At 73.2% G+C, this 115,343-nt stretch carries 96 protein-coding genes and 1 tRNA gene (1 of these 97 running past the window's edge); 31 read left to right on the top strand and 66 right to left on the bottom strand.

Annotated features, from left to right (window positions below; translation table 11 throughout):
- Both O7598_RS05150 and xylA read right to left on the bottom strand, forming a co-directional pair.
- Positions 1-925 carry the 5' portion of a xylulokinase gene (locus O7598_RS05150; protein WP_269690243.1) on the bottom strand. The gene continues 605 nt to the left of window position 1, outside the view, so the window shows 925 of its 1,530 coding nt (coding positions 1-925); the start codon lies at positions 923-925; its stop codon lies beyond the left edge, outside the window.
- Between the two features lie 11 nt (positions 926-936).
- Entirely contained in the window at positions 937-2,124 is a 1,188-nt protein-coding gene (xylA, locus tag O7598_RS05145; RefSeq protein WP_269690242.1) for a xylose isomerase, read from the bottom strand.
- 49 nt (positions 2,125-2,173) lie between these two features.
- Between xylA and O7598_RS05140 the strand changes: the two genes are divergently transcribed.
- The 3 genes from O7598_RS05140 to O7598_RS05130 all read left to right on the top strand — a co-directional run bounded on the left by O7598_RS05140 (position 2,174) and on the right by O7598_RS05130 (position 6,239).
- Positions 2,174-3,433, top strand: a complete 1,260-nt coding sequence (locus O7598_RS05140; RefSeq protein WP_269690241.1) for an ROK family transcriptional regulator — start codon at positions 2,174-2,176, stop codon at positions 3,431-3,433.
- 224 nt (positions 3,434-3,657) lie between these two features.
- On the top strand, positions 3,658-5,247 hold the full coding sequence (locus O7598_RS05135) for a PP2C family protein-serine/threonine phosphatase (RefSeq protein WP_269690240.1): 1,590 nt from the start codon (positions 3,658-3,660) through the stop codon (positions 5,245-5,247).
- Positions 5,244-6,239, top strand: a complete 996-nt coding sequence (locus O7598_RS05130; protein WP_269690239.1) for a cobalamin B12-binding domain-containing protein — start codon at positions 5,244-5,246, stop codon at positions 6,237-6,239. The genes O7598_RS05135 and O7598_RS05130 overlap by 4 nt, the downstream gene beginning before the upstream one ends.
- Before the next feature lie 8 nt (positions 6,240-6,247).
- On the opposite strand, the gene O7598_RS05125 is transcribed toward O7598_RS05130, so the two are convergent.
- Entirely contained in the window at positions 6,248-6,826 is a 579-nt protein-coding gene (locus O7598_RS05125) for a MarR family winged helix-turn-helix transcriptional regulator (RefSeq protein ID WP_269690238.1), read from the bottom strand.
- Between the two features lie 95 nt (positions 6,827-6,921).
- Between O7598_RS05125 and O7598_RS05120 the strand changes: the two genes are divergently transcribed.
- Complete coding sequence (locus O7598_RS05120; RefSeq protein ID WP_269690237.1) at positions 6,922-8,070, top strand: PP2C family protein-serine/threonine phosphatase; 1,149 nt, start codon at positions 6,922-6,924, stop codon at positions 8,068-8,070.
- Here O7598_RS05120 and O7598_RS05115 read toward each other — a convergent pair.
- The 7 genes from O7598_RS05115 to O7598_RS05085 form a co-directional block, all read right to left on the bottom strand.
- A complete protein-coding gene (locus O7598_RS05115) occupies positions 8,064-9,545 on the bottom strand; it encodes a sugar transferase (protein ID WP_269690236.1) in 1,482 nt (493 codons plus the stop codon). The genes O7598_RS05120 and O7598_RS05115 overlap by 7 nt on opposite strands.
- A gap of 214 nt (positions 9,546-9,759) precedes the next feature.
- Positions 9,760-11,517, bottom strand: coding sequence for a substrate-binding domain-containing protein (locus O7598_RS05110; protein WP_269690235.1), 1,758 nt, complete (start codon positions 11,515-11,517; stop codon positions 9,760-9,762).
- A 177-nt stretch (positions 11,518-11,694) separates the two neighbouring features.
- The gene (locus O7598_RS05105; protein ID WP_269690234.1) at positions 11,695-12,729 is read right to left on the bottom strand and encodes a lactonase family protein; all 1,035 of its coding nucleotides are present in this window, start codon (positions 12,727-12,729) and stop codon (positions 11,695-11,697) included.
- A gap of 100 nt (positions 12,730-12,829) precedes the next feature.
- Complete coding sequence (locus O7598_RS05100; RefSeq protein WP_181569981.1) at positions 12,830-13,432, bottom strand: GTP-binding protein; 603 nt, start codon at positions 13,430-13,432, stop codon at positions 12,830-12,832.
- Positions 13,413-13,802: a DUF742 domain-containing protein gene (locus tag O7598_RS05095; protein ID WP_269690233.1), complete on the bottom strand. Its 390-nt coding sequence runs from the start codon at positions 13,800-13,802 to the stop codon at positions 13,413-13,415. The genes O7598_RS05100 and O7598_RS05095 overlap by 20 nt, the downstream gene beginning before the upstream one ends.
- Complete coding sequence (locus O7598_RS05090; protein WP_269690232.1) at positions 13,792-14,214, bottom strand: roadblock/LC7 domain-containing protein; 423 nt, start codon at positions 14,212-14,214, stop codon at positions 13,792-13,794. The genes O7598_RS05095 and O7598_RS05090 overlap by 11 nt, the downstream gene beginning before the upstream one ends.
- Positions 14,214-16,586 carry a sensor histidine kinase gene (locus tag O7598_RS05085; RefSeq protein ID WP_269694752.1) on the bottom strand — a complete coding sequence of 791 codons (2,373 nt, stop codon included), beginning with the start codon at positions 16,584-16,586 and terminating at the stop codon, positions 14,214-14,216. The genes O7598_RS05090 and O7598_RS05085 overlap by 1 nt, the downstream gene beginning before the upstream one ends.
- A 305-nt stretch (positions 16,587-16,891) precedes the next feature.
- Between O7598_RS05085 and O7598_RS05080 the strand changes: the two genes are divergently transcribed.
- The 5 genes from O7598_RS05080 (at position 16,892) to O7598_RS05060 (ending at position 21,307) form a co-directional block, all read left to right on the top strand.
- Positions 16,892-17,485 (top strand): hypothetical protein, encoded by a 594-nt coding sequence (locus tag O7598_RS05080; protein WP_269690231.1) that lies wholly within the window; start codon positions 16,892-16,894, stop codon positions 17,483-17,485.
- A 12-nt stretch (positions 17,486-17,497) separates the two neighbouring features.
- Positions 17,498-18,676, top strand: coding sequence for a hypothetical protein (locus O7598_RS05075; RefSeq protein WP_269690230.1), 1,179 nt, complete (start codon positions 17,498-17,500; stop codon positions 18,674-18,676).
- 180 nt (positions 18,677-18,856) lie between these two features.
- Positions 18,857-20,512 carry a sodium:solute symporter family protein gene (locus tag O7598_RS05070; RefSeq protein WP_269690229.1) on the top strand — a complete coding sequence of 552 codons (1,656 nt, stop codon included), beginning with the start codon at positions 18,857-18,859 and terminating at the stop codon, positions 20,510-20,512.
- A 16-nt stretch (positions 20,513-20,528) separates the two neighbouring features.
- On the top strand, positions 20,529-20,849 hold the full coding sequence (locus O7598_RS05065) for a hypothetical protein (RefSeq protein WP_269690228.1): 321 nt from the start codon (positions 20,529-20,531) through the stop codon (positions 20,847-20,849).
- A gap of 80 nt (positions 20,850-20,929) precedes the next feature.
- Positions 20,930-21,307, top strand: a complete 378-nt coding sequence (locus tag O7598_RS05060) for a hypothetical protein (protein ID WP_091069265.1) — start codon at positions 20,930-20,932, stop codon at positions 21,305-21,307.
- A gap of 109 nt (positions 21,308-21,416) precedes the next feature.
- Here O7598_RS05060 and O7598_RS05055 read toward each other — a convergent pair whose 3' ends face one another.
- On the bottom strand, positions 21,417-23,219 hold the full coding sequence (locus O7598_RS05055; protein ID WP_269690227.1) for a glycoside hydrolase family 6 protein: 1,803 nt from the start codon (positions 23,217-23,219) through the stop codon (positions 21,417-21,419).
- Between the two features lie 484 nt (positions 23,220-23,703).
- Between O7598_RS05055 and O7598_RS05050 the strand changes: the two genes are divergently transcribed.
- Positions 23,704-24,885 (top strand): hypothetical protein, encoded by a 1,182-nt coding sequence (locus O7598_RS05050; protein WP_269690226.1) that lies wholly within the window; start codon positions 23,704-23,706, stop codon positions 24,883-24,885.
- A 79-nt stretch (positions 24,886-24,964) separates the two neighbouring features.
- On the top strand, positions 24,965-25,780 hold the full coding sequence (locus O7598_RS05045; RefSeq protein WP_269694751.1) for a class F sortase: 816 nt from the start codon (positions 24,965-24,967) through the stop codon (positions 25,778-25,780).
- Between the two features lie 76 nt (positions 25,781-25,856).
- Here O7598_RS05045 and O7598_RS05040 read toward each other — a convergent pair whose 3' ends face one another.
- Positions 25,857-30,917: an NAD-glutamate dehydrogenase gene (locus O7598_RS05040; RefSeq protein ID WP_269690225.1), complete on the bottom strand. Its 5,061-nt coding sequence runs from the start codon at positions 30,915-30,917 to the stop codon at positions 25,857-25,859.
- A gap of 286 nt (positions 30,918-31,203) precedes the next feature.
- Between O7598_RS05040 and O7598_RS05035 the strand changes: the two genes are divergently transcribed.
- On the top strand, positions 31,204-33,165 hold the full coding sequence (locus tag O7598_RS05035) for a penicillin-binding transpeptidase domain-containing protein (protein ID WP_269690224.1): 1,962 nt from the start codon (positions 31,204-31,206) through the stop codon (positions 33,163-33,165).
- A 139-nt stretch (positions 33,166-33,304) separates the two neighbouring features.
- Here the strand turns inward: O7598_RS05035 and O7598_RS05030 are convergent, their stop codons facing one another.
- The 6 genes from O7598_RS05030 to O7598_RS05005 form a co-directional block, all read right to left on the bottom strand.
- Positions 33,305-34,519 (bottom strand): arginase family protein, encoded by a 1,215-nt coding sequence (locus O7598_RS05030; protein ID WP_269690223.1) that lies wholly within the window; start codon positions 34,517-34,519, stop codon positions 33,305-33,307.
- Between the two features lie 65 nt (positions 34,520-34,584).
- Complete coding sequence (locus O7598_RS05025; RefSeq protein ID WP_091069250.1) at positions 34,585-35,502, bottom strand: tetratricopeptide repeat protein; 918 nt, start codon at positions 35,500-35,502, stop codon at positions 34,585-34,587.
- Positions 35,503-35,638: 136 nt separating this feature from the next.
- The gene (locus tag O7598_RS05020; RefSeq protein WP_269690222.1) at positions 35,639-37,327 is read right to left on the bottom strand and encodes an acyl-CoA mutase large subunit family protein; all 1,689 of its coding nucleotides are present in this window, start codon (positions 37,325-37,327) and stop codon (positions 35,639-35,641) included.
- Between the two features lie 547 nt (positions 37,328-37,874).
- Positions 37,875-38,288 carry an Asp23/Gls24 family envelope stress response protein gene (locus tag O7598_RS05015; RefSeq protein ID WP_269690221.1) on the bottom strand — a complete coding sequence of 138 codons (414 nt, stop codon included), beginning with the start codon at positions 38,286-38,288 and terminating at the stop codon, positions 37,875-37,877.
- A 49-nt stretch (positions 38,289-38,337) separates the two neighbouring features.
- A complete protein-coding gene (gene meaB / locus O7598_RS05010; protein WP_442929914.1) occupies positions 38,338-39,321 on the bottom strand; it encodes a methylmalonyl Co-A mutase-associated GTPase MeaB in 984 nt (327 codons plus the stop codon).
- Between the two features lie 5 nt (positions 39,322-39,326).
- Positions 39,327-40,526, bottom strand: coding sequence for an acetyl-CoA C-acetyltransferase (locus tag O7598_RS05005; RefSeq protein ID WP_269690219.1), 1,200 nt, complete (start codon positions 40,524-40,526; stop codon positions 39,327-39,329).
- Between the two features lie 62 nt (positions 40,527-40,588).
- Between O7598_RS05005 and mce the strand changes: the two genes are divergently transcribed.
- The 5 genes from mce to O7598_RS04980 all read left to right on the top strand — a co-directional run bounded on the left by mce (position 40,589) and on the right by O7598_RS04980 (position 48,178).
- Positions 40,589-41,053 (top strand): methylmalonyl-CoA epimerase, encoded by a 465-nt coding sequence (gene mce / locus O7598_RS05000; RefSeq protein WP_181570004.1) that lies wholly within the window; start codon positions 40,589-40,591, stop codon positions 41,051-41,053.
- 297 nt (positions 41,054-41,350) lie between these two features.
- Positions 41,351-42,706 (top strand): crotonyl-CoA carboxylase/reductase, encoded by a 1,356-nt coding sequence (ccrA, locus tag O7598_RS04995; RefSeq protein WP_269690218.1) that lies wholly within the window; start codon positions 41,351-41,353, stop codon positions 42,704-42,706.
- Between the two features lie 264 nt (positions 42,707-42,970).
- A complete protein-coding gene (locus tag O7598_RS04990) occupies positions 42,971-44,224 on the top strand; it encodes a DivIVA domain-containing protein (protein WP_269690217.1) in 1,254 nt (417 codons plus the stop codon).
- Positions 44,225-44,394: 170 nt separating this feature from the next.
- Positions 44,395-46,482, top strand: a complete 2,088-nt coding sequence (locus tag O7598_RS04985; protein ID WP_269690216.1) for a hypothetical protein — start codon at positions 44,395-44,397, stop codon at positions 46,480-46,482.
- Positions 46,483-47,104: 622 nt separating this feature from the next.
- Positions 47,105-48,178, top strand: a complete 1,074-nt coding sequence (locus O7598_RS04980) for an AI-2E family transporter (protein WP_269694750.1) — start codon at positions 47,105-47,107, stop codon at positions 48,176-48,178.
- Positions 48,179-48,182: 4 nt separating this feature from the next.
- Here O7598_RS04980 and O7598_RS04975 read toward each other — a convergent pair whose 3' ends face one another.
- From O7598_RS04975 to O7598_RS04945, 7 genes are all read right to left on the bottom strand, one after another.
- Positions 48,183-48,992, bottom strand: coding sequence for an alpha/beta hydrolase (locus O7598_RS04975; RefSeq protein WP_269690215.1), 810 nt, complete (start codon positions 48,990-48,992; stop codon positions 48,183-48,185).
- A gap of 66 nt (positions 48,993-49,058) precedes the next feature.
- Positions 49,059-49,385, bottom strand: coding sequence for a hypothetical protein (locus tag O7598_RS04970; RefSeq protein ID WP_269690214.1), 327 nt, complete (start codon positions 49,383-49,385; stop codon positions 49,059-49,061).
- Positions 49,386-49,487: 102 nt separating this feature from the next.
- A complete protein-coding gene (locus O7598_RS04965) occupies positions 49,488-50,552 on the bottom strand; it encodes a hypothetical protein (RefSeq protein ID WP_269690213.1) in 1,065 nt (354 codons plus the stop codon).
- Positions 50,549-51,043 (bottom strand): SigE family RNA polymerase sigma factor, encoded by a 495-nt coding sequence (locus tag O7598_RS04960; RefSeq protein WP_269690212.1) that lies wholly within the window; start codon positions 51,041-51,043, stop codon positions 50,549-50,551. Before O7598_RS04960 ends, O7598_RS04965 begins: the two co-directional genes overlap by 4 nt.
- Before the next feature lie 41 nt (positions 51,044-51,084).
- Positions 51,085-52,875, bottom strand: coding sequence for a 3-hydroxyacyl-CoA dehydrogenase family protein (locus O7598_RS04955; RefSeq protein ID WP_269690211.1), 1,791 nt, complete (start codon positions 52,873-52,875; stop codon positions 51,085-51,087).
- 121 nt (positions 52,876-52,996) lie between these two features.
- A complete protein-coding gene (locus O7598_RS04950; RefSeq protein ID WP_269690210.1) occupies positions 52,997-54,061 on the bottom strand; it encodes an alpha/beta hydrolase in 1,065 nt (354 codons plus the stop codon).
- A gap of 106 nt (positions 54,062-54,167) precedes the next feature.
- Complete coding sequence (locus tag O7598_RS04945; RefSeq protein WP_269690209.1) at positions 54,168-54,614, bottom strand: FHA domain-containing protein; 447 nt, start codon at positions 54,612-54,614, stop codon at positions 54,168-54,170.
- Between the two features lie 241 nt (positions 54,615-54,855).
- Here O7598_RS04945 and O7598_RS04940 point away from each other — a divergent pair, with 241 nt between their 5' ends.
- Entirely contained in the window at positions 54,856-56,358 is a 1,503-nt protein-coding gene (locus O7598_RS04940) for an aldehyde dehydrogenase family protein (protein ID WP_269690208.1), read from the top strand.
- 6 nt (positions 56,359-56,364) lie between these two features.
- Here the strand turns inward: O7598_RS04940 and nucS are convergent, their stop codons facing one another.
- Entirely contained in the window at positions 56,365-57,024 is a 660-nt protein-coding gene (gene nucS, locus O7598_RS04935; protein ID WP_269690207.1) for an endonuclease NucS, read from the bottom strand.
- Positions 57,025-57,095: 71 nt separating this feature from the next.
- Here nucS and O7598_RS04930 point away from each other — a divergent pair, with 71 nt between their 5' ends.
- Entirely contained in the window at positions 57,096-57,713 is a 618-nt protein-coding gene (locus O7598_RS04930) for a DUF4126 domain-containing protein (RefSeq protein WP_269690206.1), read from the top strand.
- Between the two features lie 10 nt (positions 57,714-57,723).
- Here the strand turns inward: O7598_RS04930 and O7598_RS04925 are convergent, their stop codons facing one another.
- The 5 genes from O7598_RS04925 to O7598_RS04905 all read right to left on the bottom strand — a co-directional run bounded on the left by O7598_RS04925 (position 57,724) and on the right by O7598_RS04905 (position 63,601).
- A complete protein-coding gene (locus O7598_RS04925; protein WP_269690205.1) occupies positions 57,724-58,020 on the bottom strand; it encodes a DUF1540 domain-containing protein in 297 nt (98 codons plus the stop codon).
- A gap of 119 nt (positions 58,021-58,139) precedes the next feature.
- Positions 58,140-60,134: a protein meaA gene (locus tag O7598_RS04920; RefSeq protein WP_269690204.1), complete on the bottom strand. Its 1,995-nt coding sequence runs from the start codon at positions 60,132-60,134 to the stop codon at positions 58,140-58,142.
- Between the two features lie 112 nt (positions 60,135-60,246).
- Positions 60,247-62,403, bottom strand: a complete 2,157-nt coding sequence (locus O7598_RS04915) for an FtsX-like permease family protein (protein WP_269690203.1) — start codon at positions 62,401-62,403, stop codon at positions 60,247-60,249.
- Entirely contained in the window at positions 62,400-63,080 is a 681-nt protein-coding gene (locus O7598_RS04910) for an ABC transporter ATP-binding protein (RefSeq protein ID WP_269690202.1), read from the bottom strand. Before O7598_RS04910 ends, O7598_RS04915 begins: the two co-directional genes overlap by 4 nt.
- A complete protein-coding gene (locus tag O7598_RS04905) occupies positions 63,077-63,601 on the bottom strand; it encodes a PadR family transcriptional regulator (protein WP_091069172.1) in 525 nt (174 codons plus the stop codon). The genes O7598_RS04910 and O7598_RS04905 overlap by 4 nt, the downstream gene beginning before the upstream one ends.
- Positions 63,602-63,686: 85 nt before the next feature.
- Here O7598_RS04905 and O7598_RS04900 point away from each other — a divergent pair, with 85 nt between their 5' ends.
- The 3 genes from O7598_RS04900 (at position 63,687) to O7598_RS04890 (ending at position 66,265) form a co-directional block, all read left to right on the top strand.
- Positions 63,687-64,535 (top strand): ABC transporter ATP-binding protein, encoded by an 849-nt coding sequence (locus O7598_RS04900; protein ID WP_269690201.1) that lies wholly within the window; start codon positions 63,687-63,689, stop codon positions 64,533-64,535.
- Positions 64,532-65,377, top strand: a complete 846-nt coding sequence (locus O7598_RS04895; protein WP_269690200.1) for an ABC transporter permease — start codon at positions 64,532-64,534, stop codon at positions 65,375-65,377. The genes O7598_RS04900 and O7598_RS04895 overlap by 4 nt, the downstream gene beginning before the upstream one ends.
- 78 nt (positions 65,378-65,455) lie before the next feature.
- Positions 65,456-66,265 (top strand): alpha/beta hydrolase, encoded by an 810-nt coding sequence (locus tag O7598_RS04890; protein WP_269690199.1) that lies wholly within the window; start codon positions 65,456-65,458, stop codon positions 66,263-66,265.
- A 28-nt stretch (positions 66,266-66,293) separates the two neighbouring features.
- Here the strand turns inward: O7598_RS04890 and O7598_RS04885 are convergent, their stop codons facing one another.
- A complete protein-coding gene (locus O7598_RS04885; protein WP_269690198.1) occupies positions 66,294-67,142 on the bottom strand; it encodes a 3-hydroxyacyl-CoA dehydrogenase family protein in 849 nt (282 codons plus the stop codon).
- 66 nt (positions 67,143-67,208) lie between these two features.
- On the bottom strand, positions 67,209-68,639 hold the full coding sequence (gene murA / locus O7598_RS04880; RefSeq protein ID WP_269690197.1) for a UDP-N-acetylglucosamine 1-carboxyvinyltransferase: 1,431 nt from the start codon (positions 68,637-68,639) through the stop codon (positions 67,209-67,211).
- On the opposite strand from murA, the gene O7598_RS04875 reads away from it, so the two are divergent.
- Together O7598_RS04875 and O7598_RS04870 are read left to right on the top strand one after the other, a co-directional pair.
- Positions 68,638-69,210, top strand: coding sequence for a cob(I)yrinic acid a,c-diamide adenosyltransferase (locus tag O7598_RS04875; RefSeq protein WP_269690196.1), 573 nt, complete (start codon positions 68,638-68,640; stop codon positions 69,208-69,210). The two genes, murA and O7598_RS04875, sit on opposite strands and share 2 nt — an antisense overlap.
- Positions 69,207-69,605, top strand: coding sequence for a VOC family protein (locus tag O7598_RS04870; protein WP_269694749.1), 399 nt, complete (start codon positions 69,207-69,209; stop codon positions 69,603-69,605). Before O7598_RS04875 ends, O7598_RS04870 begins: the two co-directional genes overlap by 4 nt.
- 70 nt (positions 69,606-69,675) lie before the next feature.
- On the opposite strand, the gene O7598_RS04865 is transcribed toward O7598_RS04870, so the two are convergent.
- From O7598_RS04865 to O7598_RS04855, 3 genes are all read right to left on the bottom strand, one after another.
- Positions 69,676-70,404, bottom strand: coding sequence for a DedA family protein (locus tag O7598_RS04865; protein ID WP_269690195.1), 729 nt, complete (start codon positions 70,402-70,404; stop codon positions 69,676-69,678).
- Between the two features lie 80 nt (positions 70,405-70,484).
- On the bottom strand, positions 70,485-71,177 hold the full coding sequence (locus tag O7598_RS04860) for a response regulator (RefSeq protein ID WP_269690194.1): 693 nt from the start codon (positions 71,175-71,177) through the stop codon (positions 70,485-70,487).
- The gene (locus O7598_RS04855) at positions 71,174-72,349 is read right to left on the bottom strand and encodes a sensor histidine kinase (RefSeq protein ID WP_269690193.1); all 1,176 of its coding nucleotides are present in this window, start codon (positions 72,347-72,349) and stop codon (positions 71,174-71,176) included. The genes O7598_RS04860 and O7598_RS04855 overlap by 4 nt, the downstream gene beginning before the upstream one ends.
- A gap of 129 nt (positions 72,350-72,478) precedes the next feature.
- Between O7598_RS04855 and O7598_RS04850 the strand changes: the two genes are divergently transcribed.
- On the top strand, positions 72,479-73,072 hold the full coding sequence (locus O7598_RS04850; RefSeq protein WP_269690192.1) for a class I SAM-dependent methyltransferase: 594 nt from the start codon (positions 72,479-72,481) through the stop codon (positions 73,070-73,072).
- 42 nt (positions 73,073-73,114) lie between these two features.
- Here the strand turns inward: O7598_RS04850 and O7598_RS04845 are convergent, their stop codons facing one another.
- The 14 genes from O7598_RS04845 to glyA form a co-directional block, all read right to left on the bottom strand.
- Complete coding sequence (locus tag O7598_RS04845; RefSeq protein WP_269690191.1) at positions 73,115-73,666, bottom strand: hypothetical protein; 552 nt, start codon at positions 73,664-73,666, stop codon at positions 73,115-73,117.
- 616 nt (positions 73,667-74,282) lie between these two features.
- Positions 74,283-74,738, bottom strand: coding sequence for a DUF2550 domain-containing protein (locus O7598_RS04840; RefSeq protein WP_269690190.1), 456 nt, complete (start codon positions 74,736-74,738; stop codon positions 74,283-74,285).
- A 12-nt stretch (positions 74,739-74,750) separates the two neighbouring features.
- Positions 74,751-75,029 (bottom strand): F0F1 ATP synthase subunit epsilon, encoded by a 279-nt coding sequence (locus O7598_RS04835; protein ID WP_047893558.1) that lies wholly within the window; start codon positions 75,027-75,029, stop codon positions 74,751-74,753.
- Between the two features lie 108 nt (positions 75,030-75,137).
- A complete protein-coding gene (locus O7598_RS04830) occupies positions 75,138-76,280 on the bottom strand; it encodes an LCP family protein (protein ID WP_269690189.1) in 1,143 nt (380 codons plus the stop codon).
- A 215-nt stretch (positions 76,281-76,495) separates the two neighbouring features.
- Positions 76,496-77,956 carry a F0F1 ATP synthase subunit beta gene (gene atpD / locus O7598_RS04825; protein WP_269690188.1) on the bottom strand — a complete coding sequence of 487 codons (1,461 nt, stop codon included), beginning with the start codon at positions 77,954-77,956 and terminating at the stop codon, positions 76,496-76,498.
- The gene (locus O7598_RS04820; RefSeq protein ID WP_269690187.1) at positions 77,956-78,894 is read right to left on the bottom strand and encodes a F0F1 ATP synthase subunit gamma; all 939 of its coding nucleotides are present in this window, start codon (positions 78,892-78,894) and stop codon (positions 77,956-77,958) included. The genes atpD and O7598_RS04820 overlap by 1 nt, the downstream gene beginning before the upstream one ends.
- A gap of 4 nt (positions 78,895-78,898) precedes the next feature.
- Complete coding sequence (gene atpA / locus O7598_RS04815; RefSeq protein ID WP_269690186.1) at positions 78,899-80,551, bottom strand: F0F1 ATP synthase subunit alpha; 1,653 nt, start codon at positions 80,549-80,551, stop codon at positions 78,899-78,901.
- An 85-nt stretch (positions 80,552-80,636) separates the two neighbouring features.
- Entirely contained in the window at positions 80,637-81,458 is an 822-nt protein-coding gene (locus O7598_RS04810; protein WP_269690185.1) for a F0F1 ATP synthase subunit delta, read from the bottom strand.
- Positions 81,458-81,997: a F0F1 ATP synthase subunit B gene (locus O7598_RS04805; protein WP_091069037.1), complete on the bottom strand. Its 540-nt coding sequence runs from the start codon at positions 81,995-81,997 to the stop codon at positions 81,458-81,460. Before O7598_RS04805 ends, O7598_RS04810 begins: the two co-directional genes overlap by 1 nt.
- Positions 81,998-82,025: 28 nt before the next feature.
- Positions 82,026-82,253 (bottom strand): F0F1 ATP synthase subunit C, encoded by a 228-nt coding sequence (locus tag O7598_RS04800; protein WP_091318740.1) that lies wholly within the window; start codon positions 82,251-82,253, stop codon positions 82,026-82,028.
- A 69-nt stretch (positions 82,254-82,322) separates the two neighbouring features.
- The gene (gene atpB / locus O7598_RS04795) at positions 82,323-83,120 is read right to left on the bottom strand and encodes a F0F1 ATP synthase subunit A (RefSeq protein WP_269690184.1); all 798 of its coding nucleotides are present in this window, start codon (positions 83,118-83,120) and stop codon (positions 82,323-82,325) included.
- A gap of 11 nt (positions 83,121-83,131) precedes the next feature.
- On the bottom strand, positions 83,132-83,368 hold the full coding sequence (locus O7598_RS04790) for an AtpZ/AtpI family protein (protein WP_091069120.1): 237 nt from the start codon (positions 83,366-83,368) through the stop codon (positions 83,132-83,134).
- 174 nt (positions 83,369-83,542) lie between these two features.
- On the bottom strand, positions 83,543-83,974 hold the full coding sequence (locus O7598_RS04785; protein WP_269690183.1) for a hypothetical protein: 432 nt from the start codon (positions 83,972-83,974) through the stop codon (positions 83,543-83,545).
- Positions 83,967-85,256: a serine hydroxymethyltransferase gene (gene glyA / locus O7598_RS04780; protein ID WP_269690182.1), complete on the bottom strand. Its 1,290-nt coding sequence runs from the start codon at positions 85,254-85,256 to the stop codon at positions 83,967-83,969. The genes O7598_RS04785 and glyA overlap by 8 nt, the downstream gene beginning before the upstream one ends.
- A gap of 35 nt (positions 85,257-85,291) precedes the next feature.
- Between glyA and O7598_RS04775 the strand changes: the two genes are divergently transcribed.
- Positions 85,292-86,758: an SDR family oxidoreductase gene (locus O7598_RS04775; protein WP_269690181.1), complete on the top strand. Its 1,467-nt coding sequence runs from the start codon at positions 85,292-85,294 to the stop codon at positions 86,756-86,758.
- A gap of 51 nt (positions 86,759-86,809) precedes the next feature.
- Here O7598_RS04775 and O7598_RS04770 read toward each other — a convergent pair whose 3' ends face one another.
- From O7598_RS04770 to prmC, 4 genes are all read right to left on the bottom strand, one after another.
- A complete protein-coding gene (locus tag O7598_RS04770) occupies positions 86,810-88,921 on the bottom strand; it encodes a transglycosylase domain-containing protein (RefSeq protein ID WP_269690180.1) in 2,112 nt (703 codons plus the stop codon).
- A gap of 112 nt (positions 88,922-89,033) precedes the next feature.
- Positions 89,034-89,645, bottom strand: a complete 612-nt coding sequence (locus O7598_RS04765; RefSeq protein ID WP_091069015.1) for an arsenate reductase/protein-tyrosine-phosphatase family protein — start codon at positions 89,643-89,645, stop codon at positions 89,034-89,036.
- Positions 89,646-90,290 (bottom strand): L-threonylcarbamoyladenylate synthase, encoded by a 645-nt coding sequence (locus O7598_RS04760; protein ID WP_091069011.1) that lies wholly within the window; start codon positions 90,288-90,290, stop codon positions 89,646-89,648. It lies immediately after the preceding gene.
- Entirely contained in the window at positions 90,290-91,237 is a 948-nt protein-coding gene (gene prmC, locus O7598_RS04755; protein ID WP_269690179.1) for a peptide chain release factor N(5)-glutamine methyltransferase, read from the bottom strand. The genes O7598_RS04760 and prmC overlap by 1 nt, the downstream gene beginning before the upstream one ends.
- A 73-nt stretch (positions 91,238-91,310) precedes the next feature.
- Here prmC and O7598_RS04750 point away from each other — a divergent pair, with 73 nt between their 5' ends.
- On the top strand, positions 91,311-92,864 hold the full coding sequence (locus tag O7598_RS04750) for a GGDEF domain-containing protein (RefSeq protein WP_091069004.1): 1,554 nt from the start codon (positions 91,311-91,313) through the stop codon (positions 92,862-92,864).
- A gap of 68 nt (positions 92,865-92,932) precedes the next feature.
- On the opposite strand, the gene prfA is transcribed toward O7598_RS04750, so the two are convergent.
- The 12 genes from prfA to argS all read right to left on the bottom strand — a co-directional run bounded on the left by prfA (position 92,933) and on the right by argS (position 112,758).
- Positions 92,933-94,021 (bottom strand): peptide chain release factor 1, encoded by a 1,089-nt coding sequence (gene prfA, locus O7598_RS04745; RefSeq protein ID WP_091069001.1) that lies wholly within the window; start codon positions 94,019-94,021, stop codon positions 92,933-92,935.
- A gap of 87 nt (positions 94,022-94,108) precedes the next feature.
- The gene (rpmE, locus tag O7598_RS04740; RefSeq protein WP_073828674.1) at positions 94,109-94,333 is read right to left on the bottom strand and encodes a 50S ribosomal protein L31; all 225 of its coding nucleotides are present in this window, start codon (positions 94,331-94,333) and stop codon (positions 94,109-94,111) included.
- A 317-nt stretch (positions 94,334-94,650) separates the two neighbouring features.
- Positions 94,651-98,082: a phosphodiester glycosidase family protein gene (locus tag O7598_RS04735; RefSeq protein ID WP_269690178.1), complete on the bottom strand. Its 3,432-nt coding sequence runs from the start codon at positions 98,080-98,082 to the stop codon at positions 94,651-94,653.
- Between the two features lie 141 nt (positions 98,083-98,223).
- Entirely contained in the window at positions 98,224-100,377 is a 2,154-nt protein-coding gene (gene rho / locus O7598_RS04730; protein ID WP_269690177.1) for a transcription termination factor Rho, read from the bottom strand.
- Between the two features lie 339 nt (positions 100,378-100,716).
- Complete coding sequence (thrB, locus tag O7598_RS04725; RefSeq protein WP_269690176.1) at positions 100,717-101,619, bottom strand: homoserine kinase; 903 nt, start codon at positions 101,617-101,619, stop codon at positions 100,717-100,719.
- 64 nt (positions 101,620-101,683) lie between these two features.
- Positions 101,684-102,928, bottom strand: coding sequence for an MFS transporter (locus O7598_RS04720; RefSeq protein WP_269690175.1), 1,245 nt, complete (start codon positions 102,926-102,928; stop codon positions 101,684-101,686).
- 9 nt (positions 102,929-102,937) lie between these two features.
- Entirely contained in the window at positions 102,938-103,759 is an 822-nt protein-coding gene (locus O7598_RS04715; RefSeq protein WP_269690174.1) for a polysaccharide deacetylase family protein, read from the bottom strand.
- A 136-nt stretch (positions 103,760-103,895) separates the two neighbouring features.
- Positions 103,896-107,147, bottom strand: coding sequence for an efflux RND transporter permease subunit (locus O7598_RS04710; RefSeq protein ID WP_269690173.1), 3,252 nt, complete (start codon positions 107,145-107,147; stop codon positions 103,896-103,898).
- Between the two features lie 90 nt (positions 107,148-107,237).
- Positions 107,238-108,287 carry a threonine synthase gene (thrC, locus tag O7598_RS04705; RefSeq protein ID WP_269690172.1) on the bottom strand — a complete coding sequence of 350 codons (1,050 nt, stop codon included), beginning with the start codon at positions 108,285-108,287 and terminating at the stop codon, positions 107,238-107,240.
- Positions 108,288-108,400: 113 nt separating this feature from the next.
- Positions 108,401-109,705 (bottom strand): homoserine dehydrogenase, encoded by a 1,305-nt coding sequence (locus O7598_RS04700; RefSeq protein ID WP_269690171.1) that lies wholly within the window; start codon positions 109,703-109,705, stop codon positions 108,401-108,403.
- Positions 109,702-111,087 carry a diaminopimelate decarboxylase gene (gene lysA / locus O7598_RS04695; RefSeq protein WP_269690170.1) on the bottom strand — a complete coding sequence of 462 codons (1,386 nt, stop codon included), beginning with the start codon at positions 111,085-111,087 and terminating at the stop codon, positions 109,702-109,704. The genes O7598_RS04700 and lysA overlap by 4 nt, the downstream gene beginning before the upstream one ends.
- 6 nt (positions 111,088-111,093) lie before the next feature.
- Positions 111,094-112,758, bottom strand: coding sequence for an arginine--tRNA ligase (gene argS, locus O7598_RS04690; protein ID WP_269690169.1), 1,665 nt, complete (start codon positions 112,756-112,758; stop codon positions 111,094-111,096).
- Positions 112,759-112,856: 98 nt separating this feature from the next.
- On the opposite strand from argS, the gene O7598_RS04685 reads away from it, so the two are divergent.
- The 4 genes from O7598_RS04685 to O7598_RS04670 all read left to right on the top strand — a co-directional run bounded on the left by O7598_RS04685 (position 112,857) and on the right by O7598_RS04670 (position 115,343).
- A complete protein-coding gene (locus O7598_RS04685; protein ID WP_269690168.1) occupies positions 112,857-113,690 on the top strand; it encodes a DUF3105 domain-containing protein in 834 nt (277 codons plus the stop codon).
- 10 nt (positions 113,691-113,700) lie between these two features.
- Positions 113,701-114,375, top strand: a complete 675-nt coding sequence (locus tag O7598_RS04680; RefSeq protein ID WP_269690167.1) for a DUF305 domain-containing protein — start codon at positions 113,701-113,703, stop codon at positions 114,373-114,375.
- Between the two features lie 121 nt (positions 114,376-114,496).
- Positions 114,497-115,192 carry a winged helix-turn-helix domain-containing protein gene (locus tag O7598_RS04675; RefSeq protein ID WP_269690166.1) on the top strand — a complete coding sequence of 232 codons (696 nt, stop codon included), beginning with the start codon at positions 114,497-114,499 and terminating at the stop codon, positions 115,190-115,192.
- Between the two features lie 76 nt (positions 115,193-115,268).
- Positions 115,269-115,343 (top strand) — tRNA-Arg (locus tag O7598_RS04670).

The raw sequence follows: 115,343 nt of genomic DNA, 5'->3' as shown, positions 1-115,343 counted from the left end.
CCGGGGTGTCGGCGACCGCGAAGACGGTTCCGGAGGTGCCGATCGAGACGACCACGTCGCCCGGACCGGCGCCGACGCCGAGCGCCGCCGCCGCGTTGTCCCCGGTGCCCGGGCCGAGCAGCACCGCACCGGTCCCCGAGCCACCGGCCGGGCCGACCACGCCGAAGCCCGCGCCACCGGACGAGCCCGCACCGGTCCCCGCGCCACCGGACGAGCCCGCGCCACCGGCCGGACCGGTGGCGGCCGCCTTGCCGCCGAGCGCCGCCGGGTCGAGCCGCCCGGCCACCTCGGCCGGGCCCAGCACGGCCGGCACCCGGATCCGCCGGCCGAACGCCCGCTCCAGCAGGTCGAGCCGGTATTCACCGGTGCGCGGCGACCAGTAGCCGGTGCCGCTGGCGTCACCCCGGTCGGTGCGCAGCGCGGCCAGGCCGGGCGCGCCGGCGAGCTTCCAGGTGAGCCAGTCGTGCGGCAGGCACACCGCGGCCACCCGGTCGGCGTTCGCCGGCTCGTGTCGGGCCAGCCAGCGCAGCTTGGTGGCGGTGAAGCTGGCCACCGGCACCGCGCCGGTCGCGTCGGCCCAGAACCGGCGGCCGGTCTCCCCGCCGCCGGCCTCCTCGACCAGGTCTCGGGCCGCGTCGGCGGACCGGGTGTCGTTCCACAGCAGCGCCGGGCGGACCACCTCGCCCGCCTCGTCCAGGCAGACCATGCCGTGCTGCTGGCCGCCCACCGAGACGGCGGCCACGTCGGCCAGCCCGCCGGCCTCGGCCACGGCCGCCCGCAGGGCGTCCCACCAGGCGTACGGGTCGACCTCGGTGCCGGCCGGGTGCGGCGCGCGGCCCTGCCGGACCAGCGCGCCGGTCTCCGCGTCCCGGACGACCACCTTGCAGGACTGGGTCGACGAGTCGACCCCGGCGACGAGCGGCATGGCGGGCCGCCTCAGCGAGCGCCGAGCAGGTGCTCGACGGCGAGCTGGTTGAGCCGGACGAAGCCGAAGCCCTTCGCCCCGGCGGCCTCCGGGTCGAACTCCTCGAACGCGGTCCGGTCGGCGAGCAGCTCGGTGTAGCTCTCGCCCGGGTTCAGCGTCGGGGTGGACAGCTCGGCAACCTGGCTGGCGGCGAGCGCCTCGGCCACCTCGGGGTCGGCGCGGAACGCCGCGGCCCGCTCCTTGAGCAGCAGATAGGTGCTCATGTTCGCCGCCGCCGACGCCCACACGCCGTCCATGTCCTCGGTGCGCGAGGGCTTGTAGTCGAAGTGGCGCGGGCCGTCGTAGGCCTGGCCGCCGTTCGGGCCGCCGTGCTCCAGCAGGTCGACGAGCGCGAACGCGTTGAGCAGGTCGCCGTGGCCGAAGACCAGGTCCTGGTCGTACTTGATGCCGCGCTGGCCGTTGAGGTCGATGTGGAACAGCTTGCCCTGCCAGAGCGCCTGGGCGATGCCGTGGGCGAAGTTCAGCCCGGCCATCTGCTCGTGACCGACCTCCGGGTTGAGCCCGACCATCTCCGGGCGGGCCAGGGTGGAGATGAACGCGATCGCGTGACCGACGGTGGGCAGCAGGATGTCGCCGCGCGGCTCGTTCGGCTTCGGCTCGATGGCGAAGCGCAGGTCGTAGCCCTGGTCGACGACGTACTGGCAGAGCAGGTCGACGGCCTCGCGATAGCGGTCCAGCGCAGCCCCGACGTTCTTGGCCAGGTCGTACTCGGCGCCTTCCCGGCCGCCCCACATGACGAACGTCTTCGCGCCCATCTCGGCGGCGAGGTCGACGTTGCGCAGCACCTTGCGCAGCGCATAGCGGCGCACGTCGCGGTCGTTGCTGGTGAAGCCGCCGTCCTTGAACACCGGGTGGGTGAAGAGGTTGGTGGTGACCATCGGCACGACCAGCCCGGTCTCGTCGAGGGCCTTGCGGAAGCGGCTCAGCCGGGCGTCGCGGGTGGCGGCGTCCGCGCCGAACGGGACCAGGTCGTCGTCGTGGAACGTGATCCCGTACGCGCCGAGCTCGGCGAGCCGGTGGACCGCCTCGACGGCGTCCAGCTCGGGCCGGGTGGCGTCGCCGAACGGGTCGCGGGCCGGCCAGCCCACGGTCCAGAGACCGAAGGAGAACTTGTCCGCGGGGGTGGGACGGGGTGCCATGGGAACCTCCGGGTGGTGTGGTCCGCGATTTGTTCAGCGGTTGAATTAAATGGCGGGGATGTGGCAGTGTCAAGTGGTGACCAGCGCCAGCACCGCCGGAGCGGTCCGGCAGGGCAGCCTGCGCGAGTTGAACCTCGCGGTCGTGCTCCGGCGGATCGCCGCCGCCGACCGCCCGCCGTCGCGGGCGGAGCTCGCCGCGGCTACCGGGCTGACCCGGGCCACCGTCTCCGCGGTCGTCGACGACCTGATCGCCGGGCGGCTGGTCGTCGAGGCGGAACCGGCCCCACGCACCGGGGCGGGCCGGCCGGCCCGTGGCCTGCTGCTCGCCGGCGACGGTCCGGCCGGGCTGGGCCTGGAGGTGAACGTCGACTACCTGGCGGCCTGCGTGGTCGACCTCACCGGTGCGGTCCGGCACCACCTGGTCCGCCGCGCCGACCTGCGCCCGGTCTCCCCGGCCGACGCGCTCGCCCGGCTGGCCGCGCTCGCCGCCGAGGCCCGCGCCGCCGCCGTACGCGACGGACTGACCCTGGCCGGCGCGGCGCTGGCCGTGCCCGGCCTGGTGGGCGACGGCGGCCTGGTCCGGCTCGCGCCGAACCTCGGCTGGCGGGACGTGGACGTGCCGGCGTTGCTGGCCGGGCACCCGCTCGCCGAGCCGGTCGACGGGGTGCCGCCGCTGGTGGTCGACAACGAGGCCAACCTCGCCGCGCTCGGCGAGCTGTACGCCACGGCGCCCGGGCCCCGCAGCTTCCTGCACGTCACCGGTGAGATCGGCATCGGCGCCGGCATCGTGCTCGACGGGGCCCTCTACCGGGGCGCCCGCGGCTGGAGCGGAGAGATCGGCCACTTCCCGGTCCAACCGCAGGGACGGCCGTGCCGCTGCGGCGGTCAGGGCTGCCTGGAGCGGTACGCCGGCCAGGAGGCGATCCTGGCCGCCGCCGGTCTGCCCGGGGCGGAACTGCCCGCCGACACCGCCGCCACCCGCCTGGCCGACCTGGCCGAGGGCGGCGACCCGGCCACCCTGGCGGCGCTGGCCGACGCCGGCACCGCGCTCGGCGTGGCGGTGGCCGGCGTGGTGAACCTGCTGGACCTGGACACGGTGGTGCTCGGGGGCGGATACGCGCCGCTCGCGCCCTGGTTGCGCCCGCCGGTGGTGGCGGAGATCTCCCGCCGGGTGCTGACCGCCGCGTGGTCCCCGGTCACGGTGCGGCCCGCCGTGCTCGGGGCCCAGTCCGCCGCGGTCGGCGGCGCCACCTCGGTGGTCCGCCGGATCGTCGACCGTCCGGTCGGCTGGCTCGCCCGGACGCCCTGATCGGAGCCGTCCTCGACGGGCATTCGTCGGACCCGCTCGGTACGCTTGCCGGGAGGCAACCTGTCACCGACCACCCGTCCGCCGACCGAGGAGCGCACCGACAGCATGCACACCGGTCGACCGGCCGAAGCGCCCGGCCACCGGCGGTGACCGCCGCACGCCGGGGCGGTGTCGCCGGGCCGGTCAGCGGCGGCGGACCCGTCCCCCGGAAACGACCCCGGCGGGTGGCCGGGGTCGCGCTGCCGGCCGACGACCGGCTCGCCCGCGAGCTGCTGGACGGGCTGGCCGAGGCGGTCGTGACGATCGACCCGGCCGGCGTGGTGACCCTGGTCAACGCCATGGCGGCGGAGCTGCTCCCCGAGCTGACGCCCGGTGTGAGCCTGGCCGGGTGCCGGGTGCCCGCGCTGGCCGGGGCGGCCCGCGACGACGCCGACACGTTCGAGACCGAGCACCACGGCCGGCGGTTGCGCGGCCTGCGCCGCGAGCTGGCCGGCGGCCGCTGCGCCTGGTACGTGCGCGACGTCACCGAGGAGCAGGCCCGCACGGACGCGCTGCTCGCCGAGCGCTCCCGCACCGCCTTCCTGGCCCGGGCCGGCAGCCGGCTCGGGCTCTCCCTGCACCGGGAGCAGACCCTGCGCACCGCCGTGACCCTGCCGGTGCCCTACCTGGCCGACGTCGCCGTGGTGGTGCACCGGCCGCCGCCACCGGCCGAGGACGAGCCGCACTGGATCCGGTGCGCCGCCGGCGAGTCCGCCCCGGTCACCGGCGTGGCCGGCTGGCGTACGGCGGAATCGGTCCCCGGCCTGGTCGAGGCGCTCGAAGGCGATCTCACCGAGCCCAGTCCCTGGCTCGACGCCGAGCTGGCCGACCTGGCCGAGGTGCTGCCGGTGGGCTTCGGCCGGCCGGGCACCGTGCTGATCAGCCCCATGCCCAGCGCCGGCGGGCCGGCCGGCGCACTGATCCTCGCCCGCCGCCCCGACCGCGCCGGTTTCGACCAGCGGGAGATCGCGCTGGCCCGGGAGTTCGCCGGCCGGGCCGGCGCCGCGCTGGCCGCGGCCGAGCTGTACGGCGAGCAGACGCACCTGGCCCGGGTCCTGCAGAACAGCCTGCTCCCGCCGAAGCTGCCGCGCCTGGACGGGATGACCCTGGCCGGCGGCTACCGGGCCGCCGGGGACAGCCTGCGCATCGGCGGCGACTTCTACGACCTGTTCCCCACCCCGACCGGCGGCCTCTTCGCGCTCGGTGACGTCTGCGGCAAGGGGGTGGGCGCGGCGGTGCTCACCGGCCGGGTCCGCCAGTCGTTGCAGACGCTGCGCCTGGTCGAGCAGCGTCCCCGGGAGCTGATCGAGCTGCTCAACCGGGCGCTGCTGGACGCGCCGGGCGCGGCCGCCCGGGCCCAGTTCACCACGCTCCTGCTCGGGACGCTGGACCGGCAACCCGACGGCGGGCTGCTGGTCCGGGTGGCCGGTGGCGGGCATCCCGCGCCCCTGGTGATCCGCGCCGGCGGCGGGATCGACGTGGTGCGGGTGGGCGGCATGCCGGTGGGCGCGCTGACCGCGGCGAAGTTCGCCGAGGCGGAGGTGCGACTGGCACCGGGCGACCTGCTGCTGGCGTACACCGACGGGGTGACCGAGGCCCGGGGCGGCCCCACCGAGCTGGCCATGTTCGGCGAAGACCGGCTGCGCCAGGCGCTCGCCTCCGGGGCCGGGCTGCCGCCGGCCGCGCTCGTCGACCGGGTGCTCCAACTCGTCGACGAGTGGCTCGACGGGCAGCCGCACGACGACATCGCCATGCTGGCCGTGGCGGCCTCGTGAGCCCGGGCGGCCCGATCGGGCCGGCGACCCTGGCCGCGTACCTGGAGCACCTGGAACGGGCCGACCGGGCCGGCGCCGTGGCGTTGGCCCGGGGTCTGCTGACGGAGGGCTGCTCGGTCGCGGACGTGCTGGTCGACCTGGTCGCGGTGGCCCAGCGGGAGATCGGGCGACGCTGGCTCACCGGTTCCTGGAGCGTCGCCCAGGAACACGCCGCCACCCACGTCAGCGAGCTGGTGGTCGACGCGCTGGGCACGGCCGTCGGCGCGCCGCGCCGCGGGCACGTGGTGGTGGCCTGCGTCGAGGGCGAGTGGCACGCGTTGGCGGCCCGGATCGTCAGCGAGGTGGTCCGGGCGGCCGGCTGGCGGGTGACGTTCCTGGGCGCCAGCGTGCCGGCCCGGCACCTCGTCTCCTACCTGCACCAGACCGGCCCCGACGCGGTGCTGCTGAGCTGCGTGCAACCCAACCGGTTGGTCCGGGCGGCGCGGATGGTGGAGGCCAGTCGGGCCGCCGGGGTGCCGGTGCTGGCCGGCGGTCCCGGCTTCGGCCCGGACGGCCGGTGGGCGACGGCGATCGGCGCGGCGGCCTGGGGGGCCAGCGCCCGGGACGCGGTGCGGCTGCTGGCCGGGCCGCTGCCCGCCGGCACGCACACCGGCCCACCGCCCCCGCCGGCGGACGACGCGTACGTGGCGGTGCTGCACCGCCGGCGGGAGCTGGTCCGGCTCGCGCTGGCGGCGGTGGACCCGCCGGAGGAGACCGCCGAGGACGTCGCGTCCGGCATCGCGCACCTGGTGGACGCCCTGATCGCGACGGCGCGGGTGGACGACGACCAGCTGCTGCTGGACTTCCTCGGGTGGCAGGAGGAGGCGCTCACCGCCCGGGGCGGCCGGCGCCTGCTGGACGACGTGCTCGCCGCCCTGGAACGGGCCCTGGCCGAGCATCCCCGGGTGGCCGCGCGACTGCGGAACGCCCGGGCCGAGGTCACCGCCGGCTGAACGCGACGTCAGGCGGTGCGGATCACCGGGGGTTCGTCGGGCGGGATCGGCTCGCCGGGTCGTCGGGTCAGCGCCGGCCCGCGGGGCCGGGACGGCGCCGCCAGGTCGGCCAGGGGGTCACCGAGCCGCTCGCCCGACGGCTGCAACACCGGCCAGCCTCCGGCGACCGCCGCCGCGCCCCGGCGGCCGACGTCGTCGAACTCGCGCATCCCGCGCAGCAACGCCGCCCGCCCGTCCGGGCTCATCGCGCCCAGGATCCGCGCCAGGCGACGCCGCCGGTCGGCGCGCAGCTCGGCGAGGAGCCGCTCGGCCTCCGGGGTGAGGTGCAGCGAGATCTCCCGGCGGTCGTGGCGGCCCGGCTCCCGCTCCAGCATGCCGGCGGCCACCAGGCGGTCGCAGAGCCGGCTGGCGGACGAGAGAAGCATGTCGGTCAGCGTGGCGAGCCGACGGAGGTTGATCCCGTCGTGCTGCTCGACGACCATGACCGCGCGCAACTGTGCCCCGGAGAGCCGGCTGGTGGTCTGCTCCCGGGCCGCCTCCCAGACGGCGAGCAGGGTGCCCGCTGCCTCGTCCAGGGCGGCGGACATACTCGCTTCAGGTCCCACGGGACCGGGCTCTTCGGTCATGGTGGGCCCGACACTACTCCCCGGACCAGGCCGGCGACCTGTGCAAAGGAGCAAAGATGAGCGACCCGGAGGCACGCGCGCGTCAGATCCTGACCGATGCGCCGACCGATCTCATCGTCGACCGGCTCGCCGCCGAGCTGCGGCGCACGTACGGGATCACCCGCACCGAGCTGTACCAGGTCGACTACCGGCTCGCCGAGCTGCTGCCGCTGGGCGGTGGCGAGGCGCTCACCGGCCCCGGCCACCCCGCCTGGCACGCCTTCGACCACCAGGAGCCGATCGTCGCCGACGGCACCGGCTGGTTCCCGGTCGGGATGCGGGGCGAGCGACGCGGCGTGCTGCGGGTCTCGCCGATGCCGGCCGACCGGTCCGCCCGCCACGAGCTGGACACCATCGCCACCGTCCTCGGGCACGAGCTGGCCGCCGTCACGTCGACCACCGACATCTACCTGACCAACCGGCGCAGCCGGCGGCTCACCCTGGCCGCCGAGATGCAGTGGGACCTGCTGCCCGGGCGCAGCCGGATCCGCCCGTCGTTCAGCCTGGCCGGCCAGCTCGAACCGGCGTACGCGGTGCGCGGGGACAGCTTCGACTGGTCCGACGACGGCCACCGGCTCTGGCTGGCGGTGCTGAACGGCTTCGGCGAGGGGGTGGCCGCGGCGCTGCTCACCTCGCTGGCCACCTACGCGCTGCGCAACGCGCGCCGGGCCGGGCTCGGTCTGGCCGACCAGGCCGCCCTGGCCGACCAGGCGATCTACGCACAGCACCAGGGTGGGCAGCACCTCTCCGTGCTCCTGATGGAGCTGGACCTGGCCACCGGGACGCTGGCCGCGGTCGACGCCGGCTCACCGCACCTGATCCGGCTGCGCGCCGGCGAGGCGGCCCAGCAGACGCTGGACAAGCAGTTCCCGCTCGGCATGTTCGACGGCACCGACTACCGGGAGCAGCGGTTCCAGCTGGACCGTGGGGACCGGCTCTTCGTGGTCAGCGACGGGGTGATCGACGCCACCTCGGAGCGGGTCCGCTACGGCGAGTCGGCCCTGGACCGGTTCCTGCGTCGGACCGGCCCGCTGGAGCCGCTGGACGCGGTCCGGTCGCTGATCGGCGACCTGCGAGCCTTCGTCGCCGGTGACCTGGTGGACGACGCGGTGGTGGTCTGCCTGGACTGGCTGGGCCCGCAGCCGGAGGCCGGCCCGCCTCAGTAGGCGCCGCGGCTGCCCAGCACCGCCCCGAACGTCTTCCAGAGGATGGTCAGGTCGGCGGCGAGCGACCAGTTCTCCACGTAGTAGAGGTCCAGCCGGATGCCGTCCTCCCAGCTGAGGTCGGACCGGCCGCTGACCTGCCAGAGACCGGTCATGCCCGGCTTGACAAGCAGTCGGCGGGCCACGTCGCCGTCGTAGCGGGCCACCTCGGAGGGCAGCGGCGGGCGCGGACCCACCAGGCTCATCTGGCCGAGCAGCACGTTGGCGAGCTGGGGCAGTTCGTCCAGCGACCACCTGCGCAGCAGCCGGCCCGTCCGGGTCACCCGGGGGTCGTCGCGCATCTTGAACATCAGGCCGTCGGTCTCGTTGCGCGCGGCCAGCTCGGCGAGCAGGGCGTCGGCGTTGACCACCATGGTGCGGAACTTGAAGACCCCGAACTCCTCGCCGCCCTGGCCGACCCGGGTCTGCCGGAACAGCACCGGGCCGCGGCTGTCCAGCTTGATGGCGAGCGCGAGCACCGCCAGCAACGGCGACAGCAGGAGCAGGGCGATCAGCGAGAGCGACCGGTCGACGAAGCCCTTGACGAGCTTGCGGGCGCCGCGGAACTCGGGCGCCTCGACGTGGATCAGCGGCAGGCCGGCGACCGGCCGGGTGTGGATGCGCGGGCCGGCCACGTCGGTCAGCGCCGGAGCCACCACCAGGTCGACCCCGGTGCCCTCCAACTGCCAGCCGAGGCGGCGCAGCCGGGTCGCGGTCAGCTCACCGGAGGCGGTGACCGCCACCGTGTCCGCGCCGATCGCGGTGGCCGCCTCCGGGATGCCCCGGAACGACCCGACCACCGGCACGTCGCCGAGGCGCTGCGGCACCGGGGCGAGCAGCGCGTCCGGGATGCAGGCGCCGACCACCTGGTAGCCGGCGTACGGCTCCCGACGCAGCGTGTGCACCAGCTCCAGCACGTGCGCGGTGTCGCCGACCACCAGCACCTTGCGGGACCAGCCGGCGCCCCGGTCGCGGGCCCGGTGCAACCGCTTGCGGGCGGCGAACCGCGCCACCTCCAGCCCGATGGTGCCGACCGCGAAGGAGATGGCCAGGAAGCCCCGGGAGACCCCGACGTCGGCGATGTAGCCGGCGATCGCGATGCCGCCGGCCAGCCGCAGGCTGGCCGCGCTGACCCGGCGGTATTCGTCCGCGCCGTAGCCGAGCACCTGGTCGTCGTAACAGCGCATGGCCTTGAGCGACACCAGCCAGACCAGCAGGAGCACCGGGGCGACCACCACATAGGGGATCTCGGAGCCGCTGGGCTGCTCGTCACCGAACCGGGTCAGGTAGCCGACCAGGATGGCCACGGCCAGCACGGCGGTGTCGAGCACCACCAGCACCCGGATGTAGGCCCGTTCCGCGGCTCGTGTCGTCGCACCGGGTCGCTCGCCCCCGGGTCGCGACGTCCTGGCAGGAGTCAACAGCGTCGCCGAGGTCACCGGCCCTCCCCCACTCAACTCACCGAACGCCCCGATCCCACCCGGTCCCGCCCCGGGACCCGCGGTCGAGGCACTCGGACATCATGCCAGGACAATTATGGTTACCGATTGATTCGGACACATTACCGTCAGTTCACTTCTCGTACCTTGACCCGGGAAGCCTTCCGCCGTACCGGATTCCCGGTACGGCGGAAGGCTATCGCTGACTCACAGGTCAGCGCGGTGCGGGGGGCCGCAGCGCGATCGCCTGGAGGAAGATCTCACCGATCTTGCTGGGGTCGGTGGTCACGAAGGCGCCACCGCCGGCGGCGTCCGTGATGGACTTGAGCTCGGCCCGGTTCACCTCGGTGCCGATACCGATGATGATCACCTGCACCGGCTGCTCGTCGTCCCGGAGCTTCTTGATCTGCGCGAGCAGCCCCTTCTGCGAGATGCCGTTGGCGTCGTCCTCGTTCTTGCCGTCGGTGAAGAGCACGATCGAGTTGACCTTGCCGGGCTCCCAGTCCTGCTGGACCTTCTTGTACGCCGCGAGCACGGTGTCGTAGAGCCCGGTGTTGCCGCTGGAGGGGCGGATCGAGGCCAGGCCGCGCTGCAACTCGCCCCGGTTGCTCGACAGCGGCCGGATCCCGACCAGCTCCTTCCAGTCCTGCGAGCCCTGGAGGTTCGTGGAGAAGGTCCACAGGCCGATCGACCAGGAGTCGTCGAAGAGCCCCAGGCCCTGGCTCGCCGCCGCGACGGTGACCTGCTCACGACTCGCCCCGTTGGCGGTGGCGACCGGCTTCTTCATCGAACCGGACACGTCGATGACGCAGAGCATCCGGCCGGACTGGGTGGCCACCGACCAGGTGGTGGTCGCGGTCGAGATGGCGACCGGGTCGAGGTCGGCCGCGCCGCCCTGACCGGACGGCGGGACCTGCTTCTCACCGCCGTTGGCCGGGCTCGGCGCGCCGGTCGGCGCCTGGAAGCCGTTGCCCCAGTTGCCGTCCGGGGCACGAAGCGCCTGCGCCGCGAGCCGGTCCTTGAAGTCGGGCGAGCGCAGCGCCTCGAAGAGCACCCGCGCGGCCGAGGCCTTGCTCGGCTCGATGCCGGGCAGCACCGCGAACGGGAAGTCCAGCGGGATCGGCGCCGGATCCAGGTAGAGCGCGGCCAGCTTGATCGGCGGCTTCGTGTTGTTGTAGGCGATCACGTCCTCCTCGGACAGTGCCGCCGCGCCCAACCCGTTGGCGATGGCCGTCGGGTCGGTCGAACGCGGGAACCGCGCGAGCAGGTCCTGCCGCAGCGAGGAGCGGTTGGTGGCGAGCGCGCGCAGCGCCCCGACCATCGCCTCCTGCGCCTTCGGGGAGCCGGCCTCGCCGGTGGAGCTGGCCGCCGCGGTCAGCGAGAGCAGGCCGGACAGGCCGGCCGCGTCCTGGGTCGGCTCGACGATGCCGGCCCGCAGCGGCTTGCTGGCGGTGACCTGGTCGAGCATGTCGGACCAGCGCAGTTCCTTGTTCGGCCAGCCGATCCGGGTGGCCACCGGCTCGGGCAGCGCGACCACCACCGGGCTGCGCGCGATCGAGGCGCCGTTGGCCGGCGCGAAGGCGCTGGCGCCGCCGGCCTTGAGCCGCACCAGCCAGGTCGACGAGTCGGGCACCCAGACGTCGGGGGTGACCGCGGTGCCGCTGGCCTGCCCGACCCCGGCGAGCGTGGCGCCGTGCTTGCTCGCCACGGCGGCGGCCACGTCGACCGACTCGGCGGAGACGACGTTCACCGCGATGCAGGTGCCGCCGACGGCCGCGCCGTTGGCAACCCACTCGTCGGCGGCGCCGCGGACCGCGGGGGCGATCTCCGGGGCGGCCGACACCGCCAGCTCGATCCGGCCCGAACAACTCGGGCCGGCCAGCTGCTGGTAACCGAACCAGGATCCGGCTACGACGGCGACGAGGGCGGTCGCCGCGGCGGCGGCACCTGCCCCACGGAGGTTGGAACGCATGCGATGGCGGCCTGACACGGTGACCATCTTGCGTATCTCGTGGGGTTACTGCCACAACCGTTCGGACGAAAGTTACGCAGGAGAAACAGTTGATCACGTAATCGATACGCTGAGTTATGCATCAGTGACGCAGATGATCGCCATCCACTCCGGACAGCGCGCTGGGTCACCGCCCGGTCACAGCAGAACGCAGGTCGGACTGGCCACCGGAACCGGCTCCCCGACCGGCTCCGGGACCCCGCTGGCCCGGTCCACCTGGAAGACCCTGATCAGGTCGGCCCGTTCGTCGGCGACGTACAGGTGCGCGCCGGTCAGCGCGAAGTGCCGCGGCCAGCCGCCACCGGTGTCCACCTCGGCCACCAGTTCCGGTGCCGCGCCGTCCAGCGCGAAGACCGCCACCGTGCCCACGCCGCGGTTGCCCACGTAGAGGAATCGACCGTCCGGCCCGACCGCCACCTCGGAGGGCTGCACGTGCCCGGCCCGGCCGCTGGCGTCCACCCGGGCCCGCTGGTGCGGCCCCTCCGGCGTCAGGTCGTACGCGGTGACGGTGCCGTCCAGCTCGCCGACCAGCCAGCAGCGCCGCCCGTCCGGGTGCCGGGCCAGATGCCGGGGCCCGGTGCCGGCCGGCGTCCGCAGCCGGGGCGCCCGGGGCACCAGCCGCCCGGAGGCGGCCTCCAGGTCGTAGCGGTAGACCGAGTCGGTGCCCAGGTCGACGGCGAGCAACGGCCCGCCGGCCGGATCGGGCGAGACCATGTGGCAGTGCGCCCGCTCCTGCCGATCGGGATCGGCGCCGTGCCCCTCGTGCCGGACCAGGTCGGTGCGCTCCCCCGGCACGCCGTCGGCGTCCAGGCCGAACACCGCCAGGCTGCCGCCGCCGTAGTTCGCCACGAACAGGTTCCGCCCGTCCGGCGCGACCGCCAGATGGCACGGCTCGGCCCCACCGGTCGCGCGCACGCCCAGCGGTGTGAGGTCGCCGCCGGACCCCACCCGGAACGCGCTCACCAGCCCGTCGGGAAGCTCGTTGACGGCGTAGAGCACCGGCAGCGCCGGATGCCGGGCGAGGAACGACGGCGACGGGGTCGCCGCCACGGTCCCGAGCGGCGTCAACGCCCCGGTCACCGGGTCCCGCCGGGCCGCGACGATCCCGTCCGCCCGCCCGTCCGACTCCGCCGTGTAGCCGCCGATGTGGACGACCTCGTGCTGCCCGGTCAACGCTCCCACCTTCCGCCGATCCTGCTGCGATCCAACCAGGCTTCCCGGCGGACCGCCCGGTCAGTCGCCGAACGCCGGACAGGAATCGGGACCGGGCGGCTCAGCCCACCGGCACCGGCTCGCCGCGCTGGCGGGCCACGTGCTCCACCAGCGAGATCAGCACCAGCTTGCCGGACTGCCGGTCACGCGCGTCGCAGAGCACCAGCGGGACGTCCGGGTCGAGGTCCAGCGCGTCGCGCACCGCCTCCAGGCCGAACCGCCGGGAACCCTCGAAGCAGTTCACCCCGACCACGAAGGGGACACCGCGCTGCTCGAAGTAGTCGATCGAGGGGAAGCAGTCGGCCAGCCGACGGGTGTCCGCGAGCACCACCGCGCCGAGCGCGCCGAACGCCAACTCGTCCCAGAGGAACCAGAACCGGTCCTGACCCGGGGTGCCGAACAGGTAGACCTGGAGGTCGTCGTTGATGGTGATCCGGCCGAAGTCCATCGCCACCGTGGTGGTCGACTTCTGCTCCACCCCGGAGACGTCGTCGGTGCCGAGACCGGCACCGGTCAACACCTCCTCGGTCTGCAACGGCCGGACCTCGCTCAACGCGCTGACCAGCGTCGTCTTGCCGGCGCCGAAACCACCCGCGATGAGGATCTTGAGGGCCAGCGGCACCCGTGACGCGGCCGGCTCCCGGTCAAAGCGCACGGAGTCCACTGACCACCGCCTTGAGGATGTTGTCGTCGGGCAGGTACGCGGTGGCCGGGGGCCGGTGCACCGCGACGAACCCATGGGCGAGGAGGTCGCCGAGCAGCACCCGGACCACGCCGACGGCGAGATCCAGGTCGGCGGCGAGGTCGGCGACGGCCTTTGGCCGGCGGGCCAGCTCGACCAGGCGGCGGTGCTCCGGCTGGAGACCGGGCACACCTGCCGACTCGGCCGCCGACGTGGTGAGCACGAAGGCCAACAGGTCGAAACCGTCGACCGGCGGGCGTACCCGCCCACCGGTGAGCGTGTAGGGGCGGACCACCGGGCCCGCGTCGGCGTCCAGCCACTCGTGCTGGGGCCCCGGCGACTCAGCCCACATCGGTCGGCGCTCCCAGCGTTCGGGCCGGCGCGGCCAGGTTCTCACCGACGCGGATGACGAGCATCGCCATCTCGTACGCCACCAGGCCGATGTCGGCGTCGGCGTCGCTCGCCACGGCCAGGCAGGCGCCCTGCCCGGCAGCGGTGACGAACAGGTACGCCGACTCCATCTCCACCACCGTCTGGCGGACCGCGCCGCCGTCCAGGTGCCGAGTGGCCCCCTTGGCCAGGCCGGAGAAGCCGGACGCCAGCGCGCACAGGTGCTCCGCGTCGGTGCGGTCCTGGTCGGCCGAGGCGCCGAGCAGGAGCCCGTCGGCCGAGAGGACCACCGCCCGGCGGGCCGCCGGCACCCGCTCCACCAGGTCGTCGAGCAGCCAGTCGAGATCGGCGTTCTGCCGCGTCGTGTGCACCACTAGGCGTCCCTCTCAGTCGCGGTTCGTCGGTCCGGCGCCGGCGGGGAGGGCTCCGTGGTCGGATCCGGCGCGATGGGCGGCGTACCGGTGTCGCCCGGCACGTCGGTGGGCGTGTCCGGGCCGGCGCCCCGGATCCGGGTGACCGCCGGGCCGCCCGTGCGGGCGCCGTCCCGGCGCCCGCGCGCGGTACCGGCCTGCAACGCGGACATGGCGCGACGCGCCTCCTCCGGCGGACGGTGGGCCGGCGTGTCGGCGGCGACCGTGCGCGGGCGCGCCGCCGGGCCACGCCGCCGCACCCGGCGGGGCAGGCCGTCGGAGTCGGCGGGCGGTTCCACGGTCGAGGCCCGGGTGGTCGGCAGCGGGATCACCGTGGACTCGGGGCGTTCCCGGCCCGGCCGGCTCGCCCGGCCGCGCGGCACCGTGGTCAGCCGGCTCACCTTCGCCATCCGCCGGCGTTCCGGCCCGGCGGAGGCGGCGTCCGGGCCGACCGCCGGCTCGTCGGTGACCAGGTCGGACGGGATGAACACGGAGGCCGTCGTCCCGGTCGGCCGACCCGGCCGGAGTTCCACCCGAACGCCGTGCCGCGCGGCCAGCCGGGCCACCACGAACAGGCCCAGCCGGGCGCTGTCGGCCGGGTCGAACTCGGGCGGGGCGGCCAGCTTGCGGTTGGCCGCCGCCATCGTCGGCGCCGACATGCCCAACCCCCGGTCGGTGATCTCGATGGTGTAGCCACCCGGCACGGTGCGGCCGGTGACGTCCACCCGGGTGCCGGGCGGGGAGAAGGCCGTCGCGTTCTCGATCAGCTCGGCGAGCAGGTGGATCACGTCACCGACGGCCCGGCCGAGCACGCCGGCCGGCTGCACCTCACCCACGTCGACCCGGTGGTACGCCTCGACCTCGGAGATCGCCCCGCGCATCACGTCCACCGCGGCGACCGGCCGGCGCCAACCCCGCCCGGGCGCGGCGCCGGCCAGGATGACCAGGTCCTCGGCGTGCCGGCGGAGCCGGGTGGCGAGATGGTCGACCTGGAACAGCCCGGCCAGCTCGTCCGGGTCCTCGGTGCGCCGTTCCAGCCGGTCCAGCAGCGCCAACTGGCGGTGGACCAACCCCTGGCTGCGCCGGGCGAGGTTGAGGATGACCTCGTGGAAGCCGCGGCGCAGGGTGACCTCGTCGACGGCGGCCTGTACGGCGGTGCGGCGCACCTCGTTGAAGGCGCTCGCCACCTGGCCGATCTCGTCCCCGCCGTGGTCCATCTCGGGGGCCTCGCGGGCGACGTCGACCTCCTCGCCCCGGCGCAGCCGGGCGACCACGTCGGGCAGCCGTTCCTCGGCCATCTCGGTCGCGGCCGACCGCACGCCGGTCAGCCGGTGCGCCAGCGACCGGCCCACCCGCAGCGCCACCAGCACGCAGACGACGATCGCGACCAGGCCGAGCACCCCCGCGGCGGCGAGCTGGACCAGGATGCGCACCGCCATCGGCACCGAGCGTTCGGCCAGACTGTCCGCGCCGCGCAGCTCGAAGTCCCGCAGCCCCTGCCAGACCTCGGCGTGGCTGCTCTCCCAGGCCCGGACGTCGAACCGGGCGGGCAGCTCGTCGGCGCGGATCAGCGCGTCCTGCAGGGCGCGCAGGCGCAGGAACCCGGCGCCCTCGGTGAGCCGCTGGTAGCCGGCCCGCTCGTCGGGTGGCAGGTCGGCGACCGCGCTCTCGGCCAGGAACCGCTGGTTCTCCACGGTCCGCACCAGCTGCTCGTGCTCGCCCTCGGCGTACCGGCCGGCGGTGAGCGCGCCGGCCAGCAGCGCGTCGGCCTGACCGAGCAGCTCGCGGGAGCGGCCCAGCGCGGTGAGCGCCGAGGCCTCCCGGTTGAGGTGGACGTCGGGGAGCGCGGCCATGGCGGAGAACGCCTGGAACGCGGAGCCGATCATCCCGCTGTAGAGCCCGACCGCGCCGGCCCGGTCCACCTTCCGGTCGTCGATGAAGACCCGCCCCGCGGGCAGCGCCTCGAGCGCCGCGCCGAGCTGGTCGAGCCGCGCGTCGAGCTGGTCGTCGGCGGCGTCGCGCAACTCCTCGCCGTCGATCCGCCGGCGCAGCTCGTCGACCGCCCGGTCGGTGCGGTCGCGTTGCCCGGCCAGCTCCGGCAGGACGCCGTCGCCGGCGAGCTGGACCACCGAGAGCCGCCGTTCCCGCTGCAGCTCGGCGACCACGTTCTCGCCCGGCCGGCCCAGGTCGTAGAGGAGGGTACGGGCGGCGAGCAGATCCAGCGCCGGCCCGAAGGTCAGCGTGGTGGCGAAGATCCACAATGCCAGCAGCCCGGTCACCGGACCGATGACCAGCGCGGTCAGCTTGGCGCGGATCGGCCAGTCGCGGGTGTTCAATAAGACCTCGCCCGGGAAGGTTCGCTGGGTGGCGCCGGCAGCGGCCGTCAGGTGACCGGCCACGACGCCGGGCCCCGACCCGGACGCCTTGGGCAGGATACGTAATCCCCGGCCGATGCACTACCGGCCGTCTCGCCCCTCACTACCGTCCGAGATGACCATGCCGGACGGCCGGTGGAGCCCGCCGCGCCGCCGGACGGGTGTTTCTGGAACGGCTCAGCTTTCGCGTTCCGGCCGGGAAAGTGCGCCGGAACGGGATTGGCGATCACCCCCACCAGGGAATACCACCTGCCGAAGGAGGAGCCATGTCGCCCACCCAGGTAGTCGTCATAGTCATCGTCGTCGTCGTGGTCGCCGCTCTGGTCGCGTTCGCCGTGGTCGCGAACCGCCGGCGGGCGCTGCGGCAGCGTTTCGGCCCCGAGTACGACCGGGCCGTGCAGGAACAGGACAGCCGGGGCGCCGCCGAGCGTGAGCTGCGCGAGCGCGAGCGCCGGCACGCCGAGCTGGAGCTGACCCCCCTCAGCCCGGAGTCCCGGGCCCGCTACGCCGCCGCCTGGGAGGAGGTCCAGGTGCGCTTCGTCGACTCCCCGTCGGAAGCGGTCGGTGAGGCCGACGAGCTGGTCAGCGCCCTGATCACCGAGCGCGGATACCCCACCGGGGACTTCTCGGACCAGATCGCCCACCTCTCCGTCGAGCATGCCCGCACGCTTACCCACTACCGCGACGCCCACGAGATCCGGCAGCGCAACGAGCGCGGTGAGGCCGGCACCGAGGACCTCCGGCAGGCGCTGGTGCACTACCGGGCCCTCTTCGCCGACCTGCTCGGCGAGGACCCGGTCGGCCAGCGGGCGCCGGAGCAGCGCCACCCCGATTCCGAGCACGACGCCACGAGCCGCTGAGGAGCCGCCGCCATGCGCCAGGAAGACCAGCAGGTCACGCAGGACCACCCCGAGGCCGTACGGTCCGCGCCGGTACCGGTGCCGCCGCCGCACGACCACGACCGCACCGACGTGCCCGAGGACGCACGTGACGACCGGGGCACGTCGGACGACCCGACCGTGGGCGACGAACGGGCCGCGGGGCTCGACGAGACCCGGGCGTACGACGCCGGTGAGCTGCGGGACGGGGCCGACCGGTCGGACGACGACGAGGCGCGCGACGACGACGGACGCCCCGCGTTCCACGAGCCGGCGCCACTGCCGACGGCGTTCGGCGCGGCCACGGTCGGCGACGCGGTGGCCGCCTCGGCGCTGGCCGGCGGCCGCCCGGAGGACGAGCGGGACGCGCGCGGCGAGGACACCGCCGTGCCGGGCGACGGCGCGCCGGGCCGGACCGACCCGCTGGACGACGAGCGGGCCGACCCGACGGCCGGTGACCGGCTGCACGACCGGGACCGCTGGGCGGCCGGGCACCCCGACACGGACCGCGACGACACCTCCCTCGACGACGCCGACCGGGACGACACGGTGGGGGCCCACGCCGACCGGGACGACACCGTGACCGCCCACGCCGACCGCGACGACACCCGCGTCGACGACGCCGACGAGACCGTGGTCGCCGACGCGGACCGGGACGGCGTGCCGGACCGGGACCGGGACGACGCGGTCGCCGCCGGCGCGGTCGGCTACGGCAGCCCCGAGCCGGGCCTGGTCGACCCCGACGCCGAGCCCGTACCCGTGGACGCCGACGCCGCCACCGGTCGGCACCACGACACCGTCGACCCGGAGAGCGCCACCGCGGCGGCCGGCGCGGTCGCCGGCGGCGCGGCCGGAGCGGCGGTGGCCGGAGCGGCCCGCCCCACCCCCGGCGCCGTGCCGGGCGACGCGGCGACGCTGTTCGCCCCGGACGCCGCACAGGGCTTCCGGGACCGCTGGCGCGACGTCCAGCTGCGCTTCGTGGACGACCCGAAGGCCGCGGTCGGCGAGGCCGAGTCGCTGGTCGAGGAGGCGATCGAGGCGCTGTCCACGGCACTGCGGGAGCAGCGCACCAAGCTCGGCACCTGGCAGGAGTCCGGCTCGTCGGACACCGAGCAGCTTCGGGTGGCCGTGCGCGGCTACCGCGACTTCCTGGACCGCGTGCTCGGGCGCTGAGGCCCGCCACCCGCACCCGCACCTCACCGGCCGTCCGGTGAGAAGGGGCCCCTTCTCGACGCCAGGCGTTAAGAAGGGGCCCCTCCTTGCGTCTTCGGTGAACCGGAACAGCAGGCATGAAACGTCGCGATCGGGGTAACTGCCGGCGCAGCACGCACCCACACGAGGGGAGCAACAGGCATGGGCAGCGGCCTACGGTTGAACATGAACGCCCTGGACTACCTGATCCTGGCGCTCTACTTCGTCACGGTGCTCGGGGTCGGTTTCGCCGCCCGGCGTGCCATCAAGACCAGCGTCGACTTCTTCCTCTCCGGGCGGTCGCTGCCCGCCTGGGTCACCGGCCTGGCGTTCGTCTCGGCGAACCTGGGCGCGCTGGAGATCATCGGCATGGCCGCCAACGGCGCCCAGTACGGCATCATGACGGTGCACTACTACTGGATCGGCGCGGTGCCGGCGATGGTCTTCCTCGGCATCGTGATGATGCCGTTCTACTACGGCTCCAAGGTGCGCAGCGTGCCGGAATACCTGCGGCTGCGCTTCAACCGCCCCACCCACCTGCTCAACGCGATCAGCTTCGCGGTCGCCCAGGTGCTGATCGCCGGCGTCAACCTGTACGCGCTGGCGCTGATCATGCAGGCGCTGCTGGGCTGGCCGCTCTGGGTGGCGATCGTGATCGGCGCGGTGATCGTGCTGGCGTACATCACCGTCGGCGGCCTGTCCGGCGCGATCTACAACGAGGTGCTCCAGTTCTTCGTGATCATCGCCGGGCTGGTGCCGATCACGGTGATCGGCCTGGTGAAGGTCGGCGGCGTGAGCGGGCTGATGGACGCGGTGCGGGAGTCCAAGCTCGGCGAGGCCGGCCTGCACGCCTGGCAGGGCACCGGCAGCACCGACAACCCGCTCGGCGCGCACTGGCTGGGCATCGTCTTCGGCCTCGGTTTCGTGCTCTCCTTCGGCTACTGGACCACCAACTTCGCCGAGGTGCAGCGCGCGCTGTCGGCGCGGAACATGAGCGCCGCCCGGCGTACCCCGATCATCGGGGCGTACCCGAAGCTGCTCATCCCGGTGGTGACCGTGATCCCCGGCCTGATCGCCCTGATCACGGTCAAGGGGTTGGGCGCCGACCAGGGCGACCTGGTCTACAACAACGCCATCCCGCTGCTGATGCGCGACCTGCTGCCCAACGGCGTGCTCGGCATCGCGGTCACCGGCCTGGTGGCGTCGTTCATGGCCGGCATGGCGGCCAACGTCAGCGGCTTCAACACCGTCTTCACGTACGACATCTGGCAGGCGTACTTCCGGCGGGACCGCCCGGACGGGTACTACGTGAAGGTGGGCCGGATCGCCACGGTGGTGGCCGTGGTGGTCGGTATCGGCACCGCGTTCATCGCGGCCGGCTTCAGCAACATCATGAACTACATCCAGGCGCTCTTCTCGGTCTTCAACGCCCCGCTCTTCGGCACCTTCATCATCGGCATGTTCTGGCGGCGGATGAGCGCGCTGGCCGGCTTCTGGTCGCTGCTCTCCGGCACCGTGGTGGCGATCGCCACCTACCTGCTCTACAAGCTCGGCGTGATCAGCTTCAACTCCGACCTGGAGGAGAGCTTCTGGGGCGCGGGGCTGGCCTTCGTCACGGTCGCGGTGGTGGCCGCGATCATCACGCCGCTGACCCGGCCGAAGACCGACGACGAGCTGACCGGTCTGGTGTACGGCATGAGCGACACCACGCTCAAGGACGACTCGTTGGCCGGCGACGCGGCCTGGTACCGCTCCCCGGTGCTGCTCGGCGTCGTCGCCGTGGTGCTCGCCGCCCTCTTCTACATCCCGGTCTTCTGAGGAAGGGAACCAGGTCATGGCAGACAACGAGGACCGTTACCAGGGCGGCGAGGCCCACGACCCGCTTGTCGACGAGACCGAGGACGCCCGGGAGGAGAACTCGGCCGCGGCCCGGCTGTTCGACATCCGCCGGGTCATCGGCGGGCTGTTCGTCGCGTACGGGCTGATCGTCGGGCTGATGGGGCTCTTCGACTCGTCGGCCGAGATCGACAAGGCGCAGGGGCTGCGGATCAACCTGTGGGCCGGTGCGGTGATGCTGGTCTTCGGGCTGCTCATGCTGCTGTGGCAGAAGGTGAGCCCGACGGAGGCGCCGAAGACGCGCTCCGGCGAGTCCTGAGCCGTCGGCCGGGGTCCGGCATGGCCGTCCCCGCAAGGGGTACGCCAGGGGGATCACCGATTGGGACAGGAGGCAGCAGCATGGCCGATCGTGACCCCGGACGACCGCTGGAGGAGACCCCCGAGGTGGCCGCGGCGGTGGACGACGACAGCACGGTGCCGCAGCTGCGTACCGGCGGCACCGACCCGGACAATCCCACCTTCACCGAACCGGACGGCGCGGTGGCCGACACCGGGTCGCCGGACATCCTCGGCGACCCGTACGCGGCCGGGACCGGCGCGACCGGCACCGGCACCGGCGCGGGCGGGGACAACATCCGTACCGGCGCCGAGCAGCCCTGGGAGCCGGAGGACCTGGTGCGGGCCCGCGGTCAGGACGTGACAGCGGAGAACGTGGAGCGGGCCCGCCGTGACCTGGACGAGCTGGGTCGAGCGGCGATCGAGAAGACGGTGCCCTGACCCCTGGACGGCCGGGGGCCCCTGGTCGACGTGGGCGTCGACCAGGGGCCCGGGGGAACCCGCGCGGCGGTGCCTCACTCCCGCCGCGGCGGGTGGTCCGGCCGCGGAATCAGAGCGCCGGGTAGGCGTTCTGCATCAGCTGCGCGAACTGGGCCGGGAACCAGGCGCCGGAGATCGGCGCGTCCGGCAGGGCGCCGGACATGCTGTTCCCGTTGCGGGCGTTGCCGGTGTACGTCGGGTCGCACATCCGGTCGAAGCCCTTGCCCTCGTTGTTCGGGATCTCCTTGCTGGAGCCGTCCGACTCACCCGGGGGCTTCACCCAGACGTAGGCGTCGATGCCGGACTCCGGCGCCGCCTTCGGCCGCTCGCCGAGGCCCGCACCCGCCTGGTTGCACCAGTTGCCGGCGTGGAAGCGACGGTCGATCCGACCCCCGTCGACGTAGGCGTCCACCGAGGTCGACGGGCCCGGGCCGGTGGGCCGGGCGGCGCCGCCCCAACCGTTGCGGGAGGTGTCGATCAGCATGCCGATGTTGCTGTCGAAGCCGATCGAGACCAGCTTCTGCCGGAACGCCTGGGCGAACGACAGCTCGTCGACGTACATGTTCCAGTCGACCCACTTGGACTGCCGCACGGTCTGGCCGTTCACCGAGTCGGTGATCTTGACGTACGGCTCCTTCAGCGCGGAGTAGTTCGCCGTGTTGGTGATGAAGCCCTGCACGTTGTGCACGGTGCTGCCGGACGCGACGGCGGCGGCCTTGAGCTGGTCGGCGACCGGGCCGAAGTTGCTGTCCCAGCCGAGCCAGCCGTGGTGGCCGGCGTCGATGTAGTTGTAGACGTTGCCGATCGCGCCGAGCTTGGCGAGGGCGTAACCCACGCCGTTGACGTACGCGCCGTTGGCCTTGACCGTGTCGCACATCGCGGTGCCGCCCGGGTTGCCCGAGGTGTTGGTCACCAGGTTGGGCAGCGAGTCGATCTCGATGATGTTGACGATCCGCAGGTTCTTGTACTTCGCGTCGCCCTGGATCGCGGCGATCGGGTCGATGTACTCGGCCTTGTAGCGGGGCAGCTCGTTCGGGCCCAGCTCACCGTTCGAGGCGAGCGCGGAGCAGTCCCGGCCGGGCAGGTTGTAGATGACGAACTGGATGTAGCCGGCGCCCTGGGCGAGCGCGGCGTCCAGGTGGGCCTTGACCCCCATCGCGCCGTTGGAGCTGCTGTCCGGGGTGCCGTTGATGGCGGCGATCCGGTCGATCCAGACCGCGGTCGGGTTGTTCGACACCCGGCTGCCGCCGGCGACCGACTCGGCCTTGGCCTTCCACTCCGGGTTCACGTAGCCCTTGGCCCCGACGAAGGGGTTGTCCACCTTCTGCCCCGGCGGGGTGCTGGTGGGCGGCGTGCTCGTCGGCGGGGTGCTCGTGGGCGGCGTGCTGGTGGGCGGCGTGCTCGTCGGCGGCGTGCTGGTGGGCGGGGTGCTGGTGGGCGGCGTGCCGCCGTTGCAGACCGTGCCGTTCAGCGTGAACTGCGTCGGCTTCGGGTTGCTGCCGCTCCAGGCGCCGTTGAACCCGATGTTGGTGCTGGCGCCGGTGCCCAGCGAGCCGTTGTAGGACTCGTTCTGCGCGGTGACGTTCTGGCCGCTCTGGGTCCACTTCGCCGACCAGCCCTGCTGCACGCGCTGGCTGCTGTTCGGGAACGTGAAGCCGAGGTTCCACGAGCTGACCGGGTCACCGAGGTTCTTGATGACCACGCTGGCGGTGAAGCCGCCGGCCCAGTCGTTGGTGGTGTATTCCACGCTGCACTGGGTCGCGGCCTGCGCCGCGGTGACCGGAAGGGTCACGAGCCCACCGGCCACGAGGACGCCGGCGCCGGTGAGCGCGAGCGTCCGGCTCCGGCCGGACAGCCTTCTCCACAGATTCATACCACTGATCTCCTTGGGCGAGACCGGATCCGCGTACGGCCCGGCGGAATGGCGGTGGCGGTCGCCCTGCGGGATGACCGTGCGCGCCACGGGTTGCTTCGGGGGACGCCCGACCCGGACGGGCGTGAGGGGGTGGTGGTGCCGACCGGTCCGCAGGACCGGCCGTGGGAGCGGACGTCGTCCGGCGGTGCCGGTTGCCCTCGACGTCTGAGCTCGCGGTGTGGCTCCCCGAACCGCGTGCAGCGATTCTTGCATGGGAGCGCTTCCATGGCAATGGCTCGATACGCCCACCCCGACCCTACCGCGCAGCGGGTTCTCCGAGGCCCAGACCGGGCGCGGCGGCGCTCCGCACGCGCGAAAGCCACATCATCGGCAAAGTCCTAAAAACGAATCTTTCCCCGAATAAGTCGCGAAAAGGTCTAACGTCGGCGGTAGCTCGACTGACGTCGGGCTCAGGACGAACAGGGATGGAGTGACGCTGCTCATGGCTAAGAAGATGCTCGGGAAGGTCGTCGCGGGTGCCGCTCTCGGCGGCGCGGGCCTTCTCGTGTTCACCCCAGGGCTGGCCTACGCGGGCGGGCACGACGACGAGGGCAAGGTCATCGCCAAGCCGCACGTGGTCAAGGCGGGCGACACCGTGGAACTGCTCCAGATCTGCTCCGAGCCGCAGGAGCACGCCTACGTCTGGTCGAAGGTGACCGGCAAGGTCGACCTGCACCCGGCCCGCGACGGCGAGCACGGCGACTGGGCCGACGGCTCCGACTGGGCCGATCGTGGTGGCGACTGGGCCGATCGTGGTGGCGACTGGGCCGACGCGGACCAGGGTCCCGACGGCAAGGACGCGCACGGCGGCGACGACCACGGCAAGGGCCCGGACGGCAAGGACGAGCAAGGCAAGGACGAGCATGGCAAGGGCCCCGAGGGCAAGGGCCCTGAGGGCAAGGACGAGCAGGGCAAGGACGGGCACGGACCGGGCGAGGCGGGGATGCCGCAGCCGCCGGCCGACGCGCCGCAGTCGGGCGGCACGGGTGCCGGCGCGGCCGTCGACCCCGCCGCCCAGGGCCCGGAGGAGTACGGCCAGGCCGCCGAGCCCGGCTGGGACGCCGCCGACTGGGCCGACGACGAGCACGGCAAGGACGGCAAGGACGGGCACGGCCCGGACGGCAAGGAGGCCGAGGGCGAGCACGGCAAGGGCCCGGAAGCCAAGGACGACCACGGCAAGGGCCCGGACGCCAAGGACGAGCACGGCAAAGGCCCCGAGGCCAAGGACGACCACGGCAAGGGCCCCGAGGCCGGGGACGAGTACGGCAAGGACGGCAAGGACGAGCACGGGGCCGAGTGGCAGGGCGGCGACGCGTGGCAGGGCGGGGACGAGTACGGCTCCGGCGGCGACGAGGCCGGCTGGGAGCACGGCAAGGACTTCGTCTACTACGGCGAGGCCCGCGTCTCCGAGGACGTCCACCCGGGCCGGTACGAGCTACGGGGCTCCTGCGGCGAGGGTGAACTCGTGGTCCTCCCCCACGGCGGGGTCGACGGCGGTGACGGCGGCATGGCCGGCACCGGTCTGGACCGCGGTCTCGCCACCGGGGGCGCCGGCATGATCGGTGCCGCCGCACTGGGCGGGCTGGTGCTGCTGCGCCGGCGGCGGGCCGGTGACCTGGTCTGACCGGACGACGAACCGGGCCGGCGGCCGTCGCGGGAGACCGTGGCGTGCCGCCGGCGCGGCGCTCGTCGTCCTGCTCGCCATGGTGGGCTCCGGCCTGATCGGCGCGTCGGTCCGCACCGAGCCGCCGCCCACCCCGCCGCAGCCGCAGCCGATCGCGCAGGCCGGCCCGACCGACACCGCCGATCCGGCCGGCGTTCCCGACGCGGACGTCGCGACCGCCGCGCCGTGGGACTGGACTCCCCCGACCACTCCGGCCCCGACGGTTCCCGCACCGTCGACGGGTCCCACGACTCCCGGGGCACCGACCGGGCGGACGCCGGCGGTCCCGCCGGCTGGAGCTGTCCCGCCGGGGGGAGCCGTGCCGCCGGCCACGGCCGGGGCCGTTCCGGCCGCGCCGCCCGGCTCCCCGGCGGGCGCCCGCGGCGTGCCGGCCGGGCTGCCCCGATCGGCGCCGACCACCATCGCGATCCCCCGGATCGGGGTACGCGCGGAGATCATGACGCTCGGCACCAACCCGGACGGCACGGTGCAGGTGCCCCCGCTGGACCAGGCGATGAAGGCGGGCTGGTACTCCCCCGGCGCCAGCCCCGGTGAGGTCGGCAACGCGGTGGTGGTCGGGCACGTCGATTCCGCCAAGCTCGGCCCGGCGGTCTTCTTCAACCTCGGTGCGCTGGTGCGGGGCGACACCATCACGGTCTCCCGGCAGGACGGCTCGACCGCCACCTTCACCGTGGACGAGGTCCGGTCGTACCCGAAGACCGCCTTTCCCGCGGAGCAGGTCTACGGCCCGTCCGGCGTGCCCGGCCTGCGGGTGGTCACCTGTGGCGGGGTGTTCGACCGGAGCGCCGGCAGCTACCTGAACAACATCGTGGTCTACGCACACATGACCGCGTGACCGGCGCGGCGCGTCGGGGTGTTGAGCGGGGCCCCCTCCTCTACCGGAGGCGTTGACAGGGGGCCCCGCCTTACCGTCAGGCCGCGGCCGAGGTGCGGACCAGGGTGCGGATCTGGCGCAGCAGGACGGACAGCGCGGAGAGGTCGGCGCGGGACTCGTCGAACTCCCCCATCGCCCGGTGCGCCCGGTGGATGGACGTCGCGTTCGCCTGCTCCCACTCCTGCACCCGCTCCACCGGTGGCAGGTCGTCGGAGGTGGAGCCCAGCACCTCCGCGGTGAGCGCGGCCAGCGCGGCGTACAGGTCGTAGCGCAGCGCCATCCGGGCCAGCGTCTGCCAGCGATCCTCCCGCGGCAGCAGGGAGATCTTCGACAGCAGGGCGTCCACCCGGAACCGGTCGGAGAGCACGAAGTAGACCGAGGCCACCTCGCTCACCTGCCGCCCGGTCGTCTGCGCCGTCTCGACGATGTCGAGCAGGCCGAAGCTGTACATCAGGCGGGTCGCCTGCACGGCCAGCTCCCGCGGCAGCCCCTTGCCGACGAGCGCCTCGATGTGCGCCGCGATGGCATCCCGCTCGGTGCCCCAGAAGAGGTGCTCCAGGTCCGGCATGAGCCGGGCCACCCCGTCGCGGAGCCGGGCGATCTCCGCCGGCACGTCGATCGGCGAGCGCCGGTTCGTGACCAGCCAGCGCACCGCCCGGTCGAGCAGCCGCCGGGTGTCCAGGTAGACGGCGGTCTGCAGCTCGGGCGAGACCTTGTTGTCCAGCGCCTCCACCGCGTTCCACAGGTCGCCCAGCTCGAACACCTCGCGGACCACCACGTACGCCCGCAGCACGTCCGCCGCCGAGGCAGCCGTCTCCTCGACCACCCGGAACACGAACGAGATGCCGCCCCGGTTGATCGCCTCGTTGACCAGCACCGTGGTGACGATGTCCCGGCGCAGCCGGTGCCGCCCCATCCGGTCGGCGAATCGCTGCCGCAGCGGCGTCGGGAAGTAGTTGACCAGGACGTCGGTCGTCCACTCCTCGTCCGCCAGCCCTTCGCTGACGATCTCCCGCTCCAGCACGATCTTCACGTACGCGAGCAGCACCGCGAACTCCGGCGCGGTGAGGCCGCTCTCGGTGCGGACCGCCAGTTCCTCGTCCGGCGGCAGCGCCTCCAGCGCCCGGTCCAGCGCGCCGGACCGCTCCAGCTCGTTGATCATGCGACGGTGCACCGGGAGCAGCGAGGCGGCCTGGGCCTGGGCGTTGTTGAGCGCCCGCGCCTGGTCGTAGTTGTCCCGCAGCACCAGCTCGGCGACCTCGTCGGTCATCTGGGCCAGCAGCTCGTCGCGCTCGGGCCGGTCCAGCTCCCCGTCGGCGACCGCCGTGTTGAGCAGGATCTTGATGTTCACCTCGTGGTCGGAGCAGTCCACCCCGGCCGCGTTGTCGATGAAGTCGGTGTAGATGCGGCCACCGGTCGCGGCGTACTCGATCCGGCCCTGCTGGGTGAAGCCCAGGTTGCCGCCCTCGCCGACCACCCGGCAGCGCAGGCTCTTGCCGTCCACCCGGATGGCGTCGTTGGACTTGTCCCCGACCTCGGCGTTGGTCTGCGTCGACGCCTTGACGTAGGTGCCGATGCCGCCGTTCCAGAACAGGTCCACCGGCGCGGTGACGATCGCCTTCATCAGCTCCTGCGGGCTGAGCTGCGTGACGTCGTCGTCGAGGTCGAGCACCGCGCGCACCTGCGGCGTGATCGGCACCGACTTCGCGGTACGCGGGAAGATGCCGCCGCCGTCCGAGATCAGCTCCGGGTCGTAGTCCTCCCACGAGGACCGGGGCTTGTCGAACAGCCGCTTGCGCTCGGCGAACGAGGTGGCCGCGTCCGGGTCCGGGTCCAGGAAGATGTGCCGGTGGTCGAAGGCGGCCAGCAGCCGGATGTGCTCCGACAGCAGCATGCCGTTGCCGAACACGTCGCCGGACATGTCGCCGACGCCGACCACTGTGAAGTCCTGGGTCTGGGTGTCGTGCCCCAGCTCCCGGAAGTGCCGCTTCACCGACTCCCAGGCGCCCCGGGCGGTGATGCCCATCTTCTTGTGGTCGTAGCCGGCCGAGCCGCCGGAGGCGAACGCGTCGCCCAGCCAGAAGCGGTGCGCGGTGGAGATCTCGTTGGCGATGTCGGAGAACGTCGCCGTGCCCTTGTCCGCCGCCACCACCAGGTACGGGTCGTCGGCGTCGTGCCGCACCACGTCGTCCGGCGGCACGATCTCGCCGCTGACGATGTTGTCGGTGACGTCGAGCAGCGCGGAGATGAACTCCTTGTAGCAGACCACCGCCTCGTCCCGGTCGCCCGGCTTCTGCTTCAGCACGAAGCCGCCCTTGGCGCCGACCGGCACGATCACCGCGTTCTTCACCATCTGCGCCTTGACCAGGCCCAACACCTCGGTGCGGAAGTCCTCGCGCCGGTCGGACCAGCGCAGGCCGCCCCGGGCCACCGGCCCGAACCGCAGGTGCACGCCCTCGAACCGGGGCGAGTAGACGAAGATCTCGAACTTGGGCCGCGGCGCCGGCAGGTCCGGGATCGCCTGCGGGTCCAGCTTGAACGCCACGTACGGCTTGGGCCGACCGCCCACCGGCTTCTGGTAGAAGCTGGTGCGCAGGGTGGCCTGGATCAGCGTCAGATAGGCCCGCAGGATGCGGTCCTGGTCGAGGCTGGCCACCTCGTCCAACGCCTCGCCGATCGCGTCGACCAGCTCGCCGCTGCGCTGCCGGCGCTCGTCCAACGTGGTCGCGCCGGGCGCGAACCGGGTCTCGAAGAGCTGCACCAGCAACCCGGCGATGCGCGGGTACGCGATGAACGTCTGCTCCATGTACTCCTGGGAGAACACGGTGCCGGCCTGCCGCAGGTACTTCGCGTACGCCCGCAGCACCACCACCTGCCGCCAGGTGAGCCCGGTACGCAGCACCAGCTCGTTGAAGCCGTCCACCTCGGCCTCGCCCCGCCAGGCGGCGGCGAAGGCGTTCTCCACGTGCGGGCGCACCTCGGCCAGGTCCTGGTGCCGCTCGGGCAGCTCCAGACCGAAGTCGTAGAGCCAGATCCGGCCGTCGACGCGCTCCACCTCGTACGGGTGCTCGTCGACCACCTTCACGCCGAGCGAGTGCAGCACCGGCAGCACGGCGGAGAGCATCATCGGCTCGCCGTACCGGTAGACCTTGAACCGCACGTCCATCGACTCGTCGGCGTCGTTCGCGCGGCCGGAGTAGGCGCGGGGGGCCAGCTGCTTGCGGAACAGGTGCATCTCCAGCTGGCCGGGCTCCTCCAGCAGCTCCAGCTTCGCCAGGTCCTTCATCGCCTCGTACGGCGTGTGCCCGTCCTTGTAGCCCTCCGGGAACGCGTCGGCGTAGCGACCGAACAGGTGCTTGGCCTGCTCGTCACCGAGCTTGCGCTCCAGCACGAGCCGGTAGTCGTCGTCCCACAGCCGGGTGGCGTCGGCCAGTTCCTCGGCGAGCAGGTCGGCGTCGATCTCGCCGGGCGGGTTGTTCGGGTCGGTGCGGACGATGAAGTGCACCCGGGCCAGCATCGACTCGGTGACCCGGGTGGTGTAGTCGACCCCGACGCCGTTCAGCTCGCGCAGCAGGATGTCCTGCATGCGCAGCCGGTTCTGGGTGGTGAACCGGTCCCGGGGCAGGTAGATCAGGCAGGAGATGAACCGCCCGTACGCGTCCCGACGCAGGAAGACCCGCAACTGCCGGCGACCGGCCATCCGCAGCACGCCGATCACCGCGTGGTAGAGGTCGTCGGTCTTGATCTGGAACAGCTCGTCGCGCGGGTAAGTCTCCAGGATCTGGAGCAGGTCCTTGCCGGAGTGGCTGCGCAGGCTCAGGCCGGAACGGTCCAGCACCTCGGCCACCTTGCGGCGGACCACCGGCAGCTCCTGCACGCTGGTCCGGTAGGCGGCGGTGGAGAACAGGCCCAGGAAGCGCCGCTCCCCGACCACCTCGCCGACCTCGTTGAAGATCTTGAAGCCGATGTAGTCCAGGTAGGCCGACCGGTGCACGGTGGCGCGGGAGTTGGCCTTGGTGATGATGAGCAGGCGCTTCTCCAGCACCCGCTCGTGCGCCTCGGGGGTCATCGAGTTCAGCGACCGGGCCTCCGGCGAGTCGGACCGCAGGATGCCCAGCCCGGTGCCGAGGACCGCCTCGAGCGCCTGCCCGCCGTCCGCGCCGTCGGTGTCGACCAGGCGGTACTCCCGGTAGCCGAGGAAGGTGAAGTGGTCGTGCGCCAGCCAGCGCAGCAGCTCCACCGAGTCGGTGATGTCCTTCTCCGGCACCGGCGGGCGGTTGTCCGAGGTGCGTGCGGCGGCCAGCTCGTCGGCGAGCGCCAGCGCCCGCTGCCGCATCTTGGGCCAGTCCTCGACCGCCTCCCGCACGTCGGTGAGCACCCGCTGCAGCTCGCGCCGCACCGTCTCCCGCTCGGCCGGGTCGCGGACCGGGTCGATCTCGATCCGCATCCAGCTCTCGACCAGGTCACCGGCGATCGCGTCGTCCGGCTCCACGTCGGCGGAGACCTCGGTGAGCCGGCCCAGCGGCTCGCGCCGGACCACCACCAGCGGGTGCACCAGCAGGTGCACGTCGAGGTGCCGGGAGTTCAGCAGCGCGGTGACCGAGTCGACCAGGAACGGCATGTCGTCGGTGACGATCTCGACGACGGTGTGGTGCTGCTCGGCGTCCGGCTCGTGGATCCGCAGCTTCAGCTCGCCCGGCACCCGCTGCTGGGCCAGGTCCCGGTGCGCCCGGGCCGCCTCCAGCATCTCCTCGGCGGTGAAGCCGATCAGCTCCTCGTCCGGCGCGAACCGCCAGAAGCGGTCCACCAGCGTGGCGGCGTCATGGTCCTCGCCGGCCAGCGCGACCGCCTGGGCGACCAGCCGTTCCGCGTTGGGCACCGGCTCGTCCAGCTCGGCGTCCTCGACGTCGTCGGCCAGCGCCTGCGCGGGCAGACCCAGGTCGTAGAGGGTGTCGATGCTGGAACCGGTCAGGCCGGTCACTCCTGTGTCGAGACGGCCGAAACCGTCCCCGTCGGTCGCCGAATCGAAGCTGTCATCGTCCCGGCTGGTGTCAGCCTGGAGATCGGGTCCCGGTTTGATCGCCGGACGCCGGTCCATCGGTGCCACTCCCCTCGACCCACCGCGTTGTGGGTCACTCTGCCGCCCAGCCTAGGCCTGCCGTTGTGCCCCTCGGTCGGCGGACCACTGGCCGGACGTCCGGATCGGGACTGTGCCCTTTCACCTGTTGCGGGTGCGTGGTCGGCCGGTCGCGGAGTACCCCGGCTGGCGATGTTCATCACACTGTCACACGCCACTTCTCACGTCGCCCACACGGTGGCGGGGCGGTGGGGAGCCACGTGCCGTATTAGCGTGCAGGTCAGCTACGCACCGGAGGGACCCCTTCATGCCCGTGTCGTACCCCGTTCGCCCCCGCCGCCAATCCCGCCGCCGGCTGACCGCGGCGCTGGCCGCCACGCTGATGGCCGCCGGCGTGCTGGTCGGGTGCTCGGGCGAGGACGGGCCGGAGCGCACCGTCGACGCCTTCCTGAGCGGTTGGCGCTCGGGTGACCTGCAGGCGGTCGGCTTCGTCGAGCCGACCGGCGGGCGGGTGCCGGCCACCGAGGTGACGAAACGGCTTCGGGCGCTCTCCGGCGAGCTGGCCGCCAACCCGCCGGAGCTGGAGCGCACCGGCGAGATCAAGGTCGCCGGGGACATCGCGACCGCCCGCGTCCGGGTGAGCTGGCCGCTGCCGGGCGGCACCCGCTGGGCGTACGAGAACCCGGTCCGCCTCCGCGGCGGCGGTGACGAGTGGCAGGTGATCTGGGAGCCGAGCCTGGTGCACGAGAAGCTGGAGGCCGACGACCATCTCGCCCTGCGCCGGGAGGTGGCGGAGCGCGCCGGGGTGCTGGACGCCGCCGGCAACCCGATCGTCTCGCCCCGCCCGGTGGTCCGGGTGCAGATCGCGCCGGGCGAGGTCACCGACGCGCCGGGCCTGGTCCGTCGGCTCGACGCCGCGTTCAAGGCGATCCGGCCCCCGCTCACCCCGCCGGTCGACCTCAGCGACCTGCCCAAGCGCCTCAAGGAGGCGGACCGGGGCGCGCTCGTCGAGGTGGTGACCCTGCGCGACGAGGCCTACCGGCAGATCAAGCCCCGCATCTACGACCTGCCCGGCACCCGGTTCCCCACCGACAAGCTCATGCTCGCACCGACCCGGGAGTTCGCCCGGGCGCTGCTCGGCTCGGTCGACCCGGCCCAGGCCGACGACCTCAAGGCCCACCCCGACCGCTACGTCCGGGGCGACCTAGTCGGCCACGGCGGCCTCCAGGGCCGCTACGACGAACGGCTGCGCGGCACCCCCGGCGTCACCGTGATCACCGAGCGGCCCGTCGCCGAGGGCGCCACCGAACCCACCGGCACCGAGGTGTTCCGCAGCGACCCGAAGCCCGGGCAGCCGGTGAAGACCACTCTGGACGTGGCCACCCAGAACGCCGCCGACACCGCGCTGCGGAGCGAGAAGCGACGCTCGGCGCTGGTCGCCGTGCGGGTCGGCGACGGCGCGGTGCTGGCGGCCGCGAACGGCCCCGGCGCGGCCGGCGAGAACCTCGCCTTCACCGCCCAGGTGCCGCCGGGTTCGACGTTCAAGATGGTCAGCGCGCTCGGCCTGCTCGACCAGGGCGCGGTGACGCCGCAGACCACGGTGGCCTGCCCGAAGACCGCCGAGGTCGACGGCCGGATCTTCAAGAACTCGGACAACTTCGAGCTGGGCGCGGTGCCGTTCGCCACCGACTTCGCCAAGTCCTGCAACACCGCCTTCACCGCGCTGGCCCCGAAGCTCGGCGCGGACGGTCTCGCCCGGGCCGGCCGTACGCTCGGTCTGGAGGCCGGTTGGGACCTCGGGGTGGACGCGTTCACCGGCAAGGTGTCCGCGAACGGAGGGGCCACCGAGCAGGCGGCCGCCGCGATCGGCCAGGGCACCACGGTGGTCAGCCCACTGGCGATGGCCGGCGCCACCGCGGCGGTGGCCCGGGGCCGTTTCGAGCAGCCCAAGCTGCTGCTCGACCCGGCGCCGGCCAAGCCCGCCCCGGCCGGGCCGGAGCTCAAGCCGGAGTCCGTGGCGGCGCTGAGGACCCTGATGCGCGGCGTGGTCACCGGCGGCACCGGCGCCGCGCTGGCGGACGTGCCCGGCGGTCCGGTGCACGGCAAGACCGGCACCGCCGAATACGACAACAACCCGGCGCACACCCACGCCTGGTTCGTGGGCTGGCAGGGCGACGTGGCCTTCGCCGTCTTCGTCGAGCAGGGCGGCTCCAGCACCACCAGCGCGGTGCCGATCGCCGAGCGCTTCCTGCGCGGTCTGCCCCGCTGACCCGGAGGCGTCCGACCGGGTCGGCCCGCGAGCCGTCGGCGTCCCACCGACCGGTTGGCCCGCGAGCCCCGTCGGCGTCCCACCGACCGGTCGGCGGCGGAGGCGCGGGGCGCGCCGTCCGCCCGGCTCCGCCGCCCGGTCAGTCGGTGCCGTCGCCGACGGCAGACGCCTCCCCGACCGGGGCCGCGTCCGCGTCGGGGACCGCGACCCGGCGGAGCAGGCCGGGGCCGACCGCCGACAGTGCTTCCCCGCCACCGGGCACCTCCGGCTCCGGGTCGCGCTCGATGCCGCCGTCCGCAGCGGCCGGCGGGCCGATCGGATCGGTCGCGACGGCGGGCGCGGGCACGCCCGCCGCGACACGTTCGGCCGGGTGGCTGGTGCCCGCGCGGGGCGCCGGCGCGACCGGCCCGGCCGGCAGCAGCCGGGGCGGCATCGCACCCGGGGCGGCGACCGGGGCGAGCCCGGCCACCACGGTGTTCACGATCTCCGCCGCGTACGCGCCGTCCGGGTCGTAGTCCGGGTCGAAGACGGTCAGCTCGACGCCGAGGCAGTGCGGGGTGTCGACCAGCCCGGCGAGCAGGATCTCCAGCTCGGCGAAGGCGATGCCGCCGGGGTCGGGCGCGTCGACGGCCGGCATCACCGCCGGGTCGAGCACGTCCACGTCGATGTGCACCCAGTAGCCGGCGCAGTCCACGAGTTGCTCGTGCGCCCACTGGGCGGTCCGGGCGGCGCCCTCCGCGCGCAGCGCCGGCACCGGCCGGGTCGTGATGCCGGCGGCCTGCAGGTCGAGCCGGTACTCGTCCTGCGCGCGGATGCCGAGCACCACCACGTCGACGTCCCGGAAGTAGGGCCGGCGCCCCTCGATCGCGGCCAGGTCGGGCTGGCCCCGCCCGGTGACCAGCGCCAGGTCCTCCCCCGCCGCCGCCCCGACGTACGAGGCGTTGCCGGGGTGCCGGAAGTCGGAGTGGCCGTCGACGAAGACCAGCCCGATCCGCCCGCCGACCGCCTCGCCGAGCCGGTGCATGGCCAGCGCCGAGCCGAGCAGCACCGAGCAGTCCCCGCCGAGCACCAGCGGGAACTCGCCACGGTCGATGATGGCGCCGATCCGGTCGGCCAGCGCCACCGAGTACGCGGAGATCTCCGGCGCGTGGCAGACGCCGTCGCCCGGGCGCCAGTCACCGGGGTCGTACCGGGGCGAGGTGAGGCAGCCGGCGTCGCGGGCGCGCAGCCGGGCCAGCAGCCCGTGGTCGCGCAGCGCACCGGGCGCCTTGCCGCAGCCGGGGACGGAGCTGGCCGTGGGCGGGCGCAGCCCGAGGTTCGTCGGCGCGTCGAGGACGGCGATCCGGCGCATCATGAGCTCCCGTCCTCGGTGGTCGTGCGGGCCGGCGGTGCGCCGGCCCGCACGGGTGTGCGTCGGGTTCAGAACAACGCGCTGGCCAGTGCGCGTCGGGCGGAGGCCACGGCGGGGTCGTCCGGGCCGGCGATGGTGAACAGGGCGATCAGGTGCTGGCGTACCCGGTCCCGCTCCTCGCCGGCGGTCCGGCGGACGGTGGCGACCAGACGCTGGTAGGCCTGCTCGGCCAGGCCGCTGAGCACCTCGATGTCCGCGGCCAGCAGCTGGGCGTCCACGTCGTCGGGGGCGGCCGCCGCGGCGTCGAGCGCGCCCTGCGGGTCCGCGCCGGCCACCCGGCGGGCCAACCCGACCTGCGCCAGGCCGGCCTCCGCCGCCGCGTCGGCCGGGGACTCGGCCAGGATCTTCCGGTATTCCGCCTCGGCGGCGTCGAGGTCGCCGCTCATCAGCGCGTCGTCGGCCGCGTCGAGCCTCGGGTCCTCCGGCTCGGCCACGCTGACCCCGGCGGCCTTGAGCACGGCCTGGAGCCACTTGCGCAACTCCGACTCCGGCAGCGGGCCCGGGAAGGCGTCGACCGGGCGGCCACCGACGATGGCGTAGGTGGTGGGCAGCGCCTGGAGCTGGAACATCTGCGCGAGCCGGGGCTGCTGCTGCACGTCGACCCGGGCCAGGAGCCACGCTCCGGCGCCCTCGGCGGCCAGCTTCTCCAGCACCGGGGCGAACTGGTCGCTCTCCGGGTAGCCGGCGGCGCCGAAGAAGACCACGACCGGTGTGCTGAGCGAGCGTTCGAGCACCTCGGACTGGATGTTCGCCTCGGTCACGTCGATCACGGCGGCCGAGCCGGCGGGGCTGCCCGGCAGCCCGGCGGGCGGCGCGCCCTGGGACGGTGTGGCGGGAGGGGTGTCGGCCGGTGCGGGGGTGCGCAGCGCGCTGAGGTCGACCGCGCCGCGGGTGAAGATCGACGAGGTGATCCGTGGGTCGCTCATGGTTGTCTAGTCTCGCACGTGCCGCACCGAACTCTGCTCAGCCGCAACGGCGACGTTGCGACTCTCACCCCTGCTCAGACGTGCAAGGAGGAGCCCTCGCTCCACACGCGTGGAGCGGGGACTCCTCCTGACGCCGCTAGAAGCGGGCGGGCTCCCGGTAGACGCCCCACTCGCCGCGCAGCGCGTCGCAGATCTCGCCCAGGGTGGCCTCGGCGCGGACCGCGTCCAGCATCGCCGGGATCATGTTCTCCCCGGTGCGGCTGACCTCCACCATCCGGCGTACGGCGGCGGTGACCGCGGCGTCGTCGCGGGCCGACTTGCGCTCGGCCAGCACCCGGCGCTGCTCCAGCTCCACCTCGTGCGAGATGCGCAGGATCTCCAGCTCCTTGGCGACCGTGCCGGTGTGGCAGTTCACGCCGACGATCTTCTTGTCGCCCTTCTCCAGCGCCTGCTGGTAGACGAACGCCGACTCGGCGATGTGCCCGGTGAACCAGCCGTCCTCGATGCCGCGCAGGATGCCCGACGTCATCGGGCCGATCTGGTGCGGACCCTCGCCGCCGAGCTGCCTGATCCGCGCGAAGATCTCCTCCGCCTCGGCCTCGATCCGGTCGGTGAGCGCCTCGACGTACCAGGCGCCGCCGAGCGGGTCGGCCACGTTCGTCACCCCGGTCTCCTCCATCAGCACCTGCTGGGTACGCAGGGCGATCTCGGCGGACTCGTCGGTGGGCAGCGCGAGCGTCTCGTCCAGCGCGTTGGTGTGCAGCGAGTTGGTGCCGCCGAGCACCGCGGCGAGGGCCTCCACCGCGGTGCGTACCACGTTGTTGACCGGCTGCTGGGCGGTCAGCGACACCCCGGCGGTCTGCGTGTGGAACCGCAGCCACTGCGCCTTCTCGCTGGTGGCGCCGTAGACGTCGCGCAGCCAGCGGGCCCAGATCCGGCGCGCGGCGCGGAACTTGGCGATCTCCTCGAAGAAGTCGAGGTGGGAGTCGAAGAAGAAGCTCAGCCCGGGGGCGAAGACGTTGACGTCCAGCCCGCGCGACAGGCCCAGCTCGACGTAGCCGAAGCCGTCGGCCAGCGTGTACGCCAGCTCCTGCGCGGCGGTCGAGCCGGCCTCCCGGATGTGGTAGCCGGAGACCGAGAGCGGCTTGTAGCGCGGGATCTCGGCGGCGCAGTATTCCATCAGGTCGCCGATCAGGCGCAGGTGCGGCTCGGGGTCGAAGAGCCACTCCTTCTGCGCGATGTACTCCTTGAAGATGTCCGTCTGCAGCGTGCCGTCCAGCGTGGACAGGTCGGCGCCCTGCCGCTCGGCGGCCACCAGGTACATGCAGAAGACCGGCACGGCCGGGCCGGAGATGGTCATCGAGGTGGTGACGCCGGCCAGGTCGATGCCGTCGAAGAGCACCTCCATGTCGGCGGCCGAGTCGACCGCCACGCCGCAGTGGCCGACCTCGCCGAGCGACTGCGGGTCGTCCGAGTCGCGTCCCATCAGCGTCGGCATGTCGAAGGCGACGGAGAGCCCGCCGCCACCGGCGCCGAGGATCATCTTGTAGCGCTCGTTGGTCTGCCGGGCGTTGCCGAAGCCGGCGAACTGCCGGATGGTCCAGGCCCGTCCGCGGTAGCCGGTCGGGTGCAGACCCCTGGTGTACGGGAACTCGCCCGGCCAGCCGATGCGCTCGAAGCCCGGGTACGCGGTCCCCTCCGGCGGGCCGTACACCGGGTCGACCGGCAGCCCGGAGAGCGTGGTGAAGTCCGCGTCGCGCTTGCGGGCGGCGTCGTAGCGGGCCTGCCAGCGGGCGCGGCCAGCGGCGATCTCGTCAGCGTCCATGCGCGGGCTCCTCCTCGAGTCCTCGTCAGAACACCGAGTGTAGAACGCGCACCTGAACGATCGCTAAGGACGGGCGTACCGGCCGGTAACCGGGGAGCGGGCAGCGCCGGCCGCCGACCATCCGCAGGTCGCGGAAGACCCGACGGCGTACGCCCTGCGCGTCCTCGGCCGACACGGTGGTCTCGCCGGGGTCGGCGGTACCGACGGCGGCGACGGACCGGGCGTTTGACGTCCATGCCGTTCCACTCGTGGCGCTCAGGCCGGGTGGGTGGAACGCGAGCCCGCCGGTCGACGGGCGTAGACGGGCCGATCCGACTGGCATCCGTGCGGCACGTACCCGAGTGACGCGATCGGAACGCCACCGGCGACGCCAGTTCGCCGACGTGGTGGCTTCCGACGAGCACCCGCCCGGCATTACGCCGAAGTGGCGGTATCAAGACCGGCGCGATACCGCCACTTCGGCGTAATGGTGTTGATCATCGTCGGGCTGGGCCGGGCGACCCACATTTGCCATCAAGTTTGCAGGCGGCGTGAACCCATTTGCGGGTCAGCGCACTGATGCGCCCGGGGCACCGATCGCGACGTCGTCCACCCGGATGTTGATCTCGTCGACGCGCAGCCCGTACGCCTCGACCGCGGACGTGACAGCGGCCCGCACGCCGTCGGTGACCTGCGGCACCGGGTGACCACCGTCGATCACGATGACCAGGTTGACCACGGCCGCGCCGTCGGTGACGTGCGCGGAGCAGCCGCGCCGGGCGTCACCGAGCTGGTCCAGACCGACCCGGTCGAACACGGCGTTGAAGAACCGGGCCACGTCGCCGCCCAGCTCGGCCACGCCGGGCACGGACTTCGCGGCGGCCACCGCGATCTTCTCCACCACCTCGTCGGCGACGTGCGTCGTCCCGCCCGCCGTGGCGTCCGGCGTCATCGACAGCTCCTGCGTAGCCTCGTGCTCCACGCCTGCTCCCCATCCCCCTCGCCCAACCAGACCACGGGAGCGTAGCGGTTCAGGTGCCGAGCTGGGTCAGCAACTCGTCCGCCGCGGCGTACGGATCGAGGGTGCCCTCGGCCACCTTGGCGGCGAGCGTCGGGAGTTGCGTACCGTCGCGCAGTGAACCGATCTTGGCGCGGAGGGCGCCGAGCGCGATGGCCTCGATCTCGGCGGCGGCCCGCGCCTCCCGGCGGCGGCGCAGCTCGTCGTGCCGCTCCAGCCAGTCGCGGTGCTTGTCGATCGCGGCGGCGATGTCGTCGATGCCCTCGGCCCGGGCGGCGATCGCACGCACCACCTGCGGGCGCCACTCCCCCGGGCCGCGCTCGCCGAGCGCGATCATGCCCTGGATGTCGCGCACGGTGGCGTCGACGCCGTCCCGGTCGGCCTTGTTGACCACGAAGACATCGGCGATCTCCAGGATGCCGGCCTTGACCGCCTGGATCGCGTCGCCCATGCCCGGGGCGAGCAGCACCAGCGTGGTGTCGGCCAGCGAGGCCACCTCCACCTCGGCCTGCCCGACGCCGACGGTCTCGACCAGCACCACGTCGCAGCCGGCGCCCTCCAGCACACGCACCGCCTGGGGCGTGGCGGCGGAGAGCCCGCCGAGGTGGCCCCGGCTGGACATGGAACGGATGTAGACCCCGGGGTCGGTGGCGTGGTCCTGCATCCGGACCCGGTCGCCGAGGATCGCCCCGCCGGTGAACGGGCTGGACGGGTCGATGGCCAGCACGCCGACCCGGTGACCGCGCGCCCGCAGCGCGCGTACCAGCTCGTTCGTGGTGGTCGACTTGCCCACGCCCGGCGAACCGGTCAGGCCGACCACCTGGGCGTGCCCGGCGTAGGGCGCCAGCGCGGCCGCGACCTGCGGCAGCACCTCGTCGCCGGACTCGACCAGGGTGATCAGCCGGGCCACCGCGCGGGGGTCACCCGCGCGGGCCCGCTCGACCAGCAGGGGTACGTCCCGGCTGCGGCGCACCGGGCCGGCGGCCGGGATGGTCACGTCACTCACGCGTGGGACTCGCCGCCCGTCGGCACGTGGATGATCAGCGCGTCGCCCTGGCCGCCGCCGCCGCAGAGCGCGGCCGCGCCGGTGCCACCGCCGCGGCGCTTCAGCTCCAGCGCGAGCGTGAGCACCAGCCGGGCGCCGGACATGCCGATCGGGTGGCCGAGCGCGATCGCGCCGCCGTTGACGTTGACCTTGTCCGCGCTGATACCGAGGTCGCGGCTGGACTGGATGCCGACCGCGGCGAACGCCTCGTTGATCTCGATGAGGTCGAGGTCGTCGATGCCCAGGCCGCCCTTCTTCAGAGCGTGGTTGATGGCGTTGGACGGCTGCGAGTGCAGGGAGTTGTCCGGCCCGGCCACGTTGCCGTGCGCGCCGATCTCGGCCAGCCAGGTGAGCCCCAGCTCGGTCGCCTTGGCCTTGCTCATCACGACCACCGCGGCGGCGCCGTCGGAGATCGGCGAGGCGCTGCCCGCGGTGATGGTGCCGTCCTTGGCGAAGGCGGGGCGCAGCCGGCCCAGCGACTCGGCGGTGGTGTCCGGCCGGATGCCCTCGTCCTCGCTGACCACCAGCGGGTCGCCCTTGCGCTGCGGGATGATCACCGGGGTGATCTCCTCGGCGAAGTGGCCGTTCTTCTGGGCGGCGGCGGCGCGCTGGTGGCTGGCGGCGGCGAACGCGTCCTGCTCGGCGCGGCTGATGCCGTGCTTCGCGCCGTGCCGCTCGGTGGACTCACCCATGGAGCAGCAGTCCCAGGCGTCGGTGAGGCCGTCGAGCGCCATGTGGTCCTTGACCGTCACGTCGCCGTACTTGTAGCCGGAGCGCTGCCCGAGCAGCAGGTGCGGGGCGTTGGTCATCGACTCCATGCCACCGGCCACCACGATGTCGAACTCGCCGGCGCGGATGAGCTGGTCGGCCAGCGCGATCGCGTCCAGGCCGGAGAGGCAGACCTTGTTGATGGTCAGCGCCGGGGTGGACATCGGGATGCCGGCCTCGACGGCGGCCTGCCGGGCCGGGATCTGGCCGGCGCCGGCCTGGAGCACCTGCCCCATGATCACGTACTGCACCTGGTCGGGTGCCACGCCGGCGCGCTCCAGCGCCGCCTTGATCGCGATGCCGCCGAGCCTGGTCGCCGGGAGGTCCTTGAGGTTGCCCAGCAGGCGACCCATCGGGGTCCGCGCGCCGCTGACGATCACCGAAGCCATGCCTGCCTCCGAGGGGGGTGCCGACCTGTACGCCTTAACGATTGTTCGGTCAGACTAGCGCCATGGCTGAGAACTCCTCCGTCGAGCCCGCTGCCGAGTTTGTCACAGACATCGGTCTGCGCCGCATCGACCACGTCGGGATCGCCGTCGCGGACCTGGACGCCGCGATCGACTTCTACCAGCGCACCTTCGGCATGCGCTGCGTGCACACCGAGACGAACGACGAGCAGGGCGTACGCGAGGCCATGCTGGCGGTCGGGCCGGACGCCTCCGGCGGCATGGTGCAGTTGCTGGCCCCGCTCTCGCCGGACACGACGATCGGCAAGTTCCTGGACAAGCGCGGTCCCGGTATCCAGCAGGTCGCCTACACGGTGGCGGACATCGACGTGGCCTGCGCGGCGCTGCGCGAGCGCGGTGTCCGGCTGCTCTATGAGGCCCCGCGGCGCGGGACGTCCGACTCCCGGGTCAACTTCGTACACCCGAAGGACGCCGGAGGCGTCCTGATCGAGTTGGTCCAGCCCGCCTGAGGTGTAAGCAGGGGCCCCCTGTTAACAGACGTCTGTTAACAGGGGGCCCTTCCTAACACGTGGGAAGACGCGCGGCCATGCGCGGTTTCACGTTCCCATGGGCATCTCCACGCATCGGCCGATGCAGTTTTTCACAGAGGGCTTCCCGCCCTAGCTACCGTTCAGTAACGTCCGGCCCCACAGGAGCGCGACCGGTGCCGGATGTGTCGATTGCCGACATGGTGGTCCCGTCACGCCGGCGCCGACGATGGCAGCACCCCTGCCCCCGGTGCGGGTGCTGACGAACGGGAGGTCACCGTGCAGGACATCCTTGAAGCGATCATGGCGGCGGAGGGCTCGGCGCAGCCGGAGCGGGAACTCGCCGGCCTGGCCGGCCTGCCCGTACCGGAGAGCTACCGCGGCGTGGTGGTCCGCGCCGAGGACACCCGGATGTTCGACGGCATGGCCACCCGGGACAAGGACCCGCGCAAGGCGCTGCACGTCCAGGAGGTGCCCACCCCCGAGCTGGCTCCGGGCGAGGCCCTGGTCGCGGTGATGGCCAGCGCGATCAACTACAACACGGTGTGGACGAGCATCTTCGAGCCGCTGCCCACGTTCAAGTTCCTCCAGCGCTACGGCCGGCTCTCCGAGCTGACCCGCCGGCACGACCTGCCGTACCACGTGGTCGGCTCGGACGCGGCCGGCGTGGTGCTGCGGACCGGGCCCGGCGTGACCCGCTGGAAGGCCGGCGACGAGGTGGTCGCGCACTGCCTGTCGGTCGAGCTGGAGGACGCCGCCGGCCACGACGACACCATGCTCGACCCGCAGCAGCGGATCTGGGGGTTCGAGACCAACTTCGGCGGCCTGGCCGAGCTATGCGTGGTCAAGGCCAACCAGCTGATGCCGAAGCCGCGCCACCTGAGCTGGGAGGAGGCGGCGAGCCCCGGGCTGGTCAACTCCACCGCCTACCGGCAGCTCGTCTCGCACCACGGCGCCAACATGAAGCAGGGCGACGTGGTGCTGATCTGGGGCGCGTCCGGCGGCCTGGGCGGCTACGCCACCCAGATGGCGCTCAACGGGGGCGCGATCCCGGTCTGCGTGGTCTCCTCGCCGGAGAAGGCCGAGCTGTGCCGGAAGATGGGCGCCGAGCTGGTGATCGACCGCACCGCCGAGGGTTTCCGGTTCTGGTCCGACGAGCAGACGCAGGACCAGGACGAGTGGCGCCGCTTCGGCGAGCGGATCCGCGAGCTGACCGGCGGCGAGGACCCGGACATCGTGTTCGAGCACCCGGGCCGGGAGACGTTCGGCGCCAGCGTCTACGTCGCCAAGAAGGGCGGCACGATCGTCACCTGCGCCTCCACCAGCGGCTTCCTGCACCAGTACGACAACCGCTACCTGTGGATGCACCTCAAGCGCATCGTCGGCAGCCACTTCGCCAACTACCACGAGGCGTGGCAGGCCAACCGGCTGGTCGCGCTCGGCAAGGTGCACCCGACCGTGTCGAAGACCTATCCGCTGGAGCAGACCGGCCAGGCCGCGTACGAGGTGCACCGCAACGCGCACCAGGGCAAGGTCGGGGTGCGCTGCCTCGCGCCGAACGACGGGCTCGGCGTCCGGGACACCGAGCTGCGGTCCCGGCACGAAAGCGCGATCAACCGGTTCCGCGGGCACTGACCGTACGGCGACGCCGGATTGCCTTTCCGGCCGACCGTGACGCCATTCGACTGGCGTGAAGACAGTCGTGCGGACAAAGGGCCGCGGGCACCGACCCGCGGCCCTTTCCCGGCATCGTCGCCGCGCCGCCCGCCGTGCCCGGGACCTGCCAAGATCGCCGGTTGGTCCGGCCTCGCCGGTCGTGCGAGTTGACCATGTAAAGAGGACGCGAAAGCTGCCGACCACTCTTGCGAACCACCCTGGGGCGTCTGCGAGTATGTCCCAATGCCCCAGCAGCAGTCCTCCCCTCTTGCGTTCTTCGATAACGCGAACTCACAGCCCGATTTCACTGTTGGCCTGCGCGGATACAACACCAACCAGGTCGACGACTTCATCGGCCGGTTGAGCGCCGCACTGAGCCAGTCCGAGCAGGCCCGCGCCGAGGCCGAGCAGCGGATGAACGACGCCCAGCGCCGCCTCCGGCAGGCCGAGCAGCGCCAGGGCGCGCTCGAGCAGAAGCTCACCGAGACCAACAAGCAGCTCGAGGAGAACAGCCGGCCGACCCTCTCCGGCCTGGGCACCCGCGTCGAGCAGATCCTCCGGCTGGCCGAGGAGCAGGCCAACGACCACCGCAACGAGGCCAAGCGCGAGTCGGAGGGCATCCTCTCCGCCGCCCGCCTCGAGGCCCGGGAGATCACCGACAAGGCGCGCGCCGAGGCGGCCGCCATGAAGGCCACCGCCGAGCGTGAGGCCGGCAGCGTCCGCACCGCCGCCGAGCGTGAGGCCGCCGAGGTGCGCGTGCAGGCCCGCCGGGAGGCGGACACCCTGCGCGCCGACGCCGACCGGGAGACCAAGCAGCTGCGTACGGTCACCGCGCACGAGGTGGCCGAGCTGAAGTCGACCGTCGAGCGGGAGGTCGCCACCCTGCGCGCCACCGCCGAGCGGGAGATCACCCAGCAGCGGGCCAAGGCCGCCCGGGAGGCCGAGGAGAAGCGGGCCGAGGCCACCAAGCTCCTCACCGACGCGCGCGACAAGCGCGACAAGGACCTGCAGGCGCTGGAGCTGCAGCTCGCCGAGCGGCGTGAGAAGGCCGAGCGCGAGGAGTCGGCGCGGCACGCCGCCCAGGTCAGCCAGACCCAGAAGATGGTCAACGAGGCCGAGCAGCGGGCGCGCGCCGCCCAGGAGCGGGCGAAGGAGATCGAGCAGCGGGCCGAGGCTCGCCGGGTCGAGTCCGAGCGCACCGCCAACGACACCGTCGACAAGGCCAAGGCGCTGGCCGACAAGACGCTGAACGAGGCCCGGGCCGAGTCGCAGCGGGTGCTCAACGAGGCCCGCACCGAGGCCGAGCTGACCACGCAGGCGGCCCGCCGCGAGGTCGAGGACCTCACCCGCCAGAAGGACGCGGTCACCTCGCAGCTCGGGCAGATGCTCTCCGGCCTGGCCGGCATCGTGCCGGGCGTGCCGGCGGGCGGCAACAAGCCCGAGGCGCCGAAGGCCGACGCCGCCGGGCAGAAGGTCACGGCCGAGTCGGCCGGCTGAGCACCACCCGCTGACGGGGCATGAGCCGCGGCGCGGAGTGACACCGGGTCACCGGTGCCACTCCGCGCCGTCATGCTTTCTCCGGACCGTTTCGCCACGAGGGTGAAGTAGGTCCCAGAAGGGGCGTCCGTATCGCCCCCACAGAGCCGGATGCGTGTGAGGATGGGGGCATGTCGCACGGCGAGGAACTGTTCGCGCTCGGCGGGGACGTGACCACGGAACCCAGCTTCGAGTCCGCGCTGCGGGGATATGAGAAACGTCAGGTCGACCGCTACGTCGCCCGCGCCGAGCACGAGATCGCGGCGCTGACCACCGAGCGGGAGCAGGCGTACACCCAGATCCACAAGCTGGCCGGCCAGGTCGAGGTGTTGCAACGCGACCTCGCCCAGGTGCGCAAGCAGGTGGGTGTGGTCGACCGCGCCTCGTTCCGGCATCTCGGTCCCCGGGTCGAGCAGATCCTCACCATGGCCGAGGAACAGGCCGACGACATCCTCGCCGCCGCCAACGAGGAGATCGAGGCCCGCCGGGCCGCCGCCGAGCACATCGTCGAGGAGGCCCGGGAGCAGGCCGCGCAGGCGCTCAAGGACTTCGAGATCGCGCTCGCCGCCCGCCGCGCCGAGGAGGAGCGGCACACCGCCGCCCGCAAGGCCGAGGCGGAGGCCACGCTGAAGGCCGCCAAGGACGAGTCCACCAAACTGCGGACGGCCGCCCAGGACGAGGCCGAGAAGCTGCGCCGGACCGCCCAGGACGCGTTGGCCAAGGCCCAGCAGGAGGCCACCCAGCTGCGGGACACCGCCAAGGAGATCCACTCCCGGGCCCAGCAGGAGGCCGCGCGGCTGCGCGAGTCGGCCAAGGAGGCGCTGGCCAAGGCCCAGCAGGAGGCCAACCAGCTGCGCGAGGCGGCCAAGGAGGTGCACGCCAAGGGTCAGCAGGAGGCCAAGCGGCTCACCGACGCCGCCGCCGAGGCCGGCCGGGCCACCCACGCCAAGGCGCTGGCCGAGGCCAAGAAGATCGTGGACGACGCGGAGGAGGCCGCCAAGGCCACCCGCGGCCGGGCCCGCACCGAGGCCAACCGGCTCACCACCGAGGCCGTCGAGGCCGGCAAGCGCAACCGCGCCGAGGTCGAGGCGTACGTGCAGCGGATACGCACCGAGACCGAGGCGTACGTGCAGCAGTCCCGTGCGCAGACCCAGCAGGAGCTGGGCGCCTGGCGGGCCGGGGTCGAGAAGGAGGTGGCCGGGCAGCGGGAGAAGGCGGAGAAGGAGTTGGCCCAGCGCCGCGCCGCCGCCGAGCAGGAGTTCGCCAAGCGCCGCGACGAGCTGGACAAGCAGCACACCACCCGGCACGAGGAGCTGGAGCAGGCATACTCCACCCGGCGCGACGAGATCGAGCGGAACGCCGCGAGCATCCGGCAGGCCGCCGAGTCCGACGCGCTCACCATGCGGCAGCAGGCCGAGCTGGAGGCCGCCGAGCTGCTGCGCCGGGCCGAGGCGAGCGCCACCGAGCAGCGCCGCAAGGCCGACGAGCACGTCGCGGCCTCACGTCGCCAGTTCGAGGAGTACGCGGCCACCACCCAGCAGCACCTGGCCACCACCCAGCAGCACCTCGCCGCGACCCAGCAGGAGGTGGCCGCCGGCCGGCAGCAGCTCGCCGGGGTGATGCTGGAGATCGCCAAGGCGCAGCAGGAGCTGGCCGACCTGCGCACCGAGACGTGGAAGTCCCGGCAGGAGTCCGACGACCTGGAGAGTCGGCTCACCGCGCTGCGCCGGGACGCCGACTCGGCCGGCATCGCCGCCACCCCGGTCGACCCCGGTGACCTCGCCACCGCCGCCAACGGCGGCCGGTCGACGGGCGACGGCGTTCCCGTGGGCAGCGGCAGCCGCTCGACGGGTGACGGCGTTCCCGTGGGCGGTGGTCCGGCCGACAGTGGCGCCCTGGCCGGCGCCGGTGCGGCGAAGGGCACGGCCGCGGTGCCGGCCAACGGCGCCGGGCCGGAGAAGGGCGGGAACCGGTCGACCGGCGAGCCGGCCGAGGCCGGGCAGGCGAAGCCGATCGCCGAGCCGGTGACGACGATGGACTCGGCCGTCGGGGCGGGCGTCGACGGCGAGCCCACCGTGGCCGCCGTACCGGGCGAGGGCGGCCGGGGCGCCACACCCACGAAGATCACCAGCACCGGCGAGAACGGCAAGCGCCCGACCAAGCCCACCACCGACGAGCGCAGCGCCAAGCCCAGCGCCGTCACCGTCGACAAGGACTGACCCCCGCCCCCGCCCTCGGATCGATCAAGAAGTTCGCGCCCGAGTCGATCTCCCGAACACAAACTCCTTGATCACTGACCCGACCCCACCCCGCCGGCGCACGCCCCGTGGGTGATCATGAAGTTGACCGCCTCGGAGAGCGCTTTCCGCACCGTCAACTTCATGATCGACCGGGCTGGGAGAGGGCGGGCCGAGGGATGGTCGGTACGCGCGGCGACCACTACCCTGCGGGGCGGGGGCCGCGGCGCCGACGACGCGCGGGCGGCGCAGGAGCGCTCGACATGCCGGTCGGGGCGACGGGGAGCTGGTGGGAGGCACGGTGTCGCAGGAGGGGTCCGCCGCGCCGGAGGACGACGACCCGTTCGAGGCGTTGCGCGAGGAGCCGGGGCCGGAGCCGAGCGACCCGGATCGCGCGCCGACACCGCCGGACGAGACCGCCCCGGAGGACACCACGCCCGCCCGACCTCCGGCTTCCGGCGCAGCCCGCCACGCCAGCACCGGACCCGGCCCGACCACACGCACCGGCACCACCCGCACCGGACCCGGCCCGACCACCCCGACCGCAAGCACCGGCACCGGCCCGACACCCCGGGCCGGAAGCACAGGCGCCGCCGTCACCGAGATCGAGCCTGGCGAGTTCGAACCGTCCGGGCGCTTCGGCGTGCCGGGGCGGCCGCTGCGTCGCAACAGCTTCCTGGTCGGGTTCACCGGCGCGCTCGGCGTGCTGCTGGCGTACGCCGTCTTTCTGGGCGTCCGGAACGCGGCCGGCATCCTGGTCCTGGTGGTGATCGCGCTCTTCCTGGCGGTCGGCCTGCACCCGGCGGTGGTCCGGCTGCGCCGCTGGGGCCTGCCGCACGGGTTGGCCGTGGCGGTGGTGACGCTGACCGTGGTGCTGCTGATCGTGGGCGGCCTGCTCGCGCTGGTGCCCCCGGTGGTGACCCAGTCCGGGCAGTTCGTCCAGCAGCTACCCGGCTACGTCGAGGATCTGCGCCGCAATCCCACCGTCAACGACCTCGTGGTCCGCTACGACGTGATGGAGCGGGTCCGGTCGGCCGCGAACGCCGACACCATCAGCCGGGCGCTCGGCGGCGTGCTCGGCGGAGCGCAACTGATCTTCGGCACGATCTTCCGGGTACTGACCGTGCTGGTGCTGACGATCTACTTCCTGGCCTACTTCGACAAGCTGCGCAGCCTCGGGTACGCGCTGGTCCCGCGCTCGCGCCGGGAGCGGGTACGGCTGATCGGCGACGAGATCCTGACCCGGGTCGGCGCGTACATGGTCGGCGCGCTGGCCATCGCGGTGCTGGCCGGGGCGAGCACGTTCGTGTTCGCGATGGTGGTCGGCCTGCCCTACCCGTTCGCGCTGGCCGTGGTGGTGGCGGTGACCGACCTGATCCCGCAGATCGGCGCGACCCTGGGCGCGGTGGTGGTGACGCTTGTCGGCCTCGCCACCGACCTGCCGGTGGGCATCGCCTGCCTGGTGTTCTTCGTGGTCTACCAGCAGGTGGAGAACTACTTGATCTACCCGAAGATCATGCGCCGGGCGGTGTCGGTCAACGAGGTGGCCGCGCTGCTCGCCGCGCTGCTCGGGGTGTCGCTGCTGGGCGTTGTGGGCGCGCTGATCGCCATCCCGACGGTGGCCGCGTTGCAGTTGATCCTGCGTGAGGTGGTGCTGCCCCGCCAGGACGCGCGCTGAGGTGCTACTCGGCGCTGCGCTGGGCCGGGCCGGGGACCGGCGTGTCGGCGAACGCGGCGACCGTGCGGTCGGCGTACGAGCTGACGTCACCGGTCTCCATCGGGCCGTCCCACGTGGTCGGCAGCGGCAGCGGCACGGCCGGGGCGACCCGCCGGACGATCTCGTCGAGCACCGTCTCCGCGTCGCCGACCCAGAGGTGCTTGGCGCCGGGCACGCCGACCACCTCGGCCTGCGGCACGGCGGCGAACCGCTGCCGCGCCTCGTCGGGGCGCAGGTAGTCGTCGAACTCGGGCACCAGTGCGGTCAGCGGCCGGCCGGACTCGGCCCAGACCGCCAGGTCCTCCGGGGCGGAGAAGCGCAGCGGCGGGGAGAGCAGGATCGCGCCCGTGACCGCCGGGTCGCAGCCGTGCTTCAGCGCCAGGTCGGTGCCGAACGACCAGCCCACCAGCCAGATGTTCGGCAGCTCGTGGAACTCGGCGTACTCGATCGCGGCGGCCACGTCGAACCGCTCGCCGTCGGCGTTGTCGAACGCCCCCTCGCTGGTGCCCCGGACGCTGCTGGTGCCCCGGGTGTTGAACCGGAGCACGGCCAGGTCGGCCAGGGCGGGCAGCCGCCAGGCCGCCTTGCGGAACACGTGGCTGTCCATCATCCCGCCGTGGGTGGGCAGCGGGTGCAGGCAGATCAGCGTGCCGACCGGTTCGCGGTCCAGTGGTCGGGCCAGCTCGCCGACGAGCGTCAGCCCGTCGGCGGTGTGCAGCTCGATGTCTTCCCGGCGGCCGGGCAGGATCGACGACGCGCGGATCGCAGTGCTCACCGTGCCAGTCTCCCGCGTCGCCGGCCGCGCCGCCCGCCGGGGCGGGAACCGGGTGATCCAGATCGCTCAGCCGTGGCGCGGGGCGCCCCGGCCGCGCTGGAGGTTGGGGGCGCGCCGTTCCCGGGCGCGCCAGCAACCGCTGTGCCAGTGCCGGCGGTCGGTGAGGTCGCCCCGGTCGTCGGCCGGCCAGGCCACCAGGTGCGGCACGCCGGGCCGGATCTCCTGGTCACAGCCGGGACAACGGTACGTCTTGGCGGACGCGCCGCCGCTGATCCCGCGTACCTGCCAGTCGCCGTCGCGCCACTGCTGCACGGTCGGCACGCCGTGCCGGGCTCGTTCGGCGTCCAGGCCGGGGTCTTCCTCCCGGCGGGGCCGATTGCGACGGGGACTCACAGCAACCAAGCGTACGACCTCGACCCGGCCGAGCAGATCTTGGTACGGGGACGCCCTTCCGGGGGGGCGGCGGTCCCGTACCAAGATCCAGCGCGCGGTGGCTCAGGGCCAGGTCTTCGAGTCGGTCGGGTCCGTCGCCAGTTTCGCGCCCCCCAGCAGCGTCCCCGCCTCCGCCTCGGTGAATCCGGGCGGCCCGGTCCCGTCCGCCGCCCATCGCAGCTGCGCGACCAGGTCCACCTTCGGCTGGCCGAGCAGTTCCAGGGTCGTGCCGTCCGGGCTGAGATACGCGGGGCGTCCGGCGATCGTCCGGTTGCCCTCGGTGCGGCTGCCGGCGACGTGGCTCGCGTAGCGGTAGCGCAGCCACATGTAGTGCGTCCGGTCGCGGTTGACGGTCAGGTTCGCGGTCACCAGGCCCGGGAACGAGGAGACGTCCACGTCGCAACCGACGACCCGCGCTCCGGCGGGCAGGTCCGTCAGCCGCACCGGGCCGGCGCAGCGGCGGGCGGTGTCGAAGCGGAGCACCTCCACCGCGCGGCGCAGCGCGGCCTGGTCGAGATCGGTGGTGCTGGCGCGGGCGTACAGGCCCCGCACCGGCTGCCAGCTCATCAACAGCCCGCTGTTGCCGCGCGCCCGCTGGACCGTGCCGTCGAACGGCAACCGGTCCCGCACCACGTCGACCGGCAGCCCTTCGATCGGGTAGTCGTCCAGGTGTCCGGCTGTGGCCGTCACCTCGACCAGGACCGGCGTGCCGGAACCGACGCTGAACCGGACCGATTCGATCGTCCCCGCGTGCGCCCCCCAGCCCAGGTAACGGGCCCGGCCCGGGTCGATCGCGAAGTGCAGCACGCCGGGGTCGGTGCCGACCCGGGCCGGTGCGACCGCCGCGCCGGGGACCCCGTCGGCGAGCGGCGGCACCGGGGGCGGCGCCACCGCCGGCGTCGTGGCGGTCCACGGCAGCCGCCCGGCCAGCCCGCCCACGTCCGCCTTGACCACGCCGACGAAGCCGAGCACGCCGACCAGGGCGAGCGCGGTCCCGGCGGTGACCCGGCGGCGGACCTGCCGGCGCCGGCCGAGCGCGCGGGAGCCGCGCAGCAGGCGGCGGGCGTCGATCTCCCCTTCGGCGCGCTCCCGCAGCACCGAGGCGATCCGCTGGTCGAGGTCGGTCACGGCCGGCTCCCCTTGGTCGTCGGGACGCCGCAGCGCTCCCGGAGGTGGGTGAGCGCCCGCATCGCATGGGTGCGGACGGTGACCGGGGAGCAGTCGAGGATCTGGGCGATCGTGTGGTCGTCCAGGTCCTCGTAGTAGCGCAGCACGAGCACGGCGCGCTGGCGGTCGGGCAGGGCGCGGATCATCCGCCACATCTCGTCCCGGTCGGCCGCCTCGCCGTCCAGGTCGCCCCGCTGGGGCCGCTCGGCGAACGTGTCCACCGCCAGCTCGCGGCTGGAGCGCCGCCGCCACCAGGAGTTGTTGGCGTTGACGAGCATCCGCCGCACGTACACGTCGGGCCGGTCCGCGCGGGCGATCCGCCGCCAGTGCACGTACGCGCGGGCCAGCACGTCCTGGGTCAGGTCCTCGGCGCGGTGCGCGTCGCCGGTCAGCAGCCGGGCCAGGCGTAACAGGGCCGGGCCCCGGCTGCCGACGTACTCCTCGAAGGTCACACCCTCATGACGCCGTCACCGGCGCGGCTTGTTGACCCGGCTCAGCGGCTGGTGTGGTCGCGGAACCCGCGGCCGCTCTTGCGCCCCAGGTAGCCGGCGGTGACCAGGTGCTCCAGCAGCGGCGCCGGGGCGAATCCGGGCTCGCGCAGCTCCAGGTACAGCTCCCGCTGGATGGCCAGCGAGACGTCCAGGCCGACCACGTCGAGCAGCTCGAACGGGCCCATCGGGTAACCGCAGCCGAGCTTCATCGCGTAGTCGATGTCGTCGGCGGTGGAGTAGCTGGCCTCCAGCATCTTCACCGCGTCGTTCAGGTACGGGAAGAGCAGCGCGTTGACGATGAAGCCGGACCGGTCGCCGCAGACCACACCGGTCTTGCCCACCGCGGCGCAGATCGCGCGGGCGGTGGCCGACGTCTCGGCGGAGGTGCGGATGGTCCGGACCACCTCCACCAGCGGCATGATCGGCGCCGGGTTGAAGAAGTGCAGGCCCACCACGTCGGCCGGCCGCTGGGTGGCCATCGCGACGTCGATCACCGGCAGCGAGGAGGTGGTGGTGGCGAGCACGACACCCGGCTTGCAGATCTCGTCCAGGCTGGCGAACAGCGCCTTCTTGACGCTCAGCTCCTCGACCACGGCCTCGACCACCAGGTCGACGTCGGCGAGGTGCTCCAGCGTGGCGGACCAGGTGATCCGGCCCATCGCGGCGTCCCGGTCGGTCTCGGCGAGCTTGCCCCGGACCACGCCCTTGTTGAGCGAGGTCTTGACCGCCTCGCAGACCTTGGCGGACTTCTCCGCGCCCCGGGTGACCGAGACGACCTCGTAGCCGGCCTTGGCGAAGACCTCGATGATGCCGGTGGCCATGGTGCCCGACCCCACGACGCCCACCTTGGCCACGGCCCGGGCGCCGTCGGCGACCGCGGCCTCCGCGGCGACCGGCGTGTGCTCGTCGGGTACGACCTTCGGCGAGCCCGGCCGCTCGTAGGTGTAGAAGCCGCGCCCGGACTTCCGGCCGAGCAACCCGGCGGTGACCATCTGCTTGAGCAGCGGGGCCGGGGCGTGCCGGCGGTCCCGGCCACCGCGCCGGTACATGGTGTCGAGGATCTCGTACGCGGTGTCCAGCCCGATCAGGTCCATCAGCGCCAGCGGACCCATCGGCAGGCCGCAGCCGAGCTTCATGGCGGCGTCGATGTCCTCGCGGGTGGCGTAGCGGGCCTCGAACATGCCGACGGCGTGGTTCAGGTAGCCGAACAGCAGCGCGTTGGCGATGAACCCGGCCCGGTCGCTGATGGTCACGTCGACCTTGCCGAGCCGCTCGCAGAGCGCCTCCACGTCGGCCACCACCTCGGCCGAGGTGACCACCGTGCGCACCACCTCGACCAGCTTCATCACCGGGGCCGGGTTGAAGAAGTGGATGCCGATGACCTGGTTCGGCCGGGTGGTCGCGACGGAGATCTCGGTGACGCTCAGCGACGACGTGTTGGTGGCCAGGATGGCGTCGGGCTTGCAGACCCGGTCCAGCTCGGCGAAGATCCGCTGCTTCAGGTCCAGGTGCTCGGGCACCGCCTCGATCACCAGGTCGACGTCGTGCAGGGCACCCAGCCCGACCCGGAAGTCGACCCGCGCCATCAGCGCGTCCCGGTCGGCCTCGGCGAGCTTGCCCTTGGCCACGGCGCGGTCGGTGGAGCCGGTCAGCGTGACCCGGCCGCGCTCCAGCGCGGCGTCGGAGATCTCCACGGCGGTCACGTCGACGCCGTTGCGGGCGAACACCTCGACGATGCCGGCACCCATGGTGCCCAGACCCACCACACCCACCCTGGTGAACTCGCGCGCCACGACCGGCCTCCCTCGGTTGACTCCGCCGTTGCCGACTTGAACGGCCGCTAAGGTTATGCGCCGGAGTCTGCCACGTGACGCTGTGTTGTCGAGACGCCGTGGGATATTTCACGGGCCTGTCTCAGGCGGGCGCGACCACCCCGGCGAGCGCCAGCAGTTCGGCGACGAACTCGGCCGGGCGCTCCAGGTGTGGGCTGTGCCCGCAGCCCGGCAGCGCCACCTCCCGGTAGGTGCCGCCGGCCGCCGCGTACCGGTCCAGCACCGCGCGGGTCTGGGCGACCATCGGCTGCGGCGGGCACTCGTCGGCGCCGGGCCACCCGGGCACGATCCCGAGCTGACCGAGGTACGCCAGGTCGAACAGCGAGGTGTCCGAGACGATCACGTCGGCGTCGCCGCGTACCCAGGTCACCGGCGGCTTGACCGGCACGGCGACCAGCTCGTCGGCGAGCCGGAAGTGGGCCGGGGCCAGCGCGTTGAGCACGCCGCGCCGGCCGGCGGCGGTGCCCGGCCAGTTGGCCGAGCCGACCGCGGTGCCGGGGTAGTTGTCGTCCCCGGTGACGGTGGTCAACATGCTCTCCAGCAGCAGGTCCTCGTGCTCGCCGAGCGACGCCGGGTCGGCCACGTAGGCGGCGCGCAGCACGTTGCGCGGGCTGGTGGGGCCGTCGGCGCCCCGGTCACCGGCGGCGAGGCGGGCCACGAAGTCGGGGTTCGCGCCGCCCGCCCCGGTGCCGGCGAAGTCGGGCGTGGTGGCGGTGCCGTCGACGTCGCGGGTGCCGCCGAAGCCGTACGGCGAGACCGGCGCCGCCAGCAGCAGCCCGGCCACCCGCTCCGGGTGGTCGACCAGCAGGCGCATCGCCACCCCGCCGCCGAGCGAGTGCCCGGCCACCACCGGCCGGGCGCCGGGCGCGAACAGCCCGGGGACGTCGAGCAGGGCGGCCACGTCGTCGGCGAAGTCACCGAGCCCTCGGGTGGCGTCGACCGGGGCGGTGTCGGTCTCGCCGTATCCGCGCAGGTCGGGGGCGACCACCCGGAGCGTCTCCGGCAGCCGGGGCAGCAACGGTTCCCAGAACGCCGAGGACGAGACGTTGCCGTGCACCAGCAGCACCGGCACGCCGTCCGGTGGGCCGGCCACCCGGACCGCCTGGGTGATGCCGTTGGCCTGAACCGTCTGCCGCGCGCTCCGCATCCGCGCATGCTGGCACACCGCCCGGCCGTTGACCATGTGGCCGGCCCCCATGCCCGGCGGCCCGCGCCTGTCGCCGGCCTGGCCCGGGTCGCGGCGGCCGGGCCGGTCAGCCGGCGTCGACCGGCTGCGCCTCGCGCGACTCGATCGACTGCCGCGGCGCCGGCACGGGCAGCGGGAGGGTGGGCCGCTGGTCGCGGCGCGGCCGGCCGAAGCTCATTCCGACCGGATCGGTGCGGGCCACGCCCGGATCGTAGAGGCGCAGGTCGGTGCGGCCGAGCCGGACCACGTCCCCGTCGGAGATCGGCACGCTGCCGGTGATCCGCGTGTCGTTGAGCCAGGTGCCGTTGGTGGAGCCGAGGTCGGTCAGCAACACCCCCTCACCGGTGGCCTGGACGGTGGCGTGCCGGCGGCTCAGGTGCGGGTCGGCGAGCACCACGTCGGCGGTCGGCGCCCGGCCGATCACCTGCACGCCCCGCCCGACCCGGAAACTGAGCCCGCGCATCGCCCCGCCCGACACCGTCAGCAACGGCATCAGCTCAGGATGCTCCTCCATGGACAGTCGACCTCCACCCCACATCGCCCCGCGGCGTCAGCCTGCCACCTCACCGTAGTGGCTCCCACCACCGCGCGGTCACCCCCGCGACCCCGGGTGGTCAACTCCCGTTCGCCGTTCGGACGGCCGGGAAGGGCGCGATCGGCCATTAACTGACGTCGATACGATCGCGGTCGGTACGGGCAGCGTGCGGGCCCCGCGACACCTACCGGTGAGTAATATTCGGGTCTAGACTGCGGCCATGACCGCCGTGCATGTCCCCGGGACCCCGCTCATCTCCGACGGCCGGCTGGTGTCGACCAGCCCGGCGACCGGCGCGGAGGCCGGCCGGCTGCCGGTGGCGACCGAGGCCGACGTGCGTGCCGCCGTCGAGCGGGCCCGCCCCGCCGCCGAGTGGTGGGCCGGGCTCGGCTTCACCGCCCGGCGGGACCGGCTCCAGCGCTGGCGCGGGGTGCTCGCCCGGCGCATCGAGGAGCTGGCCGACCTGATGCACACCGAGGGCGGCAAGCCGGTCGGTGACGCCGTGGTCGAGATCCTCACCGCTTTGGAGCACGTCGACTGGGCCGCGCGCAACGCCCGACGGGTGCTCGGCCCCCGGCGGGTCCGCTCCCGGCTGATCCTCGCCGAGTTCACCGGCCACCTGGAATACCAGCCCCACGGCGTGATCGGCGTGATCGGCCCGTGGAACTACCCGGTCTTCACCCCGATCGGCTCCGCCGCCTACGCGCTGGCCGCCGGCAACGCGGTGGTGTTCAAGCCGAGCGAATACACCCCGGCCGTGGGCCAGTGGCTGGTCGACCGGTTCGCCGAGGTGGTGCCGGAGCAGCCGGTGTTCCAGGCGGTGCACGGGCTGGGCGACGTCGGCGCGGCGCTGTGCCGCTCCGGGGTGGCGAAGGTGGCCTTCACAGGCTCCACCGCCACCGCCAAGAAGGTGATGGCGGCCTGCGCCGAGACGCTCACCCCGGTGCTGCTGGAGGCCGGCGGCAAGGACGCGATGATCGTCGACTCCGACGCCGACCTGGACGCCGCGGCCGAGGCGGCCGTGTGGGGCGGCCTCACCAACGCCGGCCAGACCTGCATCGGCATCGAGCGGGTCTACGCGGTCGACCAGGTCTTCGACGCGTTCGTCGACAAGGTGGTGGCGAAGGCCGGCCGGCTGACCGTGGGCGCTGAGGGCGCCGACCTCGGCCCGATCACCATGCCGTCCCAGATCGACGTGATCCGGAGGCACATCGACGACGCCGTCGCCCGGGGCGGCCGGGCGGTGCTCGGCGGCCCGGCGGCGGTGCAGCCGCCGTACGTGCACCCGACCGTGCTGGTCGACGTGCCCGAGGACTCGACCGCCGTCCGTGAGGAGACGTTCGGCCCGACGCTGACCGTCAGCCGGGTCCGCGACGTCGACGAGGCCGTCGAGCGCGCCAACGCGCTGCCGTACGGCCTCGGGGGTTCGGTCTTCGGCCGGGCGCGGGCGGTGGCCGTGGCGCGGCGGCTGCGCTCCGGGATGGCCTCGGTCAACTCGGCGCTGACGTTCGCCGGCATGTCGACGCTGCCGTTCGGCGGCACCGGCGAGTCCGGCTTCGGGCGGATCCACGGCGAGGACGGGCTGCGCGAGTTCGGCCGCCCCAAGGCGATCACCCGCCGGCGGGCCCGCTCGTTGCTGCCCGCCATGACGTTCGAGCGCACCCCGGCCGACGTCGCCCGCCTGGTCCGGGTGGCCAAGCTGATGTACGGCCGGAAGCGCTGAGCCCGGTCAGAACAGCGTCAGCTCGTCGCGCTCGATGCCGCGCAGCTTGTCGTAGTCGACCACCACGCAGCGGATGCCGCGGTCGGTGGCGAGCACCCGTGCCTGCGGCTTGATCTCCTGCGCCGCGAAGACGCCGGTGACCGGCGCGAGCAGCGGGTCGCGGTTCATCAGCTCCAGGTAGCGGGTGAGCTGCTCCACCCCGTCGATCTCGCCGCGCCGCTTCACCTCGACCGCGACCGCGCCGGCGTTGGCGTCGCGGCAGAGCAGGTCGACCGGGCCGATCGCGGTCATGTACTCGCGGCGGACCAGCGTGTAGCCCTCGCCCAGCGTCCCCGGGTTGGCGGCGAGCAGCTCCTGCAGGTGCGCCTCGACGCCGTCCTTGCGCAGGCCGGGGTCGACCCCCAGCTCGTACGAGGTGTCCTGGAAGATCTCCTCCAGGGTGATCCGCAGCTCCTCGCCGGCCTTGTTGACCACCCGCCACACGCCGGGCGCCTCCTCCAGCCGACACGGCGGGCTCATCCAGTTCAGAGGCTTGTAGGCCCGGTCGTCCGCGTGGATCGACACCGAGCCGTCCGCCTTCACCATGAGCAGCCGGGTGGCCGGCGGCAGGTGAGCCGAGAGTCGTCCGACGTAGTCCACCGAGCACTTCGCAATGACCAACCGCACCCGACGAGGGTAGCCGAGCCCTCGGCCGGCGCCGACGAGCGCCACTGGCGCACCGGTGCCATATTGAGATCGTGCTCGAAGTCCTCACCGGTTCCGGTCTCGCCGCCTCGGCGGGCCTCAACGCCTACATCCCGCTGATGCTGATGGGCCTGCTGGCCCGCTACACCAACCTGATCGAGCTGCCGAGCGGCTGGCAGTGGCTGGGCAACGGTTGGGTCCTGCTGATCCTCGCCGTGCTGCTCGCGGTCGAGGTGGTGGCCGACAAGGTGCCGGTGGTCGACCACGTCAACGACATGGTGCAGACGGTGGTGCGGCCGACCGCGGGCGGTCTGGCGTTCGGTGCCGGGTCCGGTTCGGAGACGGTGACGGTCAGCGACCCGGACACGTTCTTCTCCACCCACCAGTGGGTGCCGGTGGTGGTCGGCGTGCTCATCGCGCTCGGCGTGCACCTGCTCAAGGCCGCCGCCCGGCCGGTGGTCAACGCGACCACGGCCGGCTTCGGCGCGCCGGTGGCCAGCACCGCCGAGGACGCCACCAGCGTGATCATGTCGGTGGTGGCGATCCTGCTGCCGGTGCTGGTGCTGGTGTTCGCGGTCGGCCTGGTGGCGTTCGTGGTCTGGCTGTTCCGCCGCCGCAGGGACCGACGCCGGGAACGCGAGGCGGCCCGGGCGGCCGGCTTCCGCGTCTGACCGTGCCGCCTCAGCGGCTGCGATAGGTCATGCAGTCGGCCATGTCCATGTCCGGACCGACGGTGATGGCCGGGGCGTGGCACTCCAGGTCGGAGTTGTGCTGGCAGTCGGACCGCGAGCAGGCGCCGACCTGGGCGGTCAGCTGCTCGATGCCGCCGCGCACCGGCATGTCCACGTAGGTGTGGCAGTGGGCGTGGTCGCTGCTGCCGATCGTGATGGCGAACGCGTGGCAGTCGTTCGTGTGGTTGTAGGCGCAGGACCGGACGGCGCATTCCTGGACCCGGGGCATCTCGATCGACGCGGTCATCATTCCGCCCTTCCGTGGTGTCTTGCCCCGACTTTAGGCTTTTCACCGCTTCACCGGGCCGGATCCGGCGTTAAGAAGGGGCCCCGCCTCTACCGGATGCGTTAACCGGGGGCCCCGCCTTACATCCGCTCGCGGATGACGGTGACCAGCTCATCGATGATGCCGGTGAGCGCGAAGTCCTTCGGCGTGAACACCCGGGCCACCCCGGCGGCCCGCAGCGCCTCGGCGTCGGCCGGCGGGATGATGCCGCCCACCACCACCGGCAGGTCGCCCCGCCCGGCGGCGCGCAGCCCGTCCAGCACCGCCGGCACGGCGGCCAGGTGCGAGCCGGAGAGCACGGAGAGGCCGACCAGGTCGACGTCCTCCTCCACCGCGGCGGCCACGATCTGCCCGGCGGTCAGCCGGATGCCCTGGTAGATCACCTCGAAGCCGGCGTCGCGGGCGCGCACCGCGATCTGCTCGGCGCCGTTGGAGTGCCCGTCCAGCCCCGGCTTGCCGACCAGCAGGCGCAGCCGGCCGCTGCCCAGCTCGCGGGCGGTGGCGGCGACCCGCTCGCGGACCGCCGCGAGGCTCGCGTCGCCGCCGGCGCCGGCCGCTCCGGACAGCCCGGTCGGCGCCCGGTACTCGCCGAACACCTGGCGCAGCGCGCCCGCCCACTCCCCCGTGGTCACCCCGGCGGCCACGCACGCGAGCGTCGCCGGCATCAGGTTCGTCGTGGTCGCGGCGTCCGCGCGCAGCCGGTCCAGCGCCGCGTCGACGGCCGCCGCGTCCCGGTCGGCCCGCCACCGTCGTACGCCGGCCGCGGCGTCCGCCTCGACGGCGGGGTCGACCTGCTCGATCGCCTCGGCGCCGGCCGCGGTCAGCGGGGACGGCTCGGTCTCGGTGAACCGGTTGACGCCGATCACCACGTCCGCGCCGGACTCCATCCGCCGGCGGCGGTCGGCCAGCGAGGCGACGAGCGCGCTCTTGAGGTAGCCGGACTCCACGGCGGCCACCACGCCGCCCATCTCCAGCACCTTGTCCAGCTCCACCCGGGCCCCGGCCACGATCTCGTCGACGAGCGCGGTCATCACGTGCGACCCCTCGAACAGGTCGGGATATTCGAGCAGGTCCGACTCGTACGCCAGCACCTGCTGCATGCGCAGCGACCACTGCTGGTCCCACGGGCGGGGCAGGCCGAGCGCCTCGTTCCAGGCGGGCAACTGCACGGCCCGGGCCCGGGCGTCCCGGGAGAGCGTGACGCCGAGCATCTCCAGCACGATCCGCTGGATGTTGTTCTCCGGCTGCGCCTCGGTCAGGCCCAGCGAGTTGACCTGCACGCCGTAGCGGAACCGGCGCTGCTTCGCCTCCGTCACGCCGTAGCGGTCGCGGGTGATCTCGTCCCACAGCGCGCCGAACGCGCGCATCTTGGCGATCTCCTCGACGAAGCGCACCCCGGCGTTGACGAAGAACGAGATCCGCTGGACCACGTCGCCCATCCGCTCGGCCGGCACCTGCCCGGAGTCGCGCACGGTGTCCAGCACGGCGACCGCGGTGGCGAGCGCGAAGCCGACCTCCTGCACCGGCGTCGCGCCGGCCTCCTGGAGGTGGTACGAGCAGATGTTGACCGGATTCCACCGCGGCATCTCCCGCAGCGTGTACGCGACGACGTCGGCGGTCAGCCGCAGCGACGCGGCCGGCGGGAAGATGTAGGTCCCCCGGGACAGGTACTCCTTGATGATGTCGTTCTGCGTGGTGCCGGCGCAGCGGCGCAGCTCGGCGCCCTGCTCGACGGCGGCGGTGCCGTAGAGCGCGAGCATCCACATGGCCGGCGCGTTGATCGTCATCGAGGTGTTCATGTCGGCCAGCGGGATGCCGTCCACGAGCGCACGCATGTCGCCGAGGTGCGCCACCGGCACGCCGACCCGGCCCACCTCGCCGGCGGCCAGTTCGTGGTCGGGGTCGTACCCGGTCTGGGTGGGCAGGTCGAACGCGACCGACAGCCCGGTCTGCCCCTTGGCCAGGTTGCGGCGGTAGAGCGCGTTGGAGGCCGCGGCGGAGGAGTGCCCGGCGTACGTGCGCATCACCCACGGGCGGTCCCGCTCCGGCAGGCGTCCCGGCATCACGTCGTCCATGGCCGGAGTCTAAGTTACCGTTCAGTAAAAGAAGCTGTGCAAAACCACACAGTTGGATGTCCGCACCGGTGGGCCGGCCGGCCCCTGGAGTGTGGCCGGCCCACCTGGTGGGTCATTCGCTGCGCGCGGTCTGCGGGCCGGTGACGCGTTCCAGCAGCGGCAGCGTGGCGGCGACGACGGCGAGGCAGCCGAGCAGCCCGACGGCCACCACGGCGGCGAACCCGAGCCCGGGCAGGCGCAGGTCGTAGTGCATCTGCGCGCGCAGGAACAGGTGCGCGGCGACCAGGCCCATCCCGACCGCGACCGCGGCGACGGTGAGCATCGGCGCCACGGTCTCCAGCGCCACCACCCGGCGCAGCAGCCGCACCGGCGCGCCGCTGAGCCGCAGCAGGCTGAACGGCCGCTTCCGCTCGCTGAGGCCGGCCGCCACGGCGACCGCCAGGCTGCACCCGGCGAGCGCGAGGCTGAACACCACCACCACGTCGGCCAGCCGCTGCCAACCCCGCATGGTGTTCGCGAAGTCGGACTCGAAGTCGCCCGGCACGGTGGGCGCCACTGCGTGGGCGGGGAACGCGGCCTCCATGATCGTCCGGGCCCGCTCGATCGCGGCCGGGCCGTCCGCGTCGACCGCCAGCGAACCCGCCGGCAGCTTGGGCAGGGCCGCCGGGTCGACCTCGGAGGCGGGCCATACCCGGTCCGCCGAGGCGGACTCCCGCCAGGGGATCAGACCCTCCGTCACCTCGGCCACGCTCGCCCCGTCGGCGCACCGCCCGTAGGCGGCCGGGATGTCGACGCAGGCGATCACCCCGTCGTCGTGCCCCTCGCCGCGCACCGGGTTCTCCCGGATGACCACGACGTTGCGCACGCCGGGTACCGCGGTCAGGTCGGTCGGCAGCCTGGCGGGCACCTGCGCGTCGTCGTCCCCCAGCCAGAAGGACAGCCGGCCGGCCTCCAGCGAGCCCCGGGGGGCCGGGCCGCGCTCGGCGGCGATCGTCCCCATGATGCCGACCGCCACCGTCGTCACGAACAGCGCGAGCATCACCCCGCTCACCGCCCGGAAGCCGGCGGCCGGGTTGTCGGCGAGCCGGCGGGCGGCGATCAGCGTGGCCGGCCGCCCGGCTCGGGCGGCCATCGCCCGCGCGCCGACCATGGTCAGCCAGGGTCCGCCGGTGACCAGCCCGGTCATCACCAGCAGCAGCGACGGTAGGAAGAGCGCGGTCTGGCCGTCGCCGGTGACGGGCCGGTAGAGCAGGCCGAGGCCCAGCCCGGCTAGACCGAGCACGAGCGGGATCAACCGGTACGCCCGCGGCGGTCGCGGCGTGACCCGCCGGGTGACGCCGAGCGGGGAGATCCGCACCCGGCGCAACGCGACCCGGGCCGCGACCGCCGCGCCCGCCGGCACTCCGAGCGCCACCAGCAGCACGTCCGGCGCGCCGAGGGTGAGGTCGTCGGGGAAGTACGGCATGCCGGTGAACGGGATCGCGGCGAGTTGCCCGCGGAACGCGAGGAACAGCGCGAAGCCGGCCGCGACGCCGATCGCCGCCGCGAGCGTGGCCTCCACGGCCGCGACCACCGAGATCTGCCGTGGCGTGGCACCGACCAGCCGCATCGCGGCGAAGCGTTGCTCCCGGCGGGCGGCGCCGAGCCGGGTCGCGGTGCCGATGAAGATGAGCACGGGGAAGAGCAGGCCGCCGGCCACCACGCCGAGGATGAGGTCGATAGCGGTCTCCGGCAGCGGCGCCTCGTTGCCGGCCACCCGGGTGACCTTCCGGACCCGGTCCAGCGCACCCACCTGCTCCGGCGTCCCGCCGACCAGGATCAGCAGGCTCTCCGGCGAGGTGAGCGCCGCCGGGCCGACGGCGCCAAGGTCGCGGCCGGGATAGCGGTCGCCCAACTGGTCGGCCGGCGTGGTGGCGAGCAGCTTCCGCAGCGCCGGGGAGGCGTAGTACTCGCCAGGGCCGGGCACGCCTGGCACGCCGACCGGGGTGGGCGCGGTCGGCCCGGTCGCGGCGACGTCGACGCGCTGGATCTGGGTGCCGTGGAAGTAGTCGAACCGGGTCGACCAGAGCAGCGGGTCGGCCGCGCCGCCCGGCGTCTCCTGCGGATACATCGCGGCGTACCGGCCGAGCTGGGCGTTGGTGGCGTGCACGCCGGCCACGGTGGTGAGCAGCAGCCCGGCGCCGATCGCGACGGCGGCGGCGATGGCGGCCAGCCGGACGAGCGCCTCCCGGCCGCCCGCGACGGCCAGGCGCAGCGCGAGGGCGATCACGAGGCGACCCCCGCCGGCGCGTTGATCCGGCCGTCGCGCACCACGACCTCCCGGTCGGCGTACGCGGCGACGCGCGGTTCGTGGGTGACCAGGACGACGGTGGTGCCCTGTTCCCGGGCGGTGTCGACGAGCAGGTCCATCACCTCCTCGCCGGTGAGCGAGTCGAGCGCGCCGGTCGGCTCGTCGGCGAAGAGCACCTGCGGCCGGGCGACCAGCCCTCGGGCCAGCGCCACCCGCTGGGCCTGCCCGCCGGAGAGTTCCCCGGAGCGGCGGTGCTCCAGGCCGCCCAGCCCGAGCCGCTCGAACCAGGCGCGGGCAGACCGTAGCGCCGGGGCACGCCGGACGCCGCCGAGCAGCAGCGGCAGCGCGACGTTCTCCGCCGCGGTGAGTTCGGGGACGAGCTGGCCGAACTGGAAGACGAACCCGAAGCGGTCGCGGCGCAGCGCGCTGCGCTCCGCCTCGCCGAGCGCGTCGAGCCGCACGTCGCCGAAGCGGACCTCGCCGGAGTCGGGCACCAGGATGCCGGCCAGGCAGTGCAGCAGCGTCGACTTGCCGGAGCCGCTGGGGCCCATCACGGCGACGATCTCACCGGCCTCGACGGTGAGGCTCGCGCCGCGCAGGGCCGGGGTGTCGCCGAACGAGAACGTCACGTCCCGGGCCTCGATGGTCACGGTCATCGCCGTACCGCCTTCCGTAGGGCGTCCAGTCGGGCGCCGGCCATCTCGATCCATCTCAGGTCCGCCTCCAGGTGATAGAGGCCGTGGTCGGCGAGCATCACGTCGACCAGCCCGCCGGCCCGCTTGACCTCGGTCAGCTCCCGCATCCGGCGCAGGTGGGCGGCGCGCTGCGTGTCGAGGTACTCCTCGGCCGGGCGGCCCAGCATCAGGGCGAGCACGACCTTGGCGAACAGCACGGTCTGCAGGTGCGGCTCCGGCTCGACCGGCTCGGTCAGCCAGTGCTCCACCTCGGTGGCGCCCCGGTCGGTGATGACGTAGCGCTTGCGGTCGGGGCCGGCGCCGGGCTCGACGTCGCTGACCACCACCTTGCCGTCGCGGGCCAGCCGGCTGAGCGTCGAGTAGACCTGCCCGTAGGGCAGCGGCTTGCCGCGCCCGAAGAAGGTGTCGTAGTCACGCTTCAGGTCGTAGCCGTGGCTCGGCTCGCGTTCGAGCAGGCCGAGCAGGGTCAGGGGAACCGTCATGGACCGAGACTACACCGGGTGTATACCTCGCGTATATAGCGAACCCGGGACCGGCGCGGGTGACGGCAGGACGCACACTTGAGACATGGACCAGCAGCTCGCGATCTCCGTACGGGGACTGCGCAAGACGTACGGCGACAACGTCGCGGTGGCCGGGGTGGACCTGGACGTCCACCGGGGCGAGGTGTTCGCCCTGCTCGGCCCGAACGGCGCGGGCAAAACCACCACGGTCGAGATCCTGGAGGGCTACCGACACCGCGACGCCGGCGAGGTCCGGGTGCTCGGCGTCGACCCGGCCAAGCCGGACGCCGACTGGCGCTCACGAGTCGGCATCGTGCTCCAGGGCACCGGCGAGTTCGACGAGCTGACCGTCGGCGAGGTGGTCCGGCACTTCTCCGGCTTCTACCCGGACGCCGACGACCCGGCCAAGGTCGTCGAGCGGGTCGGGCTGGGGGCCAAGGCCAAGGCTCGTACGCACACGCTCTCCGGCGGGCAGAAGCGCCGCCTCGACGTGGCGCTGGGCATCATCGGCCGCCCCGAGCTGCTCTTCCTCGACGAGCCGACCACCGGCTTCGACCCGGAGGCCCGGCGCGAGTTCTGGGAGCTGATCCGGGACCTCTCCGCCGCCGGCACCACGATCGTGCTCACCACCCACTACCTCGACGAGGCCGAGGCGCTCGCCGACCGGGTCGGCGTGATCGCGGCCGGCCGGGTGGTGGAGGTGGCGCCGCCGAACCGGCTCGGCAACCGGCAGGAGGCGCTGGCGACCGTCTCCTGGCGTACCCCGGACGGGCTGGCGGAGTCGGCGGAGACCGCGACGCCGACGGCGCTGGTGGCGGAGCTGGCCGCGCGCTTCGGCGGCGAGGTCCCCGGCCTGGCCGTGACCCGGCCGACCCTGGAAGACGTCTACCTGCGGATGATCGGACACTCATGACCACCACCACGAAGCCGGCGGCCCCGGTCACCGCCGCGCCGGCCCGGCGGCTCGGCCCGGGCGCGCTGGCCCTGCGCCAGGGTCGGCTGGAGATCACCCAGTTCCTGCGCAGCCGGGAGTCCGTCGTCTTCACGATGGGCTTCCCGATCATCATGATCCTGATCTTCGCGGCGATCTTCAGCGACGAGATCGCCCCGGGCGTCAGCTACACGCAATATTTCATCACCGGCATGATCGCCACCGGCCTGATGACGGTGAGCTTCCAGAACCTCGGCATCTGGATCCCGATCGAGCGGGACCGGGGCGTGCTCAAGCGCTACCGGGGCACGCCGATGCCGAAGTGGGTCTGGTTCGCCGGCAAGGTGATCATGGTGGTGGTCATCGGCATCGCCGAGACCGCGCTGCTGCTCGCCGTCTCGGTCGCGCTGTTCGACCTGGACCTGCCGCAGACCGCCGCCAAGTGGCTGACGTTCGGCTGGGTCGCCGTCCTCGGCGTCACCGCCTGCACGCTCTGCGGCATCGCCATCTCGTCGCTGGCCCGCACCGCCCGCAGCGGCTCGGCAGTGGTCACCCCGGTCGCGCTGGTGCTCCAGTTCATCTCCGGCGTGTTCTTCGTCTTCACCAGCCTGCCCACCTGGATGCAGCAGGTCGCCGCGATCTTCCCGCTCAAGTGGATGTGCCAGGGGCTGCGCTCGGTCTTCCTGCCGGACAGCTTCGGCGCACAGGAGCCCGGCGGCTCGTTCGAGCTGGGCACTGTCGCGCTGGTGCTCGGGGCGTGGTGCGTGATCGGCCTGGTGCTCTGCCTGACCACCTTCCGGTGGACCACCCGCCGCGACGGCTGAGGTGCAAGGAGGGGCCCCTTCTTAACGCCTGGCGTAGAGAAGGGGCCCCTTCTCACCCGAGGTGGCACACTCGCCGGCATGGGACGCACGTTGAGCCGGCGGGCGCTGCTGACCGCCGCAGGGGGGATCGCCGGCGTCGGGCTGGTCGGCGGCCTGGCCGCCCGGCAACTGTCCGGGCCCCGGCCCGGGTCGGGGCCGGCCCTGCCCGACGCGCCGGCCGGGGACGAGCGGCTGATCCGCATCGCCTCCGGCGCCCGCGGCCGGGAGGTGGACTTCTGGACCGCCGTGCCGGACGGCTACGGCGACGGCCGCGGCCTGCCCGTCTGCCTGGTCCTGCACGGCGCGTCGGCCACCCCGCGCGACTTCGGCCGGTTCGGGCTGGCCCGCTTCCTCACCGACGCGGTACGCCGCGGCGCCCCGCCGTTCGCGCTCGCCGGCGCGACCGGCGGCCGGCTCGCCTGGCGCCGGACCGGGGACGACGACCCGCAGCGGATGGTGCGTGAGGAGGTGCCCACCTGGTGCGCCAGGCGGGGCTTCGACAGCAGCCGGCTCGCCGTCTGGGGCTGGTCGATGGGGGGCTTCGGGGCGCTGCTGCTCGCCGAGACGTACCCGAAATGGCTGCGGATGGCCGCCGCCTTCTCCCCCGCGGTGAGCCCCGGCGACGCGGTCTTCACCGGTGTGGACAAGCTGCGCGGCACCCCGGTCGGGCTGTGGTGCGGCCGGCAGGACAACTTCCTGAAGGACGTCCGCGCGCTGGCCCGGGTGCTGCCCGAGCGCCCGGCGCGCGCCGCCTGGGCCGACGGGCGGCACAACTTCGGCTACTGGGGCACCGTCATCCCGGACGCGTTCGCGCTGCTCGGCGCCGCGCTCACCCCGCCCCGGACGTGAACCGTCCAGGGCGGGGCGGTAGACACGCTCAGTACGGGTAGAAGCCCTGCCCGGTCTTGCGTCCCAGGTCACCGGCGGTGGCCATGCGCTGGAGCAGCTCCGGCGGGAAGAACTTCTCGTCGGCGGTGTCGGTGTAGATGTTGCGGGTGGCGTTGAGCAGCACGTCCACACCGGTCAGGTCGACCGTGGCCAGCGGGCCCATGGCGTGCCCGAAGCCCAGCTTGCAGGCGGTGTCCAGGTCCTCGGCGGAGATCACGCCGGACTCGACCAGCTTGACCGCCTCCATCGCCAGCGCGCAGATCAGCCGGGTGGTGACGAAGCCGGCGATGTCCCGGTTGACCACCACGACGGTCTTGCCGATCTCCTCGGCGAAGCCACGGGCGGTGTCCATCGTCGCGTCGCTGGTCTTGTAGCCCCGGACCAGCTCGCAGAGCTTCATCATCGGCACCGGTGAGAAGAAGTGGGTGCCGACCACCGACTCCGGGCGCTGCGTGGCGGTGGCGATCTGGGTGACCGGGATGGCCGAGGTGTTGGTGGCCAGCACCGCGTCCGCCTTGCAGATCTTGTCCAGCGCGCGGAACACCTCGTGCTTGATCTCGATCTTCTCGAAGACCGCCTCGACCACGATGTCCGCGTCCGCCGCCGCCTCCAGCTCGGTGGTCGGGGTGATCCGGGCCAGCGTCGCCTCGACGTCGGACGCCTCGATCTTCCCCTTCTCGGCGAACTTCGCCAGCGACTTCCGGATGCCGTCGACGCCCCGCTTCGTGGCCGCGTCGTCGACGTCGCGCAGCGTCACCTGCCAGCCCGCCTGCGCCGCCACCTGCGCGATGCCCGAGCCCATCAGCCCGGCACCGACGACCGCGAGTCGACCCGCCATCTGCTTCTCCCTCGCCCGTTTTCTACAACGTCTGGGAGAACCCTACTTAACGAGGGATAAGGCCCGTCAGATGGCCAGGTCGGGTTCCTCCGGCGCGGTGCCCCGCTCCACCTCGACGCCGAGCGCCCGCAGGTCCGCCACGAAGTCCGGGTAGCCCCGGTCGACGTGGTGCACGTGCGAGACCTCGGTGACGCCGTCGGCGCAGAGCCCGGCGATGATCAGGCCCGCGCCGGCCCGGATGTCGGTGGCGCGCACCGGGGCGCCGGAAAGCCGCTCCCGGCCGCACACCAGCGCGTGGTGACCGTCGGTACGGATCTCCGCGCCGAGCCGCATCATCTCGTTGGCGAACATGAACCGGCCGTCGAAGATGTTCTCGGTGATCAGCGAGCCGCCGTCGCTGACCGCGGCCAGCCCGATCGCCATCGGCAGCAGGTCGGTGGCGAAGCCCGGGTAGGGCAGCGTGACCACGTCGACGGCCGCCGGCCGGTCGTCCATCCGTACCCGGAAGGCGTCGCCGCGGGTCTCCACCAGGCCGCCGGCCGAGACCAGCTTGTCCAGCGCGACCTCCAGGTAGGCCGGGTCGAGGCCGGTCACCGTCACGTCCCCACGGGTCATCGCCGCGGCGAACGCCCAGGTGCCGGCGACGATCCGGTCCCCCACCGTGGCGTGCCGGACCGGGTGCAGCTCCGGCACGCCGACGATGTGCAGCGTCGAGGTGCCGGCGCCGGAGATCCGGGCGCCCATCCGGCTCAGCATGGCGCAGATGTCGACGATCTCCGGTTCCCGGGCCGCGTTGTCGATCGTCGTGTCGCCACGGGCCAGCACGGCCGCCATCACCAGGTTCTCGGTCGCGCCGACGCTCGGGAAGTCCAGCACGATGTCCGCGCCGTGCAGGCCGTCCGGCGCCTCGGCGATGACGAAGCCGTGCTCGCCGGAGATCTCCGCGCCCATCCGGGCCAGCCCGGCGATGTGCATGTCCAGGCCGCGTGAGCCGATGGCGTCGCCGCCGGGATGGGCCACCCGCACGTGCCCGCGCCGGGCCAGCAGCGGCCCGAGCACGCAGATCGACGCGCGCAGCCGGCGGACCAGGTCGTAGTCGGCCTCCGCGCCCGGCCGCTCCGGCACGTCGATGACGACCGAGCGGGACCGTTCCCGGCCGCCGCCGGCGACCATCGGATCGACCGGGTCGTCGGGGCCGAAGCGTACGCCGCAGCCGAGCCGCCGCAGCACCTCGCCCATGATCGCGATGTCGGTGATCCGGGGCACGTTGGTGATCACGCTGCGGCCGGGCGCGAGCAGCGCGGCGGCCATCAGCTTCAACGCGGAGTTCTTCGCGCCCACCACGTGCACGGTGCCGGTCAGCCGGGCGTTCCCGCGCACCCGGATGACGTCGACGTCGCCGAGCGCCGGGTCGCCGGCGTCGCCCGGCCCCACCGCGGTCGGCCGGTCCGGCCGCACCGGGATGGTCAGGTAAGGTATCCGTAGGCTGTGCGTCATGGCCGTCCACCTCACGCGCATCTACACCAAGGCCGGCGACGCCGGCATGACCAGGCTGAGCAACAACGAGCAGGTGCCGAAAACCGATCCGCGGATCGCCGCGTACGCCGACGTCGACGAGTGCAACGCCTCGATCGGCGTCGCGCTCGCCCTGGGGCAGCTCCCGGACGAGCTGCGGACCGTGCTGGAATCCGTGCAGAACGACATGTTCGACGTCGGCGCGGACCTGGCGACGCCGGTGGAGCCGGACCCGGCGTATCCGCCGCTGCGGGTCACCGAGGAGTACGTCGAGCGCCTTGAGGGCTGGTGCGACGAGTACAACGCGCGCCTGAGCAAGCTCGACTCCTTCATCCTCCCCGGCGGCACCGCGGGCGCGGCACTGCTGCACGTGGCACGGACGACCGCCCGGCGCGCCGAGCGTGCGGCATGGGCGCTGGTCACCCACGACCCCGACCGGACCAGCACCCTCCCGGCGAAGTATCTCAACCGGCTCTCCGACCTGCTCTTCATCCTGTCAAGAACGGCCAATCCGGGCGGAGATGTGCTATGGGTGCCGGGCGGTAAGCGCTGACCGTCGGCGGCCTGCACCACGTGGAGGTGTGGGTACCCGACCTGGCGGCAGCCAGACGTAGTTGGGGCTGGCTTCTCGGCGAACTGGGCTGGACCCCGTACCAGGACTGGCCCGCCGGCGTCTCCTGGCGGCACGGGCCCACCTACCTGGTGCTGGAGGAGTCGCCGGCGCTCACCGGCCGGACCCACGACCGGCTCGCGCCCGGCCTCAACCACCTGGCCTTCCACGCCGGTCCGCCGGCCGCCGTGGACCGCCTGGTCGCCGCCGCCGGCGAACACGGCTGGGCACTGCTCTTCCCGGACCGCCATCCGCACGCCGGCGGCCCGGCCAGCTACGCCGCCTACCTCACCGACAACCAGGGGTACGAGGTCGAGCTGGTCGCCGAGACCGGCTGAGCGGCGTCCGGGGCGGCGCCGCACCCTTCTCCGGGGCTGCACCGGTCGACCGCCGCACCGGGTCGGCCGGTCAGCAGCGGTCGACCGCGCCCCGCCGGACGGGCGCGGTCCGGCCCTCGCCGGGGCGGCGGGAACCCGGCCGGCGCCGGACCGATCCCCGCCGGGCCGGGACCGCCCCGGAGCAGGCGCGGCGGGCGGCGCGCTGCCGGCGTACCCGAAGGCGCCGGAACCCGGCCGCGAGGGCGACCGCCGCCACCACCGCCACCCCGGCGGCGGCCGGCAGACCGGGCGGCAGGCCGCCGGCCGCCCAGCCGACCAGCACCGTGCCGGGCACCCAGACCGCCACCGCCGCGCCGTCGAAGAGCACGAACCGGCGGTACGGCAACCCGGCCGCGCCGGCCACCCGGGGCACCAACGTGCGGGCGAACGCGGTCCAGCGGCCGAGCAGCACCGCGATCCCGCCCCGGGCGGCGACCAGTTCCTCGGCCCGCCGCCACCGCCGCTCCCCCACCCAGCGGCCCAGCGCCGCACGACGGAGCCGGGGACCGAGCAGCCGACCCTCCAGATAGCCGATCTGGTCGCCGACGAACGCGGCGGCGGTCGTCACCGCCAGCGCGACTCCCAGGTCGACGCGGCCGGCGCGGGCCAGCAACCCGACCGTCAGCATGGTGGTCGCGGCCGGCAGCACCAGGCCGGCCAGCAGACCCACCTCGCCGGCGAGCACCGCCGCCGCGACCAGCAGCACGAGGCTCGGCGGCAGCGCGTCGAGCCGGTCCACCAGGGAGTCCAGGAAGGTCATGCGCCAAGCGTCACGCGTCCACCAGCCGGTGACGTCCTGCCCGTGGCCCGGACGGATCCTCCGAGTGGCCGGCCGCCACCCTAGGGTCCCCCCGGACCCGACACCGGGTTGAACCCGTCGTCGACCAGGCCGAGCCGGTGCGCCACCACCGCGGCCTGCACCCGGTTGCGCAGCTCCAACTTCTCCATCGCGGCCGAGACGTGCGTCTTCACGGTGGTCACCCCGAGGTGCAGCCGGGCCCCGATCTCGGCGTTCGACAGGCCCGCGCCGACCAGTGCCAGCACCTCCCGCTCCCGGGGGCTGAGTTGACCGAGCCCCGCGGCGGCCGGATCAGGGGCACTGTCACGGTCGTGGGCGGCCATCGCCCGACGCAACACCCTGGCCAGCACCGGCGGAGCCAGGAGCGGCTCGCCCGAGGCCGCCCGCCGTACCGCGTCCACCAGGTCCTCGGGCGCGCCGTCCTTGACCAGGTAGCCCTGCGCGCCGGCGCCGAGCGCCCCGTAGACGTTCGCGTCGTCGGCGAACGTGGTCAGCACCAGCACCCGGGCCGCCGGTTGCTGCCGCAGGATCCGGCGGGTCGCCTCGATGCCGTCCAGCCGGGGCATCCGCAGGTCCATCAGGATCACGTCCGGCCGCAGCCGTTCGGCGAGCCGGACCGCCTCGTGGCCGTCTCCCGCCTCGCCCACCACCTCGAAGCCACCGGCCGTCCGCAGCACCAGGGCCACCCCGGCGCGGACGAGCGCCTGGTCGTCGACCACCAGCACCCTGATCATTCGTTCTCCCTGATCGGCAGCCGAACCCGCACCCGCCAGCCGCCTCCGTCGGTGCCCCCCGCGACGAGCGTGCCACCGAGCAGACCGACCCGCTCCCGCATACCCCGCAGACCGTGCCCGGAGGCGGGCAACCGGGTACGCGGGCGGGCCGGGCCGCTGTCCAGCACCTCGACCAGCAGGGCGCTGCCGGCCACCTCGACGTCGACCGAGACGATCGTGCCCGGCCCGGCGTGCTTCAGGCTGTTGGTCAACGCCTCCTGCACCACCCGAGCCGCCGTGGTGCCGACCACCAGCGGAACCCGGTGCAGCGCCTCCGGCATCCGCACCTGCACCGCCAGCCCGGCCTCCCGCACCCGACGGGCCGCGTCCCGGATCACCTGCTCCGGCTCGACCTGCGACTCCGCCGGCTCCACCGCGTCCGGGTCGCGGAGCACCTCCAGCAGATCCCGCAACTCGTCCAGCACCTGCCCGGCGGTGTCCCGCAGCTCCCCGAGCGCCAGCACCGCCTCCTCGGGGCGCCCGGTGTGCTGCACCGCGTACCGGGCCGCGCCGGCGCGCAGGGCGATCGCCGCGACGTGGTGGGCGACGATGTCGTGCAGGTCCCGGGCGATCGCGGTCCGTTCGGTCAGCCGCACCATCCGCGCCTCCGCCGCCCGCCGCTCCTCCGCCTCCCGGGCCCGTTCCTCGGCCGCGGCCGCCGCCTGTCGTACTCCGGAGAGGTAGCGGCCGAAGGCCACCGGCGCGGCGGCGATCCCGGCCAGCATCACCACGCGCAGCACCCCGACGCCACCCCGGAGCACCTCCGTGTTGCCCGGGTCGATCACGTTGACCAACGTCGCCGTCAGGAGCAGCACGTACCCGACGGCCGTGCCCGGCCAGCCCGAGCGGTACGCGACGTAGCCCAGCGCGACCGCGGCGGCGAACTGGGCGGTGTCCGCGCCGCTGACCGTCACCGCGTCGGCGACGATCAGCACCGCCGACGTGAACAGCAGCACCGGCCAGGGCCACCGCCGGACACCCACCAGCGCGAGACCGGCGAGCACCGCGAAGACACCGGCCCACGTCTCGCGCGGAATGCCCGGGATGACGATGCGGGTGCCGATCAGACCGAGGGTGGCCGTGCCGACCCCGAGCAGCAGCTCGGGCCATCGGATCCACCGCCCACCCCCCATGCGGCCACCATACGGACCGGGGCGTGCCCGCCGGCCCTTCCACCGGCCGGCGCCCCTCCTCCAACTGGCCGGTCCACCGGCCCGCCGCACGAGGCCCGCGCCTCGTCCGGCCGCCTACCGTCGGTCGGCGTGATCAGCGACGCCCCCGCCTTCCTCGGCCAGTTCGCCCGCTACCCGTTCGCCACCGGCGCGGTGCTGCCCAGCGGCACGGTCCTCGCCCGGGACATCACCGCCGCCGTGCCACGCACCGGGCATCCGCTGGTGGTGGAACTCGGCCCCGGCACCGGCGCGTTCACCCGGGCCATCCAGCAGCGGCTGGCCGGACGCGGGCACCACCTGGCGGTCGAACTCAACCCGACCTTCGCCGCCGCCCTGGCGCGCCGGCACCCGACCGTGGACGTGGTACGCGCCGACGCCGCGAGCCTCGACCGGGTGCTCGCCGACCGGCACCTGCCGGCCGCCGACGTCGTGGTGAGCGGGCTGCCCTGGGCCGCGTTCGGCGGCGGGCGGCAGATCGCCGTCCTCGACGCGGTGCTGCGATCGCTCCCGCCGGGCGGAGTGTTCACCACGTTCGGGTACCGACACGCGTCGCCGACCCGGCCCGCCCGCCGCTTCCGGCGGCTGCTGACCGGGTCGTTCGAGGAGGTGACGATCGGGCGGACGGTCTGGGTCAACCTGCCGCCGGCCCTGGTCTACCACTGCCGCCGGCCGGTGAGTCGCTGAAGGCCGGCACCCGGTTACGGGTGCCGGCCTTCGCGTGTGTGCTTACTTGGTCCAGTGCTGGTCGACCAGGTCGGTGGCCTGCTTCTCCCACTGGGCGTAGGCGTCCGGGTAGGCCGACACCTGCACGGTCTGGGCGGCCTTGGTCAGCGGCATGTCCTGCCAGCCGTCGACCTGCTTGAGGCCCTTGAGGAACGCAAGCGTGGAGTACTCGGGGTCGGTGATCTGCTCCGGGGTGCCCCAACCGGAGGAGGGGCGCTGCTGGAACAGGCCCAGCGAGTCGTGATCGTTCTTGTCGCCGAGGTGGCCGAGGTTCTCCAGCTTCGACTCCTGCAACGCGGTGGCGATCGAGACGATCGCGGCGCGCTCGGGCAGGCCGGCCTTCTTCGTCGCGGCGATGATCGCCTTGACGTTGGCGGTCTGCTCGTCGTTGAGAGTGATGGTCGACTGCTCACCCTGCACGCTCGCCACCGCGACCGGCTTGGTGCCGGCGTGGGCGGGGGTGTCGGCGTGCGCGGCGATCGGACCGGCGAACACACCACCGGTGAAGGCCAGACCAGCGATACCGAGAATGCTCTTGCGCAGGATCGTGTTCATGGGGGGCTCCATTCGGGGGTCGACGCACCCGGGGGACGGGGTGCGGGCACCGTCAGGCGCTCAAGAAGTCTTCGGGGGGTCCGGCTTGCTCGCGGGGCAGGAGGGTGCCTCGTCGCGGGTGCCGGGAGTGTGTGTAACGACCGGGCGGCCACCGTCATTCCCGGGGCCGTCACCGCAGGGGATGCGGGTCGGCCCGCCTCCGGGCCGGCGGCGCGGTGCGCTCGCCTTCCTCGGTCGTTCACCCGTCTACAACGCCCCGCACCCCGCGACGATTCCACCCCCAGGGTGCCGCCCACCACCCCCGAACCAGACAAATAACTCATCCGGGAAACATTCGACTGGAACGTCACGGGCGTCCCGGGGTCACGCAGACCTCCATGGCGTTTCCACCCACGCCTCACCGTCCCCACGACTGGAACGCCATGGGTGTCTCACGCCCTCACACGACCGCACCCGCGGCGGTGACCAGCCCGCCGCGGCCCGGCCCGGCCCGGCCCAGCGATCTTGGAGTTGTGGCACCTCCGATATCCGGGTGAACCCGACATTCCCCGGCACCGCAAGTCCAAGATCAACGAAGCGGGCGCCGGCTCGCCGAACTGGAGTCGATCAAGAAGGGTCAGGCGGCGGGCCAGTCCTGGGAGGCCATACGCGGCGAGACCGCCCCCGGAGGGGCGGCCTCGAGCCAGGAGAGGAAACCGGTGACCGTGGACCGCGCCATGGCGATCTCGACCGGAGCCTGGTGACTGGTACAGCGCAGGATCACCCAGTCGGCCGGCATGGAGAGGCGCTCCTGCCCCTCGGGCAGCCGCCGGCGCTCCACGGCCAGCCCCTTGCGGGAGAGCACCCGCTTCGGGCGCAACGCGAAGCTGAACATGCGGTACCAGCGGAGCTGGTCGCCGGCGAACCGACCGAAGCCGGGCGACCAGCCGCGACCGTCGAGCATGGTGGTCACCCGGACGCTCAGCCGGATGATGCCACCGCTACGGGTGAACAGGGCCCGCCGGATGAAGAGGATCAGAAGCCCGACGACGACGACCGCGACGCCGATTCCGATCCCTTCCACGATCTCCATCGGCGGGTCGGCTCAGCGGGCCGGGGTTGCCGGGGTGGCGCTCTCGGCCAGGACGGTCACGCCCTCGCCGGTCACCGACAGGAAGCCGCCGGCGACGTCGTAGGCGACCTGCTGGCCGCCGGCCTGCTTGATGCGGACCTGGCTGGGCTCCGCGAGCTGGCCGAGCAACGGCGCGTGCCCCGGCAGCACACCGAGCTCACCCTCGGTCGTCCGGGCGACGACCATCTCGGCCTCACCGGTCCAGACCTTCTCCTCGACGGCTACGAGCTCGACGTGAAGCTGCTGTGCCACGCTGTCTCCTTGCTGCGGCGGCGGATTGCCGAAAGTCTAGTCGCGCACTCGTCGACCGCCCAAGGCGGGTGGTGAGAGCCGGACCACGGCGTCCCGCACCCGCTCAGGCTACTTGCTCTTCTGCTTGAAGTCGGGGTGCTCCAGCAGGAAACCGTCCAACTGGTCGGTGCGCAGCGCGGCGAAGAAGTCGTCGGACGGGGCGAGCAGTTCCTCGCCCCGGTAGGCGCTGCCCTGGCCGATCGGCCCGCCGGGCAACTTGATCGTCTCGATCGCGTCGGGACGGATGTCCTTCAGGGCGAGCCCGAAGTCGACGACGCTGTTGCCCCGGCCGTTGAAGATCAGCGACTGCCCGGCCGCGCGCAGCACCCGGTCCAGCTTCACCGGGTTGGCCACCACGTCCGCGCTGAACGCCTGGCTCACCATCGCCTTGACGAACTGCTGCTGGTGCCGCTGGCGGCCGTAGTCCGCGTCCGGCACACCGTTCTTCGGGTAGCGCTGCCGGACGTAGTCCAGCGCCTGCCACCCGTTGAGGTGGGCGTCGCCCTTCTCGTAGCGCGCCTGCGGGCCGAGGTAGCCGCCGCCGCCGGGCCGCAGCTGGCGTGCCGTGCCGTCCGGCTTGAGGTGTTCGGACTTCACGTCGCGCTCGATGTACATGTCGACGCCCCCCATGGCGTCGACGATCTTCTTGAACCCGCTGAAGTTGATGATCGCGCCGGCGTCGAACCGCTTGATGCCGGTGACCCCCTGCACGGTCCTGGCGAGCAGCTCGAAGCCCTGGGCGGCGCTCGGGTCCTTGCCCGGCACGTTGCTGCCGTGCGACATGGCGGCGTTGATCCGGTCGGTGCCGCCGCGGTAGTCGGCCTTCGGGAAGGCCGGGATGTCCACCCGCAGGTCGCGGGGAAGCGAGAAGAGGTAACCGCGGTCCATGCCGGCCGGTACGTGCAGGATCATGATCGAGTCGGAGAGCGGCCGGGTCCTCGGGTTGCGGGGGTCGATGCCGACCAGCAGGATGTTGAGCGGGCCCTTGATGTCGCTCTTCTTCTCGGTGGCGCCGGCGGCCTGGTCGCCGAAGAGGTCGCCCTTGCCGACCGCGCCCTCGTAGCGCGCGACGAGCGTGTGGTATCCCACCAGCACCGAGCCGCTGAGCACCACCATGACGATGCCGAGGATGGTGCAGACCCGGGCCCACCGGGGCACGCCACGCCACATGGACCGCTTGCCGCGATCCGTGCCGCCCTTACCCACGAGCATCTCCAATCGTCGCGCCTACGAAGAAGAGACGGGCGCGGGGGTCCGTTCCGTTGCAGAGATCAACGGCCGTGATGCGAATTCGTGTCACGAACGGTACCGCGCCAGTAGCCGAACCGCCCGCCGGCGAACCGGGCATCCGGCACGTCAGCGGCCCGGAACAGGCGAAGGCCGCCCCGACCAGATGTCGGGGCGGCCTTCGTGGTGTGAGCGGGCTCTCAGCCCTCCTCGTCCATCAGCTCCTTGGCCTTGGCCTTGAGGTCCTCCAGGCCACCGCACATGAAGAACGCCTGCTCCGGGAAGTGGTCGAACTCCCCCTCGCTGATCCGGCGGAAGGCGTCGATGGTCTCCGAGATCGGGACCGTCGAGCCCGGCACGCCGGTGAACTGCTCGGCGGCGTACGTGTTCTGCGAGAGGAACCGCTCGATCCGGCGGGCGCGGCCGACGGTGAGCTTGTCCTCCTCGGAGAGCTCCTCGATGCCGAGGATGGCGATGATGTCCTGCAGGTCCTTGTAGCGCTGCAGGATCCGCTTCACCTCGGTGGCGACGGCGAAGTGGTCCTCGCCGACGAACTCCGGGGCGAGGATCCGGGACGAGGACGCCAGCGGGTCCACGGCCGGGTAGATGCCCTTGTCGGAGATCGACCGCTCCAGGTTGGTGGTCGCGTCGAGGTGGGCGAACGTGGTGGCCGGCGCCGGGTCGGTGTAGTCGTCGGCGGGCACGTAGATCGCCTGCATCGAGGTGATGGCCTGGCCCCGGACGGAGGTGATCCGCTCCTGGAGCTCGCCCATCTCGTCGGCCAGGGTCGGCTGGTAACCCACGGCGCTCGGCATGCGGCCGAGCAGCGTGGAGACCTCGGAACCGGCCTGGGTGAAGCGGAAGATGTTGTCGATGAAGAGCAGCACCTCCTGCTTCTTCACGTCGCGGAAGTATTCCGCCATGGTGAGCGCGGAGAGCGCCACCCGCAGCCGGGTGCCCGGCGGCTCGTCCATCTGGCCGTAGACCAGTGCGGTCTTGTCGATGACGCCGGACTCGGTCATCTCGGCGATGAGGTCGTTGCCCTCGCGGGTGCGCTCACCCACGCCGGCGAAGACCGAGGTACCGCCGAAGTTCCGGGCCACCCGGGTGATCATCTCCTGGATGAGCACCGTCTTGCCCACGCCCGCGCCGCCGAACAGGCCGATCTTGCCGCCCTTGACGTACGGGGCGAGCAGGTCGATGACCTTGATGCCGGTCTCCAGCATCTCGGTCTTCGGCTCCAGGTCCGCGAAGGCCGGGGCCTTGCGGTGGATGCCCCAGTGGTCGTCGGCCTGGATGGTCTCGCCCTCGGTGAGGTTGAGGCACTCGCCGATCGCGTTGAACACGTGGCCCTTGACCGCGTCGCCCACCGGCACGCTGATCGGCGCGCCGGTGTCGCGGACGTCGGCGCCCCGGACCAGACCGTCGGTCGGCTGCATCGAGATGGCGCGGACCAGGTTGTCACCCAGGTGCTGGGCGACCTCCAGGGTCAGCGTCTTTTCACCGCCGGAGAGCGTCACGTCGACGTGCAGGGCGTTGAACAGCCCCGGCATGGCGTCGCGCGGGAACTCGGCGTCGACGACCGGGCCGATGACCCGGACCACGCGACCCGTGGCCGTCTTGGGCTCCGCCGGATTCCCGGCGACGGTGGAAACAGTCATCACACTTCACTTCCCGACGCGGCCAGCGCGTTCGCGCCGCCGACGATCTCACTGATCTCCTGGGTGATCCCGGCCTGACGGGCCGAGTTCATCTCACGCGTGTACTTCTCGATCATCTCTTCGGCGTTGTCGGTGGCGCTCTTCATCGCCCGCCGACGGGCGGCCGACTCACTCGCCGCCGACTCCAGCAACGCCGCGTAGATCCGCGTGTTGATGTACTTCGGCAGGAGTGCGTCGAGCAGCGACTCCGGCTCCGGCTCGAACTCGTACGCCGGAAGCAGGCCGCCCGGTGCCTCGGAGCGCGGACGCTCCTCGACCTCCATCGGCCCGATGATCCGGGTGAGCGGGTTCTGCGTCATCAGGGACTTGAACTCGGTGTAGACGATGTGCAGCTCGTCCACGCCGAGGATCCCGTCCGCGCCGGCGTGGCCGTCCGCGTCGTCCGCGCCGGCGGTGAACGCCTTGATCAGCGTGTCACCGACCTCGCGGGCGTCGTCGAACGACGGCTGCTCGGAGAAACCGGTCCAACTGCCGGCGATCTCCCGGTTGCGGAACCGGTAGTACGCCACGCCCTTGCGGCCGATGACGTAGAGCACCGGCTCCTTGCCGTCGGCGCGCAGCCGGGCGATCAGCGACTCGGCGGTGCGGATCGCGTTCGAGCTGTACCCGCCGGCCAGGCCACGGTCGGCCGTGACCAGCAGGACGCCGGCCCGCCGCACCCGCTCACGCGAGGTGAGCAGCGGGTGGTCGATCCGCGCGTTCGAGGCCAGCGCCGTCAGCACGCCGGTGATCGCCTCGGCGTACGGCAGCGAGGCCGCCACCTTGGCCTGGGCCTTGGCGATGCGGCTCGTCGCGACGAGCTCCATCGCCTTGGTGATCTTCTTCATCCCCTTGGCGGAACGGATCCGCTGTCGGAGAACGCGTACCTGCGCGGCCATCGGATCAGCTCTCGGCCGGGCGGTCGGTGCTGCCGTCGCGGAAGCGGGTCACCGTCTCGCGGGTCTGCTCGCCCTCGAGCGCCTCGGCCGGGGCCTCGTTGATCCGGACCTCGTCCTCCTTGCCCAGGAAGACCTGCTTGAACTCGGTGATGGCCGAGTCCAGCGAGGAGATGATGTCGTCGCCCCACTTGTTGTCCGCGATCGCGGCCAGCACGCCCTCGTGCTTGTGCCGGAGGTACTGGAGGAACTCCGACTCGAAGCGGCGGACCTCGCCGACCGGGACGTCGTCGAGCTTGCCCTCGGTGCCGGCCCAGACGGAGACGACCTGCTCGTTCACCGGGTACGGCGAGTAGTTCGGCTGCTTGAGCAGCTCGACCAGGCGGGAACCACGGGCGAGCTGGTTCTGCGAGGCGCGGTCCAGGTCGGAGGCGAAGGCGGCGAACGCCTCCAGCTCACGGAACTGGGCCAGGTTGAGCCGCAGCGAGCCGGCGACCTTCTTCATCGGCTTCACCTGCGCGGCGCCGCCGACCCGGGAGACCGAGGTGCCGACGTTGATGGCCGGCCGGACGCCCTGGTTGAACAGGTCGGTCTCGAGGAAGATCTGACCGTCGGTGATCGAGATGACGTTGGTCGGGATGAACGCCGAGATGTCGTTCGCCTTGGTCTCGATGATCGGCAGGCCGGTCATCGAGCCGCCGCCCAGCTCGTCGGAGAGCTTGGCGCAGCGCTCCAGCAGGCGGGAGTGCAGGTAGAAGACGTCACCCGGGTAGGCCTCACGGCCCGGCGGGCGGCGCAGCAGCAGCGACACGGCCCGGTACGCCTCGGCCTGCTTGCTCAGGTCGTCGAAGACGATCAGGACGTGCTTGCCGCCGTACATCCAGTGCTGCCCGATGGACGAGCCGGTGTAGGGCGCGAGGTACTTGAAGCCGGCCGGGTCGGAGGCCGGGGAGGCGACGATGGTGGTGTATTCCATCGCGCCGGCCTCCTCCAGCGTCCCCTTGATGGAGGCGATGGTGGAGGCCTTCTGGCCGATCGCGACGTAGATGCAGCGGACCTGCTTCGTCGGGTCGCCGGAGCGCCAGTTGTCCCGCTGGTTGAGGATGGCGTCCAGCGCGACGGTGGTCTTGCCGGTCTTCCGGTCGCCGATGATCAGCTGACGCTGACCGCGGCCGACCGGCGTCATCGCGTCGATGGCCTTGATGCCGGTCTGCAGCGGCTCGAAGACCGACTGCCGGGCCATCACGTTCGGGGCCTGCAGCTCCAGCTCGCGGAAGCCCTCGTTGGCGATGTCGCCGATGCCGTCGATCGGCTCGCCGAGCGCGTTGACCACGCGGCCGAGGAACGCGTCACCGACCGGCACGGAGAGCACCCGGCCGGTGCGCTTGACGCGCTGACCCTCTTCGATCCCGCCGAAGTCACCGAGGACGACGACACCGATCTCCCGGACGTCGAGGTTCAACGCCACGCCGAGCGTGCCGTCCTCGAACTCCAGGAGCTCGTTGGTCATGGTCGAGGGGAGACCCTCGACGTGGGCGATGCCGTCGCCGGCGTCGGCGACGGTGCCGACCTCCTCGCGGGAGACGTCGGCCGTGTAGGAGGAGACGTAGCGCTCCAGGGCGCCGCGGATCTCCTCCGTCGAGATGGTCAGCTCGGCCATCCTCTGCTTCCTTAAAGTTCAGGGGTCCGGGATACCTAGTACCGACCGGTCCGATGGCGTCGAATCAGGGCTGCTAAGACGCTGGTCAGCGCTTCGCGAGCGCGTTGCGGGTCTCGTTGAGGCGGCGCAGGACGGTGCCGTCGTACAGGTCGGAGCCGACCCGTACGCGCACCCCGCCGAGCACGTCGGGGTCGACCGTCTGCTTGACGGACACCTCCCGACCGTACATCTCGGAGAGGCGGGCACCGAGGCGTCGCTCCTCCTCGTCGGTCAACGGGGCCGCCACGGTCACGTACGCGACCTGACGGTCCCGCCGGTCGGCCGCCAGCTCGACCAGCCGGGTGAGCGCTCCGACGAAGGAGCGCCCCCCGAAGCCGGCGAGCGCGGCCTCGACGAGTCGGACGGTGACCGGCCGGGCCTTGCCGTCGAGCAGCTGACCGGTGAGGCCGGCCCGCCGCTCGGCCGGGGCCATCGGGTCGGAGAGCGCGTTGGACAGCTCGGTGGAACCGGAGACGACCTGCCCGAAGCGGAACAGCTCGTCCTCGACCTCGCCCAGCTCGCCGGCGGAGTCGGCGCTCGCCAGGAGCGCCTCCACACCCAGCCGCTCGACGCCGTCGAGCAGTTCCGACGGTGCCGACCAGCGTCCCGAGACCAGCGCGGTGAGCAGGTCGAGCGCCTCCGCGCCGACCTTGCCGCTGATGATCCCGGTGAGCAGCGCGCCGCGGTCCTCGCCCGAGCGGGCCGGGTCGGAGAGCGCCCGGCGCAGCCGCGGCTCGCGCCGCAGCAGGGCGGCGACGGAGAGGATGTCGTCGGCGGTGGAGGCCACCGCCGACGGCTCCGCGCCGCGGACGTACGCGTCGAGGCGCGCGACCCCGGCGGCGTACGACTCCCGGCTGGCGGCCTGCATCAGCGGGCCCCCGTGCTCTCGAGACCGTTCAGGAACCGGTCGACGGTGCCCTTGCGACGCGCCTCGTCGGCCAGCGACTCACCGACGATCTTGCTGGCCAGGTCCACCGCTATGGTGCCCATCTCGGTGCGCAGCTCGCGCACGATGGTGGCCCGCTCGGCCTGGAGCTGCTCCTTGCCGGCGGCGATGACCCGGTCGGACTCCTCGCGCGCCTTGGCGAGGATGTCCTGGCGGATGCCCTCGGCGTCGGCCCGGGCGTCGTCCCGGATCCGGGCGGCGTCCGTGCGCGCCTCGGCGAGCTGGGCACGGTACTGCTCGAGCAGCTGGTTCGCCTCGGCCTGCGCGGCCTCGGCGCGCTTGATGCCGCCCTCGATCGCGTCGACCCGGGCCTGGAACGTCTGCTCCATGCGCGGGAAGACGAACTTCATCAGCACGAAGCAGAGGACACCGAAGGCGACCAGCCCGACCACGATCTCCTGCCAGACAGGGATGATCGGGTTGTGGGTCGTCTCACCACCCTCAGCGGCGAGGAAGAACATGGAAGACCTCCCGGTCAGAGGGGTGGGGTCAGCCGGCCCAGATGAAGCCGAAGGCGATGCCCAGCAGCGCCAGCGCCTCGATGACGGCGAAGCCGATCCAGACGTACGGGAGGGTCATCCGGGACGACTCCGGCTGGCGGGCGGTCGACTGGATGTAGGCCGAGAAGACCAGGCCCACGCCGATGCCCGGGCCGATGGCGGCCAGGCCGTAACCGATGGCAGCGGTGCTGCCCGTTACCTCGGCAAGGATGCTCATTGCGGTTCCTCCTGGTTATCACGCGTGACGGTCACGCGGATCGACAACGGTTGGTGCGAAAGTTTCGGATCAGTGCTCGTCGGCGAGGGCGCCCTGCACGTAGCTGGCGGTCAGCACCGTGAAGACGTACGCCTGCAGACAGATCACCAGGAACTCGAGGAAGGTCAGCGCGATCGTCATCACCCAGGACAGCACCGACACCGGCGCCAGCCAGACGTTGGCGCTGATCATGGCGAAGCCGCCGAGCGTGAAGACCAGCAGGAGCATGTGGCCGGCGAACATGTTCGCGAAGAGACGGACGGCCAGCGAGAACGGCCGGACCAGGAAGGTCGAGAAGAACTCGATCGGGATCAGCAGCGGCAGGATGTACCAGGGCGCCGGCGGGATCAGGGAGTTCTTGAAGTACTTCACGAAACCGTGGTGCCGGATGCCGACGAAGTTGAACATCAGGTAGCTGATCACGGCGAGGATGGCCGGGAACGCGATGTGCGAGTTCGGCGAGATCTGGAAGAAGGGCACGATCGCGAAGAAGTTCGTCAGCAGGATGAAGCAGAAGAGCGTGGTGAAGTACGGCGCGAACCGCACCCCCGCGTGCCCGATCATGTCCACCGCGATGTTGTTGCGCACGAAGCCGTAGATGGACTCCGCGTACCACTGCTTCTTGGTGGGGACCAGCTGCGGGTTCCGGTAGCTGACCAGGAAGAAGATGATCAGAATGCCGACGGCGACCCACACCATCGCCGTGATCTTGGTGAACCAGTACGAGTTCTCCGCACCCCAGGGCAGGATGCTGGGCAGGTAGAAGTCCCCCACCTTCGGCGGGAATTCCGCCTGGCCCTGAGCCAGGACGTTCGCCTGTCCGAACACCGCGTCCCTTCCTAAGTAGGCGTGCCCAGCCGGCGGACGACCAGGATGATGCCCCCGGCCATGCCGAGCACGACCCCGATGCCGGTGGCGACGCCGCCGGTATCGAGCCAACGGTCGACCAGCCAGCCGATGAAACCCCAGACGAGCATGCCCCCGATGAGGTATGAGAGCGCGGTCCAACCCTGACCGGCACCGGACGGAACGTCGCCCGAGCCGCCAGTGTTGGGGGGTTTCTGGTCACCGGCCATGACGGGGCGAACGATATCAGTCGAGCAGAAGAGGTTGTGCCTCACCCCCCGCACAACCTGGTTGTGTGGGACACGGGCGGGCGAAGTCGTCTGGAGGCACCGTACTCCTCCCCCGCCACTGAGAGAATGACCGATCGCGGACACGTCCGCGCGTCGTCCGAAGGATGGGACGGGTCAGCCCGTCGCCCGTCGGGCGTGGACGGTCGCCAGCCACCAGACGTGCACGCCGGTCCAGACCACCACGCCCGCGGCGATGCCCAGGCAGAACGGGATCAGCCCCGGCCAGCCGGTCGAGCCGACCAGGACCATCACCCCGCCGAGCGCGGTGATCTTGGCGATGTAGAGGCCCAGCCCGAACGGCAGCACGAGCTGCGGATCGCGGGCGTCGGCCCACGCCAGCACCACCGTGGTCAGCGTGTAGCTGGCGGCGGTGACGGCCACCCCGGCCGCCGCGCCGAGCGCGCCGTCCGCGCCCCGCCACACGCCGCCGACCACCGCCGCCACCGCCGCCATGACCGCCACCGCGGCCAGCAGCACCGGCAGGTGGCGCAGTCGCCAGCCACGGTCCGCGGCCGCCTCCGCCGCGCGCGTCCCCGGCTCAGCCACGGGGGTACGCCGGGAACGCGGTGACCAGCTCGGTCACGTCGGCGGCCACCCGGGCCAGCTCGTCGGCGCCACCGGGCGACTCCGGATCGGTCCGGACCGCCCGGCAGATCAACGCCGCGATCCGCCGCATCTCCCCCTCGCGCATGCCCTGGGTGGTGACGCTCGGCGTGCCCACCCGGACGCCGGAGGCGACCATCGGCGACTGGGGGTCGTACGGGATGGCGTTCTTGTTCAGCGTGATCCCGGCGGCGTCGCAGCGGGCCTCGGCCTGCGCGCCGGTCACGCCGGTCTCCCGCAGGTCGAGCAGGGCCAGGTGGGTGTCGGTGCCGCCGGAGACCGGCCGCAGGCCCTCGGCGGCCAGCCCGTCGGCGAGCGCCCGGGCGTTGCCGACCACCTGGGCCGCGTAGGTGCGGAACTCCGGCTGCGCGGCCTCGCGCAGCGCGACCGCCTTCGCGGCGACCGCGTGCATCAGCGGGCCGCCCTGGGTGAACGGGAAGACCGCCTTGTCGATCCGGGCGGCCAGCGACTCCCGGCACAGGATCATGCCGCCGCGCGGCCCGCGCAGCACCTTGTGCGTGGTCGCGGTGACCACGTCGGCGTGCGGCACCGGCGACGGGATCGCGCCGCCGGCCACCAGGCCGACGAAGTGCGCGGCGTCCACCATCAGGTACGCGTCGACCTCGTCGGCGATCTCCCGGAACCGGGCGAAGTCGATCAACCGGGGGTACGCGGTCGCGCCGCAGATGATCATCTTCGGCCGATGGGCCCGGGCCAGGTCGCGCACCTCGTCGTAGTCGATCGTCTCGGTGTCCGGCCGGACCGTGTAACCGACCGGGTGGAACCACTTGCCGGAGAAGTTCACCCGGCTGCCGTGGGTCAGGTGCCCGCCGTGCGGCAGGTCCATCGCCAGCACGGTGTCGCCGGGCTGCACCAGCGCCGCGTACGCGGCCAGGTTGGCGCTCGCGCCGGAGTGCGGCTGGACGTTGGCGTGCTCGGCGCCGAACAGGTCCTTCGCCCGGGCGACGGCCAGCTCCTCGGCCCGGTCCACCTCGGCGCAGCCGCCGTAGTAGCGCCGGCCCGGATAGCCCTCGGCGTACTTGTTGGTCAGCGTGGAACCCAGCGCGGCCAGCACCGCCGGCGAGGTCAGGTTCTCGCTGGCGATCAGTTGCAGGCCGCCGCGCAGCCGCTCCAGCTCCCCCAGCACCACCCCGGCGATCTCCGGGTCGACGGTGCTGAGCTGCTCGAAGTCCGGCCCCCAGAAGGTGTCCCTCGCGTTCTCCACAGCGAAGGAGTCTACGGAGCCGCACACTGGAGGCCGTGAGATGCCTCGTCACCGGCGCCACCGGCTACATCGGCGGGCGCCTCGCGCCCCGGCTCCTGACCGAGGGGCACGACGTGCGCTGCCTGGCCCGCAAGGCCGGGCGGCTGCGCGACGTGCCCTGGGCCGCGAAGGCGGAGATCGTCGAGGGCGACCTGCGCCGGCCGGAGACGCTGCCGGCCGCGTTCGAGGGTGTGGACGTCGCCTACTACCTGGTCCACTCGCTGGGCCAGCGCGGTTTCGAGGCGGCCGACCGGGAGGCGGCGACGAACTTCGCCGAGGCGGCGCGCGCCGCCGGCGTACGCCGGATCGTCTACCTGGGTGGGCCGGAGCCGGCGGAACGGGAGGGCCTGCCCTCGGCGCACCTGCGCTCCCGCGCGGAGGTCGCCCGGATCCTGCTCGACAGCGGCGTGCCGACCGCGGTGCTGCGGGCCGCGGTGATCATCGGTTCCGGCTCGGCGTCCTTCGAGATGCTGCGCTACCTGACCGAGCGGCTGCCGGCCATGGTCACCCCGCGCTGGGTGCGCAACCGGATCCAGCCGATCGCGGTCCGTGACGTGCTGCGCTACCTGGCCGGTTGCGCGCACCTGCCGCCGGAGGTGAACCGCGGCTTCGACATCGCCGGCCCGGACGTGCTGACGTTCGCGCAGATGATGCAGCGCTACGCCCGGGTGGCCGGGCTGCGACAGCGGATCATCCTGCCGGTGCGCCCGCTCACCCCGGGGCTCTCCTCGCACTGGGTCGGCCTGATCACCCCGGTGCCGAACGCGATCGCCCGGCCGCTGGTGGAGAGCCTGATCCACGAGGCGGTGGCGCACGAGCACGACATCGCCCGGTACGTGCCCGACCCGCCGGACGGGCTGACCGGCTTCGACCAGGCGGTCGGGCTGGCGCTGGCCAAGGTGCGCGACGCGCAGGTGGAGACGCGCTGGTCGAACGCGAGCGGGCCGGACGCGCCGGCCGAGCCCCTGCCGTCGGACCCGGACTGGTCCGGCGGCACGGCCTACACCGACGTGCGGGAACAGGCCGTCGGCGCGCCGCCGGCCGCGCTGTGGCGGGTCATCGAGGGCGTCGGCGGCGAGCACGGCTGGTATTCGTTCCCGCTGGCCTGGTCGGTGCGCGGCTGGCTGGACCGGCTGGTCGGCGGCGTGGGGCTGCGTCGGGGCCGGCGGGACCCGCACCGGCTCCAGGTCGGTGAGGCGCTGGACTTCTGGCGGGTCGAGGAGATCGTCCCGGGCGAGCTGCTGCGGCTGCGCGCCGAGATGCGGGTACCCGGCCGGGCCTGGTTGGAGATGCGCGCCGAGCCGGCCGCCGACGGCCACAGCCGTTACGTCCAGCGCGCCGTCTTCCTCCCGCACGGCCTGCCCGGCCACCTCTACTGGGCCTCGGTCGCCCCGTTCCACGCCGTCGTCTTCGGCGGCATGGCCCGCAACATAGCCCGAGGCGCCGAACAGCCCTCCGGTTAGGCGGGGCCCCTTGTTAACGGCTGGCGTTGACAAGGGGCCCCGCCTTACACCTCAGTTGCCGGTGCGGGGGTTGGTGTGCTGGAAGGCGACGGACTCGCCCGGGGGGACGAAGTCGCGGACCGGCTGGTCGCGCAGGGCCCAGGCGAGGATCCGCCCGACGGCGGGGATCTGCCGCTTCTGCACGCCGCCGCCGACCGCGTCGCGCGGGTCGTCCGGGTTCGCCGCGATGGTCGCCACGGCGAGCTGCGGGGTGAACGCCACCACGGTCTCCGTGGCGTTCCGCTCCGAGCTGCCGGTCTTGCCACCCAGCGGCCGGCGCAGCCCGGGAGCCAGCTCCTCCGCCGTGCCGCCCGCACAACGCCGGTACATCGACTGGTCGCCCACCGGGCAGCGGCTGGCGTCGGCCGCCGCGCGGGCCACCTCGGTGTCGAGCACCTGCCGGCAGTCGGTGTCACCGGCGGCCACCCGCCGGCCGGTCGCGTCCGTGATCGAGGTGACCGGGGTGGGCCGGCACCAGGTGCCCTCGGCGGCCACGGTGGCGTACGCGTTGGCCAGGTCCAGCGGCGTGGTGGCGGAGACCCCGAGGGTGAACGGCCCCCAGCTCGCCGCCCCGTCCCGGGCCATCTTCGCGTCCTGCGGCGAGCGGAACACGATGCCCAGCCGCTCCGCCATCTCGACCACCCGGTCCGCGCCGACCCGCTCGGTCAGCCAGGCGAAGTAGGTGTTCACCGAACGGCCGAACGCGTCCCACATGTCCCGGTCGCCGTCCATCCAGTAGGTGTTGGCGTTCGCCGGGCACCACCGGCCGCCACAGCTGGCCGGACCGCCGGCGATCGGGTACTTGGTGACGTAGACGCGGGGCGCGTCGAACTCGGTGTCCAGCGGCAACCCGGCCTCCAACGCGGCCAGCAGGGCGAACAGCTTGAACGTCGAGCCGGCCTGGTAGCCGGCGATGCCGCCACCCCCGGCCACCAGCTGGTTGACCGTGTTCGGGTAGTTCTGCTGCCCGGCCGGGTTGTCACCCACGCCGTAGCCGCGGTTCACGGCCAGGGCCAGCACCCGCCCGGTGCCCGGCTGCACCACGGCGGTCGGCGCGGCGCGCTGGATCGTCTCCGGGTAGATCGTCCGCACCTGCTCGCTCGCCTTGGCCTGCACGTCCGGGTCGAGCGAGGAGACGATCGACCAGCCGCCGCGGCGCAGCGTGCGCTGCCGCTCGTCGACCGTCGTGCCGAACGCCGGCTGGGCGTTCCACCACTGGGTGAACCAGTCGCAGAAGAAGCCCCAGTCGTTGTGACCGGCGGGCACCGCGGCGCAGTCGTTCGGGGTGGCGCTGGGCTTCAGGTTCAGCGGGTTGGCCTTGGCCGCCGCCGCGTCCGCCGGGCTCACCCGGCCGGTCTCCGCCATCCGGTCCAGCACGTACGCGCGGCGGTCCAGCGCCGCACCGGAGTCGCCGTTGATCGGGTCGTCGTGGTCCGGCGCCCGCACCAACCCGGCGAGCATGGCCGCCTGGCCCAGCGTGAGCCGGGCCGGGGTGGTGGAGAAGTAGCGCTTGCTGGCGGCGGCGATGCCGTACGCGCCGGCGCCGAAGTAGGCGATGTTCAGGTAGCGGCCGAGGATCTCGTCCTTGCCGATGCGCCGTTCCAGCGTCAGCGCGTACCGCATCTCGCGGATCTTGCGCCCGGCGGTGATCTCGGTGGCCGCGGCCCGCTGCTGCTCGGTCAGCCGGGGGTCACCGGCCAGCGCGTTGCGGACGTACTGCATGGTCAGCGTGGAGGCGCCCTGCCGGGTGCCCTCCTTGCGGTTGGCCGTCAGCGCCCGCAGCACGCCGCGCACGTCGACGCCGTGGTGCTCGTAGAAGCGGGCGTCCTCGGCGGCCACGATGGCGTCGCGCATCACCGGCGCGACCTCGCCGACCGGCACGTCCACCCGGTCCTCGACGTAGAACGAGGTGACGAGCGTGCGGCCGTCGTTGGCGTACAGGTTGGAGCGCTGCGCCGGCTGCGGCGCCTTGAGCGCCTCCGGCAGTTCGGTGTACGGCATCAGGTTTTTCACGCCGAGCCCGAAGACCAGCGCGGCCGGCAGCGCCGCGGCGGCCAGGGCCAGGCCGGCGAGCACGCCGGCGAGCAGAACGGTGAACAGCTTGTCGAGATGGGCGCGGTTCATCAGCTCTCCCCGCAGGAGCCGGCCGTACGGACCCGTCAAGAATGACCGGATTCGCCCTTTTGCCCGACCTGTTCGGAGAAATGCGCAGGAAGTTCGCGAGAAAGGATGAACCTCAGGGCAGCAGCGCGGCGGCCAGCGGCTGGACCGTCTCCTCGATCTCGTCGGCCACCCGGCTGAAGCACTGGTCGCCCCGGCCCCAGGGGTCGTCGAGGTCGTCGGTGGTCAACGCGGAGGCGCCCTGCCGGGCCGCCTCGGCGGCCGCCACCAACGCGACGCCCCGGGCGTGCACCGCCTCCGGCGTCGGCGCCGCCGGCGGCAGGGCCGACCGGTCCAGCGCGCCGAGCAGGCGACCGAACTCACCCAGCACGAACGTGCGCCCGGCGGCGTCCGGCCGCAGCGCCACCACGTACTCCTGCTGGTCGGCGGTGGCGGTGAGCACCAGGTCGGCGGCGTCGATCAGGTCGGAGCGCAGCCGCCGCGCGGCGAACCCGGCCACCTCACCGCCCCGCGCGGTCACCTGCCGCGCCGCCGGCGGGTTCATCTCCTCACCGGCGTGCCACCCGCCGGTGCCCGCGCTGTGGCTGTGCACGAGCGCGTCCGAGCCGGCCGGGTCGACGTCGAGACGGGACAGCCGCTCCCGGACGGCGAGCAGCAACAGCCGCTCGGCCATCGGCGACCGGCAGATGTTGCCCATGCAGACGTGCAGGACGGTGAACGGCGGCACTCAGAACCCCCGCTCGTCGAGGGTGCCCGGTGCCACCTCGCGCAGCTTCGCCAACGTCACCGCGCCCTGCCGCAGCACCCGCGGCACCTCGCCGGTCAGGTCGACGATGGTGCTCGGCACCGGGTCGACCGCCGGCCCGGCCTCCAGGTAGGCCCGCACGCCGTAACCGAGCTGGTCGCGGGCCTCCTCGGCGGTGAGCGCGGCCGGCTGGCCGATCTTGTTGGCCGAGGCCACCGCCATCGGCCCGGTCTCCCGCAGCACCTCCAGCGCCACCGGGTGCAACGGCATCCGCACCGCGACCGTGCCGCTGGTGTCGCCCAGGTCCCAGGCCAGACTCGGCGAGTGCTCCACCACGATCGTCAGCGCGCCCGGCCAGAACGCCTCCACCAGGTCGCGCGCCGCCTGCGGCAGCGAGAAGACCAGGCCGTCGAGCGTGTGCCGGGAACCGATCAGCACCGGGGGCGCCTGCCGGGCGCCACCCTTGGTGTCCGCCAGGGCCTTCACCGCGTACGGCGTGAACGCGTCCGCCCCGATGCCGTAGACCGTGTCGGTCGGCAGGACGACGAGTTCGCCGTTCTTGACGGCCTCGATGGCAGCGGCGATGCCGCGGTCCCGGTCGGCGGGCGACCGACAGTCGTAGAGCATCACGAGAAGTCAGTCTGCCACGCCGGAGCGGCGTCGGCGGAACGGCCGTCCGCCCGCCGGGACGCGGTCGCCCACCGGGGCCGCCCGGCCAGGTCCCGGTGCTCCTCGACGCGCTCGTACCGGCCGTCGCCGGAGAACACCGCCGGCACCGCCGCGGCGTGCGTGTCGTCGTGCTCGACGCCGATCACGCCACCCGGGCGCAGCAGCGTCGCGGCGCGCGTCACCACCGGACGGATCACGTCCAGCCCGTCCGCGCCGCCGAACACCGCCTCGTCCGGATCGTGGCCGGCCACCTCCGGCGGCACCGGCACCGACCTCGGCACGTACGGCGGGTTGCAGAGCAGCACGTCGACCCGGCCGGCCAGGTCCGCCAGCAGGTCCGGGCCGGTGACGTCGGCGACCACCACCTCGACCGGCCGGTCTCCCGCGGCGGCCCGTGCGGCGGCGTTGCGGCGCAGCCAGGCCAGCGCTGCCGGGGACCGCTCCACCGCCACCACCCGCGCCGACGGCACCTCCTGCGCCACCGCCAGCGCGATCGCGCCGGAGCCGCTGCACAGGTCGACCACGAGCGGCGCGGCCAGCCGCCGGGCCGCGTCGATCCCCCAGCCGGCCAGCAGCTCGGTCTCCGGCCGGGGCACGAACACGCCCGTGCCGACCGCCAGCTCCAGGTGCCGGAAACCGGCCGCGCCGGTCAGGTGCTGCAACGGCTCCCGGGCCACCCGCCGGCCGACCAGCGCGTCGAGCCGATCCCGCTGGGCCGCGTCGAATCCGTCGGCCAACGCCAGCCGGCCGCGCGGCACCTGGAGCACGTACGCGGCCAGTTGCTCGGCCTCCGACCGGGGCGACTCGACACCGGCGGAGGCCAGCGCCCGCGCCGTCCGGGCGACGACCACCGAGGCTCGTTCGCGTTCTGACCCTTCGGACGGGTGTTGCGGGAGTGTGCTCACGCAATAATCATGAAGCGTCGCGGGTCGCCACACGAGCGGGTGCGTCCGGGCGCACACGGCAGGGAGGTCGCGAGTGGGCTGGCTCGACCAGGTCGAGGACCAGGTTGACGCCCTCCGGAGCGCGCGCGCGTTGCAGGAGGCCAGCCGCTCCGCCGAGGCGTGCGTCCTGCTGGATCGCGTGATCCGCACCACCGGCGACCCGTACGCCCGGGCCGACGCGCTGGTCCAGCGCCTGTCCGCGCTGATCAATCTCGGTCGAACGGCCGAGTTCACCCGGGCCATCGAGGACGCGTCCGCCGCGGTGCGGGACCTGGCCGAGCCCTACCTGCACGGGCACCTCAACGCGCTCGCCGCGCTCGCCGCCCACCACCAGGGCGCGCTCGACCGGTGCGTCATGCACCTGGTCCGGGCCGCCCGCGCGCTGGGCGCCGACGACACCCCGGACCGGGACACCGCCTGGGGCTGGCACGACCTGGCGATGGCCTACTCCTACCTCAGCTTCCACGGCCACGCGCTCGGCGCGATCGAGCGGGCCCGCGAGGTCGGGCTGAGCGCCGGCATCCCCGAGGAGACGTTCGCCGCGCCGGGCATCCGGCTGCGCAACGCGGTGGCGCTGGACCACAACGGCGACAGCGACGGCTGCCTGCGGGTGCTCCGGGACGTGGCCGGCGACCTGGCCCGGTTCCTGCGCGGCGGGCGGGCCGGCAACATCCGGCCCAGCAGCCTGGCCGCCTACGGGTACGCCGCCGCCCGGCGGGCCGCGCTCGGCGACCGGGTGGAGTCCGCCGGGGACGCCGACCCGAACCGGCTGCTCGGCCACGGCGGGGACAGCGCCCGCGCCCGCGACCTGCGCCAGCTCGGCCAGGTCTGCCTGGCCGTCGCGGCCGGCCGGCCGATCGAGGCGGTCACCCGGCTGGACGCGATCCGGGTCTCCGACGAGACGCTGGGCGCGGCCGAGTCGCCCCGGCTGCGCAGCGTCGCGCTCGCCCGCGCCGGCGACCACGTCGGCGCGCACCGCGCCGACCGGCACGCGTTCCGGCTGGCCGCGCGGCGCAGCGACCGGCTGCGCGACGTCTACATCGACGGCATCGCCGCCCGGATCGACCACGAGGAGATGCGCCGCGAGGCCGCCCGCTACGAGGGCGAGGCGCTCACCGACCCGCTCACCGGCCTGCCCAACCGCCGCCGGCTGGAGCGCTACCTGGGTGCGGTGGTGTCCCGGGGTGAGCGGGTGGTGATCGGCGTCTGCGACCTCGACGGGTTCAAGGCGGTCAACACCCGCCACGGTCACCACTCGGGCGACCTCGTGCTGCAACGGGTGGCCGGCGTGATCAACCGGGTGATGCGGCGGGGTGACTTCGTGGCCCGCTACGGCGGCGACGAGTTCGTCGTGGTGCTGCCCGACACCGGCATGTCCGAAGCGGTCGAGGTGGCCCGGCGGATCGAGGCGGCGGTGCGCACGGAGGACTGGGAGTCCCTGGTGCCGGGCACACCGGTCGGGGTGACCATCGGCTTCGCCGAGGTCGACGGCAGCACCACGATCAGCGTCCGGGAGGCGCTCGGCGCCGCGTTCGAGTTGGCCGACCGCGAGATGCTGCGCGCCAAGGACCGCCTCCGCGCCAGCTGAGGTGTAAGGAGGGGCCCCCGGTTAACGCCTCCGGTATAGGCGGGGCCCCCTGTTGACACCCGCAGCGCTCAGCGGCGGGACAGCTCGGTCCCGCCGGCCAGCCGGGCCGCGCGGTCCGCCTCGGCCAGCGCGTCGAGCACCCCGTCCAGCTCGCCGGCCAGGGCCAGATCGAGGTTGTACGCGGTGTAGCCGATCCGGTGGTCGGTGATCCGGTTCTGCGGGAAGTTGTAGGTGCGGATCCGCTCCGAGCGGTCCACGGTGCGAACCTGCGCCTTGCGGGCGTCCGAGGCGGCCGCGTCGGCCTGCTCCTGGGCCGCGGCGAGCAGCCGGGCGCGCAGGATCCGCATCGCCTGCTCGCGGTTCTGCAGCTGTGACTTCTCGTTCTGGCAGGAGACCACGATGCCGGTCGGCACGTGGGTGATCCGGACCGCCGAGTCGGTGGTGTTTACCGACTGGCCACCCGGCCCGGACGAGCGGAACACGTCGATCCGCAGCTCGTTCGGGTCGATGGTGACGTCCACGTCCTCCGCCTCGGGCAGCACCAGCACGCCGGCCGCGCTGGTGTGGATCCGGCCCTGCGACTCGGTCACCGGCACGCGCTGCACCCGGTGCACGCCGCCTTCCCACTTGAGCCGGGACCAGACCCCGTTGCCGCCGTCCGGCACGCCCTTGGTCTTGATCGCCAGGGAGACGTCCTTCACGCCGCCGAGGTCGGAATCCTGGGCGTCGATCACCTCGGTGAGCCAGCCCCGCCGCTCCGCGTACCGGGTGTACATCCGCAGCAGGTCGCCGGCGAACAGCGCCGACTCCTCGCCGCCCTCGCCGGCCTTGATCTCGACGATCACGTCCTTGGCGTCGTGCGGGTCACGCGGGATGAGCAGTTCGGCGAGCCGCTCCTCCAGCGCCGGCAGGGCGGCCGCGAGGGTGTCCGCCTCGGCCGCGAACGAGGCGTCCTCGGCGGCCAGCTCGCGGGCGGCCACCAGGTCGGCCCGGGCCTGCTCCAGCTCGCCGGCCGCCTTGTGCAGCGGGACCAGCTCGGCGTACCGCCGGCCGACCCGCCGGGCGGTGCCCTGGTCGGCGTGGATGGCCGGGTCGGCCAGCCGCTTCTCCAGGTCGGCGTACTCGTCGAGGAGGGCGGCCAGGCGCTCACTGCTCATGCTGCGGAGGCTCCTTCGATGAAACCGGCGTAGACGGACGAACGCCCGTGTCCGGCACGGAGCCGGACACGGGCGTCGTCGACGGAGCTACTTGGCCTTCTTGGCCTGAACCTTGGCGTACTTCTGCTGGAACTTCGCGACCCGACCGGCGGTGTCCAGCACGCGCTGCTTACCGGTGTAGAACGGGTGGCAGGCGCTGCAGGTCTCGACGCTGATGGCGCCGCCCTTGGCGGTGCTGCGGGTCGTGAACGTGTTGCCGCAGGAGCAGCGGACCTCGGTGGTCGCGTACTCCGGGTGGATGTTGGGCTTCATGTCGCCTCGGTCCTTTCGTGGGTGGTCGCCGGGTCGCCCTCGGTGCTGCCCGTCGTCGCGACGAGCTCGGACGTGAACCGGAACCGGTGGCCGATTGACCAGTGTGCCATGGGCTTCGGCCGGCCGGCACAGCAGGTCCGCCAGCCGTAACGTACCCTGCCCCTCCCGCATTCCCATCCCCCGCCCCACCACTCCCCCAACCCCGTCGATCATGAAGCTGACCGGAACTTCTGCCCGTTTTGTCGCCCGCCAACTTCATGATCGACAGATTCTCCGGCGAGGGCTCCTCCCCCAGGTTGAGGAGCCCTCGCCGGGAATCACGCGGCGGCGCGGGCCTGCGCCGCCGCGGTGGTGGTCACCGTCGTCTCGGCGCGGACGCCGTTGACGGTGACCGTGAGCAGCACCCGGCCGCCCGGGCGCAGCGCGGTGAGCCGGCCGGTCGCCGGGTCGAAACGGGCCACGTGCCACGGGCGTACCCCGGACGCGTCACCGATGTGCAGGTTGGGCGAGCCGGCCCAGTCGGCGCTGACCGGCGCGGCCACCGGCACCTGCCGGCCGCCGGGCTGGGTGAGCGTGGCCGCCACGGCGGCCGGTGCGCCGAGGCGCACCTCCGCCGGCGCGCTCAGCGCCAGCCGGTCGACGTGGGCGTGGATCTCCGCGTCGACCCACTCCGGCCCCTCGCGCAGCGGGTCGCGGCGGGCCCGCTCCGCCTCCCGCGGCGTCACCGGGTCGACCCCGAACTCGGTCCAGCCGGTGAACCCGCCCTGCCCGGCCGGGGTGGACGGGTCCTTGCCCGCGTTGCCGTTGACCACGTACGGGACGCCGTCCACCCGGTCGGCGTGGAACGTGCCCACGTGCCCGTTGACCGTCAGCGCGCCCTTGCCGGTGCGGTGCTGGAAGTCGGCCAGCCACTGCTCGACCAGGGCCGCCTCCTTGCGGTCACCGAGCTGGCTGGCCTTGGCCGGGCTGGGGTCGCGCGGCGGGTGGTGGAAGAGCACCGCGACCGAGCCGACCGACCGGTCGACGGCGGCCTCGTCCAGCGTCCGGCGCAGCAGCTCCACCTGGTCGAATCCGCCCCCGCGCAGGGAACCGGTGGCCGTGGACAGGGTGACGAAGCGGGTGCCCCGGTGGTCGAAGACGCGGGAGGTGTCCCCGAAGACGCTCCGGAAGTTGTCGATCGGCGCGCCCATGATCTCGTGGTTGCCCGGCACGTAGTAGTAGGGCACCTGGCCGCCCAGTTCCTCGTCCAGGATCCGCTTGGCCAGCGCGAAGTCGGCCGGGTAGGCGGTGTCCACGAAGTCGCCGTCGATGATCAGGAAGTCCGGCCGGGCGGCGCGGACCTCGCGCAGCGTACGGCGGGCCTGGGCGACCAGCTCGCTGTCCGGGTCGGCGGCGACGAACTGGGCGTCGGAGAGCACCGCGAAGCGCCAGGGCGCGCCGTCCACGGTGCCGTCGCGCAGCACCACCCGGTCGGTACGGTTCGGCTCCGGGGGCGCCTGTACGTCCGGCGGCACCCGGGCCACCAGGTCGTCGACGACCACCTCGCTGCGGTACTGCTTCGCCGGGTCGGTCTCGGCCACGTAGAACCGGCGCACCCGCACCGGGTACTGCACGCCGGGCGGGACGGCGAACTCCACATACTTCCAGCCGGTCCAGTCCAGGTACGGGCCACGGAGTACGAACTGGGTGTCCTGCGCGTCGTGCAGGTGCAGGCTCGGCCACTCGCCGGTGCCGTTCGCCTTGATCCACATGCCGAACGCCTGCGGCTGGCCGGGGACGTCGATCCAGGCCGGCGGATCGGCGTACGCGGCCCGGGTGCCGGTGGACTGGCCGAAGTCGTACGACATCCGCAGGCCGGTGCCGGTGTGCCCGTCGGCCGGGGCGACCGAGCCGGCGGCCCGGGCCTGGCTGAACCGCCAGGACGCGGCGTCGTCGAAGCCGGCCACCGGCACGTCGGTCAGCCCGACGGTCACCGGCAGCACCGTGGTGCGCGTGCCGACCCGGGCGGTGACCAGCGCGGAGCCCGCACCGGCGAGCGCCGTGACGGCCAGGTTGCCGTCGGCGGTGGGCGTGACGGAGAGCAGGTCGTGGTCGTACTCCAGCCTCAGGTCGGCCGGTTCGATCGGCGCGGTGTTCCCCTCGGCGTCGTAGCCGACCACGCCGAACAGGTCGGTGTCGCCGGCCCGGTCGAGGCCGACCCGGTCGACGGTGGCGTCGACCCGCTCCAGCGGGCCGAGCACGGTCAGGTCGAGGGTGCCGCGGGCCCGCCCCCGCGCGGCGGTGACGGTGCTCGGGCCGGGGCTGCCGGCCCGGAACACCCCGTCGCCGTCCACCCGCCCGTGCGTGGCACGCCACCGGGGGGCGCCCGCCGCCGGTCCGTACGTCTCGTCGTAGCCCGCGGCGGTGAGCCGCCGGGTGAGGCCGGGGAAGACCCGGGCCGGCCGGCCGCCGCGCACCGGGGCCACGCCCGGCGCGGCGGTCGGGTCACTCGCGGTCTCCAGCCAGAAGCCGGCAAGCCGGCCGCTGCCCTTCGGCGCGTAGACCGCCAGCCCGTTCGGCACCGGTCGTTCGCTGCCGTCGGAGGGGCTGTTCTCCACCTGGACCGCCGCGGCGCCCGGCTCGCGGGCCAGCAGCGTGGAGGATCCGCCGCCGTCGAGGTTGAGCGCGTTCGCCGCACCCAGCTCGACCATCATCCGACCCATCTCGGTCTGGGTGACGCCCCGGCTGTCGACCTGCCGGCCGTCCACCGTCAACATGATCATCTTGCGGCCGTCGGCGGAGAACCCGACCGAGGTACGTGGGGCCAGCGACTGGTCGGCGATGCTCTGCGCCACCCCGCCCCGGACCAGCACGTTGCCGCCGCCGACCGCCGCGCGCAGGTCGCCACCGTCGGACGCGCGCGGGCGCCAGGACACGTCGACGCGGTCGCCGGGACGCAGCGCGGCGAGCCCGTCCGCGCCGGCGTCGCGGCCGAGCAGCACCGTGCTGCCGGCCGGGATCGGCCCCTCCCCCGCCGTGGTGGACACCCCGGCCACCCGGCCACCGGTCAGCGTCACCTCGACCACCCGGGCGGCGCCCTCCACCGCCCGCTGCCGGGGGTACGACCCCCACATCGCGGTGAACACACCGACGCCGTCGCGCTGCACCATGTTGTTGAACTGGGTCAGCGACACCGGCCCGGCGGGCAGCGCGGCGGTGCCCTCGAAGCCGACCTCGACGACCCGGCCGATGCCCCGGGCGTCGATCCCGACCGCGTTGGGGTGCCCGGCGACCGGCGACTGCACCAGCTCGCCGGAGCGGATGCCGACGCCCTGCGCGGCACCGGAGTTGTTGATGTCGAAGAAGTCGCCGTTGACCGCCGCCACGGCCCGGGACCGGTCCACCGTGGCCCGCAGCGGCTCGTCCCGGGTGACCGCCCCGGAGTTGACGTAGTCGACGGTCAGCCCGCCGGAGAGGTCGGCGGTGAGCGCGTCGGCCCGCAGCCAGCCGGCGGCGTCGTACCTGTCGAAGGAGGTCAGGTCCAGGCCGGGCGCGACCGGACGGGTGGTCTTCGCGGTCTCCAGGCCGCCGGCCGGCTCGACACCGGCCGGCGCGGCGGCGGGCGGCGCGGCGGCGGGCGGCGCGGCGGCGGGCGGCGCGGCGGCGGGCGCGGGTGCGGCGGCGGCGGGTGGCACCGGAGCCGCGAGGGTGAGCAGCGGCGTGAGCAGAAGGACGCCGGCCAGACGGGCGGATCGACTGCGGGTTCGCATGGACGCCAGTCAACCCGAGAATGAACAGAAGTTTCAATACCCTGCGACTGAACTGTAGAAAAACTTCATCCGCTGCGGACCCCCGGACACGAACGAGGGGCACGGCCGCCGGCCGTGCCCCTCGTCGTCGGATCCGTCAGGTCACTCGCCCGGGGTGGACTTCGCGATCTGCATCAGGAACTCGATGTTCGTACGGGACTGCTTGAGCCGGTCCAGCAGGAGGTCGAGCGCCGCCTGCGAGTCCAGCGAGTGCAGCACCTTGCGGAGCTTGTGGATGATCGCCAGCTCCTCCGGCGCGAACAGGACCTCCTCCTTGCGCGTACCGGAGGGGTTGATGTCGATCGCCGGGAAGACCCGCTTGTCGGCGATCTTCCGGTCCAGCTTCAGCTCGGCGTTGCCGGTGCCCTTGAACTCCTCGAAGATGACCGTGTCCGCCATCGAACCGGTCTCCACCAGCGCGGTGGCGAGGATGGTCAGCGAGCCGCCGTTCTCGATGTTGCGGGCGGCGCCGAGGAAGCGCTTCGGCGGGTAGAGCGCGGTGGAGTCGATACCACCCGACATGATCCGGCCCGAGGCCGGCGCCGCCAGGTTGTACGACCGGCCGAGCCGGGTCACCGAGTCGAGCAGCACGACCACGTCGTGGCCCAGCTCGACCAGACGCTTCGCCCGCTCGATCGCCAGCTCGGCGATCGTGGTGTGGTCCTGCGGCGGACGGTCGAACGTGGCCGCGATGACCTCGCCCTTCACCGACCGCTGCATGTCGGTGACCTCTTCCGGCCGCTCGTCGACCAGCACCACCATCAGGTGGCACTCCGGGTTGTTGCGGGTGATCGCGTTCGCGATCGCCTGCAGCACCATCGTCTTACCGGCCTTCGGCGGCGACACGATCAGGGCCCGCTGGCCCTTGCCGATCGGCATCACCAGGTCGATCACCCGGGTGGTCAGGATGTGCGGCTCGGTCTCCAGCCGCAGCCGCTCCTGCGGGTAGAGCGGGGTGAGCTTGTAGAACTCCGGCCGACGCCGCGCCTCCTCCGGCTCCATGCCGTTGATGGTGTCCAGCCGGACCAGCGGGTTGTACTTGTCGCGCCGCTGCTCGCCGTCCCGGGCCGCCCGGACCGCGCCGGTGATGGCGTCACCGCGGCGCAGGCCGTACTTCTTGATCTGGGACATCGAGACGTACACGTCGTTCGGACCGGCCAGGTAGCCGGTGGTCCGAACGAAGGCGTAGTTGTCGAGCACGTCGATGATGCCGGCGACCGGGACGAGCACGTCGTCCTCGCCGACCTGCGGCTCGCGGCCACCGCCACCGCCGCCACCGCCGCCGTCCTCGCCACGCTCGCCGCGCCCGCGCCGACGGTCGCGGAACCGGCTGCGCCGGCCCCGCCGGCCGCCGCCCTCGTCGTCGTCGTCGTTGTCCCGATCGGCGCGCGGACCCCGGTCGTTGCGGTCGCCCCGGTCGTTGCGGTCACCGCGCTCGGCACGCTCGCCCCGGTCGTTGCGCTCACCGCGCTCGCCCCGGTCGTTACGGTCGCCCCGGTCGTTACGGTCGCCGCGCTCGTTCCGGTCACCCCGGTCGTTGCGCTCGCCCCGCTCGGCACGCTCGCCCCGGTCGGCACGCTCGCCCCGGTCGTTGCGCTCGCCCCGGTCGTTGCGCTCACCGCGCTCGCCCCGGTCGTTACGGTCGCCCCGCTCGGCACGCTCACCCCGGTCGTTGCGCTCGGCACGCTCACCCCGGTCGTTGCGGTCACCGCGGTCGGCACGCTCGCCGCCGCGCTCGACCCGCTCACGGCCCCGGTCGTCGGTGCGCTCCGCCCGGTCGCCACCGCGCTCGGCCCGGTCGCCGGTCTCGGCGGGAGCCTCCTCGGTGCGCGTCTCGGCCGGCCGCGTCTCCGCGGTCGCGGCAGTGGCCCGGGTGCGGCGTCCGCGGGTACGACCCTCGGTCACCTCGGCGGCCGGCGCCGGCTCGGCGGTGCGACGCTCGCCCTCGGCCCGCTCCTCGCGGACCTCGGCGTGCACCTCCTCACGGGCGGGAGCGGCCGCGGCCGCGACCTCGGCCCGTGGTCGAGGGGTTCCGGCGGCGGCGCCGCCCTGCCGCTCGGTGATCGCACTGATCAGCTCGCCCTTACGCATGCGAGCCGTACCAGAGATGCCGAGCGACGCGGCCAGGCTCTGGAGCTCCGGCAGCAGCATCGCCGACAGGCCGGTGCCGCTACGCCGACGGCGCGTGGGGGCGGCGGTGGTGGCATCGCCAGCGACGTTGGAAACATCCGACGTCACGTCGGTGGTGTCGCTCAATGGATTCCTTCCCTCGATAGGCCGGGGCTGCCCGGAGTCGTGGAACCAGGTGGCCGGGCGGCCTCGGTGCACCCGCCTCGCATGGACGCGTCGCGGGAGTCTGTAACACAGCAGCCGGGCGGTTTCCCGACTCACCAACATCGGTGAGCAGGTCTCGCCGTCTGCGGCGACCTGTGGAAACTGCGGTGCGGCGTAGGCCTTGGGCAGGGGTGGCGGGCTGACCGCCGAGAGCTTCGGGGGTGCGCCGAACCGCAGGAAGATCGCATGCTTCGCGGCTGTGCTCGGTCTAGAGCGTAATCAACTCTTCCGACCTGCGGCAACAGGGTCCCGCTCGGCGTGTCAAAGTCTACCCCGGAAAACCCGGGCCCCGCTGACATCTGTCGGCAACTCCCAACGGCGCCAATCTGTTCCCGCCCCGAACCGCGCCGGCACGTCGGAGAGGGCCAGCACCGTCGGCCCCGCCCCGCTGACCACGGCAGCCACACCGGCCTCACGCAGCTCAGCGACCAGTTTCGCGGTGCCCGGCATCCCCGGCGCCCGCTGCTCCTGGTGCAGGCGGTCGACGGTGGCGGGCAGCAGCAGACCCGGGTCGGCGGTCAGCGCGTGCACCAGCAGAGCGGCCCGACCGGCGTTGGACGCCGCGTCGGCGTGCGGCACGGTGGCCGGCAGCGCGGCCCGGGCCACCGAGGTCAGGCCGCGCTCGGCCGGCACGAAGACGGTGGGACGGACGCCCGGCGCCACCGGCAACGACACCGCCCGGGCACCGGTCGGCTCCGTCCAGGCGATCGTGAAGCCGCCGAGCAGGCAGGGCGCCACATTGTCCGGATGCCCCTCCAGCTCCGCCGCCAGCCGCAGCGCCGCGTCGTCGTCCATCCGCCCCTCGCCGTCGGGCACCAGCGCACGCGCCGCCAGCACCCCGGCCACGATCGCCGCCGAGGACGAGCCGAGCCCGCGGGCCTGCGGGATGCGGTTGACGCACTCCAGCGCCAGACCGGCGGGCTGGCCGCCGAGCCTGTCGAAGGCGGCCCGCATGGCGGTCACCACCAGGTGCCGGTCGTCCGAGGGCAGCTCACCCGCGCCCTCGCCGGTCACCACCACCCGCACACCACCGTCGGTCACCTCGGCGGTGACGTCGTCGTGCCGGCCGAGGGCCAGCCCGAGCGCGTCGAAGCCCGGACCGAGGTTGGCGCTGGTCGCGGGCACCCGGACCCGCACCGGACCGGAGGCGAAAGTCGTCGGCACGGGCTCATGCTAGGGCCTGGGTACGACCACGCACCCGACCCGCCCGGAGCCTGGGACCGGCCGGTCAGCCGGCCCGTCCGGGGGCGGGCGCCTCGGCCGGGTCGGTCAGGGAGAGACCTCGGGTGGCGAAGCGCCAGCCGACCGCGTAGACGACGGTGACCAGGCCGCAGCCGGCCAGCACGGTGCGCTCGTCCACCCGGTCCACCACCAGCGCCACCACCAGCTGGCTGACCGCGATGGCGAGGGTGGCCAACATCATGTCGGTGGCGAAGACCCGGCCGCGCAGCCGGTCCGGCACCTCACCCTGCAGGGCGTAGTTGGACAGCACCCAGTTGCTGCCGCCGCCAAGGTGGGCCAGGAAGACCAGGACCAGCACCAGCGGGAACCAGGACACCGCCGAGGCGCCGAGGTAGGCCAGGCCGTACATCGACATGGACAGCGCGAGGCCGGTGAGCAGCCAGGCCCGGTTGCTGAGCACCCGACGCATCAGGATCGGGCCGACCAGCGCCCCGGCGCCCCGGGCCGCGAAGAGCAGGCCGGCCCCGGCGGGGCCGACCCCGTACACGGCAGCGAGCAGCGGGAAGACGGTCAGCACGCCGTTGCCCAGGCCGACCGCCGACTTCACCGTGACCAGCGCCAGCACGCGCGGCCGGTGGGCGATGTAACCCAGCGCCTCCCGGATCGCCGCCAGCGTGCGCGGCACCGTCGCCGCCGGGTCCCGGGGCGCCTGCAGGGGCCGGCGGATCCGCGCGGCCAGGACCGCCGCCCCGGCGAGGCCCGCGGCGGCCACCCAGAAGCTGGCGTACGGCCCGGACGCGGCGCTGAGGATGCCACCGAGCGAGGCGCCGACCACTGTCATCGTGCCCCAGGCCGAGCCGGCGACCGCGTTGGCCGCCGCCAGGTCTGCCGGTTCGACCACATTGGGCAGCGCGGCCTGGGCGGCAGGCGAGTAGAACGCCTTCGCCACCGCCACGATCGCGATCGCCACCAGCGCCAGCCACGCCGTCCGACCGGAACGGACGCCGAGCAGCAGCAGGATGCCGACGAGCGCGGCCACGTTGGCCGCCATCATGACCCGGCGGCGGTCGAACCGGTCGGCGACGGTGCCGGCGTACGGCAGCAGCAACGCGGTGGTGCCGGTGTCCACGGCCAGCACCAGCGCGCCCCACACCCCGCTGCCGGTCAGGTCGGGCAGGAGCACCAGCAGCGGCACCATGACGAACCAGTCGGCGCCGAAGACCACCAGCTCGGCGAGGAACAGGTTCCGGAAGTCGCGGTTGCGGACGAGGACCGACAGGGTGGGTGACACGCCGGCACCCTATCGGGCCGCTCCCGGGCCGGCAGCGCGACGCAGCAGGTCGGAGACCGTGACGAAGGTGTAGCCGCGGGCCCGCAGCCCGGCGATCATGTCGGGCAGGCCGCGCAGCGCCACCAGCCGCCGCTCGTCGCCGACGTCGTGGCCGAGCAGGATGGTGCCGGGACGCACGTCGGCGACGATCCGCCGGGCGTGCCCCACCGGATCGTGCGGGAACTCGCTCTCGACCATCTGCAGCGTCCAGAGCACCACCCGGTAGTCCAGCCGGGCCGCGGCGTGCAGCACCGCCCCGCCCAGGTGGCCCCAGGGCGGGCGGAGCAGCCGGGGCGCGGAACCGGTGGCCGCGGTGATCGCGTCGTGACTGCGGCTCAGGTCGTCGTGCACGGTGACGGCGTCCATCCGGGCGAGGTCGTGATGCGCCCAGCTGTGGTTGCCCACCTCGTGCCCGGCCATCCGGCCCCGCACCAGTGCGGCGTGCCGGCGGGCCCGCTCACCCACCAGGAAGAACGTCGCCGGCACCCGGTGCTCGGCCAGGGTGTCCAGCACCATCGGGGTCCACTGTGGCCGGGGGCCGTCGTCGAACGTCAGCGCCACCAGCGGAGCGCCGGCCCGCACCCCCCAGACCACCTGCACCCCGCCGCCGCCGACGTCCTGGCGACGGTTGCCGAGGGTGGCGCTGGCCGGGCCGCCGGCCAACGGGAGCCGGCGGTCGGCCACCCACGTGCTCTCCACCGTGGCCGCGGAACCCAGCGCGGCGCCGCCGAGCACCAGTGCGGACCGGCGCAGCAGCGTGCGCCGACCCCACCTGCCCGCGCCGCCCGCCATCGCGCCCCCGCACCCCAAGTAGGCACCAGCTCACCGAGCGTACCGCCCGGCGTGGTTCGGAGGTGCCCCGCGCGCGGTGGAGGCGTTAAGAGGGGCCCCCGCCTATACAGAAGGCGTTAAGCGGGGGCCCCTCCTTTCACTCGGTCGGGGGAAGGGGGGAACGGCGACTCTTCGGCAGGCGGAGCACCTCGAACTGGTCCGTACCGTCGATCAGCGCCCCGGACGGGCGGGCCGGCGGCGCGACCGGCTCGGCCGGCCCCTCCCCGCCGCCGACGGTCACGGGCGTCGGGGTCTCGACCGGGGCCGGCGCCGCGGCCTCCTCGACCGGGTCCGGGGCACCGCCGCGACGGCGGTCCCGGCGGGCCCGCAGCGAGCCCTTGGTGCGCTCCACCATCGTGTAGAGCGTCGGCACCAGGACCAGCGTGAGCAGCGTCGAGCTGAGCAGGCCGCCGATCACCACGATCGCCAGCGGCTTGGAGATGAAACCGCCCTCGCCGGTCAGCCCGAACGCCATCGGCAGCAGCGCGAACACGGTCGCCACCGCGGTCATCAGGATCGGCCGCAACCGCCGCCGGCCGCCCTCGACCACGGCCTCGGTGACGCCCATGCCCTGCGCCCGGTACTGGTTGATCAGGTCGAGCAGCACGATCGCGTTGGTCACCACGATGCCGACCAGCATGAGCACGCCGATCAGCGCCGGCACGCCCAGCGGCGTCCCGGTGGCCAGCAGCAGCGCGATCGCCCCGGTCGCCGCGAACGGCACCGAGATCAGCAGGATCAGCGCCTGGGTCAGGCTGCGGAACGTGGCCACCATGATCAGGAAGACGATCGCGATGGCGGCCAGCACGGCCAGGCCGAGGTCCGCGAACGCGTCCGCCTGGTCGGCGCTCACCCCGCCGATGACGTACGTGGCGCCCGGCACCTCCAGCGCGTCCAGCTTCTTCTGCAACTCCTGCGTGGTGGCGCCGAGGTTCGACCCGGTGGCCGCGCCGGTCACCGAGACGCTGCGCTCGCCGTCGATCCGGGTCACCTGCTGCGGCCCGTCGACCTGGTCGACGTCGGCGATCGCGTCCAGCGTCACCGGTCCCACCCGCAGCGCCCGCAGTTCGGCCACGTTCACCGGCGGCCGGGCCCCGGTGCTGAGCACCACGTCCTGCGCGGTGCCGTCCAGCGTGACCTGGCCGAGCGGCGCCCCCCGGTACGCCTGCGCCACGAGCTGCCCCACGGCCGCCTCGCTGAGACCCGCGCGGGCCGCGGCCACCCGGTCCACGGTCACCTCCACCCGGGGCACCCGGGTGGCCAGACCGGTCGTGACGTCCTCGACGCCGGAAAGGCCGGCCATCGCGGCCCGGACCTCCTCCGCCGCCCGGGTCAGCGTCTCCTGATCGGCGGCCTGCACCACCACCTCGACCTGGTTGGCGGAGGCGTTCTGCCCTCCGCCGAAGGTCAGCTCGCCGACCTCCGGGCCCAGCGCGTCGAACTCCTTGCGCAGGGCCTCCCGCACGGTCGCGGCGTCGGTGTCGTCGGAGAGCGCCAGTGACCAGGACGCTTCGTCGCTGCCGCCGCCGGCCCACGGGTTGTCCCCGCCGCCGGCGCTGACCTGGTAAGTCTCCACCCCCGACGTACGCTTCAGCACCTCCTCCACGCGGGCGGCGGCCCGGTCGGTGCCGGCGAGTCCGGTACCGGCCGGCATCTCCTGCCGGACGGCCAGCGTGTCCTGGCCGGAGTCGTCCAGGAAGTTCGTCTCCAGCTTCTGCGCCAAGCCGAACGTGCCCAGCAGCACCACCAGGCCGAGCGCCACGGTGGCCCACCGGCTCTTCCGCGACCGGGTGGCGAACCCGATCACCGGCAGGTACGCCCGCTGCAACGGGCTGCGCAGCTCCTTCTCCTCGGCGGCCCGGCGCTCGGCCTCGTCGTCGGCGCGGTGACGCGGCCGGAGGAACAAGTAGGCGAGCACCGGGATGACGGTCAGCGACACCAGCAGCGAGGCGAGCAGGGCCACCGTCACGGTGATCGCGAACGGCGCGAAGAGCTGCCCCACGAAGCCCCCCACCAGGGCGATCGGCGCGAACACGGCGACCGTGGTCAGGGTGGAGGCGGTCACCGCGCCGGCCACCTCGCGGACCGCCGTCAGGATCGCCTCCCGCTTCGGTTCGCCGTACTCCAGGTGCCGTTTGATGTTCTCCAGCACCACGATCGAGTCGTCGACCACCCGACCGACCGCGATGGTCAACGCGCCGAGCGTGAGCAGGTTGAGCGAGTAGTCGCCGGCCCAGAGCACGATCAGCGCGACCAGCACCGACAGCGGGATGGAGACCGCGGTGACCACCGTGGACCGCACCGAGAGCAGGAAGACCAGGATCACCACCACCGCCATCAGCAGGCCGAGCAGGCCCTCGGTGGTGAGGCTCTCGATGGACCGCTCGACGAACGGGGCCTGGTCGAAGACCACGGTCAGCTCGGCGCCGGAGGCGGCCTTCAGGTCGTCCAACCGGTCCCGGATGTCGTGCGAGATGCCGACCGCGTTGCCGTCCGGGCTCGCGGTGACCGCGATACCCAGGCTCGGCTTGCCGTTGGTGCGGGTGAACGACGTCGCCGGGGCGAGCTGCTGCTCCACCCGGGCCACGTCACCGAGGCGGACCGGGGTGGCGGGCGCGGTGGTGAGCACGATGCCGCGCAGGTCGTCCACGGTGCGGATCGGGGTGCCGACCTGCACCGGCAGCGACCGGTCGCCGTCGGCCAGCGCGCCGGCCGGCACCGCCACCCCGTTGGTCTTCAACGCCTGCGCGATCGCGGTCGGCGCCACCCGGGCGGCAGCCAGCTTCGCCGGGTCCGGCGTGATCGCCACCACCTGGTCCCGGGCGCCGGTGACGTCCACCGAACGGACCCCGTCCAGCCCTTCCAGCTCGGGCACCACGGTGGCGCGCAGCTTCTCGGCCAACGCCCGCTCGTCGCCGTCGCCGGTCGCGGCGACCACCACGGCCGGCAGGTCGTCAGTGCTGCCGGCGATCACCTGCGGGTCGACGCCCTCGGGGAGCTGGGTCCGGTTGAGCGCGGTCTCCATCTTGTTGACCACGTCGTCCAGGTCGGTGCCGAACTCGTACTGCACCTGGACGGTGGCCGCGCCCTCGCGGGAGGTGGAGGTGACCTTCTCCAGCCCCGGGATGCCCTGGAGGCTGTTCTCGATCGGCTCGGCGACCTGGGACTCGACGATCTCCGGCGCGGCACCCGGGTACGGCGCCACGATGAACGCGGCGGGGAATTCCAGCGACGGCAGCAGCTGCTGCTTGAGCGACGGCACGGCGAACAAGCCGAACGCCGCGGTCACCAACGCGATCAGGGCGATCAGGCCCCGGTTGGCAAGACTGAATCTGGCGAGCAACGACATGGGCGTTGGTCACTCCTGAGGAGGGGTCTGCGGGGTTGCCCTGAGTCTGCCGCACCCGCTCGGGTCGCCCGTTCCCGGGGCGGGTGCGCCTCAGGCCAGGTCGAGGGCGCGCGCGGCGGCGATCGCGTCGTTGGCGACGGTCAGCGGCGCGGGGGCGGTCGAGATGGCCCACTCCGGGTCCTTCAGGCCGTGCCCGGTGACCGTGCACACCACCCGCGACCCGGCCGGCACCCGGCCGGCGTCGGCCTGCTGGAGCAGGCCGGCCACGCTCGCCGCGCTGCCCAGCTCGACGAAGACCCCGACCTCGCGGGCCAGCAGCCGGTAGGCGGAGAGGATCTCCCGGTCGGTGACCGCGGAGATCAGCCCGTCGGAGGCGTCGCGCGCGTCGACGGCCTTGGTCCAGCTCGCCGGGTTGCCGATCCGGATGGCGGTGGCGATGGTCGACGGCTCGGGCACCATCTGGCCGGTGACGATCGGGGCCGCCCCGGCCGCCTGGAAGCCGTACATCCGGGGTGCCTTCGTGGCGTTGCCGTCGCGCAGGTCCTCCGAGTAGCCCATCCAGTAGGCGGAGATGTTGCCGGCGTTGCCGACCGGCAGGCAGTGGATGTCGGGCGCGTCGCCGAGCGCCTCGACGATCTCGAAGGCGGCCGTCTTCTGCCCGTGCAGCCGGTAGATGTTGACGGAGTTGACCAGCGCGACCGGGAAATCCTGGGCGAGCTTGCCGGCCAGCGCCAGACAGTCGTCGAAGTTGCCCTGCACCTGGAGCAGCTTCGCGCCGTGCACGAGCGCCTGGGCCAGTTTGCCCAACGCGATCTTGCCCTGTGGCACCAGCACGGCGCAGGTGATCCCGGCGCGCGCCGCGTACGCGGCGGCCGACGCGCTGGTGTTGCCGGTGGAGGCGCAGATGATCGCCTTGTCACCGCCCTCGACGGCCTTGGAGACGGCGACCGTCATGCCCCGGTCCTTGAACGAGCCGGTCGGGTTCGCGCCCTCGACCTTGAGCCACACGTCGGCGCCGACCCGGGCGGAGAGCACCGGCGCCGGCAGCAGTGGCGTGTTCCCCTCGTGCAGGGTCACGACGGGAGTGGCGTCGGTGATCGGCAGCCGGTCCCGGTACGCCTCGATCAGCCCTCGCCACATGTCCCGCTCCTCGCCTCCGTCGCCCCGGTCGCGGGGCCTGCCACCAGCGTGGCCCAGCCTGCCCCGCCGGCCACCGCCACACCCTGCCTTAACCATCAGGCGGGACGGTGGGGTTACGCCCCGCCCTCGACCCGTAGCACGCTGGTCACCGAGCGGACCGTGTCCAGCCCGCGCAGCTCCCGCACGGTGGCGGCGAGCGCGGCGTCCGGCGCGACGTGGGTGACGATGACCAGCTCGGCGTCGCCGCCGGCGGGTCCCTGCCGCACGGTGGCGATGGAGACCTCGTGCCGGGCGAACACCCCCGCCACCGACGCCAGCACACCCGGCCGGTCGGCCACGTCGAGGCTGATGTGGTAGCGGGTGAGCGCCTCCCCCATCGGCCGCACCGACAGGTCCGCGTACGCCGACTCGCTGGCCTGGCGCACCCCGGCGATGCGGTTGCGGGCCACCGCGACCACGTCGCCGAGCACGGCGCTGGCGGTGGGCGCGCCGCCGGCGCCGCGGCCGTAGAACATGAGCTGCCCGGCCGCGTCGGCCTCGACGAAGACCGCGTTGAACGCGTCGCCGACCCGGGCGAGCGGGTGGGTCAGCGGGATCATCGCCGGATGCACCCGGACGTTGACGGTCTCACCGCCCGCGGCGTCGACGCCCCGGGCGGCGATGCAGAGCAGCTTGATCGTGCAGCCCATCGCCTTGGCGCTGGCCACGTCCGCTGCGGTCACCTCGGTGATGCCCTCTCGGTGCACGTCGGCGGCGGTGACCCGGGTGTGGAACGCCAGCGAGGCGAGGATGGCGGCCTTGGCGGCGGCGTCGAAGCCCTCCACGTCGGCCGTCGGGTCGGCCTCGGCGTATCCCAGCTCGGTGGCCTCCTCCAGCGCCTCGGCGAAGCCGGCGCCGGTCGCATCCATGGCGGAGAGGATGAAGTTGGTGGTGCCGTTCACGATGCCGGTGACCCGGGTGATCCGGTCGCCGTGCAGCGACTCGCGCAGCGGGCGCAGCAGCGGGATGGCGCCGGCGACGCTTGCCTCGTAGTAGAGGTCGGCGCCGCCCTCGGCGGCCGCGTCGTGCAGCGTGGCGCCGTCCTCGGCGAGCAGCGCCTTGTTGGCGGTCACCACGCTCTTGCCGGCGCGCAGCGCCTCGACCAGCCAGCCCCGGGCCGGCTCGATGCCGCCGACCACCTCGACCACCACGTCCACGTCGTCCCGCTTGATCAGCCCCAGCGGGTCGGTGGTGAACAGGCTGTCGTCCACCGGCAGGTCGCCGCGGTCGCGGCCGAGCCGGCGGACGGCGATGCCGGCGATCTCCAGCGGCGCGCCGATCCGGGCGGCGAGGTCGGCCGACTGCTCGTGCAGCAGGCGAACGACGTCGCTGCCGACCGTGCCGCAGCCGAGAAGTGCCAAGCGAACCGGTGAGGTCATCCCACATCCAATGCGAGCAGGTCGTCTTCCGTCTCCCGGCGAACGATCACCCGGGCCGATCCGTCACGGACGGCGACGACCGGGGGGCGCGGCACATGGTTGTAGTTGCTGGCCATGCTCCGGCAGTAGGCCCCGGTGCCGGGCACCGCGACAAGATCTCCGGGCTGCACGTCGGCGGGCAGGAATTCATCCTTCACCACGATGTCCCCGGACTCACAGTGCTTTCCCACCACCCGGGCGAGCAACGGCGGGGCGGCCGACGTCCGGTTGGCCACGGTCGCCGAGTAGGAGGCGTCGTAGAGCGCGGTGCGGATGTTGTCGCTCATCCCGCCGTCGACGCTCACGTAGGTCCGCAGGCCGTCCAGGTCCTTGACGGTCCCCACCTCGTAGAGCGTGAACACGGCCGGGCCGACGATCGCCCGGCCGGGCTCGACGGAGAGGTGCGGCACGGCGAGGTTCTCCGCCGCGCACTCCCCGTCGACGATCTTGCGGAGCCGCTTGGCCAGGTCGTGCGGCGAGGCCGGGTCGTCCTGCGTGGTGTACGCGATGCCGAAGCCGCCGCCCAGGTCCAGCTCGGGCAGCTCCACGCCGCGGGCGTCACGGATCTGCGCCTGGAGTGCGAGCACCCGACGGGCGGAGACCTCGAAGCCGCTGGCGTCGAAGATCTGCGAACCGATGTGCGAGTGCAGGCCGCGCAGTTCCAGCACGTCCTCGTCGAGGATCCGGAACGCCGCCGCCGCGGCCGCGCCGCCGGCCAGCGAGAAGCCGAACTTCTGGTCCTCGTGCGCGGTGGCGATGAACTCGTGGGTGTGCGCCTCCACGCCGACGGTGACCCGCAACAGCACCCGGGGGCGGACGCCCCGCTCCCGGGCCAGCGCGCTGAGCCGGTCGATCTCGGTGGACGAGTCGACGATGATCCGCCCCACCCCGGCGTCCACCGCCCTGGTCAGCTCGGCCACCGACTTGTTGTTGCCGTGGAAGCCGATCCGTTCCGGCGGCATCCCGGCCGACAGCGCGGTGGCCAGCTCACCGCCGGTGCAGACGTCGAGGAACATGCCCTCCTCGGCGATCATGCGGACCACGGCCCGACAGAGGAACGCCTTGCCGGCGTAGTAGACGTCCGCGTCCGGGAACGCGGCCCGGAACTCGCGGCAGCGTTCGCGCAGGTCGTCCTCGTCCAGCACGTACGCCGGGGTGCCGAACTCGGCGGCCAGGTCGCGGACGTCCAGCCCGGCGGCGGTCAGCGCGCCGGCCGGGCCGCGCGCCACGTGGCGCGGCCACAGTTGCGGCACCAGGGAGTTGACGTCGATCGGGGTACGCAGCCAGGCGGGCCCCCGGTTGCCGATGTCACCGTGCAGGGCACCGGCCTCATGCGCGCGCATCTGCGGTTACATCCTCTCCGGCGCGGACACGCCGAGCAGGCGCAGGCCGTTGGCGATGACCACCCGGGTGGCGTCGTTGAGCCAGAGCCGGGCCCGGTGCAGGTCGGTGACCTCCTCGTCGCCGCGCGGCAGGATCCGGCAGTTGTCGTAGAACCGGTGGTAGGCCTGCGCCAGGTCCTCCAGGTAGTGGGAGAGCCGGTGCGGGGCCCGCAGCTCGGCCGCGGCGGCCACCACGGACGGGAACGCGGCAAGCGCCTTGAGCAGCTCGTTCTCCTTCTCGTGAGTGAGCAGCTCGGCGTGGAAGTCGGCGGCGTCGCCCCGGGTCAGCCCCACCTCGGCGGCGTTGCGGTTGACGCTCGCGGTGCGGGCGGCGACGTATTGCACGTAGTAGACCGGGTTGTCGCGGGTGGCCCGGGTCCACAGCTCGACGTCGATGTCGATCGGCGAGTCGCTGGAGTAGCGGGCCAGCGCGTAGCGGGACGCGTCCACGCCGATCGCGTCGACCAGGTCCTCCAGGGTGACCACGGTGCCGGCCCGCTTGCTCATCCGCACCGGGGCGCCGTCGCGGACCAGGTTGACCAGCTGGCCGATGAGGATCTCCAGGTTGCGCGCCGGGTCGTCGCCGAAGCACGCGGCCATCGCCTTCATCCGGCCGATGTAGCCGTGGTGGTCGGCGCCCAGCATGATCACGACCCGCTCGAAGCCGCGCTCCCGCTTGTCGAGGTAGTAGGCGCAGTCGGCGGCGAAGTAGGTCCACTCGCCGTTGGACTTGCGCAGCACCCGGTCCTTGTCGTCGCCGAAGTCGGTGGTGCGCAGCCAGGTCGCGCCCTCGGACTCGAAGACGTGCCCCTGCTCGCGCAGCCGGGCCAGCGCCTGCTCCAGCTCGCCCCGGTCGTGCAGGTCCTTCTCGTTGAAGTAGGTGTCGAACTCGACGCCGAAGTCGCGCAGCGAGGACCTGATCTCGGCGAACATGAGCTGGACGCCCTCGACCCGGAACACCTCCTGGGCGGCGTCGTCCGACAGGTCCAGCACGTCGGGCCGCTTCTTGATGACCTCGGCGGCGATCTCCGCGATGTATGCCCCGCCGTAGCCGTCCTCCGGGGCCGGCTCGCCCTTGGCGGCGGCCAGCAGCGAGCGGGCGAACCGGTCGATCTGGGACCCGGCGTCGTTGAAGTAGTATTCCGTGCCCACGTCGGCCCCGGTGGCCCGCAGCAGCCGGCTGAGCGCGTCGCCGACGGCCGCCCAGCGGACGCCGCCGATGTGCACCGGGCCGGTCGGGTTCGCCGAGACGAACTCCAGGTTGATCCGCTGGCCGGCCAGGGTGTCGCTGCGCCCGTACGCCGGGCCGGCCTCGACGATCGACCGGGCGAGCTGGCCGGCGGCGGCCGCGTCGAGCCGGATGTTCAGGAAGCCCGGGCCGGCGATCTCCACCGACTTGATCCCCGGCGCCCGGCCGAGTTGCTCGGCCAGCGCGGCGGCCAGCTCCCGCGGGGGCACCCCGACCTTCTTGCTGAGCTGCAGCGCCAGCGTGGAGGCGTAGTCGCCGTGATCGGGGTTACGGGGTCGCTCGACGGTGGTCTGCGCGGGCAGCGCGGCGCGGTCCAGACCCCGCTCGTCGAAGACGGCGTGGGCTGCGGCGAGGACGACCTCGGCGAGTTCTGCGGGAGTCACCGAACCATGTTATCGGGGGTAGACTCGGGCACCGCGGCGGCGACCCAGCATGTGAACAGGCTCCGCGCTCCCCTGACCGACCGACCTGACGAGGCACGATGAGCATCAGCACCCCGGGCGGCCCGGAACGCCGTCCCACCGTGGTCAGCACCGGCAAGAAGCCGGCCGCCGGCCGGCCCGCGGCGGGCGACAAGCCCGCCGCCAAGGCCGGTGCGGGCAAGCCCGCCGGCAAGGGCGCGCCACGGCCGGGCGCCGGGGGCAAGGGCCGCAAGCCGGTGACCCCGGTGAAGGTGAGCCAGGGGCGCTCGTGGGGGCCGATTGCGCTCTTCGCCGCGGTCGGCGTGCTGGCCGTCGCCATCATCGGCATCGGCGCCTGGTCGGTCTACCAGGGCGCCCAGCCGTGGCAGAAGCGGGCCGACGCGATCAACGGCATGGTCGACTTCCGCAAGAAGGACAAGGACCTGGTCAAGGGCGGCAACCACCAGCCGGGCACGATCAAGTACGACGTCTCCCCCCCGGTCGCCGGTCCGCACAACCAGGCCTGGCAGAACTGCATGGGTGACGTCTACCCCGCCCCGATCGCCAACGAGCACGCGGTGCACAGCCTGGAGCACGGCACGGTCTGGATCACCTACCGCCCCGACCTGCCCGCCGACCAGGTGGCGAAGCTCGAGAGCAAGGTGAAGGGCAAGGAGAAGCTGATGCTCAGCCCGTACGAGGGGCTGGACAAGCCGATCTCGCTGCAGGCCTGGGGCTTCCAGCTCAAGGTCGACGACGCCGACGACGGCCGGATCGACGAGTTCATCAAGACGCTGCGGGTGAACGCCTCGATCGAGGGCCCGAACGCGCTCTGCGACCAGGGCATCACCGCCACCGGCACCACCCCGCGCGACAACGTCCAGCCGAACATGCCCGAGCAGCCCACCCAGTGAGGACGCCGCGATGACCGCTCCGGTGACCACCGACAGCGAGCGCGACGACGCGCCGGCCGCCGACGAGGGCGGCCGGCCGGCGGCGCGCCGCTACGGCCTGCTGGTCGTGGCCGCCGCCGTCGTGGTCGGGCTGCTCCTCGGGTACGCCGGCGGCCTGCTCACCCCGACGCTCACCCGCCCGGGCGACACGTCGGCCGAGGCCGGTTTCGCCCGGGACATGACCGCCCACCACAACCAGGCGGTCGCCATGGGGCTGCTGGCGTTCCGCCAGGGGCAGGACGCGGAGGTGCGCCAGGTCGGCGTGGACATCGCCACCGGGCAGCAGGGCGAGATCGGCACCATGCAGACGTGGCTGCGCTCCTGGAAGCTGGACCCGACCGGCGAGCAGGCGCCCATGGCGTGGATGCCGGACGGCGCCGGGCTGGTGAAGGACGGCCTGATGCCGGGCATGGCCACCCCGGAGGAGATGGCGAAGCTGCGGACGGCGAGCGGTCGCGAGTTCGACGTGCTGTTCCTGCAGATGATGATCCGCCACCACCTCGGCGGGGTGCACATGATCGACGGGATCCTGGCCGAGGGGCACGACGACGACGTGCTGGCGGTCGCCCAGGTCATGAAGAACACCCAGCAGAACGACCTGACCAACCTGAACGCGGCGCTGAAGCGCCTGGGCGGCACGCTCTGACGTCCTGCTTGTCCGCTTTGACCGTTTGTAACGTTTTGGGGATAACGACCCATTGCACTGCTTCGGGAGTTTTCTCCATACATATCGTGACCGGTTACGGTTCGGGCTCGTTGCCCAAGACGTGGGGGTTGCACTCAGAGACGCAGGGCGGTCGGTGACCAGCTGGTGCCGACGCCACACCATCGGCGGTGACGGAGCGGTGGCAGCCGTCCGTCGCGGACTGCGGCAGGGCGAGCCGGGAACGCTCAGCCGCGAACAGGAACTGGAACTGATCGACGTCCTGCGGGGCGTCCACCCGGACGAGTTCGGCATCGACGAGGAACTCTGGACGCGGCAGAGCCTGAGCACGCTCATCGAGCGTCGGTTCGCGCTGGCGCTGGACGCCGGCACCGTCGGGGCGTACCTCCGGGCCTGGGGTCTCGGGCCGCGCGAGCCGCGCGAGCGGGCCTGCGGCCTCTGCGTGGGCGCGGTCGAGCGGTGGGTGCGCAGCGAGTACCCGGCGATCACGCGGGCCGCGCAGGAGCACGCCGCGGAGGTCTACTGGATCGGCCGGGTGCGCCTGCGCGGCACCATGCCGGCCGCGGACGTGGTCTCGGCGGTCTCCTCCCGGGGGCGGGTGCGCTTCATGGTCACCACGCCCTCGGTGGACCCGCCCCTGCCCCGGGACTTCGTGCTGCGGCTCAGCGGCGCCGAGGAACGCGCCGTGCACCTGATAGTGGACGGCTCCTGGCCACGCAACGAGTGGCCCCGCCGACTGCCCCGCCGCATCGCGCTGCACCCGCTGCCCAGCTGCGGTCGCGCCGTCGCCGCCGCCTGACCGGTGAAGATCGACTCCCCGGCGATACCGATTCGGTGATCCGGGAAGGGGTTTGCTACTCTTCTCGGGTCGCTGAGCCCCCGTAGCTCAGGGGATAGAGCACCGCCCTCCGGAGGCGGGGGCGCAGGTTCGAATCCTGCCGGGGGCACCA

Source organism: Micromonospora sp. WMMC241 (assembly GCF_027460165.1).
GTDB classification, from domain to species: domain Bacteria; phylum Actinomycetota; class Actinomycetes; order Mycobacteriales; family Micromonosporaceae; genus Micromonospora; species Micromonospora humi.
This window is presented reverse-complemented; position numbering and strand designations above follow the sequence as displayed.

Bases quoted from the DNA above. Each gene is read 5' to 3' on its own strand.
- O7598_RS04875 (WP_269690196.1), top strand. From the start codon at position 68,638: ATGGCCGTCCACCTCACGCGCATCTACACCAAGGCCGGCGACGCCGGC.
- O7598_RS05055 (WP_269690227.1), bottom strand. From the start codon at position 23,219: ATGAATCTGTGGAGAAGGCTGTCCGGCCGGAGCCGGACGCTCGCGCTC.
- O7598_RS04890 (WP_269690199.1), top strand. From the start codon at position 65,456: ATGGGACGCACGTTGAGCCGGCGGGCGCTGCTGACCGCCGCAGGGGGG.
- O7598_RS04830 (WP_269690189.1), bottom strand. From the start codon at position 76,280: ATGCTCGTGGGTAAGGGCGGCACGGATCGCGGCAAGCGGTCCATGTGG.
- atpA (WP_269690186.1), bottom strand. From the start codon at position 80,551: ATGGCCGAGCTGACCATCTCGACGGAGGAGATCCGCGGCGCCCTGGAG.
- O7598_RS04700 (WP_269690171.1), bottom strand. From the start codon at position 109,705: ATGACCTCACCGGTTCGCTTGGCACTTCTCGGCTGCGGCACGGTCGGC.
- O7598_RS04885 (WP_269690198.1), bottom strand. From the start codon at position 67,142: ATGGCGGGTCGACTCGCGGTCGTCGGTGCCGGGCTGATGGGCTCGGGC.
- O7598_RS05070 (WP_269690229.1), top strand. From the start codon at position 18,857: ATGGGCAGCGGCCTACGGTTGAACATGAACGCCCTGGACTACCTGATC.
- O7598_RS04950 (WP_269690210.1), bottom strand. From the start codon at position 54,061: ATGCGGAGCGCGCGGCAGACGGTTCAGGCCAACGGCATCACCCAGGCG.
- O7598_RS04985 (WP_269690216.1), top strand. From the start codon at position 44,395: ATGTCGCACGGCGAGGAACTGTTCGCGCTCGGCGGGGACGTGACCACG.
- O7598_RS04805 (WP_091069037.1), bottom strand. From the start codon at position 81,997: ATGTTCTTCCTCGCCGCTGAGGGTGGTGAGACGACCCACAACCCGATC.
- O7598_RS04840 (WP_269690190.1), bottom strand. From the start codon at position 74,738: ATGGAGATCGTGGAAGGGATCGGAATCGGCGTCGCGGTCGTCGTCGTC.
- O7598_RS04860 (WP_269690194.1), bottom strand. From the start codon at position 71,177: ATGATCAGGGTGCTGGTGGTCGACGACCAGGCGCTCGTCCGCGCCGGG.
- O7598_RS04710 (WP_269690173.1), bottom strand. From the start codon at position 107,147: ATGTCGTTGCTCGCCAGATTCAGTCTTGCCAACCGGGGCCTGATCGCC.
- O7598_RS05110 (WP_269690235.1), bottom strand. From the start codon at position 11,517: ATGCGTTCCAACCTCCGTGGGGCAGGTGCCGCCGCCGCGGCGACCGCC.
- O7598_RS04925 (WP_269690205.1), bottom strand. From the start codon at position 58,020: ATGACCGCGTCGATCGAGATGCCCCGGGTCCAGGAATGCGCCGTCCGG.
- O7598_RS05030 (WP_269690223.1), bottom strand. From the start codon at position 34,519: ATGATGCGCCGGATCGCCGTCCTCGACGCGCCGACGAACCTCGGGCTG.
- O7598_RS04790 (WP_091069120.1), bottom strand. From the start codon at position 83,368: ATGGCCGGTGACCAGAAACCCCCCAACACTGGCGGCTCGGGCGACGTT.
- O7598_RS05045 (WP_269694751.1), top strand. From the start codon at position 24,965: ATGGTGGGCTCCGGCCTGATCGGCGCGTCGGTCCGCACCGAGCCGCCG.
- prfA (WP_091069001.1), bottom strand. From the start codon at position 94,021: ATGAGCAGTGAGCGCCTGGCCGCCCTCCTCGACGAGTACGCCGACCTG.
- O7598_RS04895 (WP_269690200.1), top strand. From the start codon at position 64,532: ATGACCACCACCACGAAGCCGGCGGCCCCGGTCACCGCCGCGCCGGCC.
- O7598_RS04680 (WP_269690167.1), top strand. From the start codon at position 113,701: ATGACCGCTCCGGTGACCACCGACAGCGAGCGCGACGACGCGCCGGCC.
- O7598_RS04940 (WP_269690208.1), top strand. From the start codon at position 54,856: ATGACCGCCGTGCATGTCCCCGGGACCCCGCTCATCTCCGACGGCCGG.
- O7598_RS04865 (WP_269690195.1), bottom strand. From the start codon at position 70,404: ATGACCTTCCTGGACTCCCTGGTGGACCGGCTCGACGCGCTGCCGCCG.
- O7598_RS05095 (WP_269690233.1), bottom strand. From the start codon at position 13,802: ATGTGGGCTGAGTCGCCGGGGCCCCAGCACGAGTGGCTGGACGCCGAC.
- O7598_RS04910 (WP_269690202.1), bottom strand. From the start codon at position 63,080: ATGACCGTGACCATCGAGGCCCGGGACGTGACGTTCTCGTTCGGCGAC.
- O7598_RS04770 (WP_269690180.1), bottom strand. From the start codon at position 88,921: ATGAACCGCGCCCATCTCGACAAGCTGTTCACCGTTCTGCTCGCCGGC.
- O7598_RS04820 (WP_269690187.1), bottom strand. From the start codon at position 78,894: ATGGCCGCGCAGGTACGCGTTCTCCGACAGCGGATCCGTTCCGCCAAG.
- O7598_RS04900 (WP_269690201.1), top strand. From the start codon at position 63,687: ATGGACCAGCAGCTCGCGATCTCCGTACGGGGACTGCGCAAGACGTAC.
- O7598_RS05080 (WP_269690231.1), top strand. From the start codon at position 16,892: ATGTCGCCCACCCAGGTAGTCGTCATAGTCATCGTCGTCGTCGTGGTC.
- O7598_RS05060 (WP_091069265.1), top strand. From the start codon at position 20,930: ATGGCCGATCGTGACCCCGGACGACCGCTGGAGGAGACCCCCGAGGTG.
- O7598_RS05120 (WP_269690237.1), top strand. From the start codon at position 6,922: ATGAGCGACCCGGAGGCACGCGCGCGTCAGATCCTGACCGATGCGCCG.
- O7598_RS04810 (WP_269690185.1), bottom strand. From the start codon at position 81,458: ATGCAGGCCGCCAGCCGGGAGTCGTACGCCGCCGGGGTCGCGCGCCTC.
- O7598_RS04990 (WP_269690217.1), top strand. From the start codon at position 42,971: ATGCCCCAGCAGCAGTCCTCCCCTCTTGCGTTCTTCGATAACGCGAAC.
- O7598_RS05035 (WP_269690224.1), top strand. From the start codon at position 31,204: ATGCCCGTGTCGTACCCCGTTCGCCCCCGCCGCCAATCCCGCCGCCGG.
- mce (WP_181570004.1), top strand. From the start codon at position 40,589: ATGGCTGAGAACTCCTCCGTCGAGCCCGCTGCCGAGTTTGTCACAGAC.
- O7598_RS05125 (WP_269690238.1), bottom strand. From the start codon at position 6,826: ATGTCCGCCGCCCTGGACGAGGCAGCGGGCACCCTGCTCGCCGTCTGG.
- O7598_RS04845 (WP_269690191.1), bottom strand. From the start codon at position 73,666: ATGAACACGATCCTGCGCAAGAGCATTCTCGGTATCGCTGGTCTGGCC.
- atpD (WP_269690188.1), bottom strand. From the start codon at position 77,956: ATGACTGTTTCCACCGTCGCCGGGAATCCGGCGGAGCCCAAGACGGCC.
- O7598_RS04905 (WP_091069172.1), bottom strand. From the start codon at position 63,601: ATGACGGTTCCCCTGACCCTGCTCGGCCTGCTCGAACGCGAGCCGAGC.
- O7598_RS05040 (WP_269690225.1), bottom strand. From the start codon at position 30,917: ATGGACCGGCGTCCGGCGATCAAACCGGGACCCGATCTCCAGGCTGAC.
- O7598_RS05025 (WP_091069250.1), bottom strand. From the start codon at position 35,502: ATGAGCGACCCACGGATCACCTCGTCGATCTTCACCCGCGGCGCGGTC.
- murA (WP_269690197.1), bottom strand. From the start codon at position 68,639: ATGACGCACAGCCTACGGATACCTTACCTGACCATCCCGGTGCGGCCG.
- O7598_RS04685 (WP_269690168.1), top strand. From the start codon at position 112,857: ATGAGCATCAGCACCCCGGGCGGCCCGGAACGCCGTCCCACCGTGGTC.
- O7598_RS04760 (WP_091069011.1), bottom strand. From the start codon at position 90,290: ATGCTCTACGACTGTCGGTCGCCCGCCGACCGGGACCGCGGCATCGCC.
- O7598_RS05075 (WP_269690230.1), top strand. From the start codon at position 17,498: ATGCGCCAGGAAGACCAGCAGGTCACGCAGGACCACCCCGAGGCCGTA.
- O7598_RS05020 (WP_269690222.1), bottom strand. From the start codon at position 37,327: ATGGACGCTGACGAGATCGCCGCTGGCCGCGCCCGCTGGCAGGCCCGC.
- rpmE (WP_073828674.1), bottom strand. From the start codon at position 94,333: ATGAAGCCCAACATCCACCCGGAGTACGCGACCACCGAGGTCCGCTGC.
- O7598_RS05140 (WP_269690241.1), top strand. From the start codon at position 2,174: ATGGCGGGGATGTGGCAGTGTCAAGTGGTGACCAGCGCCAGCACCGCC.
- O7598_RS04800 (WP_091318740.1), bottom strand. From the start codon at position 82,253: ATGAGCATCCTTGCCGAGGTAACGGGCAGCACCGCTGCCATCGGTTAC.
- O7598_RS04855 (WP_269690193.1), bottom strand. From the start codon at position 72,349: ATGGGGGGTGGGCGGTGGATCCGATGGCCCGAGCTGCTGCTCGGGGTC.
- O7598_RS04715 (WP_269690174.1), bottom strand. From the start codon at position 103,759: ATGGCGGGCGGCGCGGGCAGGTGGGGTCGGCGCACGCTGCTGCGCCGG.
- O7598_RS04945 (WP_269690209.1), bottom strand. From the start codon at position 54,614: ATGGAGGAGCATCCTGAGCTGATGCCGTTGCTGACGGTGTCGGGCGGG.
- O7598_RS05050 (WP_269690226.1), top strand. From the start codon at position 23,704: ATGGCTAAGAAGATGCTCGGGAAGGTCGTCGCGGGTGCCGCTCTCGGC.
- xylA (WP_269690242.1), bottom strand. From the start codon at position 2,124: ATGGCACCCCGTCCCACCCCCGCGGACAAGTTCTCCTTCGGTCTCTGG.
- O7598_RS05065 (WP_269690228.1), top strand. From the start codon at position 20,529: ATGGCAGACAACGAGGACCGTTACCAGGGCGGCGAGGCCCACGACCCG.
- O7598_RS04735 (WP_269690178.1), bottom strand. From the start codon at position 98,082: ATGCGAACCCGCAGTCGATCCGCCCGTCTGGCCGGCGTCCTTCTGCTC.
- O7598_RS04920 (WP_269690204.1), bottom strand. From the start codon at position 60,134: ATGGACGACGTGATGCCGGGACGCCTGCCGGAGCGGGACCGCCCGTGG.
- thrC (WP_269690172.1), bottom strand. From the start codon at position 108,287: ATGTGGCGAGGGCTGATCGAGGCGTACCGGGACCGGCTGCCGATCACC.
- lysA (WP_269690170.1), bottom strand. From the start codon at position 111,087: ATGCGCGCGCATGAGGCCGGTGCCCTGCACGGTGACATCGGCAACCGG.
- O7598_RS05005 (WP_269690219.1), bottom strand. From the start codon at position 40,526: ATGGCTTCGGTGATCGTCAGCGGCGCGCGGACCCCGATGGGTCGCCTG.